The sequence below is a fragment of the Streptomyces sp. NPDC101152 genome, from assembly GCF_044768275.1.
In the GTDB taxonomy this organism is placed as follows: Bacteria; Actinomycetota; Actinomycetes; order Streptomycetales; family Streptomycetaceae; genus Streptomyces.
The window spans coordinates 54,726-170,068 of sequence record NZ_JBIWPO010000014.1 but is presented as its reverse complement, the minus strand read 5'-3'; the positions used below and the strand labels follow the sequence as shown (position 1 = coordinate 170,068).

Annotated in this window: 93 protein-coding genes, 1 other RNA gene and 5 pseudogenes (2 of these 99 cut by a window edge); 54 read left to right on the top strand and 45 right to left on the bottom strand. The window is 70.6% G+C overall.

The features are described 5' to 3' along the window. Positions 1-1,115, bottom strand: the beginning of a protein-coding gene (gene pulA / locus ACIRVK_RS20705; protein ID WP_404249020.1) for a pullulanase-type alpha-1,6-glucosidase. Its footprint begins 4,252 nt before the window's first position; 1,115 of the gene's 5,367 nt are visible here — the first part of the coding sequence; its start codon is at positions 1,113-1,115; its stop codon lies beyond the left edge, outside the window. Positions 1,116-1,303: 188 nt separating this feature from the next. Here pulA and ACIRVK_RS20700 point away from each other — a divergent pair, with 188 nt between their 5' ends. Further along, positions 1,304-3,376 carry a carbohydrate-binding module family 20 domain-containing protein gene (locus ACIRVK_RS20700; protein WP_404249018.1) on the top strand — a complete coding sequence of 691 codons (2,073 nt, stop codon included), beginning with the start codon at positions 1,304-1,306 and terminating at the stop codon, positions 3,374-3,376. 66 nt (positions 3,377-3,442) lie between these two features. Here the strand turns inward: ACIRVK_RS20700 and ACIRVK_RS20695 are convergent, their stop codons facing one another. From ACIRVK_RS20695 to ACIRVK_RS20680, 4 genes are all read right to left on the bottom strand, one after another. Next, entirely contained in the window at positions 3,443-5,119 is a 1,677-nt protein-coding gene (locus tag ACIRVK_RS20695; RefSeq protein WP_404249068.1) for a glycoside hydrolase family 13 protein, read from the bottom strand. A 134-nt stretch (positions 5,120-5,253) separates the two neighbouring features. After that, positions 5,254-6,162, bottom strand: coding sequence for a sugar ABC transporter permease (locus ACIRVK_RS20690; protein WP_404249016.1), 909 nt, complete (start codon positions 6,160-6,162; stop codon positions 5,254-5,256). 13 nt (positions 6,163-6,175) lie between these two features. Then, positions 6,176-7,129, bottom strand: coding sequence for a carbohydrate ABC transporter permease (locus tag ACIRVK_RS20685; RefSeq protein WP_404249014.1), 954 nt, complete (start codon positions 7,127-7,129; stop codon positions 6,176-6,178). A gap of 108 nt (positions 7,130-7,237) precedes the next feature. After that, positions 7,238-8,512 carry an extracellular solute-binding protein gene (locus tag ACIRVK_RS20680; RefSeq protein ID WP_404249012.1) on the bottom strand — a complete coding sequence of 425 codons (1,275 nt, stop codon included), beginning with the start codon at positions 8,510-8,512 and terminating at the stop codon, positions 7,238-7,240. A 369-nt stretch (positions 8,513-8,881) separates the two neighbouring features. Here ACIRVK_RS20680 and ACIRVK_RS20675 point away from each other — a divergent pair, with 369 nt between their 5' ends. Then, on the top strand, positions 8,882-9,916 hold the full coding sequence (locus ACIRVK_RS20675; protein ID WP_404249010.1) for a LacI family DNA-binding transcriptional regulator: 1,035 nt from the start codon (positions 8,882-8,884) through the stop codon (positions 9,914-9,916). 131 nt (positions 9,917-10,047) lie between these two features. Further along, a complete protein-coding gene (locus ACIRVK_RS20670; RefSeq protein WP_404249008.1) occupies positions 10,048-10,911 on the top strand; it encodes a phosphatase PAP2 family protein in 864 nt (287 codons plus the stop codon). A gap of 1 nt (position 10,912) precedes the next feature. Here the strand turns inward: ACIRVK_RS20670 and ACIRVK_RS20665 are convergent, their stop codons facing one another. Both ACIRVK_RS20665 and ACIRVK_RS20660 read right to left on the bottom strand, forming a co-directional pair. Continuing rightward, a complete protein-coding gene (locus ACIRVK_RS20665) occupies positions 10,913-12,484 on the bottom strand; it encodes an amidohydrolase (RefSeq protein ID WP_404249006.1) in 1,572 nt (523 codons plus the stop codon). 29 nt (positions 12,485-12,513) lie between these two features. Next, positions 12,514-13,965, bottom strand: a complete 1,452-nt coding sequence (locus ACIRVK_RS20660; RefSeq protein ID WP_404249004.1) for an APC family permease — start codon at positions 13,963-13,965, stop codon at positions 12,514-12,516. Positions 13,966-14,118: 153 nt separating this feature from the next. Here ACIRVK_RS20660 and ACIRVK_RS20655 point away from each other — a divergent pair, with 153 nt between their 5' ends. Next, positions 14,119-14,730 (top strand): TetR/AcrR family transcriptional regulator, encoded by a 612-nt coding sequence (locus ACIRVK_RS20655; protein ID WP_404249003.1) that lies wholly within the window; start codon positions 14,119-14,121, stop codon positions 14,728-14,730. A gap of 82 nt (positions 14,731-14,812) precedes the next feature. Here ACIRVK_RS20655 and ACIRVK_RS20650 read toward each other — a convergent pair whose 3' ends face one another. Further along, a complete protein-coding gene (locus tag ACIRVK_RS20650) occupies positions 14,813-17,812 on the bottom strand; it encodes a bifunctional [glutamine synthetase] adenylyltransferase/[glutamine synthetase]-adenylyl-L-tyrosine phosphorylase (protein WP_404249001.1) in 3,000 nt (999 codons plus the stop codon). Positions 17,813-18,118: 306 nt separating this feature from the next. Between ACIRVK_RS20650 and ACIRVK_RS20645 the strand changes: the two genes are divergently transcribed. The 4 genes from ACIRVK_RS20645 to ACIRVK_RS20630 all read left to right on the top strand — a co-directional run bounded on the left by ACIRVK_RS20645 (position 18,119) and on the right by ACIRVK_RS20630 (position 21,895). Next, entirely contained in the window at positions 18,119-18,559 is a 441-nt protein-coding gene (locus tag ACIRVK_RS20645) for a VOC family protein (protein ID WP_404248999.1), read from the top strand. Between the two features lie 111 nt (positions 18,560-18,670). Then, positions 18,671-19,573 carry an alkaline phosphatase family protein gene (locus ACIRVK_RS20640; protein ID WP_404248997.1) on the top strand — a complete coding sequence of 301 codons (903 nt, stop codon included), beginning with the start codon at positions 18,671-18,673 and terminating at the stop codon, positions 19,571-19,573. A 1-nt stretch (position 19,574) separates the two neighbouring features. Beyond that, on the top strand, positions 19,575-20,849 hold the full coding sequence (locus ACIRVK_RS20635) for an MFS transporter (protein WP_404248995.1): 1,275 nt from the start codon (positions 19,575-19,577) through the stop codon (positions 20,847-20,849). Next, positions 20,846-21,895, top strand: coding sequence for a TolB family protein (locus ACIRVK_RS20630; RefSeq protein WP_404248993.1), 1,050 nt, complete (start codon positions 20,846-20,848; stop codon positions 21,893-21,895). The genes ACIRVK_RS20635 and ACIRVK_RS20630 overlap by 4 nt, the downstream gene beginning before the upstream one ends. On the opposite strand, the gene ACIRVK_RS20625 is transcribed toward ACIRVK_RS20630, so the two are convergent. Further along, positions 21,855-23,216, bottom strand: coding sequence for a glutamine synthetase family protein (locus tag ACIRVK_RS20625; RefSeq protein WP_404248991.1), 1,362 nt, complete (start codon positions 23,214-23,216; stop codon positions 21,855-21,857). The two genes, ACIRVK_RS20630 and ACIRVK_RS20625, sit on opposite strands and share 41 nt — an antisense overlap. A gap of 330 nt (positions 23,217-23,546) precedes the next feature. On the opposite strand from ACIRVK_RS20625, the gene ACIRVK_RS20620 reads away from it, so the two are divergent. Further along, on the top strand, positions 23,547-24,737 hold the full coding sequence (locus ACIRVK_RS20620; RefSeq protein ID WP_404248989.1) for a globin domain-containing protein: 1,191 nt from the start codon (positions 23,547-23,549) through the stop codon (positions 24,735-24,737). Positions 24,738-24,742: 5 nt separating this feature from the next. Here ACIRVK_RS20620 and ACIRVK_RS20615 read toward each other — a convergent pair whose 3' ends face one another. Beyond that, complete coding sequence (locus ACIRVK_RS20615) at positions 24,743-25,177, bottom strand: RrF2 family transcriptional regulator (protein WP_404248987.1); 435 nt, start codon at positions 25,175-25,177, stop codon at positions 24,743-24,745. 163 nt (positions 25,178-25,340) lie between these two features. Between ACIRVK_RS20615 and ACIRVK_RS20610 the strand changes: the two genes are divergently transcribed. The 6 genes from ACIRVK_RS20610 (at position 25,341) to ACIRVK_RS20585 (ending at position 33,040) form a co-directional block, all read left to right on the top strand. Next, a complete protein-coding gene (locus ACIRVK_RS20610; RefSeq protein WP_404248985.1) occupies positions 25,341-26,012 on the top strand; it encodes a DUF3105 domain-containing protein in 672 nt (223 codons plus the stop codon). Between the two features lies 1 nt (position 26,013). Continuing rightward, a complete protein-coding gene (locus ACIRVK_RS20605; protein ID WP_404248983.1) occupies positions 26,014-26,640 on the top strand; it encodes a DUF305 domain-containing protein in 627 nt (208 codons plus the stop codon). Positions 26,641-26,878: 238 nt separating this feature from the next. Beyond that, positions 26,879-28,816: a protease pro-enzyme activation domain-containing protein gene (locus ACIRVK_RS20600; protein ID WP_404248981.1), complete on the top strand. Its 1,938-nt coding sequence runs from the start codon at positions 26,879-26,881 to the stop codon at positions 28,814-28,816. An 80-nt stretch (positions 28,817-28,896) separates the two neighbouring features. Then, complete coding sequence (locus ACIRVK_RS20595; RefSeq protein ID WP_404248978.1) at positions 28,897-29,196, top strand: hypothetical protein; 300 nt, start codon at positions 28,897-28,899, stop codon at positions 29,194-29,196. 101 nt (positions 29,197-29,297) lie between these two features. Continuing rightward, positions 29,298-30,887 carry a multicopper oxidase family protein gene (locus ACIRVK_RS20590; RefSeq protein WP_404248976.1) on the top strand — a complete coding sequence of 530 codons (1,590 nt, stop codon included), beginning with the start codon at positions 29,298-29,300 and terminating at the stop codon, positions 30,885-30,887. Positions 30,888-31,012: 125 nt separating this feature from the next. Beyond that, positions 31,013-33,040 carry an NAD(+) synthase gene (locus ACIRVK_RS20585; protein ID WP_404248974.1) on the top strand — a complete coding sequence of 676 codons (2,028 nt, stop codon included), beginning with the start codon at positions 31,013-31,015 and terminating at the stop codon, positions 33,038-33,040. A 25-nt stretch (positions 33,041-33,065) separates the two neighbouring features. On the opposite strand, the gene ACIRVK_RS20580 is transcribed toward ACIRVK_RS20585, so the two are convergent. After that, positions 33,066-33,359 carry a DUF397 domain-containing protein gene (locus tag ACIRVK_RS20580; RefSeq protein WP_404248972.1) on the bottom strand — a complete coding sequence of 98 codons (294 nt, stop codon included), beginning with the start codon at positions 33,357-33,359 and terminating at the stop codon, positions 33,066-33,068. After that, entirely contained in the window at positions 33,331-34,164 is an 834-nt protein-coding gene (locus ACIRVK_RS20575) for a helix-turn-helix transcriptional regulator (RefSeq protein WP_404248970.1), read from the bottom strand. Before ACIRVK_RS20575 ends, ACIRVK_RS20580 begins: the two co-directional genes overlap by 29 nt. A 163-nt stretch (positions 34,165-34,327) precedes the next feature. Here ACIRVK_RS20575 and ACIRVK_RS20570 point away from each other — a divergent pair, with 163 nt between their 5' ends. From ACIRVK_RS20570 to ACIRVK_RS20550, 5 genes are all read left to right on the top strand, one after another. Beyond that, positions 34,328-34,552: a hypothetical protein gene (locus ACIRVK_RS20570; protein ID WP_404248968.1), complete on the top strand. Its 225-nt coding sequence runs from the start codon at positions 34,328-34,330 to the stop codon at positions 34,550-34,552. Beyond that, positions 34,549-34,908, top strand: a complete 360-nt coding sequence (locus ACIRVK_RS20565) for an ATP-binding protein (protein ID WP_404248966.1) — start codon at positions 34,549-34,551, stop codon at positions 34,906-34,908. The genes ACIRVK_RS20570 and ACIRVK_RS20565 overlap by 4 nt, the downstream gene beginning before the upstream one ends. Positions 34,909-35,341: 433 nt before the next feature. Further along, a complete protein-coding gene (locus ACIRVK_RS20560; protein ID WP_404249066.1) occupies positions 35,342-40,066 on the top strand; it encodes an RICIN domain-containing protein in 4,725 nt (1,574 codons plus the stop codon). Positions 40,067-40,109: 43 nt separating this feature from the next. After that, positions 40,110-40,760 carry a hypothetical protein gene (locus ACIRVK_RS20555; protein ID WP_404248964.1) on the top strand — a complete coding sequence of 217 codons (651 nt, stop codon included), beginning with the start codon at positions 40,110-40,112 and terminating at the stop codon, positions 40,758-40,760. A gap of 452 nt (positions 40,761-41,212) precedes the next feature. Then, positions 41,213-41,758: a hypothetical protein gene (locus tag ACIRVK_RS20550; RefSeq protein WP_404248963.1), complete on the top strand. Its 546-nt coding sequence runs from the start codon at positions 41,213-41,215 to the stop codon at positions 41,756-41,758. Positions 41,759-42,195: 437 nt separating this feature from the next. On the opposite strand, the gene ACIRVK_RS20545 is transcribed toward ACIRVK_RS20550, so the two are convergent. Beyond that, positions 42,196-43,500: a cation:proton antiporter gene (locus ACIRVK_RS20545; protein WP_404248961.1), complete on the bottom strand. Its 1,305-nt coding sequence runs from the start codon at positions 43,498-43,500 to the stop codon at positions 42,196-42,198. A gap of 454 nt (positions 43,501-43,954) precedes the next feature. Between ACIRVK_RS20545 and ACIRVK_RS20540 the strand changes: the two genes are divergently transcribed. Next, positions 43,955-45,580 carry a sulfatase-like hydrolase/transferase gene (locus tag ACIRVK_RS20540; protein ID WP_404248959.1) on the top strand — a complete coding sequence of 542 codons (1,626 nt, stop codon included), beginning with the start codon at positions 43,955-43,957 and terminating at the stop codon, positions 45,578-45,580. A gap of 140 nt (positions 45,581-45,720) precedes the next feature. Here the strand turns inward: ACIRVK_RS20540 and ACIRVK_RS20535 are convergent. Both ACIRVK_RS20535 and ACIRVK_RS20530 read right to left on the bottom strand, forming a co-directional pair. Further along, positions 45,721-46,227: pseudogene (locus ACIRVK_RS20535) on the bottom strand (MFS transporter); the annotation flags it as partial. Positions 46,228-46,318: 91 nt separating this feature from the next. Then, complete coding sequence (locus tag ACIRVK_RS20530) at positions 46,319-47,632, bottom strand: helix-turn-helix domain-containing protein (protein WP_404248957.1); 1,314 nt, start codon at positions 47,630-47,632, stop codon at positions 46,319-46,321. A gap of 269 nt (positions 47,633-47,901) precedes the next feature. On the opposite strand from ACIRVK_RS20530, the gene ACIRVK_RS20525 reads away from it, so the two are divergent. The 3 genes from ACIRVK_RS20525 to ACIRVK_RS20515 all read left to right on the top strand — a co-directional run bounded on the left by ACIRVK_RS20525 (position 47,902) and on the right by ACIRVK_RS20515 (position 56,306). Further along, positions 47,902-48,711 (top strand): LysM peptidoglycan-binding domain-containing protein, encoded by an 810-nt coding sequence (locus ACIRVK_RS20525; RefSeq protein WP_404248955.1) that lies wholly within the window; start codon positions 47,902-47,904, stop codon positions 48,709-48,711. A 75-nt stretch (positions 48,712-48,786) separates the two neighbouring features. Beyond that, positions 48,787-50,487 (top strand): LysM peptidoglycan-binding domain-containing protein, encoded by a 1,701-nt coding sequence (locus tag ACIRVK_RS20520; RefSeq protein WP_404248953.1) that lies wholly within the window; start codon positions 48,787-48,789, stop codon positions 50,485-50,487. Continuing rightward, a complete protein-coding gene (locus tag ACIRVK_RS20515) occupies positions 50,487-56,306 on the top strand; it encodes a hypothetical protein (RefSeq protein ID WP_404248951.1) in 5,820 nt (1,939 codons plus the stop codon). Before ACIRVK_RS20520 ends, ACIRVK_RS20515 begins: the two co-directional genes overlap by 1 nt. 111 nt (positions 56,307-56,417) lie before the next feature. Here the strand turns inward: ACIRVK_RS20515 and ACIRVK_RS20510 are convergent, their stop codons facing one another. From ACIRVK_RS20510 to ACIRVK_RS20495, 4 genes are all read right to left on the bottom strand, one after another. Continuing rightward, positions 56,418-57,635 (bottom strand): MFS transporter, encoded by a 1,218-nt coding sequence (locus ACIRVK_RS20510; RefSeq protein ID WP_404248949.1) that lies wholly within the window; start codon positions 57,633-57,635, stop codon positions 56,418-56,420. 98 nt (positions 57,636-57,733) lie between these two features. Continuing rightward, a complete protein-coding gene (locus tag ACIRVK_RS20505; protein ID WP_404249064.1) occupies positions 57,734-58,702 on the bottom strand; it encodes an endonuclease/exonuclease/phosphatase family protein in 969 nt (322 codons plus the stop codon). Between the two features lie 277 nt (positions 58,703-58,979). Next, on the bottom strand, positions 58,980-59,600 hold the full coding sequence (locus ACIRVK_RS20500) for a TetR/AcrR family transcriptional regulator (RefSeq protein ID WP_404248947.1): 621 nt from the start codon (positions 59,598-59,600) through the stop codon (positions 58,980-58,982). A 62-nt stretch (positions 59,601-59,662) separates the two neighbouring features. After that, entirely contained in the window at positions 59,663-61,252 is a 1,590-nt protein-coding gene (locus tag ACIRVK_RS20495) for an MFS transporter (RefSeq protein ID WP_404248945.1), read from the bottom strand. Between the two features lie 213 nt (positions 61,253-61,465). Here ACIRVK_RS20495 and panB point away from each other — a divergent pair, with 213 nt between their 5' ends. From panB to ACIRVK_RS20480, 3 genes are all read left to right on the top strand, one after another. Next, the gene (panB, locus tag ACIRVK_RS20490) at positions 61,466-62,332 is read left to right on the top strand and encodes a 3-methyl-2-oxobutanoate hydroxymethyltransferase (RefSeq protein WP_404248943.1); all 867 of its coding nucleotides are present in this window, start codon (positions 61,466-61,468) and stop codon (positions 62,330-62,332) included. A gap of 176 nt (positions 62,333-62,508) precedes the next feature. After that, entirely contained in the window at positions 62,509-63,534 is a 1,026-nt protein-coding gene (locus tag ACIRVK_RS20485) for an ATP-binding cassette domain-containing protein (RefSeq protein WP_404248941.1), read from the top strand. Further along, a complete protein-coding gene (locus tag ACIRVK_RS20480; RefSeq protein WP_404248939.1) occupies positions 63,531-64,391 on the top strand; it encodes an ABC transporter permease in 861 nt (286 codons plus the stop codon). Before ACIRVK_RS20485 ends, ACIRVK_RS20480 begins: the two co-directional genes overlap by 4 nt. A gap of 10 nt (positions 64,392-64,401) precedes the next feature. Here the strand turns inward: ACIRVK_RS20480 and ACIRVK_RS20475 are convergent, their stop codons facing one another. Then, positions 64,402-67,812, bottom strand: coding sequence for an AfsR/SARP family transcriptional regulator (locus tag ACIRVK_RS20475; RefSeq protein ID WP_404248937.1), 3,411 nt, complete (start codon positions 67,810-67,812; stop codon positions 64,402-64,404). Between the two features lie 174 nt (positions 67,813-67,986). On the opposite strand from ACIRVK_RS20475, the gene ACIRVK_RS20470 reads away from it, so the two are divergent. Then, positions 67,987-68,787, top strand: coding sequence for a site-2 protease family protein (locus ACIRVK_RS20470; RefSeq protein WP_404248935.1), 801 nt, complete (start codon positions 67,987-67,989; stop codon positions 68,785-68,787). Here the strand turns inward: ACIRVK_RS20470 and ACIRVK_RS20465 are convergent. Both ACIRVK_RS20465 and npdG read right to left on the bottom strand, forming a co-directional pair. Continuing rightward, complete coding sequence (locus ACIRVK_RS20465) at positions 68,777-68,956, bottom strand: hypothetical protein (RefSeq protein WP_404248933.1); 180 nt, start codon at positions 68,954-68,956, stop codon at positions 68,777-68,779. The two genes, ACIRVK_RS20470 and ACIRVK_RS20465, sit on opposite strands and share 11 nt — an antisense overlap. 78 nt (positions 68,957-69,034) lie before the next feature. Further along, positions 69,035-69,751 carry an NADPH-dependent F420 reductase gene (gene npdG / locus ACIRVK_RS20460; RefSeq protein WP_404248931.1) on the bottom strand — a complete coding sequence of 239 codons (717 nt, stop codon included), beginning with the start codon at positions 69,749-69,751 and terminating at the stop codon, positions 69,035-69,037. A 150-nt stretch (positions 69,752-69,901) separates the two neighbouring features. On the opposite strand from npdG, the gene ACIRVK_RS20455 reads away from it, so the two are divergent. Further along, on the top strand, positions 69,902-70,516 hold the full coding sequence (locus ACIRVK_RS20455) for a hypothetical protein (protein WP_404248929.1): 615 nt from the start codon (positions 69,902-69,904) through the stop codon (positions 70,514-70,516). A gap of 64 nt (positions 70,517-70,580) precedes the next feature. Continuing rightward, positions 70,581-71,894: an MFS transporter gene (locus tag ACIRVK_RS20450; protein WP_404248927.1), complete on the top strand. Its 1,314-nt coding sequence runs from the start codon at positions 70,581-70,583 to the stop codon at positions 71,892-71,894. Here ACIRVK_RS20450 and ACIRVK_RS20445 read toward each other — a convergent pair whose 3' ends face one another. Next, entirely contained in the window at positions 71,895-72,125 is a 231-nt protein-coding gene (locus ACIRVK_RS20445) for a hypothetical protein (protein ID WP_404248925.1), read from the bottom strand. A 58-nt stretch (positions 72,126-72,183) separates the two neighbouring features. On the opposite strand from ACIRVK_RS20445, the gene map reads away from it, so the two are divergent. After that, positions 72,184-73,041, top strand: coding sequence for a type I methionyl aminopeptidase (gene map, locus ACIRVK_RS20440; RefSeq protein WP_404248923.1), 858 nt, complete (start codon positions 72,184-72,186; stop codon positions 73,039-73,041). Positions 73,042-73,083: 42 nt separating this feature from the next. Here the strand turns inward: map and ACIRVK_RS20435 are convergent, their stop codons facing one another. Next, the gene (locus ACIRVK_RS20435; RefSeq protein WP_404248920.1) at positions 73,084-74,274 is read right to left on the bottom strand and encodes a CdaR family transcriptional regulator; all 1,191 of its coding nucleotides are present in this window, start codon (positions 74,272-74,274) and stop codon (positions 73,084-73,086) included. A gap of 202 nt (positions 74,275-74,476) precedes the next feature. Here ACIRVK_RS20435 and ACIRVK_RS20430 point away from each other — a divergent pair, with 202 nt between their 5' ends. The 4 genes from ACIRVK_RS20430 to ACIRVK_RS20415 are packed head-to-tail and all read left to right on the top strand — an operon-like array spanning position 74,477 to position 78,234. Beyond that, positions 74,477-75,409 carry a substrate-binding periplasmic protein gene (locus ACIRVK_RS20430; RefSeq protein ID WP_404248918.1) on the top strand — a complete coding sequence of 311 codons (933 nt, stop codon included), beginning with the start codon at positions 74,477-74,479 and terminating at the stop codon, positions 75,407-75,409. A gap of 10 nt (positions 75,410-75,419) precedes the next feature. Continuing rightward, positions 75,420-76,187 (top strand): amino acid ABC transporter permease, encoded by a 768-nt coding sequence (locus ACIRVK_RS20425; RefSeq protein ID WP_404248916.1) that lies wholly within the window; start codon positions 75,420-75,422, stop codon positions 76,185-76,187. After that, positions 76,184-76,978 carry an amino acid ABC transporter ATP-binding protein gene (locus ACIRVK_RS20420; RefSeq protein WP_404248914.1) on the top strand — a complete coding sequence of 265 codons (795 nt, stop codon included), beginning with the start codon at positions 76,184-76,186 and terminating at the stop codon, positions 76,976-76,978. The genes ACIRVK_RS20425 and ACIRVK_RS20420 overlap by 4 nt, the downstream gene beginning before the upstream one ends. After that, the gene (locus ACIRVK_RS20415) at positions 76,975-78,234 is read left to right on the top strand and encodes an NAD(P)/FAD-dependent oxidoreductase (RefSeq protein ID WP_404248912.1); all 1,260 of its coding nucleotides are present in this window, start codon (positions 76,975-76,977) and stop codon (positions 78,232-78,234) included. Before ACIRVK_RS20420 ends, ACIRVK_RS20415 begins: the two co-directional genes overlap by 4 nt. An 81-nt stretch (positions 78,235-78,315) precedes the next feature. On the opposite strand, the gene ACIRVK_RS20410 is transcribed toward ACIRVK_RS20415, so the two are convergent. Beyond that, complete coding sequence (locus ACIRVK_RS20410; protein WP_404248910.1) at positions 78,316-78,972, bottom strand: PhzF family phenazine biosynthesis protein; 657 nt, start codon at positions 78,970-78,972, stop codon at positions 78,316-78,318. Positions 78,973-79,093: 121 nt separating this feature from the next. Here ACIRVK_RS20410 and ACIRVK_RS20405 point away from each other — a divergent pair. Further along, positions 79,094-79,394: pseudogene (locus ACIRVK_RS20405) on the top strand (iron transporter); the annotation flags it as partial. Further along, positions 79,354-80,346, top strand: a complete 993-nt coding sequence (locus ACIRVK_RS20400) for a hypothetical protein (protein WP_404248908.1) — start codon at positions 79,354-79,356, stop codon at positions 80,344-80,346. The pseudogene ACIRVK_RS20405 and the gene ACIRVK_RS20400, both read left to right, overlap by 41 nt. Before the next feature lie 4 nt (positions 80,347-80,350). Here the strand turns inward: ACIRVK_RS20400 and ACIRVK_RS20395 are convergent, their stop codons facing one another. The 5 genes and pseudogenes from ACIRVK_RS20395 to ACIRVK_RS20375 form a co-directional block, all read right to left on the bottom strand. Next, positions 80,351-81,085: a bifunctional DNA primase/polymerase gene (locus ACIRVK_RS20395; RefSeq protein WP_404248906.1), complete on the bottom strand. Its 735-nt coding sequence runs from the start codon at positions 81,083-81,085 to the stop codon at positions 80,351-80,353. A gap of 81 nt (positions 81,086-81,166) precedes the next feature. Beyond that, positions 81,167-81,781, bottom strand: a pseudogene (locus tag ACIRVK_RS20390) (TetR/AcrR family transcriptional regulator). A gap of 25 nt (positions 81,782-81,806) precedes the next feature. Then, complete coding sequence (locus ACIRVK_RS20385; protein ID WP_404248904.1) at positions 81,807-82,802, bottom strand: small ribosomal subunit Rsm22 family protein; 996 nt, start codon at positions 82,800-82,802, stop codon at positions 81,807-81,809. Beyond that, complete coding sequence (locus ACIRVK_RS20380; protein WP_404248902.1) at positions 82,799-84,007, bottom strand: serine hydrolase domain-containing protein; 1,209 nt, start codon at positions 84,005-84,007, stop codon at positions 82,799-82,801. The genes ACIRVK_RS20385 and ACIRVK_RS20380 overlap by 4 nt, the downstream gene beginning before the upstream one ends. After that, the gene (locus tag ACIRVK_RS20375; RefSeq protein WP_404248900.1) at positions 83,959-85,257 is read right to left on the bottom strand and encodes a multidrug effflux MFS transporter; all 1,299 of its coding nucleotides are present in this window, start codon (positions 85,255-85,257) and stop codon (positions 83,959-83,961) included. Before ACIRVK_RS20375 ends, ACIRVK_RS20380 begins: the two co-directional genes overlap by 49 nt. 85 nt (positions 85,258-85,342) lie before the next feature. Between ACIRVK_RS20375 and ACIRVK_RS20370 the strand changes: the two genes are divergently transcribed. Together ACIRVK_RS20370 and ACIRVK_RS20365 are read left to right on the top strand one after the other, a co-directional pair. Continuing rightward, positions 85,343-86,371 (top strand): Gfo/Idh/MocA family protein, encoded by a 1,029-nt coding sequence (locus ACIRVK_RS20370; protein WP_404248899.1) that lies wholly within the window; start codon positions 85,343-85,345, stop codon positions 86,369-86,371. 39 nt (positions 86,372-86,410) lie between these two features. Beyond that, on the top strand, positions 86,411-87,172 hold the full coding sequence (locus ACIRVK_RS20365; RefSeq protein ID WP_404248897.1) for an SDR family oxidoreductase: 762 nt from the start codon (positions 86,411-86,413) through the stop codon (positions 87,170-87,172). Between the two features lie 242 nt (positions 87,173-87,414). Here the strand turns inward: ACIRVK_RS20365 and ACIRVK_RS20360 are convergent, their stop codons facing one another. Further along, complete coding sequence (locus ACIRVK_RS20360; RefSeq protein ID WP_404248895.1) at positions 87,415-88,554, bottom strand: D-alanyl-D-alanine carboxypeptidase family protein; 1,140 nt, start codon at positions 88,552-88,554, stop codon at positions 87,415-87,417. Positions 88,555-88,793: 239 nt separating this feature from the next. Here ACIRVK_RS20360 and ACIRVK_RS20355 point away from each other — a divergent pair, with 239 nt between their 5' ends. From ACIRVK_RS20355 to ACIRVK_RS20330, 6 genes and pseudogenes are all read left to right on the top strand, one after another. After that, on the top strand, positions 88,794-89,363 hold the full coding sequence (locus ACIRVK_RS20355) for a DoxX family membrane protein (protein ID WP_404248893.1): 570 nt from the start codon (positions 88,794-88,796) through the stop codon (positions 89,361-89,363). A 24-nt stretch (positions 89,364-89,387) separates the two neighbouring features. Continuing rightward, positions 89,388-89,828 (top strand): MazG-like family protein, encoded by a 441-nt coding sequence (locus ACIRVK_RS20350; protein WP_404248891.1) that lies wholly within the window; start codon positions 89,388-89,390, stop codon positions 89,826-89,828. Between the two features lie 72 nt (positions 89,829-89,900). Further along, positions 89,901-91,505, top strand: coding sequence for an MFS transporter (locus tag ACIRVK_RS20345; protein ID WP_404248889.1), 1,605 nt, complete (start codon positions 89,901-89,903; stop codon positions 91,503-91,505). A gap of 141 nt (positions 91,506-91,646) precedes the next feature. Further along, positions 91,647-92,321: a DUF4232 domain-containing protein gene (locus tag ACIRVK_RS20340; RefSeq protein ID WP_404248887.1), complete on the top strand. Its 675-nt coding sequence runs from the start codon at positions 91,647-91,649 to the stop codon at positions 92,319-92,321. Between the two features lie 61 nt (positions 92,322-92,382). After that, positions 92,383-92,529, top strand: a pseudogene (locus ACIRVK_RS20335) (sugar phosphate isomerase/epimerase); the annotation flags it as partial. Positions 92,530-92,973: 444 nt separating this feature from the next. Next, complete coding sequence (locus ACIRVK_RS20330; RefSeq protein ID WP_404249062.1) at positions 92,974-93,651, top strand: DUF4142 domain-containing protein; 678 nt, start codon at positions 92,974-92,976, stop codon at positions 93,649-93,651. A 245-nt stretch (positions 93,652-93,896) separates the two neighbouring features. Here ACIRVK_RS20330 and ACIRVK_RS20325 read toward each other — a convergent pair whose 3' ends face one another. Next, complete coding sequence (locus tag ACIRVK_RS20325) at positions 93,897-94,706, bottom strand: GNAT family N-acetyltransferase (RefSeq protein WP_404248885.1); 810 nt, start codon at positions 94,704-94,706, stop codon at positions 93,897-93,899. A gap of 205 nt (positions 94,707-94,911) precedes the next feature. After that, positions 94,912-95,583: a hypothetical protein gene (locus ACIRVK_RS20320; protein WP_404248883.1), complete on the bottom strand. Its 672-nt coding sequence runs from the start codon at positions 95,581-95,583 to the stop codon at positions 94,912-94,914. Positions 95,584-95,848: 265 nt separating this feature from the next. Here ACIRVK_RS20320 and ACIRVK_RS20315 point away from each other — a divergent pair, with 265 nt between their 5' ends. Beyond that, a complete protein-coding gene (locus ACIRVK_RS20315; RefSeq protein ID WP_404248881.1) occupies positions 95,849-96,835 on the top strand; it encodes a phosphotransferase family protein in 987 nt (328 codons plus the stop codon). 324 nt (positions 96,836-97,159) lie between these two features. Further along, positions 97,160-99,220, top strand: a complete 2,061-nt coding sequence (locus tag ACIRVK_RS20310) for a restriction endonuclease (protein WP_404248879.1) — start codon at positions 97,160-97,162, stop codon at positions 99,218-99,220. A 1-nt stretch (position 99,221) separates the two neighbouring features. On the opposite strand, the gene ACIRVK_RS20305 is transcribed toward ACIRVK_RS20310, so the two are convergent. Both ACIRVK_RS20305 and ACIRVK_RS20300 read right to left on the bottom strand, forming a co-directional pair. Beyond that, positions 99,222-99,431: a DUF4291 family protein gene (locus ACIRVK_RS20305; protein ID WP_404248878.1), complete on the bottom strand. Its 210-nt coding sequence runs from the start codon at positions 99,429-99,431 to the stop codon at positions 99,222-99,224. After that, the gene (locus ACIRVK_RS20300) at positions 99,428-99,991 is read right to left on the bottom strand and encodes a hypothetical protein (RefSeq protein WP_404248876.1); all 564 of its coding nucleotides are present in this window, start codon (positions 99,989-99,991) and stop codon (positions 99,428-99,430) included. Before ACIRVK_RS20300 ends, ACIRVK_RS20305 begins: the two co-directional genes overlap by 4 nt. A gap of 257 nt (positions 99,992-100,248) precedes the next feature. Here ACIRVK_RS20300 and ACIRVK_RS20295 point away from each other — a divergent pair, with 257 nt between their 5' ends. Continuing rightward, positions 100,249-100,923, top strand: coding sequence for a hypothetical protein (locus ACIRVK_RS20295; RefSeq protein ID WP_404248874.1), 675 nt, complete (start codon positions 100,249-100,251; stop codon positions 100,921-100,923). Between the two features lie 26 nt (positions 100,924-100,949). Here ACIRVK_RS20295 and ACIRVK_RS20290 read toward each other — a convergent pair whose 3' ends face one another. Further along, a complete protein-coding gene (locus ACIRVK_RS20290) occupies positions 100,950-102,839 on the bottom strand; it encodes a DNA/RNA helicase domain-containing protein (RefSeq protein WP_404248872.1) in 1,890 nt (629 codons plus the stop codon). A 195-nt stretch (positions 102,840-103,034) separates the two neighbouring features. Between ACIRVK_RS20290 and ACIRVK_RS20285 the strand changes: the two genes are divergently transcribed. The 3 genes from ACIRVK_RS20285 to ACIRVK_RS20275 all read left to right on the top strand — a co-directional run bounded on the left by ACIRVK_RS20285 (position 103,035) and on the right by ACIRVK_RS20275 (position 104,289). Continuing rightward, positions 103,035-103,175 carry a hypothetical protein gene (locus ACIRVK_RS20285; protein ID WP_404248870.1) on the top strand — a complete coding sequence of 47 codons (141 nt, stop codon included), beginning with the start codon at positions 103,035-103,037 and terminating at the stop codon, positions 103,173-103,175. Continuing rightward, entirely contained in the window at positions 103,172-103,912 is a 741-nt protein-coding gene (locus ACIRVK_RS20280; protein ID WP_404248868.1) for a hypothetical protein, read from the top strand. The genes ACIRVK_RS20285 and ACIRVK_RS20280 overlap by 4 nt, the downstream gene beginning before the upstream one ends. Before the next feature lie 140 nt (positions 103,913-104,052). Next, positions 104,053-104,289, top strand: a complete 237-nt coding sequence (locus ACIRVK_RS20275; RefSeq protein WP_404248866.1) for a hypothetical protein — start codon at positions 104,053-104,055, stop codon at positions 104,287-104,289. Between the two features lie 122 nt (positions 104,290-104,411). Here the strand turns inward: ACIRVK_RS20275 and ACIRVK_RS20270 are convergent, their stop codons facing one another. The 6 genes and pseudogenes from ACIRVK_RS20270 to ACIRVK_RS20245 all read right to left on the bottom strand — a co-directional run bounded on the left by ACIRVK_RS20270 (position 104,412) and on the right by ACIRVK_RS20245 (position 110,446). Next, entirely contained in the window at positions 104,412-107,093 is a 2,682-nt protein-coding gene (locus ACIRVK_RS20270) for a trypsin-like peptidase domain-containing protein (protein WP_404248864.1), read from the bottom strand. Beyond that, positions 107,086-107,406 carry a CU044_2847 family protein gene (locus tag ACIRVK_RS20265; RefSeq protein ID WP_404248863.1) on the bottom strand — a complete coding sequence of 107 codons (321 nt, stop codon included), beginning with the start codon at positions 107,404-107,406 and terminating at the stop codon, positions 107,086-107,088. Before ACIRVK_RS20265 ends, ACIRVK_RS20270 begins: the two co-directional genes overlap by 8 nt. 223 nt (positions 107,407-107,629) lie before the next feature. Beyond that, positions 107,630-108,034, bottom strand: an RNA gene (rnpB, locus tag ACIRVK_RS20260) — RNase P RNA component class A. A gap of 160 nt (positions 108,035-108,194) precedes the next feature. After that, positions 108,195-108,917, bottom strand: a pseudogene (locus ACIRVK_RS20255) (DMT family transporter); the annotation flags it as partial. A gap of 85 nt (positions 108,918-109,002) precedes the next feature. Beyond that, complete coding sequence (locus ACIRVK_RS20250; protein WP_404248861.1) at positions 109,003-109,821, bottom strand: helix-turn-helix domain-containing protein; 819 nt, start codon at positions 109,819-109,821, stop codon at positions 109,003-109,005. Between the two features lie 46 nt (positions 109,822-109,867). After that, the gene (locus ACIRVK_RS20245) at positions 109,868-110,446 is read right to left on the bottom strand and encodes a Uma2 family endonuclease (protein WP_404248859.1); all 579 of its coding nucleotides are present in this window, start codon (positions 110,444-110,446) and stop codon (positions 109,868-109,870) included. Positions 110,447-110,605: 159 nt separating this feature from the next. On the opposite strand from ACIRVK_RS20245, the gene yaaA reads away from it, so the two are divergent. Both yaaA and eda read left to right on the top strand, forming a co-directional pair. Further along, positions 110,606-111,391 (top strand): peroxide stress protein YaaA, encoded by a 786-nt coding sequence (gene yaaA / locus ACIRVK_RS20240; protein ID WP_404248857.1) that lies wholly within the window; start codon positions 110,606-110,608, stop codon positions 111,389-111,391. An 81-nt stretch (positions 111,392-111,472) separates the two neighbouring features. Beyond that, the gene (gene eda, locus ACIRVK_RS20235; RefSeq protein WP_404248856.1) at positions 111,473-112,111 is read left to right on the top strand and encodes a bifunctional 4-hydroxy-2-oxoglutarate aldolase/2-dehydro-3-deoxy-phosphogluconate aldolase; all 639 of its coding nucleotides are present in this window, start codon (positions 111,473-111,475) and stop codon (positions 112,109-112,111) included. On the opposite strand, the gene ACIRVK_RS20230 is transcribed toward eda, so the two are convergent. The 3 genes from ACIRVK_RS20230 to ACIRVK_RS20220 are packed head-to-tail and all read right to left on the bottom strand — an operon-like array spanning position 112,112 to position 114,855. Continuing rightward, positions 112,112-113,263: a bifunctional RNase H/acid phosphatase gene (locus ACIRVK_RS20230; RefSeq protein ID WP_404248854.1), complete on the bottom strand. Its 1,152-nt coding sequence runs from the start codon at positions 113,261-113,263 to the stop codon at positions 112,112-112,114. A 12-nt stretch (positions 113,264-113,275) separates the two neighbouring features. After that, positions 113,276-114,019, bottom strand: coding sequence for a zinc ribbon domain-containing protein (locus tag ACIRVK_RS20225; protein WP_404249060.1), 744 nt, complete (start codon positions 114,017-114,019; stop codon positions 113,276-113,278). Then, positions 114,016-114,855: a Nif3-like dinuclear metal center hexameric protein gene (locus ACIRVK_RS20220; RefSeq protein ID WP_404248852.1), complete on the bottom strand. Its 840-nt coding sequence runs from the start codon at positions 114,853-114,855 to the stop codon at positions 114,016-114,018. Before ACIRVK_RS20220 ends, ACIRVK_RS20225 begins: the two co-directional genes overlap by 4 nt. 197 nt (positions 114,856-115,052) lie before the next feature. Here ACIRVK_RS20220 and ACIRVK_RS20215 point away from each other — a divergent pair, with 197 nt between their 5' ends. Next, positions 115,053-115,343, top strand: partial view of a hypothetical protein gene (locus tag ACIRVK_RS20215; protein ID WP_404249058.1) — the start only. Its footprint extends 879 nt past the window's final position; 291 of the gene's 1,170 nt are visible here — the first part of the coding sequence; its start codon is at positions 115,053-115,055; the stop codon falls past the right edge of the window.

Here is a 115,343-nt window from a genome sequence, read left to right as displayed (position 1 = left end):
TAGGCGCGGGCCGCGTCCTGGAAGGGGAAGTCGAGGGTGGCGTCGAGCCGGCCCTGGGTGACGTACGGGGAGGTGACGGAGGTGTCGGCGGAGTAGGTCTCGCCGAACAGGAAGAAGTCCTTACGGCCGTGCCGTGCCGCGTACGCGTCCAGCGCGGTCGCCCACTGCGTCCAGAACTCCATGTTCACGTTCTTGACGGTGTCGATGCGGAAGCCGTCGATGGCGAAGTCCCGCACCCAGCGCTCGTAGATCTTCTCCATGCCGCTGACGACCTCGGGCCGCTCGGTCCACAGATCGTCCAGACCGGAGAAGTCGCCGTAGGTCGCGGACTCGCCGGCGAAGGTCGAGTCACCCCGGTTGTGGTACATCGTCGGGTCGTTGAGCCAGGCCGGGACCTTGTTGTTCGAGGTGACGACCGGGGTGCGCGGGAAGGAGGCTCGGGAGACGGCCGGGAACTTCTTCGTGCCGTCCGCGTAGTCGGCGTCGTCGAAGGGCCGCCCGTCCTTGGTGAGGTAGGGGAAGGCGCCCTTGGACAGGTAGTCGTAGGACTTGGGCTCGTAGTCGACGACGTCGGCGGTGTGGTTGGTGATGACGTCGAAGAAGACCTTCATGCCCTTGGCGTGCGCCTTGGAGATCAGGGTGCGCAGGTCCTCGTTGGTGCCGAAGTGCGGGTCGACCTGGGTGAAGTCGGTGATCCAGTAGCCGTGGTAGCCGGCCGAGGCGTTGCTCCCGGTGCCCTGCACGGGCCGGTTCTTGAAGATCGGGGCCATCCAGATGGCGGTGGTGCCGAGGCCCTTGATGTAGTCGAGGCGCCGGGTCAGGCCCTTGAGGTCGCCGCCCTGGTAGAACCCCTTGTCGGTGGGGTCGTAGCCGGTGGACAGGCGTGAACCGGTCAGCCCGCCCTTGTCGTTGCCCTTGTCGCCGTTGGCGAAACGGTCCGGCAGGACGAAGTAGAACTGCTCGCGGGTGTCGCCGTGCCGGGCGGGCGCGGCGGCGAGCGTCGCGTCGGACGGCGGCGGGGGCGGGGTGGCGGCCCGCGCGGCCAGTGGCTGGATCAGGGCGGCGGCGAGGGCCACGACGGTGACGGCCGCGACCCGTCTCGCTCTCGGTATCACAGGCGGGAACTCCTTGCGATGACGGCTCTGGTGGGTCCGACCCCGCGCGACCGTATCGCCGACGAAAGGCTTACAGCAAGAGGCTTGAAACTCACAGCAAGAATTTTCAACGCCAATCTTGACGTGCCCTTCTCAACTGCCCCACGCTCGCCACTGGTTGAAACTCAAACACCCCATCGGAGCCGCACATGAACGGACACCACCCCCCAGGTGTCTTCCGGCGCACGGCCACCGCCCTGGCCGCCGGCACGCTGGCCCTCGCGGGCGCCGTGGCGCTGCCCGCCGCCGACGCGCACGCGGACACCACCGCCAAGGGCGATGTCATCGCCAACCTCTGGGAATGGAACTGGGACTCCGTCGCCGCCGAGTGCACCAACGTGCTGGGCCCGGCGGGCTACGGCGCGGTCCAGGTCGCACCCCCCGAGGAGTCCCTGAAGCAGTCCAGTTACTACTGGTGGGACGTCTACCAGCCCTACTCCTACGACCTGAACAGCCGTTTCGGAACGGCGGCGAAGTTCGCGTCGATGATCAGCACCTGCCACAAGGCCGGCGTCAAGGTCTACACGGACGCGGTGGTCAACCACACCGCTGCGCAGACCGGCACCGGATACAACGGCACGACGATCACCAGCAAGTACGCCACCCCCCAGTGGGCTCGCGCCGACTACCACGACTCCTCGGACTGCCCCACCTCCGACCTGACCATCCAGGACTACTCGAACCTCACCCAGGTCCAGAACTGCGAACTTCTTGGCCTGCCGGACCTCAGGACCGGCTCGGACCACGTCCGCACGGGTCTCGCCGACTACCTGAACTCCCAACTGGCCCTCGGTGTCGACGGCTTCCGCGTGGACGCGGCCAAGCACATCCCCGAGGCCGACCTGGCGGCGATCGAGTCGAAACTGACGAACACGACGTCCGGGACGGCGCCGTACGTCTTCCAGGAGGTCTACCCCGGCTCGACCCCGCAGCCGTCCGACTACTACGCCTCCGGTGACGTCCTGGACTTCACCTACGCCGGCAAGCTGAAGTCGGCCTTCCAGGGCAACGTCAGCGACCTGTCCTCGCTCGCGAGCAGCGGCATCCTGCCGGCCGCGAACTCGGTGTCCTTCGTGACCAACCACGACACCGAGCGCAACGGCCTGCACCTGTCGTACAAGGACGGCGACACCTACAAGCTCGCCAACCTCTTCCAGCTTGCCTACAAATGGTCCACGCCGACCGTCTACGCCAGCTGGGAGTGGACCCAGAGCGACCAGGCCCCGCCGAACTCCGCGGGCTTCGTGACGAACACGGACTGCGCGGGCGGCTCCTGGTACTGCCTGGACCGGGACACCGGGGTCGTCGGGATGGTCGCCTGGCACAACGCGACCGGCACGGCCGCCGTCTCCGACTGGCAGACCAAGTCCTCGAACGTGATCGGCTTCGGCCGCTCCGGAGCGGGGTTCTTCGCGCTCAACAACGGTTCCGCCGCCGCCACTTACTCCTTCACCACCGGCATGGCCGACGGCACGTACCGGAACGTGATCGACGGCGGCGCGAGCACGGTGACGGTGTCGGGCGGCAGCGCCTCGATCACCATCCCCGCCAAGAGCGCGGTCGCCTTCTACAACGCGTCCTACACCTGCACGGTCGGCTGCGGCGACACCGGCGGCGGCTCGTCCGGCGCCACGGTGAACGCCACCTTCAATGAGTACGCGCCCACGACGTCCGGCACGAGCGTGTACGTCGTCGGGTCGATCCCGGCGCTCGGCGGCTGGGACACCTCGAAAGCGGTCCCGCTGTCGTCGTCCGGCTACCCGGTCTGGTCGGGCGAGGTGAGCGTGCCGATCAACACGCCCTTCACGTACAAGTACGTGAAGAAGGACTCCTCCGGGAACGTCACCTGGGAGTCCGACGCCAACCGGTCGGGCGCGACCACGACGTCGGCGATCACCCTGAACAACTCCTGGAACGTGGCCGACACGGACGCCACCGACGTCACCTTCAACGAGAACGCGACGACCGACTGGGGCACCAACGTCTACGTCGTCGGCTCCCTCGCCTCCCTTGGCTCCTGGAACACCGGCGACGCGATCCCGCTGTCGTCCGAGGCGTACCCGACCTGGAGCAAGCTGGTGATCGTCCCGAAGAGCACGGCCTTCACGTACAAGTACATCAAGAAGGACGGCTCGGGGAACGTGACCTGGGAGTCCGGGACGAACCGCTCCTACACGACGGGCAGTTCGTCGGGCTACACCACCAGCGACACCTGGAAGTAACCGAACGGTCCCCGACGGCCCGGGCCAGGAGCCCTCCCACGCTCCTGGTCCGGGCCGTCACCGCGGTCAGACGGCGGTGAACCACACCGTCGTGTCGGCCGGCACCTTCGTCTCGCCGTCCGCCTCGGTCACCTCGGCGCTGGTGAGCAGGACCCGCCCGTACGCCGGCGTCGTGACGGACTCGCCGCCGGTGTTCGCCACGCACACGAACTCCCCGCGCCGGAAGGCGAGGACGCCCTCCGGGGCGCGCAGCCACTCCACCGAGTCACCCGCCCCGAGGTCCGGGTGTTCCCGGCGGGCGGCGAGGGCCGCGCGGTACAGCTCCAGCGTCGAACCCGGCGTCCCCGACTGCGCCTCCACGCTCAGCTCGCCCCAGCCGGCCGGCTGCGGCAGCCAGCTCCCGCCACCGCCGAAGCCGTACGACGATCCCGTGCGCGTCCAGGGGATCGGCACCCGGCAGCCGTCGCGGAAGCCGTCCTGGCCGGCGCCCCGGAAGTACGCCGGGTCCTGGCGCACCTCGTCGGGCAGGTCGACGACGTCCGGGAGGCCGAGTTCCTCGCCCTGGTAGACGTACGCCGAACCGGGCAGCGCCAGCATCAGCAGCGTCGCCGCCCGGGCCCTGCGCAGGCCCAGCGCGCGGTCGCCGGCCAGCCGGATCTGGGTACCGAGGCCGGGCGGGTTGGCGAAGCGGGTGGCATGCCGGGTGACGTCATGGTTGGACAGCACCCAGGTGGAGGGGGCGCCGACGGGACGCATCGCCTCAAGGGTCCGGTCGACGACCTCGCGCAGTTCCTCGGCGTCCCAGGCCGTCGACAGGTACTGGAAGTTGAAGGCCTGGTGGAGTTCGTCCGGGCGGACGTAGTGCGCGGTGCGCTCGATGGTCGGCGTCCACGCCTCGGCGACAAAGATGCGCTCACCGCTGTACTCGTCCAGGATCAGCCGCCACTGCCGGTAGATCTCGTGCACGCCGTCCTGGTCGAAGAACGGCATGACATCGTTGCCCAGCAGTTTGACCTGGTCGCGGGTGCCGAGGTCGGGCAGACCGTCCGCCTTCACCAGGCCGTGGGCGACGTCGATGCGGAAGCCGTCGACGCCCATGTCCAGCCAGAAGCGCAGGATCGAGCGGAACTCGTCGCCGACGGCCGGGTGGTCCCAGTTGAAGTCGGGCTGTTCCGGCGCGAAGAGGTGCAGGTACCACTCGCCGGGGCTGCCGTCGGGCTCGGTCACCCGCGTCCACGCCGGACCGCCGAAGATCGACTCCCAGTCGTTCGGCGGGAGTTCACCGCTCGCGCCCTTTCCGGGACGGAAGTGGTAGCGGTCCCTGAGCGGCGATCCGGGGCCCTCCCGCAGCGCCCGCTTGAACCACTCGTGCTGGTCGGAGGAGTGGTTGGGGACCAGGTCGACGATGATCCGCAGCCCCAGCTCGTGCGCGTCCCGGATCAGCGCGTCCGCGTCGAGCAGGTTGCCGAACATGGGGTCGACGGCCCGGTAGTCGGCGACGTCGTACCCGGCGTCGGCCTGCGGGGAGGCGTAGAAGGGGCTGAGCCACACGGCGTCCACGCCCAGGTCGCGCAGGTACGGCAGTCGGGAACGTACGCCTTCCAGATCCCCCATTCCGTCACCGTTGCTGTCGGCGAAACTGCGCGGATAGACCTGGTAGATCACCGCGTCCCGCCACCAGTCGCTGCGCTGGGCTTCGGCGGGGTTCGGTGCCGGGGCGATGAGGGAGTGCTGCTGGCTCATGGCGTCCTTGGTACGTAACAGGGTCATGGGGTCAGGTGTGACGAGACGGCCGCGGTCACGCGGGGTCGGATGGGGACCGCGGCCGTCTCGGGTCTAGGGGGGTATGGGGGCGAAGCCCCCATAGGGACCGGCGGTCAGCCCTTCGTGCCGCCCGCGGTGAGGCCCGCCACGAGGTTCTTCTGCACCAGGTAGAAGAACGCGGACACGGGTATCGCGATCAGCACCGCCGTCGCCGCCATCAGGTTGCGCTGGGCGTCGTGCTCACTGACGAAGCTCTGCAGCCCCACCGCGAGCGTGTACTTCTTGTCGTCCAGCATGAACGTCGTGGCGAAGGCGACCTCGCCGAAGGCCGTGATGAAGCTGTAGAACGCGGCGACCGCCAGACCCGGCTTGGCGAGCGGCAGGATCAGCCGCGCGAACGTCCCGAAGGGGGTCAGCCCGTCGACACGCCCGGCCTCGTCGATCTCGAACGGGATGGTGTCGAAGTAGCCCTTGAGCAGCCAGGCGCAGTACGGCACCGCGGTCGAGCAGTAGACGAGGATGAGACCAAGATAGCTGTCGATGAGCCCCAGGTCGGACAGGATCTGGTACATCGGCACCATGAGGACGGCCACGGGGAACATCTGGGTGAGCAGGAGCACCCACATGAACTTCCGGTACCCCGGAAAGCGCATCCGGGAGACCGCGTACCCGGTGGTGGCGGCGACCAGGACGCCGAGCACGGTGGTGCCCAGCGAGACGATCAGGGAGCTCTTCAGCCAGTCGAAGAAGCTCGTGTGCTGCAGCACGAACGAGTAGTTCGAGAACGTCATCTTCTTCCAGATGCCGCCCGGGTGGAGGTAGTCGTCCTTGTCCGGGCCGAGGGACAGGAAGACGAGCCAGGCGACGGGGAAGAGCGCGATGAGGCTCGCGACGATCAGGACGCCGTGCGAGGCGAGCTTCCCGGGCAGGCTCTGCTCGCCGCGGCGCCTGAGGCTCCGGGTGGCCCGCGCGGGGCCGGCCTCGCGCGCCTCGGCGGAGGTGTCGACAGTGGTCGTACTCATGGGAGTTCCTGCCTCAGATCGCGAGCTGCTGGTCGTTGCGGTTCAGCCAGCGGCGGTAGAAGGAGGTGAAGACGACAAGGACGGCCAGCAGCAGCATGCCGTAGGACGCGGACTGTGCGAAGTCGCGCGGCTGCTGTCCGAAGCCGAGGTAGTAGGCCCAGGTGACGAGGATCTGGGCGTCCGGTGCCGAGGTCGCGCCGAACAGCAGGAAGATGACGGCGAACTGGTTGAAGGTCCAGATGACGCCGAGCAGGACGACGGTGGAGCTGACCGACCTGAGACCCGGAAGGGTGACGTAGCGGAACCGCTGCCAGGCGGTCGCGCCGTCCATCTCGGCGGCCTCGTACAGCGAGGCGTCGATGGACTGGAGTCCGCCGAGCAGCGAGATCATCATGAACGGCACACCGCACCAGGTGTTGACCATGACGGCGGCGAACCGCTGCCAGAAGGTGTCCTCCAGCCAGGACGGCTGGGGCAGGTGCAGCGTGTGGAGGAAGGAGTTGATGATGCCGCCGTCGCCGAGCATGATGCGCCAGCCGAACACGGTGACGAAGGTGGGCACCGCCCACGGCACGATCAGCATGAGCCGGTAGAAGGTCCGGCCGCGCAGTTTCTGGTTGAGCAGCAGCGCGAGGCCCAGGCCGATCGTGTAGTGCAGCGTGACGCACAGGACCGTCCATGCCACCGTCCAGATGAAGTGCGACCAGAAGCGGTCGTACGACAGCGGGCCGAACAGGATGTCCTTGTAGTTGCCGAGCCCGATGAACTTGTACGTGGCGTCGATGTGGTTGACGCCGATCGTGCGCGCGGTGTTGAGGCTGTTGGCGTCGGTGAGCGTCAGGTACAGGCCGTACACCAGGGGGTACAGCACGAGGACGCCGAGCACGACGGCCACGGGGGTGATCATCGCGTAGGCGTACCAGTGCTTCTGGTAGCCGTGCTTGAGGCGTTGGGCGACTGCTGTCATGGGTTCTCGGCACCTTCGGGAGGATCAAGGAGTACGGCGCTGCGCGCAGGCCGGTGGCCGCCGGATCCCTCCCCCCGTGGACCGGGGGATCCGACGGCCACGCGGGGCTTACTTGCTGAAGTCGGGCACCAGCTTGGCGATGGCCAGTTCGGCGTTGCTCAGGCCCTTGTCCAGGGACTCCTTGCCCCCGGCGATCTTCGGCAGCTCGGTGTCCAGCGGGCCCCACAGGGAGCTGTACTCGGGCAGCGCGGGGCGCGGCTGGGCGGCCGGCAGCACCGTCTGGTAGCCGGCGATGCCCGGATCGGCCTTGACCTCGGCGGTGTAGGCGTCGTCACGCGTCGGCAGCGTGGAGTTCTTCAGGGCGATCTCCGTCTGGGACTTGGCGGAGGTCATGAAGTTGACGAACTTCAGGGCCGCCTTCTGGTGCGCGGAGTCCGAGCCGGCGTAGACGGACAGGTTGTGACCGCCGGTGGGGGCGCCCGCCTTGCCGCTGGTGCCGGCCGGGACGGTGGCGATGCCGAGGTTGGACTTGTCCTTGAAGGCGCTGCCCTTGTAGAAGTTCGTGATCTCCCAGGGGCCCTGGATGATCGAGGCGACCTTGCCGTTGACGAAGGCGTCCTGGATGTGGGCGTAGGCGTCGGCGGTGGTGTCGGCCTTGTGCAGGCCCGTGCCGGAGAACAGGCTCAGCCAGGTGCCGTAGGCCTTCTTCGCGGCGTCCGAGCCGACAGTGATCTTCTTGGCGGAGGCGTCGACGGTGTCGGTGCCCTCGCCGTAGAGGAAGGTCTGCGCGTAGTAGGCCTGGGTGGAGCCCCAGTAGCCGTCGGCCTTCGTCTTGTCCTTGACCTTCGCGGCGTCGGCCTTCAGCTCGTCCCAGGTCTTGGGGGGCTCGGTGATGCCGGCCTGCTTGAAGAGGGCCTTGTTGTAGACGAGGGCGAGGGTGTCGGTGACCAGCGGGACGCCGTAGGTCTTGCCGTCGTACTGGGCCTGCTTGATCAGGTTGGGCTGGAACTTTGCCTGGTCGGCGAGGGCCTCGGTACCGTCCAGCGGCAGGAAGTAGCCCTTCTTCGCGAAGGCGGGGGTCCAGCCGACCTCGGAACGCAGCACGTCCGGGGCGCCCTTGGAGCCGGCGGCGGTGTCGAACTTGTTCTGCGCCTGGTCGAAGGGGACGTTGACGTACGTGACCTTGATGCCCTTGTTGGCGGCCTCGAACTCCTTGACGAGGGCCTTGTAGGTCGGTGCCTCATTGGTGGCGTTGGAGGTGTCCCACCAGGTGATGGTGACCGGGCCGCCGCTCTTGTCGCTGCCGCTGTCACTTCCGCCGCACGCCGTCGCCGCGAGGGCGAGGGACGCCACCAGCGCGGTGGCCGCTATGCCACGCCGCATGAGTTCTCCTTGAGGGTTAAGCCCGTGGGATGCAGGGGGCGGCCCCGTCTGCCGTCCCTGCTGTGCCGACTGCGCCGTTGCGTCTGCCGGGCGTCAGGGAACGTAACAGCGATGCAAGCGTTGCGAAAGACCTTGCAGAAAAAAATCGCAAGGGGCCGCGGAAGTTACCCCGTCGTGACCGCTTGTCAGCCCTGCGAGACCGTTGTTCTGCGGGGCTGAGCGGGCAGGGGCAGCTTGTGCAAGACTCTGCAAGCTCTTGCCATCCGGCCCCGGCGCAGGAATCATCCCCTTGCGGGACAAGGGGCACCGACCAGCACCGACCAGAACAGAGGGACCGCGATGACGATACGGCCGGTACAGTCCGGTGCCGTGACCACACGGCTAGCCGACATCGCTGCGCAGGCGGGGGTGAGCGAAGCGACCGTCAGCCGCGTCCTCAACGGCAAGCCGGGCGTCGCCTCCACCACCCGCCAGTCCGTCCTCGCCGCCCTCGACGTGCTGGGCTACGAGCGCCCGGTGCGGCTGCGGCAGCGCAGCGAGGGCCTGGTGGGCCTGATCACCCCCGAGCTGGAGAACCCGATATTCCCGGCGTTGGCCCAGGTGATCGGCCAGGCGCTGACCAGGCAGGGCTACACCCCGGTGCTCGCCACCCAGACCCCGGGCGGCTCCACCGAGGACGAGCTGACGGAGATGCTCGTCGACCGCGGGGTCGCCGGCATCATCTACGTCTCCGGGCTGCACGCCGACACCAACGCCGACATGGAGCGCTACGAGCGGCTGCGCGCGCAGGGCGTGCCGTACGTCCTGGTGGACGGCTTCTCACCGAAGGTGCAGGCGCCGTTCATCTCCCCCGACGACCGCGCGGCGATGACGCTGGCGGTGACGCACCTGGTGTCCCTCGGGCACACCCGTATCGGTCTCGCCCTCGGCCCCAAGCGTTTCGTGCCGGTCCAGCGCAAGATCGAGGGTTTCGTGCGCGCGATGCAGGACCAGTTGGGCCTGGGCGCGGAGACGGTGGAGCGGGAGCTAGTCCAGCACTCGCTGTACACCCTGGAGGGCGGGCAGGCCGCGGCCACCGCGCTGATCGGCCGCGCCTGTACGGCGGTGGTGTGCGCGAGCGACATGATGGCGCTCGGCGCGATACGCGCGGCGCGGCAGCACGGGCTCGAAGTGCCGCGGGACATCTCGGTGGTGGGCTTCGACGACTCGCCGCTGATCGCCTTCACCGACCCGCCGCTGACCACGATCCGCAAGCCGGTGCCGGCGATGGGCCAGGCGGCGGTACGGACGTTGCTGGAGGAGATCGGGGGGACTCCGGCGCCGCACAGCGAGTTCGTGTTCATGCCGGAACTGGTGGTGCGGGGGTCGACGGCTTCGGCTCCCGGGGAGCGGAATCGTCCCTGAGGGGGAGAATGCCGCGTCACCCGCGGTGCACCCGTAGTACGCCGGGAGGTCTTCCCGGCGTAGGACATGCGGGACGAACCCGACCGAGGGATGATCGGTCGAGGAAGGCGTTTCTGGCAGACTTTGTGCCTATGGGTGACTCGACCGTGACCAGTCTGGAAGACCGTGCGCAGACGGCCGTTCCGGACCCCGTCACGGCCCCGGGCGGACCCGCGTTCCTGCGCCGCCTGCGCACCCCGCGCCGGCCCCGGCTCTGGTTCGAGATCCTGCTGATCGCAGTGAGTTACTACACGTACTCGCTCATCCGCAACGCGGTCCCGGAGCAGCGGGCCAAGGCGCTGCGCAACGCCGACTGGATCTGGCGGACCGAGCACCAACTGAGCGTCGCCTTCGAGCAGTCGGTCAACCACGCGGTCAACTCCGTGACTTGGCTGATCATCGGCATGAACTACTACTACGCCACGCTGCACTTCATCGTCACGCTGAGTGTGCTCGTGTGGTTGTACCGTAGCCATCCGGGCCGTTACGCGGCCGCGCGTCTGGCGCTGTTCGCGACGACGGCCGTGGCGCTGGTCGGTTACTACCTGTATCCGCTGGCTCCGCCCCGGTTGATGAACGGCAGCCACTTCGTCGACACGGTGATGGTCCACCAGACCTGGGGCTCGATGGCCTCCGGCGACCTCAAGCACATGTCCAACCAGTACGCCGCGATGCCGTCCATGCACATCGGCTGGTCCCTGTGGTGCGGGCTGACGATCTTCGCGCTGGCCAGGGTGCCGTGGGTGCGGGTGCTGGGATTGCTGTACCCGGCGGCCACGCTGATCGTCATCGTGTCGACGGCCAACCACTTCTGGCTGGACGCGGTGGGGGGCATGCTGTGCCTGGCGTTCGGTTTCGCGGTGGCGCGAGTTTGGTATGGGGCGTTGCCCTACGCCCTGCCCCGGCTGGTCCGGGACAGGAGCAAGGACAAGCAGGCGCTGCCGAGGAAGGTGTAGCTCAGCGCCCCCGGTACACCACGTGCCCCCCGGTCACCGTCAGGCATACCGGGGCCTCGGCCAGCTCGTCCGCCGGAGCCTCCACCGGGTCCAGGGACAGGGCCGTGAGGTCGGCTCGGTAGCCGACGGTGATGCGGCCCGCCAGGTCGGCCTCCCCCGCTGCCCTTGCCGCGTGGCTGGTGCAGCCCTCCAGGGCCTCCAGGCCTGTCAGGCCCGGGGCGGTCGACGCGGCGCCGCGAGGGGCGCGGGCCGTCGCCAGGACCTTACGGGCGTCGTAGTGGGCGATCGGCCAGTCGGAGCCGAGGGCGAGGGTCGCGCCCGCGTCCCGGAGGTCGCGCAGGCGCCAGGCGTGGGCCGCGCGGGCCGTGCCGAGGCGGCGGGACCACTCGTCCGTGCCGTCGGCCCTGGTGTACGCGGTGTGCGGTGGCTGCATCGAGGCGGCGACGCCCAGCTCGGCGAAACGCGGCAGCAGGTCGTCCGGCGCGGTCTCGATGTGCTCGACGCGGTGGCGGCCGTAGGCGTCCGGGCCGAGCCCCGCCACCACGTCCAGGACGTGCCGTACCGCCGCGTCCCCGATCGCGTGCGTGGCCGTGCGGACACCGGCCGCGTGCAGGTGCCGTACGGCGGCCGCGTACGCCTCGGGGTCCGGCCAGAACGCGTCGGTGCCCTGACCGTGGCAGTCCGCGTGCTCCAGCCAGGCGGTGCCGCCCTCGACGGTCCCGTCCATGAAGAACTTGACCCCGCCGACCCGCCAGTGCCGGCCGCCGCGGCCCTGGAGCCCGATCAGCTCCGCCAGCCCGTCCTGGTCCACGCCGGGCATGCACCAGGGCGCGAAGAGCAGCCTGACCGGCAGCACCGTCTCCCGCGCCACCGAGCCGACCAGCTCCGCGTCGCCGGCGTCCATGACGTGCGCGCCGGTCAGCCCGGTCGCCGCCATCGCCGAGAGCAGCTCCGCCAGCCGGGCCCGGCGGACGGCGTACGGGGCCCGGGGCACAACGTCGGCCAGGAGGTCCATCGCCGCGTGCTCGACGAGGTGCCCGGTGGGCCGCCCGGAGACGTCGCAGACCACCTCCGAGCGCTGGGGGAAGTCGCGGGGGCCCGTCACGCCGGCCACAGCGAGCGCGGCGCCGGTCACGAGGGCCGAGTGGCCGTCGTAGAGACGGAGGAAGGCGGGGGTGTCGGGGAGGACGTCCTCGATGAGGGAACGGTCCACCGGGCGCCCCTCGAACGCGTTGTGGTCGAGGCCGAAGCCGAGCACCCACCCCTCGACGCGTTCGGCGCCGGCGAGGGCCGCCCGCAGCCCCGCCACGTCCCGCACCCCGGACAGATCGACACCGGTCGCCATGTCCAGCCCCCACACCGGGTGGCTGTGCGCGTCGACGAGCCCCGGCACAAGGTGCGCCCCCTCCAGGGGGACGACCTCGGTGCCGGCCCCGCGCCACTCGCGTACGTCCGTCTCGTCGCCGACCGCCACGATCACCCCGTCGCGCACGGCGACGGCGGTGGCATGCGGCCGGGCGGGGTCGAGGGTGCGGACCTTGGCGCCGGTGAGGATCAGGTCGGGGGTGACCATGAGAAGGTGAACTCCTTTGTCCGGAAGGGCTATTCGGCGGGCTCGGCGGCGAAGTCGGCGTACACCCGCGGACGTTCGCGGCGCAGCCACCACGCGAGCACCAGGCCGACGACGAACACCGCGGGCGCGGTGACGATCAGGAGCGTGTTGACGGTGGTGGAGGCGCCGGTGAACAGGTCGATGTGGGTGACGACGAGCCCTATCGCGGTCGCGAGCAGCACCGCCGCGAGGACCGGCGCGACGACCGTGCGCAGGACGCCCTCCTGGTGGGTGACCCGGCGGAAGTAGCAGGGCACGGCGATCGCGACGAGGAGCTGGAGGACGAACAGACCGATCATGCCGGGGGTGTTCACCCACAGCAGCAGTTGCTGGTACGGGTCCGCGTGCGCCGCCCAGAAGGCCACGACGACGACCGCGCCGAGGACGGTCTGGGCGATCCCGGCGACGTACGGGGAGCGGTGCCGGGCGTGGACGCGGCCCAGCGCCTTCGGCAGCACCCCCTCCTCGGCGAGGGCGAGGGCGTACCGGTTGATCGCGTTGTGGAAGGCGAGGAGGGAGGCGATCACGCTGGTGACGATGAAGACGTGCATCAGGTCGGCCGCCCAGCCGCCGACGTAGGTGGTGATGGCGGAGAAGAAGAGCCCGCCGGGGTTCTTGGCGGCGGCCGCGATGACCTCGTTGTTGCCGAAGGCCTGGATGACGATCCACACCATGAAGGCGTAGAAGAGGCCCAGGAAGGCGATGGCCACGTAGGTGGCGCGCGGGATCGTGCGGTTCGGGTCGCGGGCCTCGCGGCGGTAGATGACGGTGGACTCGAAGCCGGTGAACGCGGCGAAGGCGAAGGCCAGCACCACCGCGGTACCCGGCACGAGGACGTTCCCCGGCGCGAAGGCGGCGCCGGACAGCCCGTGCGCGCCTCCCTTGATCAGCACCCCGCCGGCCAGCAGCACCAGGATGCCGGTCTCGGCGGCCAGCAGCACGCCCAGCAGCTTGGCGCCGAAGTCGATCGAGCGGTAACCGCCGTAGCCGATGACGAGCAGTCCGACCAGGGAGATCGGCAGCCAGGGGACGTCGGTGCCGAACAGGGCGTGCAGGGTGTCCTTGGCGGCGGAGGCGAGGAGGCCGTAGACGCCGATCTCCATGCCGTTGTAGCCGACCAGGGCGAGCAGGGCGGCGCCGATGCCGACGGCGGGACCGAGACCGCGGGTGATGTAGGCGTAGAAGGCGCCGCCGCTCCTGACGTGGCGGCTCATGGTGGTGAAGCCGACGGCGAAGACCGCGAGGGTGATGCCGGCGATGAGGTAGCCGGCGGGGGCGCCGATGCCGCCGAGCAGGATCGCGAGCGGGGCGACGCCGGCCATGACGGTGAGCGGCGCCGCGGCGGACACCACGAAGAACGCGATGTCGGCGGTGCCGAGGGTGCCGGAGCGGAGGGTCGCCGCGACGGGCGGCGTTCTCTCCTCCGAAGTGGTGACGGACATGGGCAAGCCCTTCGAGCGCGGGGACGGGAGGGTTCCGGGCGTGCGGGTGGCGGGACCCATGCGGGTGGCGGGACCCATAACCTAAAGGCTTTCGGTTTCGGCAATGTAGCCTCCTCCTGGGCATCCGGGAAGACCTCCAGGGGGAAATCAGATATGGGACGGCCGCGCACACCGCTTCTCGACCGCGAGCGCATCACCACGACGGCACTGGAACTCGTCGACGAACAGGGCGACTTCAGCGTGCCGCAGATCGCCAAGCGGCTCGGGACGCAGACCGGCTCGGTGTATCACCATGTGGACGGCCGGGACGGCATCGTGGAGCTGCTGCGCGAGCGGGTCACGTCCGCGATCGACCCGGGGACCCTGGACGTGACGCCCTGGGACGCGGCCCTGGAGGCCTGGGCCCGCTCCTACCGCGCCGCCTTCGCCGCCCACCCGAAGGCGATCCCGCTCCTGATGACATCACCCGTACGAGCGCCCCGCGTCCTGGAACACTACGAGCGCGCCGTCACCCTCCTCCTGGACGCCGGCTTCACCCCGGCCGAGGTGATGCCGGTCCTGATCGCGCTGGAAAACCTGATCCTGGGCTCGGCCCTGGACCTATCGGCCCCGGAAACGATGTGGGAACTGACGGAGGAGACCCCCACCCCGAGGCTGGCCCAGGCGCTGGCAGCGGTGGGCGAGCACCGCGCGGACCAGGCGTTCGAGGTTGGGCTGGCGGGGTTCCTAGATCATGTACGGCACATACTGGCCAACGGCGCGTGAGATTCTTTTGGCGGCGCGGGGCTGTGTCAATATGCGGCTCCGCCGCGTGGGCGCGACCAGCCCCCACGGCCCCCGCACCCGACTACGCACCGTAGAACAGCGCCTCCACCACGCCCCGAGCCCTCCGCGCCGTACGCCGATACGCATCCAACATGTCCCCCACATGCCCATCGGCATACCCCAGGTACCGCCCGACGGCAGCCACCTCCCGCCCCCCGGAGGGAAACGTGTCGCCGGCCCTCCCCCGCACCAGCATCACCGCGTTCCGCACCCGTGTGGCCAGCACCCACGCCTCGTCGAGGATGGACGCGTCCTCCGCCGAGATGAGCCCGGCCTCACGCGCGGCGGCGAGAGCCTGCCGCGTCCGCGTCGTCCGTAGGCCCGACTCGGCCCGCCCGTGCTGGAGTTGCAGCAGTTGGACGGTCCACTCGACGTCGGAGAGCCCACCGGGCCCCAGCTTGGTGTGCAGCTTCGGGTCGGCCCCCCGCGGCAACCGCTCCGACTCCATACGGGCCTTCAGGCGCCGGATCTCCCGTACGGCGTCGTCCCCGAGCCCGCCCGCCGGATACCGCAGCGGATCGATCAGCTCGACGAACCGCCGCCCCAACTCCTCGTCCCCGGCGACGGGTTCGGCCCGCAGCAGCGCCTGCGACTCCCAGACCAGCGACCACCGGCGGTAGTACGCCTCGTAGGACTTGAGCGTCCGCACCAGCGGTCCCGTCTTGCCCTCGGGCCGCAGGTCGGCGTCGATGAGCAGCGGCGGGTCGGCGCTGGGGAGCTGCAGCAGCCGCCGCATCTCGGAGACCACCTTGTTCGCCGCGTCGGAGGCCTCCCGCTCGGCAACGCCCTCGCGCGGCTCGTGCACGAACAGGACGTCCGCGTCGGAGCCGTAGCCCAGTTCGTGGCCGCCGAAGCGGCCCATGCCGATGACCGCGAACCGGGTGGGCAGGGTGTCGCCCCAGCCGTCCCGGACCACCGCCCGCAGGGTGCCCGCGAGGGTGGCCGCGGTCAGGTCGGAGACGGCGCCGCCGACCCGGTCCACGAGGGCGCCCTGGTCGGCCTCGGCGGGCTGGGTCTCGGTGCCGTAGGAGCCGACGATGTCGGCGGCGGCCGTACGGAACAGTTCCCGGCGGCGGACGCCGCGGGCCGCCGTCACCGCCTGGGCCGCGCCGTCCGCGCGGCCGACCGCGGCGAGTATCTCCTGCTCCAGTTGCTCCCGCCCGCGCGGCTCGAGCCCTCCGCCGCCGTCCCCGTCGCCGAGCAGCGCCACCGCCTCCGGCGCCCGCATCAGCAGGTCGGGGGCGAGTCGTCCGGCGGACAGCACGCGTGCGAGGTTCTCGGCGGCGGCGCCCTCGTCCCGCAGCAGCCGCAGGTACCAGGGTGTCTTGCCCAACGCGTCCGACACCTTGCGGAAGTTGAGCAGGCCCGCGTCCGGGTCGGCGGAGTCGGCGAACCAGCCGAGCAGGACGGGCAGCAGGGTGCGCTGGATCGCGGCCTTGCGCGTCACCCCGGAGGCCAGCGCCTCCAGGTGGCGCAGGGCGGCGGCCGGGTCCGCGTAGCCGAGCGCGACCAGGCGTTCCCGGGCCGCCTCGGGGCTCAACCTGACCTCGCCGGGCGCGAGTTGGGCGACCGCGTCGAGCAGCGGGCGGTAGAAGAGCTTCTCGTGCAGCCGGCGCACCACGGCCGCGTGCCGGCGCCATTCGCGGTTGAGGTCGGCGACCGGGTCGGCGCGCAGGCCGAGGGAGCGGCCGAGGCGGCGCTGGTCGGCCTCGTCCTCGGGGACGAGGTGGGTGCGGCGCAGCCGGTAGAGCTGGATGCGGTGCTCCATGGTGCGCAGGAAGCGGTAGGCGTCGTCGAGCTGGACGGCGTCCTCGCGGCCGACGTAGCCGCCCGCCGCCAGTGCCTGCAGCGCGTCGAGGGTCGTGCCGCTCCGGAGGGACGTGTCCGCCCGGCCGTGCACCAACTGCAGCAGCTGCACGGCGAACTCGACGTCCCTGAGGCCCCCGGGGCCGAGCTTCAGCTCGCGGTCGATCTCGGCGGCCGGGATGTTCTCCACCACCCGGCGGCGCATCTTCTGGACGTCGGTGACGAAGTTCTCGCGTTCGGCGGCCTGCCAGACGAGGGGTTCGAGGGCGGCGACGTACTCCTCTCCGAGCTCGATGTCGCCGGCCACCGGGCGGGCCTTGAGCAGGGCCTGGAACTCCCAGGTCTTGGCCCAGCGCTGGTAGTAGGCGAGGTGGCTGGCGAGGGTGCGCACCAGTGGGCCGTTGCGGCCCTCGGGGCGCAGGTTGGCGTCGACGGGCCAGATGGAGCCCTCGACGGTGGTCTCCGAGCAGACCCGCATCATGTGCGAGGCGAGCCGGGTGGCCGAGCGCAGCGCCTTGCCCTCGTCGGCACCCTCCACCGCCTCGCCGACGAAGATGACGTCCACGTCGGAGACGTAGTTCAGCTCGTGGCCGCCGCACTTGCCCATCGCGATGACGGCGAGGCGGCACAGCGCGGCGTCGTCGGGGCTGCTCGCGCGGGCTACGGCGAGCGCGGCGCGCAGGGTGGCGGTGGCGAGGTCGGCGAGCTCGGCGGCGGTCTCGGCGACGTCGGTGGTGCCGCAGACGTCACGGGCGGCGATGGACAGCAGGCAGCGGCGGTAGGCGACGCGCAGCGACACCGGGTCGGTCGCGCCGGCGAGCCCGCGCTCGAACTCCTCCACGCCGGGGTGCAGGTCCCGCGGCTCGTAGGTGACCAGGACCTCCCAGTCGCGCGGGTGCCGGGTGAGGTGGTCGGCGAGGGCGGCGGAGGCGCCGAGGACGCCGAGCAGGCGGTCCCTGAGCGGCTTGGCCGCTATCAGGGTGTCCAGCAGCTCGCGCCGCGCCGTGGGGCCGGGCTGCGCCTCGAGCAGTCGTACGAGGCCCTGGAGCGCCAGATCGGGGTCGGCGGTGGCACCGAGGGCGTCGAGCAGCACCGGGTCGTTGCGCACGGGCGTGAGCTCCGCGCTGTCCAGCAGGCGCTCGGCGGCGGAGGGATCGGTGAAGCCGTGCCGCAGCAGCCGTGTGAAGGTGCTGCTCCTGCGCCCCGGCGCCGTCATCCCCGGCCTCCCTCGGATCAAGGTCGTACTGGCCAGAGCCTAGGGCCTGTCCTGCGGATCAGGCCGGTGTCGCGGGCCGCTCCGGTTGGCCAAGAAGCACCGTACCTCCAGGCCGGCCTGATCCGCCGGACAGGCCCTGACCGCAGCCACCGACGGGAGCCCCCGGGCGGACGGCGGGGAGTTCCGCCGGGACGGTTCCGCCCGGGACGGTCTTGGCCATCCTGTGGCGCGCCGGGGTGTTATCGGCTTCCGTGGTAGGGAGCCGTTCGGCGAGGCACGACTGACGTACGACGAAGGAGTCGTTCCATGGACATGAGCCTCGAAGTGATCCTGCTGCCCGTCTCCGACGTGGACCGGGCCAAGGAGTTCTACCGGGACAAGGCGGGCTTCCACGTGGATCTCGACGGTGAGGTGATGGAGGGCGTGCGGATCGTGCAGCTCACGCCGCCGGGCTCGGGGTGTTCCATCGCGCTGGTCGACGGGTTGCAGGTGCCCACGGGGATGCCGCAGCCTGGTACGTACCACGGGATGCAGCTGTGCGTGACGGACGCCAAGGCGGCGTACGACGAGCTGACCGCCCGTGGGCTCGAGGTCAGTGAGCCGCAGCAATTCGCGCCGCAGGACGGGGCGACGTTCATGTACTTCAAGGACCCGGACGGCAACGGATGGGCGATCCAGGAGTACCGGCGCCGGGCCACCGAGCCGCTGCACGAGGTGCTGGCCCAACAGGCGGCCCAGCGGCAGTAGTTCACCCAACCTTCACTCGCCGGGTTGGGCGAAGTGGGCCGTGGGAATGTTGACGTGTGCATGCTCTGTCCGCACCGCCAGCCCCGCTCTTCCCCCCCTCCGGAGGTTGATGTGTCCGGCAGTACCGCAAGTCCTGCCCGTACCAGGGCCCGCCGCGGCCGTACCGCGCTCGCTTCCGCGGTCGCCTTCACGGCCGCGGCCGTCGGCCTGTGGACCGGCCTCGGCGGCTCCTCGTCCGCGGCCTCGGCCGTGCCGACCCCGGACCACGTGGTCGTCGTGGTCATGGAGAACCACGCCTACAGCCAGGTCATCGGCTCCTCCAGCGCGCCGTACATCAACTCGCTGAAGACCGGCGGCGCCAACCTCACCCAGTCGTACGCGATCACCCACCCGAGCCAGCCGAACTACTACGCGCTGTTCTCGGGCTCCACCCAGGGTGTCACCGACGACAGCTGCGTCACCCCGGGTTTCTCCTCCGCAGACAACCTCGCCTCGGAGGCGATCGCCGCGGGCCGCAGTTGGGCCAGCTACAACGAGTCGCTGCCCAGCCAGGGCTCGACCACGTGCAGCAGCGGCGACTACGCGCAGAAGCACGACCCGTGGTTCGGCTTCAGCAACGTGCCGACCTCCACCGCGAAGACCTTCGCGCAGTTCCCCACGGACTACTCGACGCTGCCGCAGATCTCCTTCGTCACCCCCAACCTGTGCAGCGACATGCACGACTGCTCGGTGTCCACCGGCGACACCTGGCTGAAGAACAACCTCGGCGCCTACGCGACCTGGGCGAAGACCCACAACAGCCTCCTCGTGATCACCTTCGACGAGGACAACCGCCTCGCCGGCAACCGCATCCCGACGGTCCTCTACGGCCAGCCGGTGGCCCCGGGCTCCTCCTCGTCCACCACCTACAACCACTACGACCTGCTGCGCACCCTGGAGGACACGCAGGGCCTGTCCACCCACGCGGGCAACGCGGCCTCCGCGACGGACATCACCGGCATCTGGGCGTCCTGACGTGTACGTAGCGGACAGCCGCGCCAGTACCCCGGCGTCCGCGGAAGGCGCCGCCCGGCCCGTGCCGGCCGGGCGGCGCCTCACCGCGGTCGCGCCCACCGTCCTCGCACTCGGCACGGTCAGCCTGGTCACCGACGTCTCCTCGGAGATGGTGACGGCCGTGCTCCCCCTGTACCTGGTGACGGGCCTGGGCCTGTCCCCGCTGGGCTTCGGGCTCCTGGACGGCGTCTACAACGGCTTCTCGGCGCTCGTACGCCTGGCCGGGGGCCATCTGGCCGACCGGGGCGGGGGCCGGCACAAGTGGGTGGCGGGGGCCGGGTACGCCCTCTCGGCGCTGTGCAAGCCGCTGCTCCTGGTGGCCCACACCCTGACCCCCATCGGCCTGATCCTGGCCGCCGACCGCACGGGCAAGGGCCTGCGCACGGCCCCGCGCGACGCGCTGATCTCCCTGTCCGCCACGCCCCAGACCCGTGGCCGCGCCTTCGGTGTGCACCGCGCGATGGACACGGCGGGCGCGCTGCTCGGCCCGCTGGCCGCGTTCCTGATCCTGCGGGCGACGGTGGACGGCTACGACGCGGTGTTCACCGTGAGCTTCTGCGTGGCGGTGCTGGGCGTCCTTGTCCTGGTGCTGTTCGTGCCGGGTTCGTCGTCCGCGCCGGCGATCGAGGCGGCCGTACGCCCCACGCTGCGCGCCGCGCTGGGGCTGCTCCGGCACCGCGACGTCCGCCGCATCACGGTCTGCGCCCTGCTGCTGGGGCTGGCGACGGTGAGCGACTCCTTCGTCTACCTGCTCCTGCAACACCGTCTCGGCGTCCCCGACCGCTGGTTCGCCCTGCTCCCCCTGGGCACGGCGGCGGCGTTCCTGCTGCTGGCGGTACCGCTGGGCCGCCTCGCGGACCGGGTGGGCCGCTGGCGGATCTTCCTCGCGGGCCACGGAGCCCTGCTCCTCGCCTACGCCCTCCTCCTCACCTCCGCACGCGGCACGTACCTGCCGTACGCCGTGCTCGCTCTCCACGGCGCCTTCTACGCGGCGACGGACGGCGTCCTGATGGCGGCGGCCTCGGACAGCGTGCCCGAGGCGTTGCGGTCGTCCGGCCTCGCGGTGGTGCAGACGGGGCAGGCGCTGGCCCGTTTCGCCTGCTCGCTGGGGTTCGGCGCGGCCTGGTCCCTGTGGGGGGACCGTACGGCCCTGCTCGCGTCGACCGTCGCGCTGGGGCTGTGCGCGGCCGTGTCGTGGTTCTTCCTGCGCCCCGCGGCTCGGGAGGCCGCCACATGAGCGTTCGCAACCGCTTCCTCGTCCTGCTCGCGGCCGTGCTCGCCCTGGCGGCGGTCGCCGTGGCGTCGGTCCTGCACGCGTCGGCCCGCGCGGAACGCCGCGACCAGGTCCAGGCCGGCGGCCCGAAAGTCACCTCGGGCCAGGTGAGCCTCACGACCCCCGGCCGCCTGGTCTTCCGCAACATGGCCTGGGGCCCGCACCGCGACGAACTGACGACGGTCCCGGCCTCGGACCCCGCGGGACCCCGGACCGCCTCCGGCGTCACATGCCTGCGCTTCTACGCGGCTTCGGGTACCGGAGTGTGCCTGCAGGCCGTCCACGGCCCGGTCTCCGACACCTACCGCGCCCTCGTCCTGGACGCCCACCTCCACGTCCGGGCCCGCTACGACGTCCCCGGCATCCCCTCCCGGGCCCGCGTCTCCCCCACCGGGCACTTCGCCGCGTGGACGGCCTTCGTGGGCGGCGACTCGTACGCCGGCACGAACTTCTCCACCCGGGCGGCGATCGTGGACGTCCGCACCGGGGAACTCACCCCGACCCTGGAGGCTTACCGCATCGTCAAGGACGGGCACGCCTACCGCGCGGCGGACACCAACTTCTGGGGCGTGACCTTCGCAGCGGACGACCGCACGTTCTACGCGACGCTGGCCACGAAGGGCAGCACCTACCTGGTCCGGGGCGACCTGCGCACCCGCACGCTCACGACGATCCACCGGAACGTCGAGTGCCCGTCCCTCTCCCCCGACGGCACCCGCGTCGCCTACAAGAAACGGGTCCCCGGCCTCCCGAAGGACGCCCCGTGGCACCTGTACGTCCTGGACCTGCGCACCCTGCGCGAAACCCCGCTCGCGGAGCCCCGCAGCGTCGACGACCAGGCGGTCTGGCAGAACGACCACGCCCTGGTCTACGCCCTCCCGGGCGACTACGGCGCGGACCTGTACACGGTCCCGTCGGACGGCACGGGAAAGCCGCGGCGCGTGAGCACCGCGGCGGTGTCCCCGGCGTTCACAGCACCGGCAGGTTCTTCCGCAGTTCGAACGCGGTGACCTCGGAGCGGTACTCCTCCCATTCCTGCTTCTTGTTGCGCAGGAAGAAGTCGAAGACGTGTTCGCCCAGGGTCTCGGCGACCAGGTCGCTGCGTTCCATCAGGGTCAGGGCCTCGCCGAGGTTCTGCGGGAGGGGCTCGATGCCCATCGCGCGGCGCTCGGCGTCGGAGAGGGCCCAGACGTCGTCCTCGGCGCCGGGCGGGAGTTCGTAGCCCTCCTCGATGCCCTTGAGGCCGGCGGCCAGGAGGACGGCGTAGGCCAGGTACGGGTTGGCGCCGGAGTCGAGGGAGCGGACCTCGACGCGGGCCGAGCCGGTCTTGCCGGGCTTGTACATCGGGACGCGGACCAGGGCCGAGCGGTTGTTGTGGCCCCAGCAGATGTACGAGGGCGCCTCGCCGCCAGCGCCCGCCGTGCGCTCGCTGCCGCCCCAGATGCGCTTGTAGGAGTTGACCCACTGGTTGGTGACCGCGGAGATCTCCGCCGCGTGGCGCAGCAGGCCCGCGATGAAGGAGCGGCCGACCTTGGAGAGCTGGTACTCCGAGCCGGACTCGTAGAACGCGTTCCGGTCGCCCTCGAAGAGGGAGAGGTGCGTGTGCATGCCGGAGCCGGGGTGCTCGGAGAACGGCTTCGGCATGAAGGTCGCCTGGACCCCCTGCTCCAGCGCCACCTGCTTCATGACCAGGCGGAAGGTCATGATGTTGTCGGCCGTGGACAGGGCGTCGGCGTAGCGGAGGTCGATCTCCTGCTGGCCCGGGGCTCCCTCGTGGTGGGAGAACTCCACCGAGATGCCCATCGACTCCAGCATGGTGATCGCCTGGCGGCGGAAGTCCATGCCGATGTTCTGCGGAGTGTGGTCGAAGTACCCCGAGTTGTCGGCGGGCGTGGGGCGCGTGCCGTCGAGCGGGCGGTCCTTCAGCAGGAAGAACTCGATCTCCGGGTGGGTGTAGAAGGTGAAGCCCAGGTCGGAGCCGCGCGTCAGGGCGCGCTTGAGGACGTAGCGCGGGTCGGCGAAGGACGGGGAGCCGTCGGGCATCAGGATGTCGCAGAACATCCGGGCCGTGCCGGGGGCCTCGGCGCGCCAGGGCAGGACCTGGAAGGTCGACGGGTCCGGCTTGGCGATCATGTCCGATTCGTATACGCGGGCGAAGCCCTCGATCGCCGAACCGTCGAAGCCGATGCCCTCGTCGAAGGCGCCCTCCAGCTCGGCGGGGGCCACGGCGACGGACTTGAGGAAGCCCAGCACGTCCGTGAACCACAGGCGTACGAACCGGATGTCGCGCTCCTCCAAGGTCCGGAGCACGAACTCCTGCTGCTTGTCCATCTTCCGCTTCCCCATCCTTGCCGGTCAGGCCGCCTGTCTCTCTGTCCCGCAGGAGGCGGTCGGGCACCTGAGCATCACACCACAACAGCATTTCATGCGCGTTGCGGACCTTGATCGTCGAACCGACCTCGGCCTGAACGCCTCACGTACGGCAGGTGTACGGCTCTGACGCCCATCTTGCCTGCTCGGGCCGACATCCGTAATGCCCCGCCCCACCTCACACGTGACCAGTACCACGCCCGTTTAATTTGCATCTCAAATGCAAGTTTAAATACGGTTCCGGTCAGCCGAGTCCGGAGATCGATCCGGCGGACCTACGAGGAGTCCCGCATGCTGTCCGAGCCTGCCCGAGCGACCGTCCGCGCCACCCTCCCCGCGGTCGGCGCGAACCTGGGCGAGATCACCGAGCGCTTCTACGCCGGCCTGTTCGCCGCCCGCCCGGAACTGCTGCGGGACCTGTTCAACCGCGGCAACCAGGCCGCCGGCACCCAGCGCCAGGCGCTGGCCGGCTCGATCGCCGCGTTCGCGACGCACCTGCTGGAGCACCCGGACCGGCGCCCGGACGCGATGCTGGCCCGCATCGCCCACAAGCACGCCTCGCTGGGTGTCACGCCCGAGCAGTACGCGCTCGTGCACGAGCACCTCTTCGCCGCCATCGCCGAGGTCCTCGGCGAGGCCGTCACCCCCGAGGTCGCGGCCGCCTGGGACGAGGTCTACTGGCTGATGGCGAACGCGCTCGTCGCGATCGAGAAGCGGCTGCGGGAGGAGAGCGCGGACGACGCCGGCCGGCGGGCCTGGGAGGTCGTCGAGCGCGTCGCCGAGACCGCCGACGTCGTGTCCTTCCGGCTGCGGCCCGTCGACGGCGGCCCGGTGGCGGACTTCCGCGCCGGTCAGTACGTCTCCGTGCGCGTGGCGCTCCCGGACGGCGCCCGCCAGATACGCCAGTACAGCCTCTCCGGCGCCCCGGGCTCGAGCCTGCGCCAGTTCAGCGTGAAGCGCGTCCACGGCGACGCCTCCCCCGAGGGCGAGGTCTCCGGCCACCTCCACGCGCGCGTGCGCGAGGGCGACGTCCTGGAGCTGTCCGCCCCGTACGGCGACCTCGTCCTGGATGCCGCCGACAGCACGCCCCTGCTGCTCGCCTCGGCCGGCATCGGCGTGACGCCCATGATCGCCATGCTGGCCCAGCTCGCGCAGGACGGCCACAGCGCCCCGGTCACCGTCGTGCACGGCGACCGCTCCCCCGCCGACCACGCCCTGCGCGCCGAGCACGAGGCGTACACGGCGAAGCTCCCCGACGCGAGCACGCATTTCTGGTACGAGCAGGACGCCACCCCGGGCGCCCGCGCCGGCCTCGTCGACCTCACCGACGTCGAGGTCCCCCTCGGTACGCGCGCGTACCTGTGCGGCCCGCTCCCCTTCATGCGCGCGGTCCGTGCCCAGCTGATCGAGAAGGGCGTGGCCCCGGCGGACATCCACTACGAGGTCTTCGGCCCGGACCTGTGGCTGGCTGCGGCGGCCTGAAAGAGCTACGACGCGCGGCCGATCTCCAGCAGGAGCGGCCCCGTGGGGGCGGCCACCATGTCCGTCACCGTCAGCGGGTCCAGTGAGGCATAGAAGGCCTCCTGGGCCCGGCGCAGGGCTCCGCGCAGGCGGCAGGCGGAGTTCAGGGGGCAGGGTGAGGAGCCCTCGCAGTCGACGACGTCCCCGTCGCCCTCGAAGACCCGCACCACACCGCCGACGGAGGCCGTACGACCCTTGTCGGTCAGCGAGAGCCCGCCGCCCCGGCCGCGGCGGGCGTCGACCAGGCCCAGGTGCTGGAGCTCGGCGACGACCTTCGCCGCGTGCGTGTACGGCACGTCCATGTCCGCCGCGACCACACGCGTCGTAGGACTGGACTCGCCGGCGACGGCGAGCCGCATCAGGACGCGCAGGGCGAGGTCGGTGGAGCGCAGCAGCCGCATACCGGCAGCCTAGATAATGCGCATCTGCGGTTCAAATTATCGCTCGGTACCTGTCGGGACCCTGTCGATCCGGCCTTTCCTCCGCCCTGGCCGCGAATCGCCTCCCCTTCCTCATTAGGATCAGCCCACCCGATCGTCCCTTCCTCCCCCAAAGGACACCGCCATGGGCTCGAAGAGCACCAGTGCCGCACGCAAGGCCCGGATAGAGGAGATGCGGCGCGCCGAGAAGGCACGTGAGCGCCGCGGGCGGATCCTCACGATCGGCGCGAGCGTGGTGGTCGTGGCCGGTCTGGTGGTCGGCGGTGTGGTGCTGGTGCAGCACCAGTCGGACAAGAAGAACACCGCGAGCGACGCGAAGAGCGGCGGAAGTTCCGGGGACGCCGGGCACTTCGTCACCGGCAAGGACGGCGTGCGCACCTGGACGGGCAACCTGTCCCGCAACCACGTGGCGGGGACCGTGAGTTACCCGATGCACCCGCCGGTCGGCGGCAACCACAACCCGGTGTGGCTCAACTGCAACGGCGACGTCTACACCAAGCCCGTCAAGGACGAGAACGCCGTGCACGCGCTGGAGCACGGCGCGGTGTGGGTGACGTACACCGACAAGGCGACGAAGTCGGACGTGGGCACGCTCGCGGCGAAGGTGAAGCAGACGCCGTACTCGCTGATGAGCCCGTACACGAACCAGAGCGCGCCGATCGAACTGTCGGCGTGGGGCCACCAGTTGAGCGTGACGAGCGCGAACGACCCGAAGGTCGCGCAGTTCTTCCAGACGTACGTGCAGGGCAAGCAGACACCGGAGCCGGGCGCCTCCTGCACGGGCGGGACGATGTGAGATGAGGAAGCACATCGGCTGGATCGCGGGCACCGCGGCGGCGGCGCTCGTCGGGGCCGGCGCGATCACCTACGCGGTCGCCGAGGACAACGGGTCGAGCGCGGCCACACCGGCCGCCGAGTCCGCGGACGCCGGGTTCGCCCGGGACATGGCGGTCCATCACCAGCAGGCCGTCGAGATGTCGTACACCGTGCGCGACCGCACCAAGGACGTGGAAGTGCGGCGGCTCGCCTACGACATCGCGCAGACGCAGGCCAACCAGCGCGGCATGCTGCTGGGCTGGCTGGACCTGTGGGGCCTGCCGAAGGTGTCGGCGAAGCCGCCGATGTCCTGGATGGGCATGGGTGACATGCCGGAGCGCGGGGACGGTTCGTTCATGCCCGGCATGGCGACGGACACCGAGATGAAGAAGCTCGGCACGCTCAACGGCAAGCAGGCCGAGACCTTCTACCTCCAGCTCATGACGGACCATCACAAGGGCGGCATCCACATGGCCGAGGGCTGCGTCGCCAAGTGCTCGGTGGGCGTGGAGAAGCAGCTCGCGCAGGGCATGGTCGACGCGCAGCAGTCGGAGATCAAGCTGATGGCGGACATGCTGAAGGCACGGGGAGCGAAGCCGCGGTCGTAGGAATTACCGCCGAAGCCCGTACACCCCGGAAACGTTGAAGGACGTAAGCCCCAAATCGCCTTGGACAGCGCTTCCTTGGGGTCTTCTTGGGGATCTCATTCCCCTGGCATGAACGGTTCATCGACAGAGTGGCCCCTACCGTGTGATCCATTTCCCCGCCCCTCCGCCGCTGAGCGGGGTCTACGCGGATCACCGCAGACCGACCACACATGCGAAGAACCGCATCGCAGGGGGTTCTATGAGATCCAATCGCGCCAAACTTCGCGCCGTGAGCATGGCGGCAACTCTGCCCATGCTCACCGGCGCGCTGGCGCTCGGCATACCCGCGGCGCACGCCGCGGACAACCCCGGCCGGAACGCTCTCGTGGGCACCAAGCCCGCGTGGGCGACGGCCAAGGCGGACAAGGGCGACACCTCCAACGCCGCCCAGGTCTCCCTGAGGGTCTACCTGGCCGGCAAGGACGCGGCGGGCCTCGCCGCGTACGCGAAGGCCGTGTCCGACCCGAGCTCGCCGCACTACGGCAAGTACCTGAGCGCGAAGAAGGCCGCGGCCCGCTTCGGCGCGACCAAGGCCCAGGTGACCGCCGTCAAGTCGTGGCTGACGTCCAACGGCCTCACGGTCACCGGCGTCACGCAGCACTACGTCTCCGTCACCGGTGACGTGGCCGCCGCCGAGAAGGCGTTCAACACCCAGCTGCACAACTACACCAAGGGCTCGAAGACCTACCGCGCCCCGGCGAAGGCGGCCTCCGTCCCGGCCAGTCTGAGCGGCGCCGTCCTGACCGTCACCGGCCTGGACAACGCCCCGCACAAGGCGAACCACGACGACCAGCTGCCGCAGCCCTCGACCGTGTTCCGCAACTCCGGGCCGTTCTCCTCGTACTACGGCTCGAACACCGCGAGCACCCTGCCCTCCGCGTACGGCTCGAAGATCCCGTACGCCATCAAGGGCTACACCGGCAAGCAGCTGCGCGCCGCCTACGGCGCGGGCGCTTACACCGGCAAGGGTGTCAAGGTCGCCATCACGGACGCCTACGCCTCGCCGTACATCGCCTTCGACGCCCAGACCTACGCGCTGAAGCACGGCGACGCCAAGTGGAGCACCGGTCAGCTGCACCAGGTGCTGCCCAAGCAGTACACGAACACCAAGGACTGCGGGGCGGCCGGCTGGTACGGCGAGGAGACCCTGGACGTCGAGGCCGTGCACGCGGTCGCGCCCGCCGCGGACGTCACCTACGTCGGTTCGGCCTCCTGCCTGGACAACGACCTGCTGGACGCGCTGAGCAAGGTGGTCGACAACCACCTCGCCGACATCGTCTCCAACTCGTGGGGCGACATCGAGGCCAACCAGACGCCGGACCTCGCGGCCGCCTACGACCAGGTGTTCCAGTTCGGCGCGGTCGAGGGCATCGGCTTCTACTTCTCCTCGGGTGACAACGGCGACGAGGTCGCCAACACCGGTACGAAGCAGGTCGACACCCCCGCCAACTCGGCCTGGGTGACGGCGGTCGGCGGTACCTCCCTGGCGGTCGGCAAGAACGACAACTACCAGTGGGAGACCGGCTGGGGCACCGAGAAGGCCCTGCTGTCCGCGGACGGCAAGAGCTGGACCAACTTCCCCGGCGCCTTCACCTCCGGTGCGGGCGGTGGCACCAGCAAGACGGTCGCCGAGCCCTACTACCAGAAGGGCGTCGTGCCGGACGCGCTCGCCACGGCCAACAACCCCGAGGGCAACCGCGTGGTCCCGGACATCGCGGCGATCGCCGACCCGAACACCGGCTTCCTGGTCGGCCAGACCCAGACCCTGCCCGACGGGAAGACCCAGGCCTACGACGAGTACCGCATCGGCGGCACCTCGCTCGCGGCCCCGGTGATCTCCGCCATCCAGGCCCTGGCCCAGGAGGCGAACGGCAAGGCGATCGGTTTCGCCAACCCGGAGATCTACGCCCGGTCCGGCAAGGGCGTGTTCCACGACGTCACCGACAACCCGACGGGCTCCGGCCTGGCGGAGGCCCGCGTCGACTTCGTGAACGGCTACGACGCCACCGGTGGTCTGGCGACCTCGGTCCGCAGCCTGGGCAAGGACAGCTCGCTGTCCGCCGTCAAGGGCTACGACGACGTCACCGGCGTGGGCTCGCCCGCGAACGGCTACGTCGAGTCGTACAAGCGCCACTGAGAACCCGCCTGCGACACCCGCGCGCCCGTTCCCTCCTGGGAGCGGGCGCGTTGCATACCCGGCGGGGGTAGATTGCGCACATGACCGGATCGAGGAGCGGAACGTACGGGCGGCGGTTGCCGCTGCTCGCCGTGCTGCTCCTCGGCATCGTCACCCTGCACACGCTGGGGCATCCCTCGGAGCAGGGCTTGGACCCCGGGTCCGTGTGCCTGGCGGTGCTGGGCACCTTCACGCTCGTCCTGCTGCCGGCGGCCGCGCTCGGCGGCAGCCACTCGACGCACCTCTCCCCACCCCGGCCCACCCGTCTCCTGCGGGCGCTGTGGCCCGACCCACCTCCCGCCAGACCCTCGTTCAGCGGTCTGTCGGTGCTGCGCATATAGGCCTCACCACCGGCTGCTTCGCCCTGCCCGGGTGATCACCCCGAAGCGCCAGACAGGTCCAGGCCATCATCAGCACCACCCAGACGAGGTGTCAGCAAGTCATGCGCACTCCCCCACGCCGCGCCGTGCTCGGCGCGTCCATCGCCGTCGCCGGGACGGGCATCCTGGCCGCCCGTTCGGTCTCCGACTCGCAGACGGACCACTCCGGTCACGGCGGCTCGACCGCGGGTGGCCCCAAGGGCTACGTCGACCCGGCCGGCCCGGAAGTGGCCGCCGCCGAGCAGCGGCGCGCCGTCAGCGGCGGTACCGTCCGCACGGTCCGCCTCACCGCCGCCGAGACCCGGCTGGACCTCGGCGAGCGCACGGTCAGGTCCTGGTCCTACGGCGGTGACCTGCCCGGCAAGGAGATCCGGGTCACCGCGGGCGACACCCTCGCCCTGACCCTGGCCAACCACCTTCCGGACAGCACGTCCATGCACTGGCACGGCGTCGCCCTGCGCAACGACATGGACGGCGTCCCCGACCTCACGCAGGGCCCGATCGCGCCGGGCGCCGAGTTCGCGTACCGCTTCAAGGTCCCGCACCCGGGCACGTACTGGTTCCACCCGCACGCCGGAGTCCAACTGGACCGGGGGCTGTACGCCCCGCTGATCGTCGACGACCCCAGGGAGCCCCTGAAATACGACAAGGAGTGGGTCGTGATGCTGGACGACTGGGTCGACGGGGTGGACGGCTCGACCCCGGACGCGGTCCTCGACGAACTGGGCGGGGGCATGGGCGGCGGCATGGGCATGGGCGGCTCCCTGTCCCACACGTCGATGCGCGTGAAGGGCTCCGCGTCCCCCTCGCCGTCCGGTCCCTCCCGGGTGCTGACGGGCGCCCACAGCGATCTGCTGGGCGGCGATCCCGGTGATGTGGCGTACCCGTACTACCTGGTCAACGGGCGTACGGCGAAGGCTCCTTCGGTGTTCCGGGCGCGTCCCGGGGACCGTATCCGCATCCGGTTCGTGAACGCCGGCGGGGACACGGCCTTCCGGGTGGCCCTCGGCGGCCACGAGCTGACGGTGACGCACACGGACGGCTACCCGGTCCTGCCCGCGAAGGGCGACGCCCTGCTGATCGGCATGGGCGAGCGGTACGACGTGGTGGTCACCGCGGGCGACGGGGTCTTCCCACTGACCGCGCTGGCCGAGGGCAAGGAGGCGTCCACGATGGCGGTCCTGCGCACCGGCGGCGGCACAGCGCCCCCCGACTCCGCACGCCCCGGGGAGCTCGACGGAAGGCTCCTGGCCGCGCACAAGCTCAAGGTGGACCCGTCGGTGGCGCTGGAGCGCAAGGACCCGGACCGGACGATCGACCTGCTGCTGACCGGCTCGATGGCACGCTGCGACTGGGCCTTCGACCGGCAGCCCTACACCCCCTCCCAGCGCCACCCCGTGCGCGCCGGGGAAAGGGTCCGGCTGCGGTTCCAGAACCGGACGGCCATGTGGCACCCGCTCCACCTGCACGGCCACACCTTCGCGCTGGCCCGGTCGGCGGACGGGCCGCGCAAGGACACGGCGCTGGTGCTGCCCAGGGGCACGCTCACAGTGGACTTCGACGCCGACAACCCGGGGCTGTGGATGCTGCACTGCCACAACGTCTACCACGCGGAGGCGGGAATGATGACGGTGGTGGGGTACCTGAGCTGAGGGCGTGCAGAGCGCGGGGAGCGGCGTGAGCCGCTTCCCCGCGCCCCCCATCGTGTCGCTCTGACGATTACTGGCGACTAGACTGGGCGCCCTGCTCGACTCCGTCGTCCCCAGGGGAAGCACCGTTGAACTTCTGGTCGATCTACCAGCACGGCTTCGCACGTGTCGCCGCGTGCACGGGCCACACCGTCATCGCGGACCCGCCCGCCAACGCCGAGGCGGTGCTGCGCCAGGCCCGCCGGTGCGCCGAGGAGGGGGTCGCGGTCGCCGTCTTCCCGGAGCTGGGGCTGTGCGGCTACTCCATCGAGGACCTGCTGCTGCAGGACGCGCTGCTCGACGAGGTCGAGGCGGCGCTCGCGGAGGTGGTGGCCGGGTCGGCCGGGCTGCTGCCGGTCCTGGTCGTCGGCGCCCCGCTGCGCCACCGCAACCGGGTCTACAACTGCGCGGTGATCGTCCACCGGGGCCGCGTGCTCGGTGTCGTACCCAAGTCGTACCCGCCGAACTACCGCGAGTTCTACGAGCGCCGGCAGATCGGCGACGGCGCCGACGAGCGCGGCGGCTCGATCCGCGTCGGCGGCGAGGAGGTCCCCTTCGGCGTGGACCTGCTGTTCACCGCCGAGGACGTGCCGGGGCTCGTACTGCACGCGGAGATCTGCGAGGACATGTGGGTGCCGGTGCCGCCCAGCGCGGAGGCGGCACTGGCAGGCGCGACTCTTCTGGTGAATCTGTCGGGCAGCCCGATCACGGTCGGCCGGGCCGAGGACCGCAAGCTGCTGTGCCGCTCGGCGTCCTCCCGCTGCCTCGCCGCGTACGTCTACGCTGCGGCGGGCCTCGGCGAGTCGACCACGGACCTGTCCTGGGACGGCCAGGCCATGGTCTACGAGAACGGCGTGCTGCTGGCCGAGACGGAGCGGTTCCCGCTCGGCGACGAGTACGCGGTGGCCGACGTGGACCTGGACCTGCTGCGGCAGGAACGGATGCGGATGGGCACGTTCGACGACAACCGCCGTACGCACAGCGCGCGGACCGGCGACTTCCGGACGGTGCCGTTCGTGTTGGACCCGCCGCTGACCGACCTTGGTCTCAAGCGACGCCTGGAGCGCTTCCCGTTCGTGCCGGCCGACGCCGAACGCCTCGCCCAGGACTGCTACGAGGCGTACAACATCCAGGTCGAGGGCCTGCAGCAGCGGCTCGCGGCGATCGGCGGCCCGAAGGTGGTCATCGGGGTGTCCGGCGGCCTGGACTCCACGCACGCGCTGATCGTCGCCGCCCGCGCGATGGACCGGGCCGGGCGGCCGCGCAGCGACATCCTGGCCTGGACGCTGCCCGGCTTCGCCACCAGCGACCACACCAAGGACAACGCGCACAAGCTGATGGCCGCGCTCGGCGTCACCGCGGCCGAACTGGACATCACGCCGACCGCGCGGCTGATGCTCGAGGAGATGGGGCACCCCTTCGCCTCCGGCGAGCCGGTGTACGACGTCACCTTCGAGAACGTGCAGGCGGGCCTGCGCACCGACTACCTGTTCCGGCTCGCCAACCAGCGCGGCGGCATCGTCCTCGGCACGGGTGACCTCTCGGAGCTGGCGCTGGGCTGGTCCACGTACGGCGTGGGCGACCAGATGAGCCACTACAACGTCAACTCGGGCGTCCCGAAGACCCTGATCCAGCACCTCATCCGGTGGGTCATCAGCAGCGGCCAGCACGACGAGGAGACCAGCCGCACGCTCGCCGCGATCCTCGACACCGAGATCAGCCCCGAACTGGTGCCGGGCGAGGAGATGCAGTCCACCGAGTCCAAGATCGGCCCGTACGCGCTGCACGACTTCACGCTCTTCCACGTGCTGCGCTACGGCTTCCGGCCCTCGAAGATCGCCTTCCTGGCCTGGCACGCCTGGCACGACCCGAAGTCCGGCGCCTGGCCGCCGAACTTCCCCGAGGCCAAGCGGATGGCGTACGACCTGCCGGAGATCCGACGCTGGCTGGAGGTCTTCTGCCGCCGCTTCTTCGCCTTCGCCCAGTTCAAGCGCTCGGCGATGCCGAACGGGCCGAAGGTGTCGGCGGGGGGTTCGCTGTCGCCGCGGGGGGATTGGCGTGCGCCGTCGGATGGCTCGGCGGCGGCCTGGCTGCGGGATTTGGAGCGGTTCGACTAGTCGGTCGGCGCCCGGCCCTGAAGCCTCAGAGTGTGCCGGGTTCCGCCTTGAGCGAGGCGACGAAGGGCGCCCAGGCAGCAGCGGTGAGGATGAGGGCGGGGCCTTGGGGGGCCTTGGAGTCACGGACGGGGACGAGGCCGGGGAAGTTGTCGGCGACTTCGAGGCAGGCGTCCTCGAAGTCGCCGCTGTGGGTGGACTTGCGCCAGAGGGCGGCGCCGGGGAAGTCGCCGGCCACTTCGACGCACTCCCCGCCGTCACCGTTGCTGTAGCTGCTCTTGAACCAGAACGCATTACTCAAGTCGATCCGGTTGCTTGCCATTTCGGTAATCCTCTGCCGCTGCCTTGATCATGGCCAGGGACGTGTCTGGTGACAGCGCGACGGCCCTGAGCCGATCGTATGCCTTGCGGTACTGGTTCACGAGGGCCGGATCGTCGATGGTGTCACCGCTGTACGACGCCTCGGTATAGATGAGCGGCGGTGCGTCAGGGAAGGTCATCACCATGATGGAGGCGGCCATCAAGGGATACGCCCCACACGTCCGCGGAACGATCTGCGGAGTGATCCGGCGCCGCTCGGCCAACTCCACGATCCGGTTGAGCTGTTCGGTCATCTCCAGCGGCGGGAGGATCGGGTCCGCGATCAGCGACTCATGCAGGATGGCCCAGTACTCCGGGGTGGAGTGGTCCTCTTCGAAGAGGCGGGCGCGGGCGAGCCTTGCGGTCACCTTCTCTTCAACCCACTCGTCGGTGGCCGCCGGGTGGGCCGCCCGGACCAGCGTCCGTGCGTACGGAGCGGTCTGGAGCAGTCCGGGGAAGATGATGGGGGACCACAGCTCAATGGACTCCGCGTACTTCTCCGCCTCCAAGGCCTTTTCGAAGTACGCAGCATGCGGCCCCCTCCGCGCCTTCCGCACATCCTCGCAATGCCGCTCGAAGAAACGGTCCGTCCCCAGCACCCGATCCGCGTGCCGAGCCAGGTCGAGCGGCATCCGCCGTTCCCCGTGCTCGATGTCGCTGAGGTACGTCTTGCCGTAGAAGCTGCCGTCGAGGAACGCCTCCAGCGACATCCCCGCAGCTTCCCTCTTCCACCTCAACTCCTTTCCGTAGAAGGTCGGGACGCTCATCGAGCCGTCAATGTCCTTGCGTCGGACCACGCGCTCACCGCCGTAACTCACCGTGCCGTTTTCGCTGTTCGCGTCGCGGACGCGAAAGTTCTTCCACGGTAGCGAGCCCGGCGACAGTCTGTGAGGAATTTGTCACACACCGCACAGAAGGTTTGCCCCTCCCATGCCCGACCGCTCCCCCACGGCCTACGACGTCACCCTCTGCGTCGAGAACCTCCGCACCGCCCTTGCCCTGCACGGCATCACGCTGCCCTCCCTGCGCGTGGACCTGCCGAGCTTCGCGAGCGCACACACACCGCCCGTCGGCCTCGTCACGCTGGGGAACTGCAACACGGCCACGGCCCAGGCACTCGCCGCCGCCCTCCAGAAAACGGCGGCCGAAGGATGACGTTCGAACTCAGCCTGCTCGCGACCCCGAAGGCCGTACCGGAAGTGCGCCACCACCTTCGCGCACTCGACTTCGAAGTGCGCCTGTGCGTCACGGAGTTGCTGACGAACGTGATCGACCACGTCGGCGAGGGCACACCCGTGACCGTCCGCGTAACCGGCACGAACCTCGGTCACACCCGCATCGAGGTCACCGATCCCGACCCACGCGCGCTGCCCACCCTCCTGTCCGCCTCCGAAACGGCCGAGTCCGGCCGCGGCCTGGCACTGGTCGACGCGCTCGCCCGGCGTTGGGGCGTCGATCAGGGAGCGCGCCACAAGACACTCTGGTGCGAACTGGCCACACAGGGGCGGTAGTCGGTCAGCCGTCGCCGCACACAGAAACCGCAAAGAATCACCTGTACGAACACTTCTGTGTATGTCTACAGTGATGCCGCGCATCGACGGAGCCTGACCACTCCGAACGCGCACATCAGTCAGCGACCGGGGGAACGCCGTCGCTTACGGGGAGGGGTCGCGTCGCCATGCCGTCATACGCCTTTCCGGCCTGCACCCCTGGCTGAATGCAGAAAGAGATGCCTCCTTGCACCCCAGACCGTGGTTCCGCCTGCCCGGAAAACGAAGATCACGGAAATTCACCTCCGCTGTCACGTCCGTCGCCGCCCTGACCGTCTTGGCGGGGCTCGCGGTTCAGCCCGGCCTGGCCGGCCTGGGTGCCGAGCCGGTCGGCGACTCCGCCCCCTGGAACCAGGACACCCCGGCCGAGCAGTTGCGGCAGGACCAGTGCCTGATGGCCGACGTACTGCGGCTCGGCGGGCCGTCGATGGCCGCGACCGCCCAGGACGGCCTGAACCAGCCCGCCGACAAGCTGCATGTCCTGGCGGACCGGAAGAACTGGGAGCAGACGCCGCTGGCCGTGGCGTACCAGAAGGACCGGGACGCGGCGAGCAAGCAGATGGACGATCTCGCTGCTCAGCGGGACGCCTGGACGAAGCCTCTCGACGGCCTGGCAACCCCGGGCGGGTTCACGGACGCCGCGTTCCACTGGCCGCCCGGCACCAGCGGCGACGGCCAACAGTCGTTCGACGAACAGACCGGTCTGGCCAAGTGGGTCGCCGACCGGTTCTGGACGAACGACGGCGACTTCTACGACGACTCGACTCCCAAGGCCGACGCCGAAACCGTCAAGGCCGTCGACGCTCTCGGCAACCCGCTGTACGCCCAGGACCCGGACCCGCATCGGCCCGACTGGAACCGGGCGCTCGACGAGCACAACGCCTTCGAGTGGATGCACGACTTCAGCAACGCCAACATGGGCGCGGACGACGCCCGTGTCTTCCTGTCCTCGGGTGGCTTCCCCCGTACCGCTCCGCAGCCCGGCACTCCGGAGTACCGCATAGCGGTGGAGGACGCGAAGTCCCGCTTCGCGTCCTGTGGCTGGCGTGATCCGCTGGACCCGGACAACGTGCTGGGCGACATCACCTCCACCGCGGCCGGCGAGTGGCAGCAGGAGGTCTCCTCCCAGGCCGCCCAGCGCAACCAGATCCTGGACGCCAACAAGACCGCCGTCGACGCCCTGGCCAAGGGCGCCAAGGCGCTCAGCGACATGCTGGGGCACTCCTGGGTAGCCGACCACCTCACGCGCTGGCAGGACTACTGGAGTCCCGGCGGCATCGGCTGGATCGGCGACTCCTCGCTGGTGATGAGGGTCGAGGCGGCCCAGGGCAAGTGCTTGGACGTCCAGGGCAGCGGGACGGCCAACGGCACCCCGGTGCAGATCTACACCTGCAACAACAGCGCCGGCCAGGAGTGGAAGTTCGGGGGCCTGTACGACGGCGGTTACTCCCTGTACAACACCAACGCGCGCAAGTGCCTGGACGTGCAGAACGGCAACGACGCCAACGGTACGAAGATCCGGCTCTGGACCTGCAATGGCAGCGCGCCGCAGCAGTGGCAGTTCGACGTCCGCGCCGCCGGTGAGCTGCGCAACGCCGCCACGGACAAGTGCCTGGACCTGCACACGTTCACCAACGGCAACGACGCCCAGCTGTACACGTGCAACGGCACCGACGCGCAGAAGATCCGCATCGTCCCCAAGGGCCACGACGGCACCGACAAGCTCGACTACCCGAACAAGGCCCAGTTCACCAAGGCCACGGCCGGCATCGCCGGCGCTCAGGCGGGAGCGAAGAAGCAGCTCGCCGTGCTCCAGGCGCAGTTGGCGGCAGCCCAGAAGGCCGGAACCACCTCGGACAGCGCCCTTCAGGCCGCGTACGGCATCGCGGATGCCAACGGCGCTCCGCGGGGGCGTGGTCTGCTGGTGGGTCAGCAGAAGACACAGGTGACCCGGGGCGCGGTGGCAGCGCTCCAGGCGATGGAGAAGGCCGGCGAGACCGCTGAGGCCGCAACCCGCGCCTCGGCCGGTGACAGCGCGACCATCGCCCAGCGGGCGCTGGCCCAGGCGGCGCAGGCCAAGGCGGAGTTCCGTAAGGAGGCCGCGAAGGCCGCCGAGGAGCAGGCCAAGGCCGCGGCGGACGCGGCCAAGGTCCACCGTGACAACGCCAAGGCAGACAAGGAAACCGCCGAGTCCAAGCTCACCACCGCCCTGAAGGCCGAGGGCGACGCGAAGGCGGCCGCCGCCGACGCCCACGCCAAGCGGCTCGACGCCGAGGCCCAGGAGAAGACCGCCAAGGCGGAGAAGGAGACCGCCGCGGCCAAACAGGCCGAGGCCGCGGCCGACAAGACCGCCGCACAGAACCAGGCGACGGCGGCCAAGGACGCCAAGGACAAGGCCGACGCCGCCGAGAAGACCGCCGAAGGCAAGCGCGACGACGCGAACACGGCCCGCGACAACGCCAAGGCCAAACGCGACGACGCCTGGGACGCCGAGCAGAAGGCCGCCGCCGCCCGCGCCAAGGCCGACGCCAAGGACGCCTACGCCGACTCCCTCGACGCCGGGGACGCCGCGACCGCCGCTCGCAGCGCCGCCAACGACGCGGACAAGGCCGCCGACACCGCCGAGACCGCCGCGAAGAACGCCCGCGCGGACGCCGACGCCGCCACCCAGGCAGCCGCCGACGCCGACGCAGCGGCCACCCGAGCCGAGGCAGCCGCCAAACGCTCCCGCTCCGACGCCGACGCCGCCCAGGCGGACAAGCTGAAGGCCGACGCAGCGGTGAAGACCGCGACCAGCGCCGCCGCCGACGCCATCAAGGCCTCCCAGGACGCCGCAACCGAGGCCAGGACAGCGGTCAAACTCGCCGACGAGGCCGAACAGCACGCCAAGGACGCCAAGACCCAGGCGGACGCGGCGAACACCGAGGCCGGCAACGCCCTCGCCGCCTCGGCGAAGGCCGCCGGATACGCCCACGTCACCGCCCAAGCCGCCGTGGACGCAGGCAAGGCTGCCGAACAGGTCGCCAACCCGGCCAACGACGCCATCCAACTCGGCTCTCCCTACGTCGACACCGACTCCGCCGCCGGCCTGGTCGTCCTGACCGGCCAGGCATCCAAGTCCATCGCCGACCAGCAGCAGGCCGTCGCCGACGCGCACGCCAAGAACGCCGCCGCCGAAGCCGACGCGGCCAAGAACCTCGCCGACCAGGCCAAGGGCGACGCCAAGGAGGCCTACCAGCACGCGGCCAACGCGGCCCAGTACGCGGCGGATGCCCGCACCTACTCCAAGGAAGCCCTCGGCTACGCGGCCGACGCCGCAAAGGCCGCCGCAGCAGCCCAGGAATCCCTGGCCCGCACCATCGACTACGACCAGCAGGCCACCGCCGACGCAGCCGCCGCCGACACCGCCGCCGGCAACGCCGAGGGCTACGCCAAGGACGCCCGCGACTCAGCCGACGCAGCCGCACTCGACGCCGAAGCCGCCCGCACCGCCGCCACCCAGGCCGAACAGGACGCCAAGGACGCCCGCGCCGCCGCCGACCGCGCCGACACAGCCGCCACCGAGGCCGAACAGGCCGCCAAGGACGCCGACAAGTACGCCAAGGAAGCCCAGGACGCAGCCGACCGGACGGATCGGGAGGAGGCCAACAAGCAGGTGGCCACGGGTGCCGGTAGCGGCGCCAACGGCGTCTTCTACGTCATCGACGAAGAGAAGTCGGAAATCCTCTCCGGTAAGCAGACGAAGAACTGCACACTCACCGTCCAAGGCTGCGACGTCGCATACAAAGTCAACGCCAAGCTGGTCGTCGATTTCTACCTATGCACGGACGACAGCGCCGTCGCCAGCGCTTCCGGCTGCCCGAAAGCGGCGTGGCAGTGGCTCGACCGCAAAACGGTGACGGCCGAGGACGTCGATTGGGAGCACCACTTCACGGCTGGTCAAATCACCCGCCTGGGGTGGCAGAACCTCTTCGGTGACACCCTCGGCAGTGTCCTGTACGACGTGATCCTCGGCGACGCGATCAAGTGCTACCACGGATCGGCGACGGCATGCGCCTGGGCCGCGGCCATGTTTGTCCCACTCGAGAAGCCTCTGACGGCGCTCGCCGATGCGGTCAAGGCCGTGGACGCCTCCCTGCGTACCGGTATCGGAGTCGCCGACGCACTCAAGGCACTGCGCACGCTGGACGTCGACCCAGGGGCGCTGGCAGGTATCGAACGGTCGGCGAACCTCACCGAGGAGTTGCGGACCGCCTGCCAGACCAACAGCTTCCCCGGCTCCACCGAGGTGCTCATGGCGGACGGCTCACACCGGCCCATCGGCCAGGTGGGCGTGGGGGACCTCGTCAAAGCCATGGATCCTGCCACCGGCCAGTTGCGGACCCGGCAGGTCACCGACACCTTCAAGCACGACACCCAGCGGCTGGTGGACATCACCGTTGCTGACGGGGGGAGGCTGACCAGCACTGCCGGCCACAGGTTCTTCGTGGTGGGGCGTGGGTGGACACTGGTTTCCGATCTGCACGTCGGCGACCGCCTGCGCACCCCGGACGGCTCCGTCCACCCAGTGACCGCCCTCCTCGACCGCTCGGGCCTGACTCGGCGTACGGTCTACGACCTCACGGTCGACGACCTGCACACGTTTTTCGTGCTCGCGGGCGCCACCCCGGTCCTTGTCCACAACTGCAAGGTTGCCTTGGGGTGGCAAAATAACGGAAAGCTCGACGAGTGGGCTGGGCTACCCGAGAACAAGTTCACCACCTTCTCCAACGTGTCCCCGAGGGACTTCGCCCGGATCGCGGAAATGGCCATCGCCGACCCGAGCGTGACGCTGCACATCAACATGACGGGACTGGCCGAGGAGGGGACCTTCATGGATGCTGCACAGCGTGGCCTGACGGCCGGTGAAGCCGGACATGCCACGGACTACGAGATGTCCATGATCGCGAGGGCACTCGCCAATGGTCAGCGTCCATGGAGTTCGATCAAGTTTTACTCCCCGTCGGGTCCAGGTGGAGCCATGCGACTGGATCCCCCGACACCAATGCCGGACCTATCGGCGCTGAAGGGAAACCTTTCCCCCGTGAAGGGTTCGGTCATCGGTTACTGCCACTGCTGAGGAATCGACCATAGATACCAACCAGAAAGACCTGTACCCGGACGTGACCGCTGCGGGCGGCCTTGTATCGGCGATGAAAAAGGCCGCGCAGCTGGGCATGGGCGAAATCTGGCCTGTACCCTCACCCATCGACGACATCATTGGTATCGAGACGGCAAGGGGTACCCTGTCAGTCGTTCCCGCGACCGAGGAGCGACTGTTCCGGGTGCGGGTCCATATCCCCGGGATCATCTGGGACACTCCCGGGTTCACTTGGGAGATCGGCTCGACGGACGATCTCGGGTTGCTCGTGGAGGCGGTCGTTGCATGGCGGGAAGGCATGCCGTTCGACGAGTTGGCGGCGAGATTCATGTTCCTGGAACTTGATGAATTCGCCAGGGCGGTCGAGAGGGGAGAGCCAACTGCTTTGCAGTGGGCCGACCTTCTTTCGGCCGAGTTCCACCGGAGACAATGGGACCTTCTGCGTCGTCTCCACACGGACGAGGTACTACGGCACATGTTCCCGACGATCTCGCACGGTGCGGTCCGCCTGCGTGTGGATCTGTTCGACGGAGCGAGCCGTCAGGTCCTGGTGTACGAGCCGGAAGCAGAGCGCTATGAGGTCATTCACACCGGAGCGCCCGGGGCCGACTGGGTCGAGGTGCCGACCGGTGATCTGATCACCTATCTGCGAGCCGCCCTGAACGAAGAGTGATCTCGACAGGTCAATGAAGTCGAAACCCCGCCAGGGACCTGGCGGGGTTTCCAACCGCTTGACGTCGTACCGCAGGGGCGGGCGAGGAAACCCGCCCGCCCCGGTCTCCTCGACGCCCGGGAGCGCCCACCGGCCCAGGCCGGAGGAGACTCCCTACGTCAACCCCACCCGGGCGGAGTGAATTTGTTCAGGAGAACCCATGGCCTACATCGATCCCCAGAACGCCGTACTAAAACCCGGCGACGTCGACGGTCATCCGGGATATTGGTCGCCATGGATGAGGTCAAGGTCGTCTCTGTCGTCCCATTCCACAGGGGTAGTTGGACCATCTGCGCCGGGCCCGCGCGGATGAGGCGTCGCGGAATCTGTTCCCGGACATCACGGAACGCGCCGTCGAGTGCGAGTCTCAAGATCGGCAAAGAAGCGTTCGCGGCAGCGGGAGTTCACTTCTGATGAACGGTTTCGATGACCTGACGGCGCTCGGCCTGCCCTCACTCGCCGAAGTCCTGGCATCGCACGCTCCCGCTCGGTCTGATCTGGCGGCCGGCCAGTGGCTCGGTCTTGTCGAGTTGCTCACCCTGCGCCTCACGCAAGGCATCGGTGACCCCACGACGGAGTACTGGGACATGTACTCGTCAGCATTTGGATATGCACTCGACAGCGCTGTCGCGTCGGGCGCCATCGATCACTGTGAGAGTGTGATTCGCCGCATGAATCTCTCACAGGTCCTGCTCCAGAAGACACCGCCGAACCCCCGGGTCGAGCTCCTCGACCCGGATCGGCTCATCGAGCTTCTGCTCCAGGAACTCCCGATGTCAGCCGTAGAAGCCGGCATCATGTCGGCCGATTGGCGTCATCTCGACATCGCTCGGATCCGAGCTCTGCGCGTCGCCAAGAACCTGGTCTCACCGGGCCTTGCGATCGCCCGGCTGGTCTGCGAGGTGGAACTTGACCGTCGCTTGCAGGAGTGGGAGAGAATTCTGCCGGCGCTCCCCTGAGCGAGTGAGGAGCGAACCGACCCCATCGGCCGACGAAGCCGGCGGAGTCGGGGCGCGTAGCCGGTCGTGATCATTGCTGATCCGCCCGCCCCTGGGACGTTCCATGAGGCGGACGTCAGCCGGTGTTTCCGCCGCCGCACGCGTCCTCGTTCCGCGCCCCCCGGAGCGAGGCGCCCGCCCTCAGCAGTGCAGCGCCTGGGCATCCTGCGGGACGTGGGAGGCGATCACGTGCTCCCGGCCCCCTCATCACATTCGGGAACTGCGACACAGCCACGGCCCATGCACTCGCCGCCGCCCGCCAGAAAACGGCGGCCGAAGGATGACGTTCGAACTCAGCCTACTCGCGATCCCGAGGGCCGTACCCGGACTGCGCCACCTGTCGGCAGGCTCTCGACTTCGGGGCAATGGCGCCGGCCGCACCGGGCTGCCGGGGCGGATCAGTCCGATTCGGCCAGGCCGAGTGTGCGGCGTCGCGGTGTGACGGATGCGGCGGTGCTCTCGCGCAGGTCCGGCGTGATGGCGGCGGCCTGCTGGTACCAGCGTCCGTAGCGGGCGGCGAGGACCGCGGCCGAGGCCCCGTGGAGCAGCACGCTGAGTCCAACGGTGACGGCAACCACACGGCTGATCAGGTCGATACCGTGGAGGTGCTCCTCGGCGACCAGGAGCCCGAACACGACCGAGGCCAGGCCCCGTGGGCCGAACCAGCCGACGTAGGCCACGGTCGGCGCCTTGAGTCTGCTTGCGGTCAGGGCGAGCGCGACCGGGACCATGCGGATCACCGTCAGGCTCAGCACCGCGTATGTGACGATCCGCCAGCTGAGATGTTCCAGGGCGGGGCCGAGCAGGACGGCACCGAAGAACAGCAGGCTCAGCATGGCCAGCAGTCCGCCGAGGTCTTCGACCAGCTCGGTGGAGCGGGCCACCTCGCCGGTGGGCCGTGTGCCATGGCGCAGCGGGTAGGCGAAGGCGAAGCCGGCCACCCAGGCGCCGATGAAGCCGCTTCCGTGGGTGGCCGTGGCAAAGGTGTAGGCACCGGTGGCCGCGGCGAGCCCGCAGATGGGACGCCAGTCGGAGGCGACCCATCTGCGGTCGAGCGAGAGGTGAAGGAGCTGGCCGACGGCCCCGCCGACGGTCAAGCCGATCGCCGGGCTGAGCAGCAGGGTGCGCCAGAAGGTGTCGGCCGCGCCTTGGTGCTCGTAGGAGGTCCCGGGGATGACTGCGAGGAAGAGCACGAAGAAGGGCAGCACCAGGCCGTCGTTCAGTCCGCTCTCCACGTTGAGGGTCTGGCGGATCAGGCTCGGGACGCGAGGATCGGAGATGGCGCTCCTGCCCAGGGCGGCATCGGTGGGGGCGAGGATCGCGGCCACGAGTGCCAGCTCCCACATGGTCAGGCCCGGTAGGAGTGGCCAGGCCAGCAACCATCCGGCGGCGATGGTGACAACAAGCCCGATCGACAGCAGCCGCCCGGGCAGCGCGCCACCGCTACGCAGGTCCGCGGGGCGCACGGTCGTCGCGTCGGTGAACAGCACCAGCGTCAGGGCGGCTTCCACCAGGGTGCGCAGGGGGCCGGTGTCGTGCCGCAGGCTGACCAGGTCCAGGCCGACGGGTCCGATCGCGATGCCGCAGCCGGTGAAGACCATGGCGTCGGACACCGGCGAGGCGGCCAGCCGCCGGGAGGTGAGTGCGTAGGCGGCAGCGACCCCGGACACCGCCGCGACCGCCCAGGAATCGCTACTGCTCATGACCGCACACCATGCGGCAGCCGTCGTCGGCCGGCGCTCCCGGCCGGGGCCGATTGCGCCTGTCGGTCACGGTCATCGACCCCCAGGTGCTCCGCAGCAGTGATCTCGTCCGCCCACTGTGCGGCACAGCCAGGGGCCGCGGCGTCAGCGACACGGTTACCGTCAGGTGGCTACCCCGGCACCGGTGTGCCTGCGACGGCCTCGTGCTCGAGCGCCGCAGCGAGGCACCGCGCACAGCGACGGAAGATGTGCCGCGCGCGTACGGGCGATTCGCACAACCCCGTCCGGCGCGGACGCCGCGCTCACTCGTCCGGCCGCCATCCGCCGCGCCCAGAGCGCCACCGACCGGGCACCGAGCCTAGATTCGAGACCATCCGTACCGGTCCGCGCGCACCCGGCCACGGCAACGAGCCACACGGCCCGCGGGCGGCGCGTGGCGAGCGAAGGGCAGATCGTGACCAGTCGCCCCAACATCCTGCTGATCGTCACCGACGAGGAACGCGTCCGCCTCCCCCCGGCGCAGGGGTACTCGCTGCCTGCCCGGGAGCGGATCGCCGGCCGGGGGACCACCTTCGAGCGCTACTACACCGCCTCCGCGCAGTGCAGCTCCGCCCGGTCGGTGATCTACACCGGGCAACACCTGCCGATCACCGAGATCTACGACAACGACAACATGCCGTACATCCGCCCACTCAACCCTGAGCTCGGCACACTGGGGACGATGCTGCGGTCCGCCGGCTACTACACCACCTACCAGGGCAAGTGGCACCTGTCGAACTGCTACGTCACCCGCGAGAACCCCGGCCCCACCACCGACGCGCTGGAGCCCTACGGGTTCAGCGAGTTCAACGACTGGGGCGACATCGACGGCGGCGCCTGGGCCGGCCTCAAACTCGACCCGGTCATCGCCGGCCAGGCCGTGAAGTGGCTGCGCAACCGCGCACCGGTCGTCTCGCAGGACCAGCCGTGGTTCATGGCCGTCAACTTCGTGAACCCGCACGACATCATGAGCTTCGACTACGGTGGCCGCTCACAGGTCCAACTCCCGCCCGGGCTCGCCCACGCGGTGGTGTCCCGTGCGGCTGCGGACATCCCCGTCTACCGGCGACGCTGGGACTTCGACCTGCCCGCCAGCCTGAACGACGACCTCACGGGCGCGGCACCGGCCATCACCGAGTACGCGCGCGTGACGGACACGGTCTTCGGCCCGGTCGCCGACGAGCAGCACTGGTACGACGGCCTGAACTTCTACCTCAACGCCATCCGCGACGTGGACCGCAGCGTCGAGTTCGTCCTCGACGCCCTGGAGGCCTCCGGCCAGGCGGACCGCACCGTCGTCGTCTTCACCTCCGACCACGGCGAGATGGCCGGATCCCACGGCCTGCGGCAGAAGGGCAACCTCATCTACGACGAGAACTTCCACGTCCCCTTCATGATCGCCCACCCCGACGTCCAGGGAGGCGGTCGCACCCAAGCCCTCGCCTCCTCCGTCGACATCGCGCCCACCCTGCTGGAGATCGCCGGCCTGGACGCCGCACAGACGGTCACGCGGCACCCGGCCCTCAAGGGCCACTCGCTGATGCCGGTCCTCCACGGACGCACGGTGCGCAAAGGGATCCTGAACGCGGTGGAGTCGATCATGATGCTCGACGCGTCGTTCTGGTTCGAGTTCGCCGACCCGGAGGCGTCCAAGCGCGTCGCCTCCGGCGACCTGCGCCCCGACTGGAACAAGCGCGGCTTCCTGCGCGGCTACACCGACGAGCGCTACACCTTCGGCCGCTACTTCTCCCCGCTCAGCCCCAACCGGCCCGCCAGCGCCCAAGCCCTCCTCGCGGAGAATGACGTCGTCCTGTACGACCACGAGCAGGACCCCGACGAGATGCACAACCTCGCCCCCGACCCCGCCCACCGCGATCTCGTCGAGCGCTACCGCGCCCTGCTGGAGGACCTCATCGACACCGAGATCGGCACCGACACCCGCGCCTGGGTCACCGAACGGCCCCATCTCCTGGGTTGGCCCACCTGGCACGGCGACGACACGCGCCCTGAGACACTCGCCGCCGCACAGCGGGGACGCTGAGCAACCGCCGCAACCATCGTCGCAGAGGTGCAGCCCCCGCCATGTCGCAGGGGCGGAGTCTCTGCGTCAGAAGCGGCCAAGGCCGCCAGGACGAGGACGAGAAGCACACGCCCCCGCCGCCCTCAGCGGTGCGGTGCTTCCTAAGCCTCCGGCAGGTGTACGGCGACGAGTCGTCCCGTCCGGGTGTGCGGAACCCGGCGCCGGTCCACCGCGTACGCGACCCCCGCCACGCCGATCCAGGCGCCGCCGGCGTTGGCCAGGTTGAAGGCGGCCTGGTTGGCGGAGGAGGCGAGGGACGGGGCCGCGGCGGCCTTCTCCATGACCATCAGTTGGAGCGGGGAACCCGTGATGAAGGCCGCCGCGCCGAGGAGGACGACCGCGAGCGCGGCGGTCCACCGGGAGTCCATCAGAAGCGGGAACAGGGCCAGTACGGCCGCCAGGGACACCAGGCCGCCGAAGAGCGTGCCACGCAGGGAGTGGTCCGCGAGGCGGCCGCCCAGCAGGTTGCCCGCCGTCGCGCCGACGCCGAACAGGGCCAGGAGAAGGGTGACACTGGACTCGGCGTAACCGGCGGCGCCCGTCAGCATCGGCGTGATGTAGCTGTACGCGGCGAACAGCGCGCCGAAGCCCGCAACCGTGGTGGCGAGATACGTCGCCGGTGGGGCATCTGGAGTGGCCACAGACACACAGTCGGTCAGGGCATCAGTAGCAATGTCGGACTCGCAGCCCTGGGCTTGTTCAGGTGCAGGTGGTCTTCACGAGGTCGGCGACGACTCCGTGGCGGTCGGTGCCGGCGTTGGTGAGGGCGAGGTCGATGGTCCCTGTAGTGGCGGGGTAGCGACTGGTGGTGTACCAGCCGCCGTTGTCGTAGTTGCCTTGGTCGAAGGTGAAGGAGCTGATGGGCTCGGCGGCGCCGTTGTTGGTGCTGCCGGTGTCGTAGACCTCGTACTGGGCGGTGTGGGTCCAGGTGCCTGCGGCGATGTGGATGGTGAAGGTGCATCCGCTGACGGCGGCCGGGGGGTGGAAGACCCAGTCGGCGTTGGCGGTCCAACGCGTGGAGCCGGTGAGGTGGACGTACTGGGCGGCTTTGCAGCCGTAGCTGTAGGCGCCGCCGGTGGTGGTGTGCCAGCTGCCGTCGGCGTCGTAGAAGCTGGTCGGTGCTGCGCCGGTGGATGCGCATCGGGCTCCGGCGTAGCCGGTCCACACGGTGGCCTGGGCGGGTGGGGTGGCGGCGCCTGTGGGGGCGTGTGCCGCGCCGGCTGTCGTCTTGCCGGGGTTGGGCTGCCCGTTGCCTGCGGGGTCCGTCAGGGTGAGCGCCGGGTTGGTGGGGCCCGTGGTTGCGGTGCGCGTCGGGGTGGGGGTGTGCGCGGCACCGGATGCCGTGGTGGTGGGGGATGGTCGACCGGGCGACGGCGAGGCTGTGGAGGAGGGTCGGGTTGCGGAGCCGAGCGTGGTGTGCCGCGCATGGCCGTCGGGGATGAGGGAGACGGTCACGGCGAGGACCGCGGCTACGGCGAGGGCGCCGATGACCGCGGCGCGCTTGGGGAAGCGGCGAGCTGCGGGCTGGGACGGTCCGGGATCGGGCCGAGGAGGCACGAGGGCCTGTTGCGGACCTTCCGGCTGCGGGCCGGGACCGTCGTCGGTGCGGCGAGCGTCCTTGGCGGTGGCCTGCTGGTTGTCCGTAACCAGGATCGGCGATGTGCGCGAGGTGTTGTCCGGGCTGCTCACCGGGCTGGCCGCGGGGGCGGTGGCACTTTCCTGGGGTGCAGGGGAGGTCCCGGTGTCGACGCGGAGTTCAGTGTCGAGCTGTTCCCAGCGCGGGCGCCATTCCTGGGGGTCGGCTCCGCATGCGGTGACGAAGGCGGCAGTGACGTCCCAGGAGGGCAGGCGCCGTCCGGAGGCGGCGTCGGACAGAGCGGTGCGCGAGTACCGGGCCCGTTCGGCCAGTTCCCGGTAGGTCGGTGCGCCGGGCGCGCCGGCGCGCAGGTCGCGCAGAGCCTTCGCGAACTCGCCTAAGGGTCCTGCCGGAAGCAGCGCCTCCCGTCTGCCCATGCCCCTTCTCCCCTGCATCCGTTCGAGTTTCGGGTGCTTGCGCGGGCCATGATAGGGCCCGCCGCGTCGGCTCGGTGCGGCTTCGACGGGGCTGTGATCAGCCCGGACAATCCGTCGGCCGGCCTTCAAAGTTGCCGGGGCCGGCGGGGTCTGTTTGTCCCGTGATTGTCCGCGTACGGGCAAGGCCTGGCCGGTCATCGGCAGCGCCTCTTTCATCTTGGCCAGGAGTGCGGATCCGCGCTCCCTTCGGCTGTGGTGGAAGGACTGCGATGCCCGTCTTGGTACCCCGTCACCTGGCCGGCCGGCTCCGGGCGGTGGCGGCCGTGGTGCTGCTGCTGTGCTGCGCGGCCGCGCTTGCCCTGCCGGGACTCGCCCCTCGTCATGCGGCTGCCGCGCATCCGGCCGCGGTCGCGGCCGCCGCCGGCCACGGGACGCGTCCGGCCGGCCCGGCGCAAGTCGCCGATGTGAGCAGGCCGGTTCGGGTGGCCGCGCATCCCGCCCGCCGTCTCGTCACGGCGCCCGCCTCTCACCGTGCCAAGGCGGCGGCCACCTCCACCCCGGCACCGGTGGTCCGGATCCGGCTGCACGCGGGTGACACCTTGTGGCAACTGGCGCGCCGCTACGGCACCACGGTCGCGTCCCTTAAGCGGCTCAACCACCTCGGTGACTCCAGCCTGATCTACGCCGGCGCCGAATTTCAGGTCCCGGCCGCGTCCGGGACACCGTCCGCCGTGCCGGCCGCCACCGCTGTGCCAACGGCAGCCCGGGTGCGTGCGCTCCCCTCGAGCAGCAGCCCGGGATCGCTACGGCAGGCGGCCGCCGAGGTCTTCGGCGCTCAGTACCGTTGCGCGGCGGCGATCATCACCCGCGAGTCCGGGTGGCAGGTGCACGCCCTCAATCCTTCCTCGGGCGCCTACGGGCTGGCCCAGGCGCTGCCCGGATCGAAGATGGCCGCCGCCGGGCCCGACTGGCACGACGACGGCGGCACCCAACTGCGCTGGATGCGCTCCTACGTGAACTCCCGCTACGGCAGCGCCTGCGAGGCCTGGGCCTTCTGGCAGGCCCACTCCTGGTACTGACCACCACCCGCACACGGCCACCACCCCCACCCGGCCACCGCGCCCACCCGAAAACTGCCCCCCAAGGAGATGACCATGCCTCATCCACCCCGTCGGCGCCCGCCACGCTCCGGCCCGTCGACGCCGCCCGCGACGACGCGCATCCCTCGGGACGCGCCGGGCCTGGTACGTGCCGGACTCGCCCTGGTGGTCGGCGCGCTGGTCCTCGCTCTCAGCGTGCTGGCCCTGCCCGCCCATCCCCACACAGCAGCCGCCACCCGCCCGGCAAGCCGTAGCGCCCCCGCAGGTCACGCGCCGCGGCCCACGGCTGCGGCGCACCGTGCCCTCGCCGCCGCAGCCCGGCCCAGGCACGCCGCCCCTGCTCCTGCCCCTGCCGCCCAAGGCAGGGCAGTCCTGCTGCGCCGAGGGGACACCCTGTGGGGTCTCGCCCGCCGGTACGGCACCACCGTGGCCGAGTTGCAACGCCTGAACGGCCTCGGCACGTCCACGCTCATCTACGCCGGCCACCGCCTGGTCGTCCCCGGCACCGTTGTCCCCGGCCGGCCGCGCCGCGTGTCCACTGTCCCGGACCTGCCCATCAGCCGGGCACCGCGGACCGGGCAGCACATCGCGGGGCACCGCAGCACGCCGGGTGCCGTCACCCCGACCGCGCCGACACACACCACCTCCAACCCCCGCACCTTCCAGGGCATCTTCGCCTTCTCCGGCCCGAACTCGGCCGACCTCGCCACCGACCCGGACATCGCCGGCCGGTCGCTGGTCTACTACTGGTCCCAGCTCGAGCCGCGTCCCGGGGTGTACCGGTGGGACCTGATCGACCGCGACCTGCGCCCGTGGGCCGCCGCCGGGAAGAAGGTCGTCCTGCGGGTGTCCGCGGCCGGCTGGGCGAAGTGGGACCCTGCGGCCGGCTCCGGGCACGGCACCCCCGCCTGGGTCTACGCCCAGGGCGTCACATCGGTGACCGAGCGGGACGGGGCGGTGCTCCCGCAGTACTGGAACCCGGCCTTCCAGCGCAACCTTGCCGTCTTCCTCAAGGCGCTGGCCGACCGCTACGACGGCAACCCCCACCTCGCCGCGGTGGACATCTCCGTCGGCGTCGGCGGAGAGACCAAGCCCGACAGCGAGAAGAACCCCGACCTGCTCGCCCTGTGGCAGTCCATCGGCTACACCGACCCGGCCTGGTGGGCCTGCGTCCAGCAGACCATCACCGCCTACACCACCGCCTTCCACCGCACGCCGCTGGCGCTGATGCCGGACAAAACCTTCCTCGGCAACACCCCCGGCTACGACGAGCACCGCCTGCTCGCCTACGCGGTCGCCAAGGGCCTGTGGCTGCAGGACAACGGCGTCCTGCCCGGCCGCACCCTGCCCGCTCCGTGGGGCCGCACCCCGGTCCTGGCGGAGATGCGCGGCTCCACCGCCCAGACCGGCGACTCGCTCGCCGCCGACCTTCAGGCGGCACTCGCCGAACACCCCGTCTACATTCTGGCCTTCACCAGTGACCTGACCAACGCCGCCAACCGCGCCGCGATCCACCAGGTCGCCCTTCAAGCCCACGCCACCAGCAGCGGGGGCACCGGCCCTGTCCGCTGCCGACCGGCGCCCATCCGCGCCCAGGCCGCGGCCACCGGCTGGATGTGCCCGCTGACCGCCCCGTCCCGCCCGCGCGGCTCCAGGAGCCCCGCCGAGTCCGGCAACAGGCCGGGCCACAGGGCGGGCCACAGGAACTCCCGGATCCGCCCGCTGCCCGCCACGCCCGTGCATCGGAGCCTGTGATGACCCTCGTGACACCGCCCCGGCCGCCCCGGCGGCTCGTCCGGAAGCTCGCGGCCGTCCTCGTCGCGCTGTCGTTGTCCACCGGCGTCGCCGGTGGAGTGAACACCGCGTACGCCGGGCAACAGCCGCCCGCCCGCCACGCTCCCCACAGCGCTCCCCAGGCGCCACGCGCGGCCACCCCGGACCCGCAGGTCGTCGCGCGGACCGTCGCGCAGGTGCAGGAGGCGCTGCGGCTGGCGGCGGCGCTGCGCGCGGAGCGGGCGCGGCTGGTCGCTGAGGAACAGGCGGCCCTGCGCTCGGCGGCGGCCGAGAAAGACGCCGTGAAGCGGCTGCAGTACGCGGCGGTCGCCGTCGATCGCCGCGGCGAGATCAGCGGCCTGGACCGGGAGGTGGCCCGCGCCCGCGCCATCTCGCTGGATCCGGTGTTGCAGGGGGAGCTGTCCCTGGTGACCCGCGGACTGTCCCGCGCCGATGCCCGGGATGTCCTCGAAGCGGTCAGGGTCGCGCAGCGCGTCCCGGCGGTGAGCGACCTCTCCCGCCACGCGCAACTGGTCGGAGAGGTCACCGCGGCCGCGAAGGCGCTCGCGGACGCCAAGGGCACCTACGCCGACCAGGCCCGCGCGAAGCTCGAGCAGCTGCTCGCGCTCAAGCCCGCCGATCCCGCGCGCGCCACTGTCCTGGACCAGCTCGACCTGGAGTTGTCCGAGCATCAACTGGCCCTGTCCCGGTACGAGGTCAAGCTGCTGCACCGCGCCGTCGCCCTGGCCCAGGCGCTCCCCACCGCTGCCGCATCCGCACGCGGAAACCAGGCTGCGGGCGCCAGGTTCCCGCTGGCCCCACCGGCCTCGGCCGGGCGCAAGCCGGTCCTGGTCAACGAGAACTCGCTCGCGGCCATCGCACGCACCGTCGCGCAGCGGACCGGCGCCCAGCTCCAGGCCGCGGCGCCAACGGCTGCCGGGACGTTCCAGACAGCCGTGCAACCGGTGGACAAACCGGTCGACGCGCTGGTCAAGGGGCTCCAGGACGCCGGCATGACCGTCACCCGGACGGACGGACCGACCTCGGAGCTCACCCTGCCCGCCGCTGGGCCCCGCAACGTGCTGAACCCCAACAGTCACACCGTCTCCGGACAGCAGTCGGTCCTGGACGTCCACAGTCCCCTGGGCGGCCACCTGCGTCTGACCGTGGAGGTCCAGGACAAGTCACCCACGCATGCCTTGCCTCAGGACATCCCGCCGCTGCCCTCCCACAGCGAACTGCGGCCACCCCTGGTAGTGCTGCCGCTCGGCCACCACCTGTGGTTCAAGGCCACCGCCGGGATCAAGGTGACGCCCAGCGCGGGCCCCGCCGAGCTCAAGGGTCCGGTGGAACGGTCGGTGACGATCAGCCGGCAGGTGCTGGCCGACCCTGCGGGCGAGTTCACCGGACCGGAGCCCGCCGGCCTCACCTACCTCGTCCCGGCGAAGGACACCATGCCGCTGGCCAACGCCAAGGCCGTGGTGAACACCGGCGGTGACATCCAGCTGTTCTGGGGCCCGGACCACAACACCCCCATCCTCGACATCACGGTGTCCGCAGGACAGGAACGCACCACCAAGGCGAGCCTCAACCTCACCGGCATCCACTCACTCCGCGATCTCGTGTCCGCGCTGCCGGTGGACAGCGAAGGCAAGCTCAACATCAACCTGACCGTCGGGCTCACCCAGCCCGGGATCGGTTTGCCGCGCAGCAAGCCGTTCGTCATCGGCATCAAGGGGACGCCTCAGGAGTTCCTCTCGCTCCTCCGCAACCGCGTCCCGGTCCTCGGCCGGCTGCTCAACGGCAAGACGCAGCCATCGCGGCAGCAGATCGTCGACTCCCTGTTCTCCCGCGCGCCCGAGCCCCAGAACTCGGTCACGCATGTCCCCGGGCCCGAGATCCGCACCAACACCGCCATCCTGACCCCCGCCGTCCACACCCTCCAGGTCCAGCCCGGCACGACGCCGGCCGCCGGCCCGCGCCTGTTGCCGAGCCCCCGCCCGCAGACCGCACAGGTCCTGCACGAGGCGGAACAGGTCCGGGCCGTCCTCCGGGACGTCGGCGTGCCGGAGGCGACGATCGACCAACTGCTGGACACCAACCCCGACCTGGCGCCCGGAAGCAGCTACCGGGCCGCGTTGGACGCCATCGCCGCATCAGCCCCGCCCACCACAGCCGGCCGAGCAGGAGAGAGCACCGCAGGCGACAGCGCCGCGACGCCCGCCGCTCAGGCGGTCAACACGGCCGTCCAGTACGCCGTGAACACTGCGGGAACGCGCAGCACAGCCCGCTTCAACGCCGTCTTCACCGACACCTACACCCCCGCGCTCCAGTCCGCCCAGCAGCTCATCGCCCAAGCCCGGAGCAAGGCAGCTGAGCTGAGCGAGGCCCACAGCATGCTGGCCGGCGCCGGGGTACCGGAGGAGACCGTCCAGGAGATCCTCTCGCCCGCCCCCTACCCGGGCGCCGCCTCCGCCCTCGGCCGGACCCTCAAGGTCCTGCTGACCACCGGAAGGCTGCCGAACGCGCAGAAGAGCGAGGGACGGCAGCTGCGCGACCAAGTCGTCGAGCAGGCCACCGCGTTCGCGCTCCATGCCGCGCACGCGCGGCGCGGCGAGACCTTCGACAACACCGAGTTCGCCAACGCCTACGAGTACTACATCCAGGCGTTCCACGACATGCGCAAGAACCCGGCCGCCTTCGGCGTGGGCACCGGCGCGCCACCGGCGACCAAGCTGAAGCCGGACCTGGCATTCCGGAACGCCACCACCCCCGCCTTCGGGGAGGCCGTCGCACGCAACTTCGAGCAGGACCGAGCCTCTGCCGCCGGCTACCCGCTCTCCGGCGCCATCGACCCGGCCCTTGCCCAGAGGCTCGGCACCGTGGACTGGAACAACCCCGCGGCCGTGGCCGACGCCACCGAAAGCGTACGGCAGCAACTCGCCGCCCAAGCCGACCGGATCGGGCACACCTCTTTGACGGCGGCGGCCTACCACGCGCGCAAACACCCGGTCACCGCCGCCGACGGCACCCAGACCGACCCCGTCACCGCCTACTACGAGAAGCTGGCTCAGACCCTCAAGCAGGGCCAGGTCTCCCTCGCACCTCCCACCGGCGGCAGCAGTTCCGTCGGACTCACGGTGACCGCCGACACCACCCCGCTGGGGCAGCCCGCGGAGCAGGCCACGGCGAAGCTCTACCTCCAGCCTGGCACCGGCAGGATCACCGTCGCCACCTTCCAGACCAAGCAACAGCCTCCCCAGAAGGGCGCCCCCGGCGCCCCGAACCCCTCACTCCCGCCGGCGCCCCCCGCAGGTTCCGGGGACAACCCGGCAACGCAGGACCCGGCCGGCCAGGCGCTTCCCGCCACGGGGCAGGGCACTCCGCCCTCCGGAGAGGCGTCTGCCGCTCCAGGCGGCACGTCGCCGGGGGAAGGAGATGTGCCGCCCGCCACCGGCCAACAGTCGGCCTTCGCACGCCTTTGGGCCGCGCTGCGCAACGGCGCGCGCTCTCAGGGTGCCACGGGGAAGATCAGCCGAGGCTACTTCTACCTGAACGAGGACCCGGCCAAGACAGTCGAGGGAAACATGTCGATGGGCGTCAACTTCGAGCCCCATGTCCCCCGCGGGGAGACGGCGCCAGCTGCCGCGGAGCCCCAGATCGTCGACGCGAACCCGCCTGGCGGACAGTCGCCGCCCAGTTGGGCGTCGAAGGCCAAGACTGCGATTGCTTCGACGATCGAGGCGAACCGCGGTACGGTCACCGGCCTCAACAGCCTCGCCGACAGTTTTGGGGTGATGGTCGCCCAGACGGCGTACCAGGACCGGAACACCACGCAACCCTTCCCGACCGACCCGCAGATCACCGCCGACGGCGGCATCGACCCCTCCGTCTACCAACGCGTCCGGGCCGCCACCCCGGCGTCCCGGACAGCGGCCACGGACGAGGCGGTGCGGCAGATGAACCTGGTGATCAGCGCCGCGGACCGCCCGGCTCTGCTCGCCGTCGGCAGCCCCGGAGCGGGAGACAACAGCGACCTGGCGGGCGCGGCCACCGTACGCCAGCTCGCCACCGACCCCACACGGCCGTCGGCCGGGAACCAGCAGGCGGTGGACTTCGCCCGCTCCTGCCTGACCGCCAAGGACGCCGGCACCCAGAGCGGCTGCATCAGCCAGTGGCAGAACAGCTACGGGCGCCAGGCCTACGTCAACCAGCTCGCCACCGCCTACTACTACAACGGCGGCACCAACACCGACTGGCACGGCGACCAGGTCACCCCCGGCACCATCCCCGTCCTGGACAACCTGACCGACCCCCGGCTCGGCGCCGACGCCCGGCTGGCCGCGATCCAGCGCGCCAACCAGATCCACGTCGACCAGACCCACCTCGCCGTGCTCGACAGCTCCGCCGACCCCTCCGTGCGCCAGGACGCCCTGGCCCTCGCCCGCCAGATGCAGCAGGACCAGGCCCTGCTCAAGGCCTGGAACGCCAGTCCCGACCTCCGGCAGGCCGCCCTGGACAATCCCGCCTACGGGCAGGACAGGGTCCGCAACCTGAAGCTGAACCTGGTCGAGCACGGCGTCGACCCCAACTTGCTCACCGCCCAGGACCAGCCCCAGGCCGCAGCGCAACTGCAGGCCGCCGACAACACCGCGCGCCTGTACGCCGACACCGCCGGCACCACGGCCGCCACCTACACCGGCGACCCCGCAAAGAGCTGGCAGCAGAACTACGACACCCTCGTCAACCAGGCGCAGGACCAGACCATCCAGCGGATCGACAACAACCTCTGGGCCGTACGCCAGGCCGACAAGCGCGGCTACGCCACCACCCCGGCCTACAGCAGCGTCCACGACTTCACCACCGGCCTGAACGCCGACAACGCCCTGCGCGCCACCGACGTCCAAAGCCGCGTCATCGCCGGGCTGCAGGCCTCCCTCTCCGGAGGCAACCAGTCCGACTTCGCCGCCCCGGCCCAGAACGCCGGCAACCAGGCAGCCCTCGACCAACTGCGCGCCCAGGGCTACGACGTGACCCTCTCGCCCGACGGCAAGAGCTACACCGTCCGCGGCACCCCGGCCACCGTCAACTACGTCACCGCGAAGTTCAACGACATCGCCGGCAAGGCGGCGCAGGACACCCTCAGGAAGGAGCAGAACCAGTTCGAGCAGAACTACCTCACCACGCTCGCCGACCTCCCGCCGCTCCCCGGTGAGAGCCGCGACCAGTACGTCCAGCGCATCCACGACGCCGCCACCGGCATGACCTTCCACGGCAAGAACGTCACCTCCTACCAGCCCAACAGCCAGACCATCAGGCTCATGGAGAAGGGCAGCGACGGAGCCACCGGCACCTTCGGCACCGCCGACCTCGGCACCGTCCAGCACGACCTCGCCTGCTCCATGGCCTCCGGCAGCGGCCACGACAACGCCTACTGCTCCGCCCCCAAGAAGCAGACCGCCGGCAACTCCGGCAGCCCGTTCGGGTACAGCAGCACGGTGAGCAAGAACCGACTGAAGCAGGCGATCGACCATAGCGACACCCAGCCGCCGAGCAGCAAACCGCAGCAGTCTTCCGCCAGCCCGTTCGGATACAGCAGCACAGTGAGCAAGAACCGACTGAAGCAAGCCATGGGCCACACCGACACCCAGCCAACGAGCAATAAACCGCAGCAGCCCTCCGGCAGCTCTCCCCGCGGAACCGGTTCGGTGAACACCACCAGCGGTGCGGCAGCGGTCCCCCCAGCCCCCGCAGCGAAGCCCAGCGGCGCCACCCAACGGCTGATCTCGTTGAACAGCTGACCACCGCAGACGACGCGGAGGGCGGCCCCTCTCAGAGGGAAGCCGCCCTCCGGCGCGTCGTGAGCCCGACTCCTCCTGCTTCCGCAGTGCCCGCTCGCTCGCCGTCCGCCCTCACCGGTGCAGTACTTCCGAAGCCTCCGGCAGGTGTACGGCGACGAGTCGTCCCGTCCGGGGCTGCGGAACCCGGCGCCGGTCCACCGCGTACGCGACCCCCGCGACGCACAGACCCAGCACCGCCAGCAGCGCACCCGCCAGCGCCGGGGACGCCGCTCCGAAGCCCGCCGCCAGGGCCAGGCCGCCGATCCAGGCTCCGCCGGCGTTGGCCAGGTTGAAGGCGGCCTGGTTGGCGGAGGAGGCGAGGGACGGGGCCGCGGCGGCCTTCTCCATGACCATCAGTTGGAGCGGGGAACCCGTGATGAAGGCCGCCGCGCCGAGGAGGACGACCGCGAGCGCGGCGGTCCACCGGGAGTCCATCAGAGGCGGGAACAGGGCCAGTACGGCCGCCAGGGACACCAGGCCGCCGAAGAGCGTGCCACGCAGGGAGTGGTCCGCGAGGCGGCCGCCCAGCAGGTTGCCCGCCGTCGCGCCGACGCCGAACAGGGCCAGGAGGAAGGTGACACTGGACTCGGCGTAACCGGCGGTGCCCGTCAGCATCGGCGTGATGTAGCTGTACGCGGCGAACAGCGCGCCGAAGCCCGCGACCGTGGTCCCGAGAGCCAGCCAGACGGGGAGCGAGCGCAGGGCCGTCAGTTCGCGGCGCAGCCCGGCGGCCGGCGCCTGCGCGTGGTCGTGCGGGATCAGCGCGGCCAGGGAGGCGATCGCCGCGAGGCCGATGGCACCCACGCCGAGGAAGGTGGCCCGCCAGCCCAGGTGCTGGCCCATGAGCGTGGCGACCGGCACGCCCGCGATGTTGGCGACCGTCAGGCCGAGGAACATCAGCGAGACCGAGCGGGCCTTGCGTTCGGGGGCGACCATGGTCGTCGCCACGACAGCGCCGACGCCGAAGAAGGCGCCGTGCGGCAGGCCGCTGAGGAAGCGGGCGACGAGCAGGGAGTCGTAGCCCGGGGCGAGGGCCGACAGGGCGTTGCCCGCGACGAACAGCGCCATCAGGCCGATCAGGACGGTGCGGCGGGACATCCGCGAGGTCAACGCCGCGAGGAGCGGGGCGCCGATCACCACGCCCAGCGCGTACGCCGAGACCAGGTGTCCGGCGGTCGGGATGGAGACGTTCAGGTCGTTCGCGACGTCGGGCAGCAAGCCCATCATGACGAACTCGGTCGTGCCGATACCGAAAGCGCCGACGGCCAGTGCGAGCAGGGCCAGGGGCATGAAGGGGCCTGTTCCTTTCGGAGTGGGGAGGGGTGTGTGTTCCGCCAGTGTATGTTCACTGGCGGAACAAAGTCTCCCCGGCCCGGTATTCCAGCGCCTTACGAGCTGGTGGTGAGGTTCACACGGGCGGCCACCGGAAGGTGGTCGCTGCCGGTCGCGGGCAGCGTCCAGGAGCTCACCGGCGCGATGCCCTGAACCATGATCTGGTCGATCCGCGCCATCGGGAACGAGGCCGGCCAGCTGAACCCGAAGCCGCTGCCCGCCGCGCCCTGGGTGGAGCGCATCTGCGAGGTGACGGCGTTGAGGGAGCGGTCGTTCATGGTGCCGTTGAGGTCGCCGAGCAGGATCTTGCGCGGAAGCTGCTCGGCCGCGATGGCCTCGCCCAGCGCGTCCGCACTGGTGTCACGCTGACGGGCGGTGAACCCGGCTGCCAGCTTGACGCGCACCGACGGCATGTGGGCGACGTAGAACGCGACCGGACCCTCGGGCGTGGTCACCGTGGCGCGCAGGGCGCGGGTCCAGCCGAGCTTGATGTCGACGGCCCGCACGTCGCTCATCGGGTACTTGCTCCACAGGCCGACGGTGCCCTGGACCGAGTGGTACTTGTACGTCGGCGCGAGAGCCTGCTCGTACACCGGGACCGCCGTCGGGGTCAGCTCCTCCAGGGCGACCACGTCCGCGCCGGAGGCGGCCACGTCATGGGCGGTGCCGGACGGGTCGGGGTTCTCGGCGTTGACGTTGTGGGTGGCGACGGTGAGGTCGCCGCCGCCGCCGGTCTTGTCGGTGAGCAGCCCGCCGAACAGGTTCAGCCAGACGGCCACCGGCACCAGCAGCGCGATCAGCGCGGTGGCCGACCTGCGCACCAGTGCCAGCACGAGCAGCACCGGGATCAGCAGTCCCAGCCAGGGCAGGAAGGTCTCGGTGAGACTGCCCAGGTTGCCGACCGAGTTGGGGATGCGGGCGTGCAGCAGCATCACCAGGCCGAGCAGGATCGCGAGGGCCGCGAGGACGATCCCGCGGCGCCAGATTCTCGGGTCGCCGCGCCAGCCGGCGACCAGGCGGTTCATCAGGCGCCGGAACCGGTCTCCCCGGCGCTCGGGCCCCGAGCCTCCGTTGTCCGTCTCCGTCATGTACGCCTGCTGCGCCATACCGCGTCGCCTCACTGCCTGCCGAGCACACCGTCCGTTCCCCCGGCACAAAACCCTAGGGGATGATCGGTGCGGATCCGCCGTCCAGGACGGCCGTACGGGCAGTGGGACGAACGAGCCGGTCGGACGGGTTCCGCGTTCCCGGCGGTCGCCGGGTTCTGTGACGGAACGGGCACATACGGACCGCGTACGCGGGCTACGCGGACGGCGGGCTGACGGGCCGTAGCCCTTCCAGGAGCGTGTCGACGATCTGCTCCGAGAGGCCGTCGGGCAGCTCGGCGTCCGGGCGCATCAGGGTGCGGAAGAGCATGGGGCCGACGAACATGTCGTTCAGCAACTCGATGTCCAGGTCCGCGCGCAGTTCGCCGGCGGCCTGCCCGCGGCGCAGGATCTCGATCTGCAGCTCGCGCCGCGGCGCGACGACCGTCGTGTGGTAGGCGGCCCATATCTTGGGGCTGCTCTTCATCTGGGCGTGCACGTTGTGCAGGATGGCCGAGGACCGCGCCAACAGGCCGCGTTGGCGCAGTTGTTCCAGCAGCGCCACCAGGTCGTCCCGCATGGAGGTGCCCGGCAGTTGCGCGGCGGGCGGTTCGGCGCTGCGGACGACGTCGACGAACAGCTCCTCCTTGCCGCTCCAGCGGCGGTAGATGGTGGCCTTGCCGACGCCGGCCGTACGGGCGATGCGCTCGATGGAGAGTTCGGCGAGCGGGACGCCGTCCTCGAGGAGCTTCATCACGCCCTCGATGACGGCCCGTTCGATCCCCTCACTGCGCGGGCGTCCCCGGGCGGGGGCGGCGGGGGTGTCGGCGAGGCTCACGTGGTGTCCCTTCGTCGTACTGAAGCGATTCTCCCTGCTGCCCCCCGGTGCGCCGGAAGATCCTATTCCGCTGCGGCGACCAACTCCTGCTGCTCCTCGCCCTTCTGACGGGCCGGCGGCCTGCCGGGCAGGAACCAGAACGCGACCAGCGCGCCGAGCAGCGCCACGCCGGTGCCGCACAGGGCGGTGACGTGCATGGCGTGCAGGAAGGCGTCGTTGGCCGAGCCGACCAGGGGCTTGCCCTGCGGGCCGAGCTTCGCGGCGACGCCGAGGGTGGCCTCGATGGACTCGCCGGCCGTGTCCCTGAGGCCGGGCGGGAGGAGGGAGAGCTTGCCCTCGATGCCGTTGCGGTACGCGGTCGACAGGACCGAGCCGAGGACGGCGATACCGAGGGCGCCGCCGACCTGGCGGAAGGTGTTGCTCAGGGCGGACGCGGAGCCCGCCTTCTCGCGCGGCAGGGCCTGCATGATGACCACGCTGGTCGGCGTCATGACGTGGGCCATACCGGCGCCCATGAGGAAGAACACGACCTCCAGGACCCAGATCGGGGTGTCCTTCTCGAAGCCCGCGAACGCGGCCAGCATGCCCGCGAGCAGCAGCAGGCCCACACCGGTGGTGACCTTGTTGCCGAACCGGTCGACGAGCAGCCGGGCGCGCGGCGCGAAGATCATCTGTGCGGCGGCCAGCGGCAGCATCAGCAGACCGGACTGCAGCGGCGAGTAGCCACGCACGCTCTGGGTGTAGAAGACCGAGAAGAAGGTCACGCCCATCAGCGCGAAGAACACCAGCGCTATGGCGGCCATGGCGGCCGAGAACACCTTGTTCTTGAAGTAGGTGACATCGAGCGAGGGGTGGTCGCTGCGCCTCTCGAACACCACGAACCCGGCGAGCACGACCACACCGGCTCCGATGGTCGACAGCACCTGCGGGTCGGTGAAGTCGGCGAGCTGGCCGCCCTTGATGATGCCGTACACCAGCAGGACCAGGCCGACGACGGAGAGCACCACGCCGATCGGGTCGAGCCTGCCCGGCCTCGGGTCGCGGGAGTCGGGCACCAGCCAGACCATCAGCGAGAGGGCGATCAGCACGATCGGCACGTTGATGAGGAAGACCGAGCCCCACCAGAAGTGGTCCAGGAGCAGACCGCCGGTGATCGGGCCGATGGCGATGGCGAGGCCGACGCCGCCCGCCCAGATGCCGATGGCCTTGGGCTGTTCCTCGCGCTCGAAGACGTTCATGAGGACGGCCAGGGTGGCCGGCATGACGAAGGCGGCGCCGAGGGCCATCAGCGCGCGGAAGGCGATCAGCTGGGCCGGCGAGCCGGACTCGGCGGCCAGCGCGGAGCCGGCGCCGAACACGACCAGTCCGCCGAGCAGCACCTTCTTGCGGCCCACCCGGTCGCCGATGAGGCCCGAGGTGAACAGCAGGCCCGCGAAGACGAGGGTGTAGGCGTTGATCGCCCACTCGAGCTGGCTCTGGGTGGCGCCCAGGCCGGTCGGAGCGGGAGTGGAGATCGTCTTGATGGCGACGTTCAGGATCGAGTTGTCGAGCACCACGATCAGCAGGCTCAGCATCAGAACGCCGAGGATCGCCCAACGGCGCCGGTGCACGGCTTCGGGTATCCGGGGCGTTGGGGCAGGTGCAGTGGTCATGCGGTCCAGACTAGGCACTTCCGATACGATACGGTCCCGTATCGGAATGTTTTTTACTCTCTCCTTACACGGATCCGCGCTCCGGATCGCCCGGCCGGGGCGTGACACGACTCCCCCGGGGGGCCTCTGGCCCTCCCCGGCACGAAGTGCCACCATGGGAGTGATCCGGGGACGCCGGCAGGGCGCCTCGAGATGACTGAAGGAGCCGTTGCCATGACGCAGCTTTCGGCTGCCCACGCGAAGCCCTCCGACGGCAGCAAGGCGCTGTACGGGGGCAAGGGGACCCGCCGCATCACCGTTCGCGACATCGCCCTCGCCAAGGAACGCGGCGAGAAGTGGCCCATGCTCACCGCCTACGACGCGATGACCGCGTCCGTCTTCGACGAGGCCGGGATCCCGGTGATCCTGGTCGGCGACTCGGCCGGCAACTGCCACCTCGGGTACGAGACGACCGTGCCCGTCACGCTGGACGAGATGACCATGCTGTCGGCGGCCGTCGTACGGGGCACCCAGCGCGCGCTCATCGTCGGCGACCTGCCCTTCGGCTCGTACCAGGAGGGCCCGGTGCAGGCGCTGCGCTCGGCGACCCGGCTGGTGAAGGACGCCGGGGTCGGGGCCGTCAAGCTGGAGGGCGGCGAGCGCTCCCACGAACAGATCCGGCTGCTGGTGGAGTCCGGGATCCCGGTGATGGCCCACATCGGGCTCACCCCGCAGTCGGTCAACGCGATGGGCTACCGGGTGCAGGGACGCGGCGAGGAGGCGGCGCACCAGCTGCTGCGGGACGCCAAGGCAGTGCAGGACGCCGGTGCCTTCGCGGTGGTCCTGGAGCTGGTCCCGGCGGAGCTGGCGGCCGAGGTGACCCGGGTGCTGCACATCCCGACAGTCGGCATCGGCGCCGGTGCGGAGACGGACGCGCAGGTGCTGGTGTGGACCGACATGCTGGGGCTGACCTCCGGACGGGTCCCGAAGTTCGTCAAGCAGTACGCGAACCTGCGCGAGGTCATGGGCAACGCGGCGAAGGCCTTCGCGGAGGACGTCGTCGGCGGAACGTTCCCGCTGGAGGAGCACTCCGTCCACTAGAGCCACGCCCACTGGAGCCATAGCGGCACAGAGGCAGCCCGCCGATCTTCCCCCGTCGGCGGGCTGCCGGCGTATAGGGGGCCTGCAGGCGGCCTGTAGGCGAGCGGTAGGCACCGACAGGTCGCTGTCGGTCGCGTGTCGGTGGTCTGTCGGTGGGGACTGGCACCGTTCTCGGCATGACACGCATCGACAAGAACTCCAGCGGCGGCGGGAACGCCGTCACCGTACGGGGGATGGTCAAGCACTACGGCGAGACCAAGGCGCTGGACGGGGTCGACCTGGACGTGCGCGAGGGCACCGTGATGGGTGTGCTCGGGCCGAACGGGGCCGGCAAGACCACCCTCGTGCGGATTCTGTCCACGCTGCTGAGCCCGGACGCAGGCCGGGCGACCGTCGCCGGGTACGACGTGCTGCGCCAGCCCCGGCAGCTGCGCCGAGTGATAGGGCTCACCGGGCAGTACGCCTCGGTCGACGAGAAGCTGCCCGGCTGGGAGAACCTGTACATGATCGGCCGGCTGCTCGACCTGCCCCGCAAGGAGGCGCGCGCCCGGGCCGACGAGCTGCTGGAGCGGTTCTCGCTGACCGACGCCGCCAAGCGGCCCGCGAGCACCTACTCCGGCGGTATGCGGCGGCGGCTCGACCTCGCCGCCTCCATGATCGGCCGACCCCAGGTGCTGTTCCTGGACGAGCCGACGACGGGCCTCGATCCCCGGACCCGCAACGAGGTGTGGGACGAGGTCAAGGCCATGGTCGGTGAGGGCGTGACCGTGCTGCTGACCACCCAGTACATGGAGGAGGCCGAGCAGTTGGCGACCGAGCTGACCGTCGTGGACCGGGGGAAGGTCATCGCGGGCGGCGCCATCGACGAGCTGAAGGCGAAGGTCGGCGGGCGGACGCTGCGGGTGCGGCCCGCGGATCCGGCGCAGCTGCGGCCGCTCGCCGCCGCCCTCGACGACCTCGGCATCACCGGGCTCGCGACGTCGACCGTCGACGCCGAGAGCGGCACCGTGCTCGTCCCCGTCCTCAGCGACGAGCAGTTGACCGCCGTCGTCACGGCCGTCACCGCCCGTGACGTCACCCTGTCCGCCATCACCACCGAACTGCCCAGTCTGGACGAGGTGTTCCTGTCTCTCACCGGCCACCGCGCCAGTGCCCCGCAGGACACCGTGCCCGCCGAGAACCGCGAGGAGGTCGCCGTATGAGCTCCCGCCCGTCGCCCACCACCACCCTGAACGAGGCGCTTCGCGCCGCCCCTTCCATCACCGTGACCGCGACCGACGCCCGCATCCCGCTGCGCGGTCACCTGCGCCACACCGGCGCCCTCATCCGCCGCAACCTGCTGTGGATCCGGCAGGACCCCGAGTCGATGTTCGACGCGCTGCTGATGCCGGTCGTCTTCACCCTGCTGTTCGTGTACGTCTTCGGCGGCTCGATCGGGCAGGCCCTGGGCGGCGGGCAGGACGGGTACGTGCAGTACGTCATCCCGGGCATGATCGCGATGATGAGCATGACGCTCTCCCAGGGCGTCGGCACCGGCTTCAGCCAGGACTTCAACTCCGGTGTCATGGACCGCTTCCGGTCCCTGCCGATCGGACGCGGCTCGGTGCTCTTCGCCAAGATCACGGTGGAGCTGCTGCGGATGCTGTTCGCGACGACGGTGCTGATGGTCGTCGCCGTGCTCGTCGGCTTCCACATCCACCACTGGGGCGGTCTGCTGGCCGCCGTCGGCCTGTCCGCGGTGTTCGCCACGTCGATCATGTGGGTGTTCCTCACCCTGGGCGTGATCCTCAAGAACGCGCAGTCCGTGCAGGCGATGGGCTTCCTGGTGCTGTTCCCGCTGCAGTTCGGCTCGTCGATCTTCGCGCCGACCAAGTCGATGCCGGGCTGGCTGCAGGCCTTCACCGACTACAACCCGCTCTCCACGCTCGCCGACGCGGCGCGCGGACTCATGGTCGGCGGCCCCGTCGCGCACGACCTGTGGGTGACGCTGGGCTGGTCGGTGGCGATCACGGCGGTCGCGGCGCCGTACGCGATCCACAAGTTCCGCACCAAGAGCTGACGTCCGCAACTCAGACCAGGGCGGTGGCCTCCGCGAGGGAGAGGCCACCGCCCTCCGCGTGCGCGGCCTCGAAGGCCGCGTCGCCGAGCACGGCCCGGGTGTGGCGCCGGGCGCGTTCGTACGTCTCACGCTCCATGGACGTCGCCACGTGGCCCGGCGCCAGGGACGCCTCGGCGGCGCCGAGGACGCGGGCGCCGTCACGGGCCCGGCGGCCGCCGTCGGTCTCGGCGAGGCCGACCGCGGCGAGGGCCAGGTACAGCGGGTGCATGTGCGGGGCGATGGCCACGGTCAGCGGGTCGGCGGCCCGTTCCAGCGACTGCCGGGTCTTGTCCAGGGACAGCTCGTAGTTGCCGTCGAGCGCCTCGATCCAGGCCTCCGAGCCGAGGATGAACGCCTCGAAGACGACGAAGTGGGCGATCTTGAACTCCTCGCGCAGCAGCCGCAGTTGCTCGCGGGCCTCGGGCATCCGCCCGGTCATGGCGAGGCGGCCGGCGAGGAACATCCGGGCGGCGGGCATCGCCTCGCTGCCGTTGCCCTCCCGGCTGTCGATCACCTCGTACAGGATCCGCTCGCCCCGCTCGGCCTCGCCGGCCTCCATCAACGCGCTGCCGAGCCGGGCCCCCAGCGCGGCCTGGTGGGCGCGTGCGCCGAGACGCTGGGCCTGCTCGATCGCGGCCTCGAAGTCGGCGGCGGCGAGCCGGTACTCGCCGGCCCGCTCACGGGCCTCACCGCGTGCCGACAGCGCCTCTGCGGTGCCCCACAGATCGCCGATGCGCCGGTAGATCTCCAGTGACTCGTCGGCGTCCCGGATCGCGTCGCCCGCCCAGCCTCTGCGGCCGGCGAGGAGATTGGCGCGCATCTGCAGCACGGCGGCGAGGTCCCACTCCATCTCCGGCCGGGCACGGCAGGTCTCGACACAGGCGTCCAGGAGCACGGGAAGCATGTCCACACTGCCGGTCAGCATCACGGCGTAGAACCACAGCAGGCCGGGGGAACGGCAGGTCTGCGGCAGACCGGGCTCGTACACCTCGGTGATGACGCGCAGCTTGTCCTTGGCCGCCGGGGTCTCCCAGGCCTCCAACTCGGTGTCCATGCAGGCCAGATGGGCGAGATGGACGCCGCGCCGGGCCTCGGCGAGGAGTTCGCCGGTCAGCGGGGGCGGCACGTCGGTGCAGCGCTGCCAGACCGGGGCGGCGCGTTCGGCGGGGGCGGTGAAGGGGTCGGGGCCGAGGGCCATGACCTCGGCGCACCAGTTGCGGGCCTCGATCCGCGCGTCGCGCATCTGCCAGTACCAGGCCAGCGACAGGATCATGCAGAGGCCCTCCTGCTCGTCGCGTTCGGCGACGGCGTGCCGCAGCGCGGTGCGCAGGTTCTCGTACTCGCGCTCCAACAGCCCGATGGCGTCGAGTTGGCGGGGGCCGCGCAGCAACGGGTCGGTGGTGCGGGCGAGTTCGCGGAAGTACGTCAGGTGTGCGCGCTCGGTCCGCTTCCGCTCCCCCGCCTCGTCCAGCCGCTCGGCGGCGTACTCCGCGACGGTCTCCAGGAGCCGGTAGCGCATGCCGTCGCCGGCCGAAGGGGCCGCGACCACGAGGGACTTGTCGACGAGCGAGCCGAGCGCCTCCAGCGCTGAGGGCCCGCAGACGGCTTCGGCGGCGGCGAGGTCGCAGCCGCCCGCGAAGACCGACAGCCGGCGCAGCACGTCCCGCTCCTCCTCGTCGAGCAGGTCCCAGGACCAGTCGACGACCGCGCGCAGGGTCTGCTGGCGGGGCAGGACGGTACGGCTGCCGGAGGTGAGCAACCGGAAGCGGTCGTCCAGCCGTTCGGCGATCTGACGTGGCGTCAACATCCGCAGCCGGGCGGCCGCGAGTTCGATGGCGAGGGGAAGTCCGTCGAGCCGCCGGCAGATCTCGGCGCACGCCTCGGGGTCGTCCTCGACCCGGAATCCCGGGCGGGCGGCGGCGCCCCGGTCGGCGAGCAGCCGCAGCGCGACCGGCTCGGGCAGCGGCTCCACGGGCCGCAGCAACTCGCCCGGTACGCCGAGCGGTTCACGGCTGGTCGCCAGCACCGTCAACTCGGGGCAGCGCTCCAGCAGCTCCTCCGCCAGCCGCGCGGCGGCATCGACGACGTGCTCGCAGTTGTCCAGGACGATCAGCATCCGCCGTCTGCCGCAGTGCTCGGCGAGCCGCTCCACGGGGTCGTCGTGCCGTTCGTTCGCGGCCGCCCGCATCGCCTCCGCGCCGGCGCCGTACAGCACGGTCTCCCGCGCCCCCACAGCGGTCAGCACGGCCTCGGGCACGGCGTCCGGATCGTCGACGGGAGCGAGCTCCGCGAGCCACACCCCGTCCCGCGCGACATCCCCCGCGACCTCGGCGACCTCCTGCGACAACCGCGTCTTCCCGGCCCCACCGGTCCCGAGCAACGTCACCAGCCGCGCTGCGGCCAGGTCCCCACGCAGGGCGTCGATGTCGGCCTCCCGTCCCACGAAGGAGGTGAGGCGGGCACGGAGGTTGCCGGGGGGAGGGGGGTGGGCCGGCGTGGAGGTGCCCGGACCGGAACCCGACGACGGCGTGCGGGCTCCGGGGGCCGCCTCGTCGGCTGCTGCGGACGAACTCGACGTGGCCGAACCGGAGTTCGTGCCGTGCCGGACCGCCGAGAGGCCGACCTCGTGCCCGGGATACCGGGGCGGCTGTTCCTCCGGGCGCAGCAACTCCGCGTACAGGGACGTCAGTTCGGGGCCCGGGTCCGTTCCCAGCCGCTCCGCCAGCAGGTGCCGCACCTCCTCGAACGCGGCCAGCGCCTCCGCGGTGCGGCCCGCGTCACGCAGAGCGCGCAGGCGCAGGGCCTGGAGGGGTTCGTCGAGGGGGCGGGTGCCGCACAGGGCGGTCAGTTCGGGCAGGGACTGCTCGGCGTGACCCAGGGTGAGCGCGGCGGTGTGACGGGCGCGCAGGGCGTCCAGACGGCGGGTCTCCCAGCGGGCCGCCTCGGCGGTGCGGGCGGGGAGGTCGGCGACGGCCGGGCCGTGCCACAGCGCGAGGGCGTCGTCGAGGACGACGGCCGCCTTCGCCGGGTCGCCGTCGGCCAGCGCGCGCGTGCCCTCGCCGGTCAGCCGCTCGAAACGGTGCAGGTCGACCTCGTCGGGCGCGGCGGTGAGGCGGTAGCCGCCCTCGACCGAGGCGATCGCGTCCGCGCCAAGGGCCCGCCGCAGCCGTCCGACCAGCGCCTGCAGCGCGCCCGGTGCGTCGGCGGGCGGATCCCCGTCCCACACCTCGTCGACCAGCAGCGGGGCGGGCACGGTGCGCCCGGGCCGCAGGGCGAGCACGGTCAGCAGGGCACGCAGCCGCGCCCCGCCGAGCGGAACGGGGGTGCCGTCCGGGCGGAGCGCCTGGGCTGTACCGAGGATGCGATAGCGCACGGGAGTCATTGTCTCCGGTCGGGTCAGGGCCGGTCACGGGGTTCGGCCGGGACGGGGTGGCGCCGGCTCGGCACGCGCCTGCCCCCACCTTCACGGAACCCTCGCCCCACCGCGAGACGTTTTCCCCTGTGCCCGGTACCGTCGGGCAGTCCCACCGCGCGCACGTCCAGTCCAGGGAGCCCCATGACCACCGCGACCACCCGCCACAGCGACCGGAGGATCAGCCCGGTCTTCGTCGGCATACTCGCCGTCACGGCGGTCACCGGCTGGGCCACCTGGTCCGGGTTCGCCGAGCAGCCGGGCGTGGCGGTCTTCCTGTTCGTGACGGCGGCCTGGGTGGTCTCCCTGTGCCTGCACGAGTACGCCCACGCCCGCACCGCCCTGCACAGCGGGGACATCACGGTCGGCAGCAAGGGCTACCTGACCCTGAACCCGCTGAAGTACACCCATGCCCTGCTCAGCATCGTGCTGCCGGTGCTGTTCGTGATCATGGGTGGGATCGGACTCCCGGGCGGTGCCGTCTTCATCGAGCGGAACCGGATCCGGGGGCGCTGGCGGCACAGTCTCATCTCGGCCGCGGGACCGCTGACGAACGTCCTGTTCGCCGCCGTCTGCACGGCCCCGTTCTGGCTGCACGCCCTGGACGGCGTCCCCCGCGACTTCCGCTTCGCGCTCGCCTTCCTCGCGCTGCTCCAGGTCACGGCCGCGCTGCTGAACTTCCTGCCGGTGCCCGGCCTGGACGGCTACGGGGTCATCGAGCCCTGGCTGTCCTACAAGGTCAAGCGGCAGGTGGAGCCCTTCGCGCCGTTCGGCCTGCTGTTCGTGTTCGCGCTGCTGTGGGTGCCGCAGGTCAACACGGCGTTCTTCGACGTGATCGACGCGCTCCTGCGCGGCCTCGGGATCAGCGACTTCGAGACGTACTGCGGCCAGGACCTCTACCGGTTCTGGCAGAGCACCAACGAGGTCTGCTCGATCAGCCTGTGACCCGTCGGGTGTCCCGGGCCCGCTTGACGTGGTACCAGCACATGTTCGACGACAGGCTCGCCAGCAGTACCCACACGACCCCCAGCCAGCTGCCCTGCACGAAGGAGACCACGGCCGCGGCGACGGAGAGCACGCAGACGATCAGGGCGTAGAGGGCGAGGCGGGGCATTTCGGTCGACTCCTGTCGGCGGGCTCGGGTCGGCGGGCTCGGGGGACACTGCTACGTGCTCCAGTGTCCCCCACGCGCTCACACGTCCGTGACACGGAGCCCGGCGTGGGCCTTGTAGCGGCGGTTGACGGAGATCAGGTTGGCGACCAGCGACTCGACCTGGTGCGCGTTGCGCAGCCGTCCGGCGAAGACGCCGCGCATGCCGGGGATGCGTCCGGCGAGGGCCTGGACGAGTTCCACGTCGGCCCGTACCTCGCCCAGCACCATCACGTCGGTGTCGATCTCGTCGATCGCCGGGTCCTGCAGCAGCACCGCCGAGAGGTGGTGGAAGGCGGCGGTGACCCGGGAGTCCGGCAGCAGGGCTGCGGCCTGCTCGGCCGCGCTGCCCTCATCCGGTTTGATGGCGTACGCGCCCTTCTTGTCGAAGCCGAGCGGGTTGACGCAGTCGACGACCAGCTTCCCGGCCAGTTCCTCGCGGAGGGACTCGAGGGTCTTGCCGTGCCCGTCCCACGGTACGGCGACGATCACGACGTCGCTGCGTCGCGCGGTCTCGGCGTTGTCGGCGCCCTCGACACCGTGCCCGAGTTCCTCGGCGGCGGCCTGCGCCCGCTCGACGGCGCGCGAGCCGATGATCACCTTCTGGCCGGCCTTGGCGAGCCGGTAGGCCAGTCCCTTGCCCTGCGGCCCGGTCCCGCCGAGGACGCCGACGACGAGCCCGGAGACGTCGGGGAGGTCCCAGGGGTCCTTGGCGGGCGCCTGCGCGGGGGTCTGTGCAGCACTGTCGGTAGAGGTCATGGGCCGACTTTACGTCCGCCCCGACGGCCCCGGCCGGTGAGGTGAGCCGCGTCACCGGCGGCCCCCTTTCCCGGGCCTCCTTCCCCAGGTCGGGCGAATTCGGGGCGAACTCCGGGTGACGGGTGCCCGATGGGTGCAGGATGCGGTCGCATGGACGCCGTACGGGTCGCGCTGTTGCGTGAAGTGCTCGCCGGGACCGAGTGGTTGGGGGCCACGCGCCGCTTCGCGGGGGCGCTGCGCGGCTCGGTGGTCTCGCACGGAGGGGGGCTGCTGCTGGTCGGCACCCCGGAGTACGAGCCGTGGCATCTGGCGGCGCATCTGGTGGACGAGGCCGCGTGGTCGGGGACGCCGGAGCTGTCCCCGACGCTCGTGCGGCATGCGGCGCGGCCGTCGGATCCGGCGCATCTGTCCGTCGGGCTCGGGCGACTGGCGGCGGCACGGCGGGGCGAGACGCTGCTGGTGGTCTCCGGAGGTCCGGAGGCGGGGGCACCGGACGTCCCGCTGCTCGAGCGGGTGCACGACGCGCGGCGGGCCGGGGCGACGGTGCTGGCGCTGGGCGGAGGCGAGGGCGAACTGGAGTCGATGGCGCACGAGTCGCTCGTCGTCCCCGAGGGCTCCGAGTTGGACCTCGACACCGTGCAGCACCTGGTCAGCGCGGCGGCCGGGGAGAACTCCCTGCCGAAGCCGAGGGGCCCCCGCCGGCTGCGCGACCGGCTCTCCCGCCTGGCGGACCATCTGACGGCGCCGCCGCCGACGGGTTGGTAGGAGCGGCCGTAGCGGCGGAAAAGCGGTTGCTCGTGGCCCGCGCCCCGGCCGACGATGACCGGTCGTGACCGACGACTCCCCCGCGCCCTTCTCGCGGCTCCGCGCCCTCCTGCCCGACCTCGCCCCCTGGCGGGCCTCCGCCGACTTCCGGCGGCTGTGGGTCTCGGGGACGATCTCGAACTTCGGGAGCTTCCTGACGTTCGTCGCGCTGCCGGTGCAGCTGAAGGAGCTGACGGGCTCGGCGGCGGCGGTGGGCGCGATCGGGGCGGTCGAGCTCCTGCCTCTGGTGCTGTTCGGGCTGTACGGCGGCGCGCTCGCCGACGCGCTGGACAAGCGCGGGCTGATCATCTGGACGGAGGCGGGGCAGGGCCTGCTGTCCGCCGCGCTGCTGTTCAACGCCCTGCTCCCGCACCCGGCCGTCTGGCCGCTGTACGCCGTGGCCGGCCTGTCCTCCGCGCTGGTCTCGCTCCAGCGTCCGGCGATCGACTCGCTGTGGCCCCGGATCGTGGCCCATGAGCACCTGCCGGCAGCGGCGGCGCTGAACTCCCTGCGCTGGACGGTGGGCGGTGTCGCGAGCCCGGCGCTGGCGGGCGTGGTGGTGGCCTACGCGGGGCTCGGCTGGGCGTACGGGGCTGACCTGCTGACTTTCGTCGTGTCCGTCGCTCTCATGATCCCGATCGCCGCGTCGCCCGCCGCGCACGAGGCCGCGAAGCCGTCCCTCGCGGCCATCGCGGAGGGTGCCCGGTACGCCTGGAGCCGCAAGGAACTCCTCGGCACCTATGCCGTCGACCTCGCGGCGATGTTCCTGGCGATGCCGCTCGCCGTGCTGCCGTTCCTCGCGGACGAGCTGCACGCGAACTGGTCCCTGGGCCTGATGTACGCGAGCGTGCCCTTCGGCTCGCTGCTGGTGAGCCTGACCAGCGGCTGGACCTCGCGGGTGCACCGGCACGGGCGGATGGTGGTGCTGTCGGCCGCGCTGTGGGGGCTGGCGATCGCGGGCGCCGGGATGGTGGGCAATGTATGGCTGGTGCTGTTGTTCCTGACCGTGGCGGGCGGTTGCGACATGGTCAGCGGGATCTTCCGGGGCGCGATGTGGAACCAGACGATCCCGGACGAGCTGCGGGGCAGGCTCGCCGGGATCGAACTGCTGTCGTATTCCGTCGGCCCGACCGTCGGCCAGGTCCGCTCCGGCGGCTTCGCCGCCTGGTGGGGCGTACGGACGTCCGTGTGGTCCGGCGGGCTGCTGTGCGCGGGCGCCGTCGGCCTCCTGGCCCTCTGTCTGCCCGGGCTGATGGCGTACGACGTCCGCACGAACGAGCACGCGGTGCGGCTGCGCGAGCGGCGCGCGGCAGCCGCACCGGACCGGGCGCCGGCCTGATCAGTCCTCGTCCGGGCGGCCCGTGGGGGCGTCATGCCACTTGGGGTCGTTCTCCCACTGGAGATTGCGCTCCCGCACGAGGTCCATCGCGTGCTCGGCCTCCTGCCGCGAGGCATACGGCCCGAACCGGTCCTTGGCGGGGCACTCCGGCCCCTCCTCCACCGTCTTGTGCTTCAGGCAGTAGTACCACTCGCCCGGTTTACCGACCGTGCGCTTCTTGAACAAGGCCATGACCAGCTCCTCTCGCCATCGACATGTTCCCCCACCCCGGCTCGTTAGACTCGCTGCCATGTCTGGCCAGTCGCTGCTCGTACCAGGGGAGCTGTCTCCCACCCGTTCCGTCCCCGCAAACATCCGCCGGCCCGAGTACGTGGGCAAGCCCGCGCCGGCCCCGTACACCGGACCCGAGGTGCAGACCCCGGAGACGATCGAGGCGATGCGGGTCGCCGGGCGGATCGCCGCGCGAGCGATGGAGGAGGCCGCCAAACTGATCGCGCCCGGGGTGACCACCGACGAGCTGGACCGGGTGGCGCACGAGTACATGTGCGACCACGGCGCCTATCCCTCGACGCTCGGCTACCGCGGCTTCCCCAAGTCCCTGTGCACCAGTGTCAACGAGGTGATCTGCCACGGCATTCCGGACTCGACGCTGCTGCGGGACGGCGACATCGTCAACCTCGACGTGACCGCGTACATCGGCGGGGTGCACGGCGACAACAACGCGACGTACCTGGTCGGGGACGTGGACGAGGAGAGCCGTCTGCTCGTCGAGCGCACCCGGGAGTCCCTGAACCGGGCGATCAAGGCGGTCAAGCCCGGCCGCCAGATCAACATCATCGGCCGGGTCATCGAGTCGTACGCGAAGCGGTTCGGGTACGGGGTGGTCCGGGACTTCACGGGCCACGGGATCAACTCGTCGTTCCACTCGGGCCTGATCATCCCGCACTACGACAGCCCGCACGCGACGACCGTCATGCAGCCCGGCATGACCTTCACCATCGAGCCGATGCTGACGCTCGGGACGCACGAGTACGACATGTGGGACGACGGCTGGACCGTCGTCACCAAGGACCGCAGGCGCACGGCCCAGTTCGAGCACACGCTCGTGGTGACGGAGACCGGCGCGGACGTCCTGACACTGCCGTAGGGTGCCGGCACCACGAGTTGACGCGACGGTCAGGGCACTTCCTCAGCGGCCCTCCTCGCCGCCCGCCAACTGGTCCGCGAGACAGGCCAGATACAGGGCCATGGTGGTGCGGTGCTCCCGCAGCGGGCGGCCGGTGATCTGCTCGATCTTGTTCATGCGGTAGACGACCGTGTTGCGGTGGACGTGCAGGGCCGCCGAGGCCCGTACGAGGTTGAAGCCGCTGTCGCACCACGCGGTGATCGTGTCCCGCAGCGTCGGCCAGTCCGGCTGGGCGCGCAGTTCGGCCGTGGTGAGCGCGAGGAGGCGTCCGCGTGCGGGCTGGCCGACGGCGGCCAGGAGCTGGTGGACGCGCAGGTCGCTGATGGCGTGGACCCGTGAGCCGTCCGCGAGCCGGGAACCCAGGCGCAGCGCGTCGCAGGCGTCCTGGTAGGAGTCGTGCAGTCCGTCGACGGAGGCGGCGGGCTCGCCGATGCCGGCGCGGGCGGTCAGCCCGTCCTGGGCGGCGATCACATCGGTGACCCGGCGGCAGGCCGCGAGCAGGTCCGCCGCCGGGTCTCGGTCGGTGAGCCGGTGCAGCACGCCGATCCAGCCGGGCGTCGTGGAGGCCACGACGTCCTGCGGGTCGGCGAAGACCTCGCGGACCGTGCGCAGCAGTTCCGAGCGGATCAGCGCCATGTCCTGGGTCGGCGTACGGTGCCGGCGGGCCGGCGCGCGGGGCACGCCCACCTCGATGGCCACCGCGACCCGTGGCAGCCGCAGGTCGAAGCCGAGTTCGGCGGCGCGGAACATCAGGAACTCGCCCTCGACGACCTGTGGATCGTAGGAGGCGATGTCCGCGAGCAGCTTCTCCGCGGCCCGCTCGGCCAGCAGACGGGAGCGGAGCATCACGGACTCGCGCAGCAGGATCTCCGTCTGGCGTTTGACCAGCAGACCGAAGCGGCGCACCTGGGCGGGCGTCCCGGTGATGCCGACCGTGCCCACCGCCCGTCCCCCGGCGACCAGCGGCAGGGTGCACCCGGGCCGCACACCGCGCAGCCGTTGGGCCTCGGCGGCGCTGTGGGTGGCGGGTTCCTGGGTGCGTACGACCTCGACGGACGCCTCGTGGAAGGTGCCCACCCGGCTGGTGTCACCGCTGCCGATGACCATGCCGTCCGAGTCGGTGATCAGCACGTTGAACCCGATGACGGCGGAGGTGTCCGCGGCGATCTCCTGGGCGAGTGACGGGCTCAGCACGGTGTTCCTCCCGCCGACGGGCCGGTTCCGCTTTGGCCGCACCGTACAGGGGAGGGGGCGATTTCGGCCACAACCTCGTACGGAGTGACCGATGACGCGTGGCTGCGCGATCCCTAGCGTATGGCCCCAATCAGAACCCCGCCGAGGGCACAGCGCGGTGAACGGCGGGTCCCTTCAGCGCCCAGACGGAAGGCCCGAGCCGATGATCCGTGCGCGTTCCCTGATATCCGCCCTCCTGACCGGGGCGTTGCTCTCGACCGTGGCCGCGTGCGGCTCCGGCGGTGACGGCGCCCCGAAGAACGTCTCGGCGAAGACCGCCGCGCTGGGCACCCTGACGCCCGGTGTCATCAAGGTCGCCGTCGAGCCGTACGCCCCGTACACCACGGTCAGGGGCGGGAAGATCGTCGGCCTGGACGGCGACATCCTCACCGCCGTCGCCAAGAAGCTGGGTCTGCGGATCGAGCCGCAGGTCACCGACTTCGCCGGGATGCTGGCCGGGGTGCAGTCCCGCCGCGTGGACATCACCGTCGGCGGTGTCGCCTGGTCCGCCGAGCGGCAGAAACAGGGCCTGTTCACCGACCCGCCCTACTACTCGCCCCCGGCGATGGCGGTGCGCGACGGCAGGACGTACAAGACGGTCGGCGACCTCAAGGGCCTGAACCTGGGCACCGTCGAGGGCTACGTCTGGGTCAAGTCCATCCAGTCCGTGCCCGGCGCCAAACTGCACGCCTACCCCGACGCCAACGGTGTCTTCGACGACCTCGGCGCCGGCCGCGTCGACGTCGGCTTCCTCGACCCGCTGCTCATCATCGCGGCGCAGAAGCAGCGCCCCGACCTGAAGATCAGCACCGAGTACCTGACCCCGCCGACCGCCGCCGAGGTCAAGGCCAAGCCCGCCTACCAGTACTTCCAGCCCTACCAGACCGGCTTCTACCTCCCCCGGCAGGCGGGGAAGCTGGAGAAGGCGATCTCCGCGCAGATCGACGCCATGTACACCGACGGGGAGACGGCCGAGCTCGTGCGGAAGTACGGCGGTGACCCCGAGCAGTTCCTCAAGCCGACCGCCGACGTCGCCACCGCACGCCGTGGCGTGGACCGGCCCGCGAACTGGACGCCGCCGTCCATCGGCAAGTGAGGGGATGACCATGTCCGGTCTCTTCCAGGTCCCCTGGTCCGACTACCGTCCCGACCTGCTCGGCGCCCTCGGACAGACCGTCTCCTACACGGTCGTCAGCTTCGCCGGCGCGGTGCTGCTCGGCCTGACGGTCGCGCTGCTGCGACTCAGCAGGCTCTGGCCCGCGCGAGCCGTCGCCGCCGTCTACACCGAGGTGTTCAAGAACGTCCCCCTGCTGGCCATCATCTTCCTCACCTACTTCGGGCTCGCCTCGGCCGGGATCCGGCTGGACGTGTTCACGGCCGGCTGCCTCAGTCTGATCGTCTTCTACGCCGCGTACCTGTCCGAGATCTTCCGCTCCGCCATCAGCGGCGTGCACGAAGGGCAGACGGAGGCCGGCGAGGCCCTGGGGCTCGGCAAGGCGGGCATCTTCGCCCACATCGTGCTGCCGCAGGCGGTACGGCAGGCGCTGCCCGGCACCAACACCATGCTGGTCGACCTGCTGAAGTCCACGTCGCTGCTGGTGACCGTGTCCGCCGCCGAGCTGATGTCGGAGGGGCGGCTGATCACCTCGGAGACCTTCCGCGCGCTGGAGGTCTACCTGGTCATCTCCGCCGTCTACTTCGCCCTGTGCTACCCGCTGTCCCAGCTCCTTCTGCTGCTGGAGCGCAAGGTCCGGGCGGGCGTCCCGCTCTCCCCGTGGCGACGGCGCCGGGTGCGCGCCGCGCGAGCGCTGCTCGCCGCCGACCTCGGGAGCGTCAACGACCGTGTCCATGACCGGAAGGAGGCTGCCGTATGACCGAGCCCGTCGCCAGCGCGAAGAGCGCGGCCGCCACCCGCGCCGAGGCAGTGGTCCGGATCGAGGGGCTCAGCAAGTCCTTCGACGGCCGACTCGTCCTCGACGACGTGCGTCTGGAGGTCGACCGCGGCCGGATCGTCAGCGTCATCGGGCAGAGCGGTGGCGGCAAGACGACGCTGATGCGCTGCGTCAACCTGCTGGAGCGGCCCGACCGGGGCACGGTCGAGGTGGCCGGCGAGGTGGTGCACAGCGGCGGGCGCACCGTCTGCCGGGATCTGCCCGCGCTGCGCCGTACCGTCGGCATGGTCTTCCAGAAGTTCCACCTCTTCCCGCATCTGACGGCCGTGGAGAACATCGTGCTGGCCCAGCGCAAGGCCGGTGTCGCCGAGGCGGAGGCCCTGGAGCGGGCCGTCACCCTGCTGCGCCGGGTCGGCGTCGCCCACCGCGGACTCGCCCGGCCCGAGCAGCTCTCCGGCGGCGAACAGCAGCGTGTCGCCATCGCCCGGGCGCTCGCGCTCCGGCCCGACGTGCTGCTCTTCGACGAACCGACCTCGTCCCTGGACCCGGAGTCCACCCGTGAGGTGCTCACCGTGATGCGTGAACTGGCCGCCGACGGCATGACGATGCTGCTGGTGACCCATGAACTGCCCTTCGCCCGCGAGGTGTCCGACCATGTCGTCTTCGTCGACGGCGGCCGGATCGTCGAGGAGGGCAGGCCGCAGGACGTCCTCGACCGTCCGGCGGAGCGCCGGACCCGGGAGTTCCTCGCCGCGTACGGGTCCGCGTCATGAGCGCTCCCGTGGTGGTGGTCGGCGGCGGGGTCGTGGGGCTGTGCGCCGCGTACTACCTGGCCCGGGAGGGCATGCCGGTCGAGGTCGTCGAGCGACGCGCGATCGGTTCCGGTGCCTCGCGCGGCAACGCCGGCTGGGTCTGCCTGAGTCACTCGACACCGGTGCCCGCTCCGGGCGTCGTGCGGTACGCCCTGCGTTCCCTGGGCCGCCCCGACTCGCCCCTGTATCTGCGGCCGCTGCCCGATCCGGCGTTCGTGCGCTGGCTGTGGCGGTTCTGGCGCAGCAGCACACCGGCCGCCTTCCGGCGCGGTTACGCGGCGATCGCCGAGCTGAACCGTGACACCTTCGATCTCTTCGACGGTCTGCGCGCGGCGGGCGTCGGGACCACCCTGACCCGCCCGGGCATGGTGCACGCGTTCCTCTCAGCGAACGAGGCACGTCATCACCTCGCGCTCCAGCGGGAGATGGCCGACGGGCGCTATCCGCTGCCGGACGACGTCGTCACCGGCGAGGAGGCCCGGCTGCTGGACGACGCGCTGTCCCCGCAGGTGCGCGCGGCCTATCTGGTGGAGGGGGAGGGCGTGGTCGACCCCGAGGCCTTCGCGCGCGGGCTCGCCGAGGCGCTTGCCGCGCTGGGGGTCAAGGTGCACGAGAACACCGGGGTCACCGGGTTCCGTACGGCGGCGGGGCGGGTCAACGGGGTGTCGACCACCCTGGGCGAACTTCCCTGCTCCAGCGTGGTCATCGCGGCCGGCATGCGCTCGGCGGGTCTGCTCCGCGCCCTCGGCCGGCCCCTGCCGCTGCAGGCCGGTAAGGGCTACAGCTTCTCGGTCGACCTCGACCCGGCCCCCCGGCACACCCTCTACTTCGGCGAGCGCCGGGCCGTCGCCTCGCCCATCGGCTCGACCACGCGCATCGGCGGCACGATGGAGCTCAGCGGCAACAACAACCGGCTGGACTGGCGCCGTGTGGTCGCCGTCGCCCTCGCCAGCCGGCACTACCTGGGCAAGTGGTTCGACGACCCCGATGACCTGGTCGGCCGGATCCGCGATCCCTGGGTCGGCGGCCGCCCCTTCCTGCCCGACGGACTGCCCGTCGTCGACCGGCTGCCGGGCCACGACAACGCCTTCGCCGCCACCGGACACGGCATGCTCGGCATCACCCTGGGCCCCGTCACCGGCCACCGGCTGACCGAGTACATCCGCACCGGCCACCGCCCGGAGGTCCTGGCACCGTTCCGCTTCGACCGGTCCTGACGGGGCCGCACGGAACCCGCACGACGGGCGCGGATCACCGCCCACCCAGACTGTCAGGCCCGCCTCCGGCGCCCGCGCCGCTCAGCGTTCCGGCTGGCGTTCCAGGTACACGCGGCCGCCGATCTCGACCCAGCCGTGCGGCTGGGGGGCCGTGAGGATCTGGGAGCCGGCGCCCTGGGTGATGTTGAGGGCGCGGCCCAGGCGGTCCGTCAGCTGCAGTGCCGCCGCGCCCGTCGCCTCGTCCTCGTCGATGCCGTCGTCGCGGCCGGGGAAGCCGCGGGCGCGGATCCGGCCGGCCGCCTCGTCCTCCCAGGCCCAGGCGTAGACCCACTCGCCCTTCGGCGGGACGGGCAGGTCGTCGACCTCGGCGGCGGTGGCGTACTGGCGGAACGTGCGCGGCGCGGGCCACTCCGCGCGCGCCTCGATCCAGCAGAACTCGCCGTCCTGACGCGCCCCGACGACACCGGCCGGCGTGACCAGTTCCTCCACGTCGAGCAGCCAGGCCGCGCCCACACAGGGGTAGCCGGCGAAGGCCAGACGCAGGGTCGGTGTGTAGATGTCGATGACGCCGCGCTCGGGGTCGTCGACGAACACGGTCTCGCTGAAGCCGAGTTTGGCCGCGAACGCCTGCCGGTCGGCCCGGGCGGGCAGCACCGCGCCCTCGCGGACGACGCCGAGTTCGTTGCCGTATCCGCCGTTCGGCGCGCAGAAGACGCGGAGCACGTCGTAGTCAGTCACCAGGGCATTCAAACATCGCGTCGGCGGCGGAGACGATGGAGAGCTGAATCACCTGCAGGCAGCGGTGCACGCCATCCGCAACATCGCGGGCACGGAGACGGACCGGCTGGAGAGGTTCGTGTCGGCCGGCGACGGCGCCCCGCGCCCGATGGTCGGCGTGGCCCTGGGTCTCGGCGCGGCGGTCTTCCCGGGCCGGCTGTTCTACCGGGGCGGCACCGTCCCGCCGGGCAGCTGGTACGGGACGCTGCTGAAGGGCGTGTTCACCTTCCGGCCCGACCGGCCTCCAGGTCACGGTGTGGCTGCTGTACCCGGTCCCGACGCTCGCCCTGTTTTTCGCCCCGGTAGGGTTCGCCTCCGGGAAGGGGAAGGTGAAGGCACCTGATGAGCAGGGATCGCGGCCCTCGAAGGCTCCGCAGGCTTGACCGGAGGGTACTGACGGCGGCCACGGTGACCGCTTTGTCGCTCACGGCGAGCGGTTGCGTGGTGGTGCACGGGGAGCGCGAGGTGCTCCCCGCCACGACCCGCGCCGAAGCGGCGCGAGCGCTCCAGCAGTTCACGACCGCGTACAACAAGGCGGACAAGGCGTACGACCGTTCGCTGGACGCGAACCATGTCACCGGGGCCCTCGGCGACATCGACGCGGCCCGGCTGAAGGCCGGTCACCGGACCAACCCGGGCGGCAATCCGGCGCATTCGCCGCTGGAGCTGACCGACGCGAGGTTCACCATCCCCAAGAAGGCGGGCTGGCCGCGCTGGTTCGTCGCGGAGGCGCAGGGCAACAAGGGCGGCGGCCTGCACTGGCTGCTGGTGTTCACCCGCGACAGCCTGGGCAAGCCCTTCCGGGTGGCGTACCTGACGCTGATCACCCCGGGTTCGCTGCCGACGATCAAGACGGACAAGGACGGCTGGGCCCAGGCCGTCCCCGCGAACTCCACGCAACTGGCCGTCCGGCCGCAGGACATGAGCCGCACCTACGCCCAGTACCTGAGGAAGGGCGGGAAGTCCTTCGCCGACGGTCCGCACACCAGCGGCTGGCGGTCCGACCGCGCGAAGAACGCGAAGAAGCCCGGCCTGGTCACGCAGTACATCGACGAGCCACTGACGTCCGGCGACTACGCCCCGCTGGCGCTGCGCACGGCGGACGGCGGCGCGCTGGTCTTCTTCACCACGCGCCGCTACGAGAAGCAGACCGCCGCGCCCGGTGCGACGATCCCCACGCAGAACGCGAGCGTGCAGGCGCTGACGAGCGGTGAGGTCAAACAGTCCCTGACGATGGAGTTCGTCTCCAACGGGGTGGCCGTGGACCCGGCGGGCAGCGGCCCGGTGTCGGTCGTCTCCCGGCTGGAGGGCGTGACCTCGGCCCAGGGGTCGTAGCCTCTCAGTTCCGCAGCGGCCAGGCCGTGTCCGCGTGGTCGGTATCGGCGCCGGCGTGGCGGGCGCAGGCGTCGGTGAGGGTCTCCAACAGGGTGAGCGGGTCGGGCAGCGGGTGCTCCGGGCCGCGAACCCAGTGCACGCCCTGTTCCCCGGGGAGCCGGGCGGGCGGTACGAGGACGTAGGAGCCGCGGCAGTGCCAGCGCAGGCCCGGGTGTTCGTCCATGGTCTCGGGGTGGCAGTCCAGCTCGCAGGGCCACCACTCGTCCTCGTCCTCGGGAGTGCCGCGGGTGAGGGTGAAGAAGAGCAGCCGTCCGTCGTCGCTCTCCGCGACGGGACCGACCTCGATCCCGTCTCCCAGCAGCCGCTCCAGGGCCTGCCGGCCCGCCTCGAGGGGCACGTCCAGGACGTCGTGGACCATCCCGGTCGCGGTGATGAAGTTGGCCTGCGGCTGGTGGCGGGCCCAGCGCTCGATCTGGGCGCTGTCGGTCGTGGACTGCGTCTGCCAGGCGAAGGACACCGGATGGCGGGCGGGCGTGGGACAGCCGACGCGGTCGCAGGAGCAGCGGTAGCCGGGGGCGGGGTGGGCGGCGGGGGCGAGCGGCAGGCCCGCCTCGGCGGCGGCCAGCAGCAGGGCCTCACGGCCGCCGTCGTCGGCGCCGTCCTCCTTGGGGCGGCGTCCGCGCAGCCACTGGGAGAGTTTGCCCTGCCGGCCGGTTCGGCCGCCGAACTCCGCGCTCATCTATCCCCTCGCCTCGCCGTCGTACTCACCAGCATGCCCTATGGTCCCACCTTCCTCGGCTCCGGGGGCGGGGAGCCCGCCTCAACGGGGTGCGAGACCGTGCAGGGCGTAGTCGAGGAGGGTGTCGGTGTACGCGTAGGAGATCGGTCCGGTGTGCTGCAGCCAGCGCTGGGCCACGGGCGGGACGAAGAGTTCCAGGGCGATCCGCGGGTCGAGGTCGGGGCGTACCTCGCCGGACCGCTGGGCGGAGCGCAGCCGGTCGGCGTAGAGCTGGAGCGAGGGTTCGAGGAGCTTGGCCACGACCCTGCGGCCGAGTTCCTCGTCGACCAGACCCTCGGCGGCCAGGGCGCGGGAGGGCACCTCGAACCGGGGGTCCTCGAGCTGGTCGACGGTCGTGCGCAGCACGCCTTGAGGTCGGCGGCGAGGTCGCCGGTGTCGGGGATGACCCAGGGCTCCTGGCCCGCCTCCCGCGCGGCATGTGCGCTTGAGGTCCAGGAAGGCCTCAAGGAGGACCTCCGCCTTGGAGGACCACCAGCGGTAGATGGTCTGTTTGCCCGCGCCGGCCCGTGCGGCGATCCCCTCGACGGTCGTCCTCGGGTACCCGACCTTCGCGACGAGCGCGAGCGCCGCGTCGTAGATCGCGCGGCGGGACTTCTCACTGCGGCGGGTGGAGTCGGGCACGGGCTTCTTGACCATGGTCCGACGGTATCCGGTCGCCGGTCTACGAAGATGCGGTGTCCGGCGGCCAGGCGTCGCCCCAGTCGGCGTCCCGGGCCGCCTTGTAAAGGTCGCCGTGGCGTTTGGTGACCGTGGTGCGGCGCAACTGTTCGTCGGCCTCGCAGAGGTCGAGGAGGACCTGGCCCTTCCTGATCTGCGGGCGCCTGAGGACGCGGGAGGGGGCCGGGGCGACGGGCAGCCGGGTGGCGGCGACGTAGCTGAACTTCTCGTCCTCGTAGGCCAGTGAGCCGCCCTTGACCTGGCGGTGCAGGGAGGATCGGCTGACCCGGGCGGAGAAGTGGCACCAGTCGGTGCCGGGGGCGATCGGGCAGGCGGCGCTGTGCGGGCAGGGGGCGGCGACGTGGAACCCGGCGTCGGTGAGCCGGCGGCGGGCCTCGAGGACGCGGGCGTACCCGGCCGGGGTGCCGGCCTCGACGATCACGACGGCCCTGGCGGCGGCCGCGGCGGCGTCGACGAGGGCGGCGCGGCCGGGCTCGGTGAGTTCGTTGAGGACGTAGGAGACGGTGACGAGATCGGTGCTCTCGAGGGTGAGCGCCGCTCCGATCCGAGAGCGCTGCCAACGGGCGCCCCGCAGGGCCGGGTTGGCGGCCGCGAGTTGCCTGCCGAGGGCGAGGGCGGGCTCGGCCCAGTCCAGCACGGTGACCTCGCGCTCGCCGGGCCAGGTGGCGGTCACGGCCCAGCCGGCGGCCCCGGTGCCGCCGCCGACGTCGGTGTGGCTGCCGGGCACGAACCCGGGCACCGCCCGCGCGAACGCCTCCAGCGCGGCGTGCACCGCCTCGAAGGTGGCCGGCATCCGGTACGCGGCGTAGGCGGCGACGTCGGCGCGGTCACGCAGGATGGGCGCGTCGGTGGGGGTGGCACCCCGGTAGGTGGCGATGAGCCGCTCGACGGCCTGCGCGGCCTGCTTGGGCGGCAGGCCGTCGAGGAGGCCGGCGAGGGTGGCGCGGAGGGTCTCGGCCGGGGATGCGGGGACGTTCACCGGGGAATTCTCTCAGTTCCGGGAACCGGTCCGACCCGTCGTACGGCCTGTGCGAGGCGCGTCGCCGCCGCCGCTCGCGGCCCGCTGTCCGGGTGCCGTCTGACCGGATGGACCGTGTTCGCGAGCAGCACGAGGAAGGTGTCCGTCGCCGGGTCCAGGACCAGCGACGTCCCGGTGAAGCCGGTGTGCCCCGCCGCTCCTCGCCCCGCCAGCTCGCCCATGAACCAGGGCTGGTCCACCGCGAAGCCCAGACCGGGGGGCGTCAGCAGCAGCTCCACGAAGTCCGGGCCGAGGATGCGGGCGGTGCCGTAGGAGCCGCCGGCCAGGAGGGTGCGGCAGAAGACCGCGAGGTCACGGGCGGTCGAGAAGAGCCCGGCGTGGCCGGCCACTCCCCCGAGCGCCCACGCGTTCTCGTCGTGGACGACGCCCCGCAGCATCCCCCGGTCCGCCTTCGCCCACGGCCGCCGCTGGTCCTCCGTCGCCGCCGCACCCGGGCAGGGGCCGAAGTCGGTGGAGGTCATCCCGAGGGGGCGGGTGATGCCGTCGTGGACCAGGACGTCCAGCGTGCGGCCGGTGACGCGTTCGAGGACGTACTGCAGGAGCAGCATGTTGAGGTCGGAGTAGGTGTAGGTGCCGGGCACGCCGATCGGTGCCTCGGCCTGCAGCACGGCCCTGCGTTCCGCGTCGTCCGCGCAGTCGTACAGGGGCAGTTCGGGCCGCAGTCCCGAGGTGTGCGTCAGCAGCTCCCGCACGGTGATCCCGTGCCGTGTGGCCGCCCGGAACTCCGGGAGGTACGCCCCGACCCGCGCGTCGATGCCGAGCGTGCCGCGCTCGATCTGCTGCACCGCGGCGACGGACGTGAACAGCTTGGTGAGGGACGCCAGGTCGAAGGGCGTGCCGACGGTCATCGGCACCCGCTCCTGTTCGGGCAGCTCGACGCCGGCGTCGGTCTCGGGGTCGTAGCGGGCGTACCGTACGGCCCAGCCCGCCGCCTCCTCGACGGCGATCACGGGCCCGCGCCCGGCGACCACGACGGTGCCCGCGGCCCAGGGGTGTTCCCCGGTGGTGAGGTCGGCGACCTCCTGGACGAGGTGGCGCAGCTCCCCGGGGTCGAGTCCGGCTCGTTCCGCGGTGTCGCCGCGCAGTCTCGGTGCGCTCAGCTCCCTGCTCCCTCCGCACCCGCACGTGTGTTCCAGGGACGGCACATTCCCATGAAACAGGCCAGCGCTACCAGTGCTGCCGCCAGTTGGACGACGGCCATCGGCACGGCGGTGTGCTCGCCGGCGATCCCGACCAGCGGCGAGGCCACGGCGCCGATGAGGAAGGAGGACGTGCCGAGCAGCGCGGACGCGGAGCCGGCCGAGTGCCTGGTGCGCATCAGGGCGAGCGCCTGGGCGTTGGGCAGGGTCACGCCCATCGCGGACATCAGCACGAAGAGGGCGGCGGCGACGGGGGCGAGGCCGACGTCGCCGAGGGCGCCGGTCGCCATGAGCAGGAGCGCGGTCGCGGCGGCGATCACGATCGCGAGGCCGACGCCCATCACCTTCTCCAGGCTCACCCGTCCCACCAGCACCTTGCCGTTGATCTGGCCGACCGCCACCAGACCGACCGAGTTCAGGCCGAACAGCAGGCTGAACGTCTGCGGGGAGGCGCCGTAGATCTCCTGGATCACGAACGGGGAGGCCGAGATGTACGCGAACAGCGCGGCGAACGCGAAGCCGCCCGCCAGCATGAACCCGGTGAAGGGCAGGTCGGCGAGGAGCCGGCGCATGGAGTGCAGGGCCTCGCCCACACCGCCCGGGTGCCGCTCGGCGGGCGGGAGGGTCTCGGGCAGCCTCGTCCACACGAGCGCGCCGAGGAGCAGCCCCACGACGGTCAGGACCACGAACACGCCCCGCCAGTCCGTCACGCGCAGGATCTGGCCGCCGATCAGCGGCGCGACGATCGGGGCGACGCCGGAGATCAGCATCAGGGTGGAGAAGAAGCGGGCCATCGCCGTGCCGTCGTACAGGTCGCGGACCACGGCGCGGGCGATGACGATCCCGGCCGCGCCGGCGAGGCCCTGCACCAGCCGGAAGGCGACCAGCACCTCGACGTCCGGGGCGAACGCGCACAGCGCGGTGGCGAGGACGTACACCGCGAGGCCGGTCAGCAGTGGGCGGCGGCGGCCCCACTTGTCGCTCATGGGGCCGACCACGAGCTGCCCGAGCGCCATGCCGAGCAGACAGGCGGTGAGCGTGAGCTGGACGGTGGCGGCGGGCGCGTGAAGGGCGCGGGTGACCTCCGGGAGGGACGGGAGGTACATGTCCATCGCCAGCGGGGGTGTGGCGGTGAGGCCGCCCAGGATGAACGTGACGAGCAGTCCGGTGCCGCGTCCGGCGCGGTTGGCGGCCGGTTTCGCCGCAGCTCCGGCCGCCTGCCGTATGTGTGGTGTCGAGGCCCCCTGCTCGGCCATGCGCCCCTCCCTTTCCGGTGGATACCCCACCTATGCTCTCAGCTCGTACGGGGTGCCGAGGGTCACATGAGCGAGGGCGGGCGGGATGACGGCGGAGAGGGTGCGGTGGGGGATTCTGGCGACCGGGGGGATCGCGGCCGCGTTCGCGGCGGATCTCGTCGATCTGCCGGACGCCGAGGTGGTGGCGGTGGCCTCCCGGACCGAGGCGTCGGCGAAGGCGTTCGCGGAACGTTTCGGCATCGAGCGGGCGTACGGCGACTGGGCCGCGCTCGCCGAGGACCCGGACGTCGATGTCGTGTACGTCGCCACACCGCACTCGGCGCACCGGGCCGCGGCCGGTCTGTGCCTGGAGGCCGGGCGGAACGTGCTGTGCGAGAAGGCGTTCACGCTGAACGCGCGCGAGGCGGAGGAACTGGTCGCGCTGGCGCGGGGGCGCGGGAGCTTCCTGATGGAAGCGATGTGGATGTACTGCAATCCGCTGGTGCGGCGGCTGAAGCGGCTGGTGGACGACGGCGCGATCGGTGAGGTGCGCCATGTGCAGGCGGACTTCGGGCTGGCGGGCCCCTTCCCGCCCTCGCACCGGCTGCGCGACCCCCGGCAGGGTGGCGGTTCGCTGCTGGATCTCGGGGTGTACCCGGTGTCGTTCGCGCAGTTGCTGCTCGGGGAGCCGTCGGACATCACGGCGAGAGCGGTGCTCTCGAACGAGGGCGTCGATCTCCAGACGGGAGCACTGCTCTCCTGGGAGAGCGGCGCTCTCGCCTCGGTGCACTGCTCCATCATCGGCGGCACGGCCACCTCGGCCTCGGTCACCGGCTCGCAGGGCCGCATCGACATCCCGTACGGCTTCTTCTTCCCGGACCGGTTCGTGCTGCACCGGGACGGCCGCGACCCCGAGGAGTTCGCCGCCGACCCGGCCGACGGCCCGCGCAACAGCCTCAGGCACGAGGCCCGTGAGGTCATCCGCGCGCTACGGGCCGGCGAGAGCGAGTCCCCGCTGGTCCCCCTCGACGGCACCCTCGCCGTGATGCGGACGCTCGACGCGATCCGCGAACGCGTGGGTGTCCGCTACCCGGGCGAGGACGCCTCACCCGACCTGGCGGTCACACCGGTCTGAGCCCCTGCGCGCCCGCCACCCTCACCTACGCTGCCGGGCATGACGGACAGGGATGATGTGAGGACCGCGGTGGTGACCGGTGCGGGGTCGGGGATCGGGCGGGCGGTCGCCGTGGAGCTGTTGCGGGCGGGCTGGGCGGTGGCGCTGGCGGGACGGCGGCCGCGGACGCTCGCGGAGACGGCGGCGCTGGTGCCGGAGGGCACGTCGATCGCCGTACGCACCGACGTGTCACAACCGCAGGACGTCGCGGGGCTGTTCGCGGCGACCGTGGAGCGGTTCGGGCGGGTGGACCTGCTGTTCAACAACGCGGGGACGTTCGGGCCCGGCGGGGTGCCGGTGGAGGACCTGCCGTACGAGGCGTGGCGGCACGTGGTGGACACCAATCTCAACGGGGCGTTCCTGTGCGCCCAGGCGGCCTTCCGGCAGATGAAGGAGCAGGAGCCGCGAGGTGGGCGGATCATCAACAACGGGTCCATCTCGGCGCACACGCCCCGCCCGCTGTCCGTGGCCTACACGGCGACCAAGCACGCGCTGACCGGCCTCACCAAGTCGCTGTCGCTGGACGGGCGGCCGTACGGCATCGCGGTGGGGCAGATCGACATCGGCAACGCGGCGACCGACATGACGCAGGGCATGCGGACGGGCGCGCTGCAGGCGAACGGCAGTGTGGTTCCGGAACCCGTGATGGACGTGGCCGATGTGGCGCGCACCGTGCGGCACATGGCGGAGTTGCCGCTGGAGGCGAACGTGCAGTTCGCGACGGTGATGGCCACCGCGATGCCGTACGTGGGGCGGGGCTGAGGGACCCGACTGTTTGTCAACTCGCCAACTCTTACAAACGGAATTTCAGCGTCCGGACCATTGCGGCCGGTCAAGGACTTATGCTCAAATCATCTCCACAGGAGCTTCACACTTGGGGGGTTGAAGTTCCGCAGACCAATCCGAGGGGGGAGGCGGCAGTCGTTCCACCACACCGGGTGGGGGTGGATCTCGCGTGGGACCGCGGGATACGCACCGGTGCGGCGGAACGGCTGCCGCGAACGTCAACCGGCGTGCCGCCCCGACTCCTTGCGTCCCTTGCGCCCCTTGCGCAGTGCCCACGCCCCGCCCGCCAGCAGCGCGACCGTGCCGCCCGCGCCCTCCAGCAGCCGCCAGGACGAGGGCCCGCCGGATGCCGCACCCGGCGCTCCGGCCGCCTGCGCGGTGCTCGGGGCTGCCGCCGGCGCACCGCCCTCGCTCAGCGGCTCGACCAGCGTGCCGACCGGCTTCGCCGAACCGCCCTTCCCGAAGCCCCAGTCGAGCAGCGCGGCCGTCTCCTCGTAGACGGCGTTGAAGCCGGCCCTCGGGTGCATCACCGTGACCAGCAGGGTCCGCCCGCCGCGGGTGGCCGCGCCGGTGAAGGTGTTGCCGGCGTGGCTGGTGTATCCGTTCTTGACGCCGATCAGGCCGTCGTACATCCGCAGGCCCCACGCGCCCGTGAGCAGGCGGTCGGTGTTCTGGATCTGGAAGGTCCCCTTGCCGCCGGCCGGGAAGTTCGCGGTCCTGGTGTGGCAGTACGCGCGGAAGTCGGGGTCCTTGAGGCCGTGCCGGGCGAAGAGGGTCAGGTCGTAGGCGGAGGAGAGCTGGCCCTGGTGGTCGAAGCCGTCGGGGCTGACGACATGGGTGTCCAGGGCCTGCAGGTCCGCCGCCTTGGCCTGCATCTCGGCGACCGTCCTGGCGATCCCGCCGTTCATGTGGGCGAGGACGTGCACGGCGTCGTTGCCTGAGCGCAGGAAGACGCCTTGCCACAACTGCCGGACGGTGTAGGTGATCCCGGACCTGATACCGACCAGGCTGGAGCCGGAGGGGATGTCGGCGATCTCCGCGTCGGTCACCGTGTGGCGCACGGTGGGCTCGAACTTCTTCAGCACCGTGTCGGCGAACAGCATCTTCAGCGTGGACGCGGGCGGCAGGCGCCGGTGGGCGTTGCAGGAGGCGAGCACCTCTCCGCTGTCGCAGTCGGCGACCACCCAGGCGGCGGCGGTGAGTTTCCCGGGCAGTCCGGCGCCCTGGATCCCGGTGCGGGCGAGCCGGGCACCGCCGACGACGGTCGTGGCGTGTGCCGGGGCCGCCGCGGCGAGGGGCAGCGCGGCGGCGGCAAGACCCAGCGCGGCACGCCGGGTGAGCGGAGAAGAACCGTGCATCCCGGGACCGTAACACCCGCTGAACAGGGCCCCGTCGAGGGCCTGACCGGCGAAGGGTCGGTATCGCGCCAACCAAGGGCCATGGCCTCCCGCCACCCGAACGGCCGCGCGGACAGGTACGGCAGGTGTCGGCGGTGCGACGGTGGATACGCGGAGGGGACTGTTCCTGTTCGCTGCTCCATCGTCGTTTCCGTCGTCGTTTCCATGGTTGTTTCCGTCGTCGTTTTCCGGGAGTCATCGTGAGTGCATTCGATCGTCGTGATCTGGGCCTGCTGCTGCTCCGGTTGGGCACCGGGGGCGTGCTGGCGGCGCACGGCGCGCAGAAGCTGTTCGGCTGGTTCGGCGGCCACGGCATCGAGGGGACGGGCCAGTTCATGGAGTCCGTCGGCTACGCGCCCGGGAAGGCCAGCGCCACGGCGGCGGGCCTCGCGGAGGCCGGCGGCGGCACCCTGCTGGCGCTGGGCCTGGCGACCCCGGCGGCGGGCGCGGCGGCGGCCGGCGCGATGGTGGGGGCGTCCGCGGTGCACGCGCCCAACGGCTTCTTCAACCAGGAGGGCGGCTTCGAGTACGCGGCCACCCTCGCCCTCGCCGCCGCCGGTCTCGCGGTCACCGGTCCGGGCCGGCTCTCCCTCGACCACGCCCTGGGGCACGTCGTCGACCGGGGCTGGATGGTCCCGGCGGCGCTCGGCGCGACGGCGGCGGCCACGGCACTGGTCGTGGGGGCGCGCACCAGGCGGCTGCGCAAGCCGGAGCAGGACGAGGCGTCCGAGCACCAGTTCGAGTCGCAGGAGCCGCTGTTCGGGGAGTGACCCCGCTGGGGCAGGGTTGCGCCCATGACTGATCGGAACACCTCCCCTGCCTCCCCCACCTCCCCGGGCGACCTCTGGTCCGCCGTCGACGCCCTGTGGGCGTGGCTGGAAGGGGGTCGCCGGCATGGCGACCGCGAGAGCCTGCTGCTGCGCGTCCTGAAGATCTCCGAGGAGGTCGGCGAGGTCGCCGAGGCGGTGATCGGCGCGACCGGCCAGAACCCGCGCAAGGGCATCAGCCACACCTGGGACGACGTCGAGGCCGAGCTGTGCGACGTCGTGATCACGGCGCTGATCGCCCTGCGCACCCTCACCCCGGACACCCGCGAGACCTTCACCCGGCATCTGGCCCGGGTGACGGAACGCTCCCTCAGCACGAGCTGGCCACACACCGCGACCGGACCGGACTCAGAGTCGGACTCAGGACCGGACTCCCCCAATGTTGGGCACCCTATTGACCGCCGTTGAAAAACCGCCCTACATTCGCAGCGTTTCACGGCGCCGTCAGCCCCCGTACACCCGCTCAAAGGGGAGCCCCTCGTGTCCACCGAAGCGCGCACCAAGCCCGAGTCCACCGCCGCCGGGCCGGCGTCCGGCGGCCTGCCCGTCGGCACGCTGGTCGCCGGCTGTTTCGCGGTCTGCCTGGCGCAGATCGCCCTCGCCATGCCGGCCACCCTCAACGGCCTGTTCCAGCAGGACCTGCATCCGGTCGGCTCGCAGCTGACCTGGATCTCGGACGCGTTCCTGCTGCCGGTGTCCGTCCTGGAGCTGACCTTCGGCGTCCTCGGCGACCTCTTCGGCCGCAAGCGGCTGCTGGTCGGCGGCGGCGGTCTGCTGGTGGTCGGCGAGGCGCTTGCCGCCGCCAGTACCGGCATCCACATGCTCTGGGTGGGCCAGGCCATCGCCGGTCTGGGCGCGGCGGCGCTGTTCCCGACCTCGCTGGCCATGATCGCCGCGGGCACCCACTCCGCCCGCGACCGCGCCCGGACGATCACGATCTGGGCGGCGGCCCTGTCCAGCGGCGGTTTCGTCGCCCCGGTCCTCGGCGGCATCACGGGCAACTACGGCTCCTGGCGCTGGGCGTTCATCGTGGTCACCGGCCTCGCCCTGGTCAGTACGCTGCTCAGCCAGCTCTTCGCGCAGAACTCCAGCGCCCCGGAGGGCCGTTCCCTCGACCTGGCCGGCCAGATCACCATCGGCATCGGCATGTTCGCCCTGCTGTACGCGGTCATCCAGGGCCCGGCGGACGGCTGGACGGCGACACCGGTGGTGATCGCGTACGTGGTCGCCGCAGTGTTCATCGTGCTGTTCCTGGTGGCCGAACACCGCGCCGCCTCCCCGCTGCTCCGGCTGGACCTGTTCAAGAACCGCGCGTTCGCGGTGGCGTCCTTCGTCGCGGTGGTCGGTATGTTCAGCTACCTCGGCACCGCCTACGCCACCAGCATCCGGCTCGGCCCGATCCAGCACCAGAGCCCCCTGCGCGGCTCGTTCGCCTTCATCCTCCTCAACGCCTGGACGCTGCTGCTGATGCCGCTGATCTCCCGGCTGCTGGAGAAGGTCAGCCCACGCTGGGTGCTCGGCGCCGGCCTCGCACTGATGGCGGCCGGTGACTTCGTCGCGGCGAACCTCTCGGTCCACGACCGCGCCCTGACCTCGCTCATCCTGCCCATCGGCCTGGTCGGCATCGGCTTCGCGCTCACCGTCTCCTCCATCACCGCGACCGCCGTCAACACCGTGGAGGTCCACTACGCGGGCATGGCCAGCGCCTCGACGAGCCTGCTGCGCGACTTCGGCTTCACGCTCGGCCCTGCGGTCATCGGCGCGATCGCGCTGAGCCGGGCGGCCGACGAGTTCACCCGGAAGCTGGCATCCTCCGGCCTCTCCGCCCAGGTCAAGGCGGCGGCCGGGCAGGTCGCGGCCGAGGGCGGCCCGCTCGCCTCCAACTCGGTCCCGCCCGCCTCCCCGCCCGGTGGCGCGGTCCCCATCGCCCTGGAGGCCCTCGGCAACGGCTACGCCATCGGCTACGTCGTCTGCGGCATCGCCGCCCTGGCCTGCTGCCTGCTCAGCGTGGTCGCTCTGCGCGGCAAGGGCGACCAGGACGCGACGGTCGGCATCGAGAAGGAGGAGGCTGCTGCTGCGGCCTGATCACCGAAGTCCTGGAGCGGCGGCAGTCCCGTCACCGCCCGGTCACAGCTGACGCACAGGGGAACCCCCGCGTGAGGCCGTCCGGTCTCCATCGGCGAGCGCCGGTGGGGACCGGCGCCGTATCCGACCTCGGGGGACCTCATGCCGTACGTCAGCATCCACAAGGCCGCACTGGCCGTCGCCGCGCTCTCCGCCACCCTGACGCTGAGCGCCTGCCAGGCGGGCGGTTCCGCATCCGGGGCCGCCTCGCCGTCGACGGCACCCACCGGCAAGGCGCCGAGCACCGCGTCGTCGCGGTCGGCCGCCCCGTCGTCCGCGGCGCCCACGCCCACCGCGACCGTATCGCCCGTATCCGAATCCTCCGGTGCCCGCCCGAAGACCTGCCCCGCCTCCGCCCTGAAGGTCACCGCGCACCAGGCCGCCCACCGTCCGGCCGGCACCGGGACCGGCGCCGCGATCGTCGAGTTCACCAACACCTCCGCGCGGTCCTGCGTCCTCGTGGGCCACCCGACGGTGGCAGGCGCCGGCAACGGCTCCCCCGAGCACAACGCCCCGCTGAAGGTGACGCCCCTCGGTTCCGCCTCCGTGGTCCGGCTCGCCCCGGGCGGCAAGGCGTGGGTGAAGCTGACGTTCGTCCAGGTGCAGGGCGAGGCCGACGGCTACTGCACGTCCGGTTCACGGCCGGTGTCGTACCCGACCCTGGTGATCGGTCTGCGCGGCGCCGGGGCGCATCAAGTCGCCCTGGAAGACGGGGTGTTCGCCGAGTGCGACAACACCGTGAAGGTGACGGCGGTGTCGACGGCGGCACTCTCGTAGCCCCGCCCCGACACCCGGGCGCGCCGAAGTCTCCCGGCAACCAGGTATTGACATGACACTCGGACAGGACTGGGACGCCTTCTTCGGCACCCTGCGCGAACTGAACTTCGACGGCGTGGCGACGGCCTGCGTCTTCGCCTGGGAGGAACGGGCCCGGGAGTCGTCGACGTTCATGCTGGACCGCATCCGGAAGGAGCTCGCGGGCTGAGGAGCCCCTCCCCTCCCCCGGTGGCGACGTCGAGCGGCAACTCCTGCCGCTCCGGGTGCGTTGCTCCGACCCCATCACCATCGCGTTGACCGAACGGCGTCCTCCTCATCAGTCGGTGCCTTCGACGAGCCGGGAAGAGCCAGAAGTGCGGGAATGGTCCTGCCCCTTCCCGGCCGCCGCTACATGGTCGGCGGTGAGACACCCGGCTCCTAGGGCCTAACGGCCTCTTCCCTGGCCGTCGTCAGGGTCGAACGGCCCTACTTCGCACCCGGGGAACCGGCGGCTCGTCGGACGCTCACCGGCCGACGATCTCTTTGCCAACCCATGACGAGCACAAGAGGCCTGCGAGACCCTGACGTCCGTAAGTACCGTGTGTGCGGGATCCGATGAACCGGATCAGGAGACACGGTGCTCGTTTCACGGAAGGCGGCGGGAACTCTTTTCATAGGTGGTGCGGTCAGCCTCACCCTCGGTTCCCTCCTCTATCCCGCCATGCTCGGAGTCCAGAAGGTCGGCAGTGCACCGTCGCGGGTCGTCGCCGACCCGGCGACCGGGCCGGTCACGGCAGCAGACCGGGATTTCGTGGTCGAGGTGCGCGCGGCCGGCCTGTGGGAGTACCCCGTCGGCGAGAAGGCGCTGAAGAAGGGGACCACGAAGGCGGTCAGGAACGCCGGGGAGCAACTGGTGGCCGGGGATGCCGCGCTGGACGCAGCGTGCCGCGACGTCGCCGACCAGTTGGGCATCGCACTGCCCAACCAGCCATCGCTCCAACAGCAGGGGTTCGCATCCCGGCTGAACGGGGAAAGCGGCAAGCAGTTCGACATGGACTTGGCCACGACGCTGCGCACGACGAACGGCCAGTTCCTCACCACGGTCGCCGGCGTCCGCACCACCACGAGGAACTCGCTGGTCCGCGCTCTGGCCGACCGGGTCAACAACACCGTCCTGGACCACATCTCGGCCATGGAGAAGACCGGCCTGGTCGACTTCGGCCAGGAGACCACCTCCCCGGACCTTCCGGCCCAGGACCTGACCCCTCCACCCGCCGTCGCGGGCCAGCCTCAGGTCGTCCTCACCCCGCCGGCGAACAGCACGGTGTCGCCGAGCCCGACGGTGAGGTGAGGCCGGGACACCTCCGCCGACGCCGACGGGTTCGGCATCCCCGAACCCGTCGGCGTGGCCGACCTCGAGGCGGAATGTGCCCTACTGAGTGGCGGCGATGGAAACGCCGCCGGGGCCAAGCGGTACACCGATCGTTCTGATCCGGGAAACGAACGCCGGGTCCGCTGGCCCGCCTCGAGTGTCCGGCGCCCCGACGTGATCTCTCGGTTCACGGTGATCGGCGAGGCGGGATGACGGGCGAGCCGTCACGGTCGAGAGGGCGTCACGCTGTTCGTCCAGCCCTGCATTGGGGCCCACCAACGCACGAACTCAACAGTGCCCCCAACGCGTTCAGCGCCGATCCCGATCATGAGCGCGTTGGAAGCCGCGTTGCCGGCGTCGACTTCACACCGGACATGCCCCTGACCCCGCCGATGAAGCACATCGAACACCTCGGCGAGCAGTGCCACCGCCACTCGCCGACGTCGGTGCCCGGCAAGAGTGCCGAGGAGCCCGAGCCGAGGCCCCGTCGAGGTGTTCCATACACGGATCAAGCCGATGTACTGCCCGCTGGTCTCGTCCGCGGCGAGCAGGTAGGTGGCCGGATCGAACTCCGGATCGGTGAACGTGTCTCCAGCGAACCGTTCAGGATCGTTACGCCATCCCGCCGTGCCCGGCACGTCCTGGCGCAACGCGTCGTCCAGTTCCCGCCAGCGATCCGCGTCCGCCTTCTGCACCGACAGGAAGGCCGACGCGGTCGGCGGCCGGTGCCTGGTCAGTCCCGTGCGGCCGGGATCGGTCGGCAAGAGGTAGTGATGCTCTCGTCGGTGAACGACGAAGCCCCGTGCGCTCAGATCCCCGTGAGCGTCGGCATCTGCTTCGTCGACCTCGGCATACACGTCCGCTTCCAAGGTCGCCAGCGCGGCATCCAGGAGGGGTCCACGTGCGTCAGAGCTGCCGTCATGGATGAGGAAGCACCGCTGGTCCGGCCTGACCAGCGCAAGGAGACTGCCAATCTCCAGTCCCTCACGCCACGCCGTCCACTGCGTCGGACCTTCACTGGACACTACGACCATGGCATCCGAACGTAATGTGCGATGAGCAGATCAGGCCAATGATTTGCCCGCTACTCTCCGGACCACGGGCACAGGAATCAGTCCGCAACTCTGCACGGCGCGGTCGGTGAACGGTTCTCGTGCCACGAGGTGCTGGAACACCGCCTCCGCCGTGCAGCCCCGTCCGCTGCCCGGATGGAGCGTCAGGGGCGCCGAACAATCCTTTTCACCCGTCATCGTCCCTGACACCGTCATACAGTCCCCACTCATCGAGCCCCGAGTAGATCCACGCGGTGCGGCACGTGGGGTCTGAGAAGCACTCGGCCTCCCCGGCGTAAGTCGCCACCAGCGAGTCGCTACCCCGCCACCAGGTGTCCGCCAGCCCCATGACCTCTCTCACCAGCGTGAAGGAGTCCAGGGCGATGGCGTCGACCGCATCGCCGGTAACCCTGGTGATCCCCTTCGCACGCGTAGACGCATGGTGGGCCAGCGCGAGGGACTCCACCCACCCCTCCACGGTCTGGTGCAGAGGCGTCCAACGATCGCCAAGGATGCCGAACTCGCCCGCGGGTCCGATCACGAACGAGTACGGGAGCGCCGTCCGCTGGGGCCCCGCATCGAACCACCACCCTTCGGCCGGCGAACCTTCCGGAAGGTCGGGATCCAGATACTTGGGTCCACCGTCGTAGCTCGGAGCAGGAGGCAGGACGAGACCACCCCAACGTTCCTGGTACACCGTCACGCGGTCCAGCTCCGCCGACGGAACCCCCAGTGCAAGCCACTGCTCCCTAAGCCGACCCACCGGCGGCACGTCGACCTTGATGCCGTGCACGCCGACAAAGCGTCGGGCTCGCCGCGTCAGCCCGTCGGGCTCCTTGGTGGTGAGATTGAGCTCCACCCGACCGACGCTATCCGGTCCGGATCGGCGCGAGCGCCGACCAGCAGCAGGCCTCCGCGGGGCGGCTGCTCCGACTCTCGCCCGAAGCCTGAAGGCATGACAGCAAGACTCACGTCAAGCCTCGCTCACAGACCTTTCTGTAGGCGGCGCACACGCCAGTCTTTTCGTCAGCCGGGGCGGGGCGCGTGCCGCTGGGCGGTAGTCGGATGTTGAGGAAGGCTGATTTCACTGCGCGCGTGAACACGCTGTTCGATACGTTCTGCCGATGCGAAAGCTCGCGGAGATCGAGGACTTGTCGGGGGTCGTGCGTGACGTGCTGGGACCGGGTTGCTGTGTGACAGCGGTGGACCGGTTGCGCGGGGGCAGCAAGAAGGGGGTGTACCGGGTTCGAGTTGACGGAACCCCGATGGCGAGCGTGATCGTCTACAACTGGGCCGAAGAGGAGAACTTCTGGCCGGGCCAGAACGGAATCGATGCCGGCGACCCCTTCGCACCCGCCTCAGGTCTGGCAGCGTTCCTCACCTCACAGCGGAGTCTGGACAACCTGGGCGTTAGGGTTCCGCGGGTCCTCTTGGCGGACGAGAGCCGGCATCGCTACCCGGCGGACGTGGCCGTGGTCGAGGACGTCTCCTCGGGAACTCTCGAAGCACTCCTTGAGAGCGATCCCGCCCGGGCAACTGCGGCCCTGAACGACCTGGCCGCGATGGTGGAGATCATGCACAGATGCCTCGCCCCGAAGTACGGCCGGGTGGATCTGCTGGAGCAGGGTGGCACTGCAAGCGGAGTTTCCTGCGAGCAACTGGTTCTTGATCGGGCCCTGCGCGATTTGGAAGAGGCCTCGGGCAGAGATCGCAGGATCGCGGCATCAGACGGTCACTTGCGTGACCGTCTCCACGGCTTGGCCGAACTGGTGGCCCCCCGCGCGGAATACGGGTTGATCCACGGAGAGCTGGGCCCCGACCATGTCCTGGTCGACGCCGAGGGCCACGCGGTGCTGATCGACATCGAGGGCCTCATGCACTTCGACATCGAGTGGGAGCACGTCTTCCTCCAGCTCCGCTTCGGCAGGCACTACCCGGCCCTGTCACGGCCCGGCCTCGACCCAGAGCGGCTGGACCTCTACATGCTCGCGATGCGCCTGTCCCTGGTTGCCGGCCCGTTGCGCCTGCTTGACGGCGACTACCCCGACCGAGCCTTCATGCAGGGGATCGCCGAGCACAACCTGAAAGAGGCGCTGGCACTCCTTCCGTAGCAGACAGGAGCGTCCCTCCCTCTGAAAAGGGGTTCTGAACGCGGCTTGATGACCCATGTCAAGCATCGTTCACAGACCGTTCTGCGGGCCCACACACCTGGCTGGATGAGAGCTGGGGAAGGCGACTGTTTGGGCACTGCGGTCCGGAGCGGCCATGGCTAACCTACAGTTATGTTGACCTGCAGGGATGGCTCGAGCGGGTTGCCTTTGCCGAGTGGATATCCGAGACGGTGATTGCTGGATAGAGTCGTCTCGTTACAAATGGTTGTGGGGACAACCAAAGTGCCTTTCGGCTGCCAATGTCCTGGGGAGGGCCTGCAGCACATGAGTCGTCGCTCTAGTGGTTTTGTCGGCGTCTGGGCCGAGATGCAACGGCAGCAACAGCGCCAGCAGGAGGCTGAAGCCAGACAGCGGAGGCAGCAAGAACAACAGGCACGTGCCTACCAACGGCAAGCCGCCCAGAACCACCGCGAGTACAGGCAAGCAGAGGCGCAACGTCGCACAGCGGAACTGGACGCACAGGTTGCGTCGCTGCAAGGGCTTCTCGCCTTAGGGTGCCAGGCTCCGGCTTTTCGGGCTTCCTCTCTCATGCGGCCCGAAGAGGTCCAGCCCTTTGATCCAGGACCATTGGCGCGGCCCGTTCCCATGCCAGATTTCAATCACTACCAAACGCAGAGCGGTTGGACTGCGAGTCGCCGGGCCCAGGCGCAGGCCGAAACACAGGCGCGCTTCGAGCGGGACTGGCAGGCTGCCCAGGCCGCGGAGGGGCATCGACAGCAGCAGCTGGCGTCGTACCAGCGTGAGTACCAACAGTGGGCAGATGCTCAGCTGGCTGATGTCCGGCGGCACAACGCTGGCGTCGTCTCGGTAACCGAAGGCGTAAGGCGCTGGGATCCTGATTCCGTGGTCGAGTACTTCTCTGCTGCTCTCTACGCTTCGACGGCGTGGCCGGAAGGTTTCCCGCGTCAGGTGGCAGCAGCCTACGACTCGGCAGCCCGACAGTTGGTGCTGGATTGGGAGTTGCCCGACTACAGCATCGTGCCGGAGATCAAGGCCGTTCGGTACATGTCCGGAGTCGACCAGGACAAGGAGACCCCTCGCCCGGTAGGCCAGCGTCGTGCTCTTTACAGGGAAGTTCTCGCGCAGTGCATGCTGCTTGTGCTGCATGAGCTCTTCGCTGCGGACGAGCTGGGCGCGCTTGAGTCAGTGGCCTTGAACGGGTTCGTCGATGGGCACGACCCTACGACGGGCCGGCCAGGCCACATCTGCCTCGCGACTGTCATGGCATCGCGTTCTTCGTTCAGTGACCTCCACCTGGCACAGGTTGACGCAGGAAGTTGCCTGGCTGATGCGCTCCGAGGGCAGCTCTCGGCTCGGCCAGACCAACTCACAGCAGTACGGCCGAGTCGGCAGCCGCAGGACGTCGGGAACCGCGTTGTCACCCACGGCAGCGATGAGGAACCAGACCTGTACAACATGGATCCGATCGCCTTCGAGAATCTCGTCGCCGATCTCTTCCGGGCGATGGGCATGCAGGCAGTGACCACCCAACGCTCCAATGATGGCGGTGTGGACGTCGACGCACTGGATCCGACGCCGATTCGAGGTGGCAAGATCGTCGTGCAGGTGAAGCGCTACCGCAACACGGTGCCGCCCACCGCCGTGCGCGACTTGTACGGGACCGTGCAGGATGCGGGTGCCAACAAGGGTGTCCTCGTGACGACGTCAGGGTTCGGCCCTGGCTCACATACCTTCGCAAGCGGCAAGCCGCTGGAACTAATCTCGGGCCCTGAACTCGTCGATCTACTGCATCGCCATGGGCTGCGCGGGCGGCTGGGTGAGGGGGGTCGGCAAGTCTCAACACAGCCGACGCCCTCGGGGCCGGACACTCGGCTGCCAGACGACTACAACGTCTTGGGCATGTCATGGACCGGAAGCGTTGCCTTGGACGTGTGCGCTCTTGTCTGCCGTGGCAACCGCGTACTTAGTGACGATCACTTCGTCTTCTTCAACAACCCGCAGACGCCGGACGGCTCAGTGCGGGCCCTTCCCGCATCGGAGCCGGACAAGGCCGCGATCTGCGTGTCCTTCGACGGGTTGCCAGATGCAGCTGACAGGTTCGTGCTCGTGGCCGCCATCGACCCAGAAGTCAACGCTGATGCCGATCTCTCCGGATTCACAGATGCCTGCATCCGGCTTCTTGATCCAGGCATGACCGAGCTGGGACGCCTAGCGGTCTCTGACGGACGGCCGCACGAGACCGCCTTGGTTCTCGGCTCCTTCCGTCGCAGGTCCAACGGCGATTGGGACTTCGTCCTCGGTGGCAAGGGCTACACAGGCGGTCTGGAAGAACTCGTCCAGGACTACGGCATCGACGTGGTGTAGATCAGCCGGCGCCCGGTGCGGCCAGCAGGACGGTCGTGGTCTGTGAACGCGGCTTGATGACCCACGTCATGCGTTCGCGCTTGAACGGCGCTACGAACGTCCGAGCGCGCAACGCCGGTTCCGCGATCTCCCGCGGGTATGCCTGGTACACCGCGATCGTGGAGTCGGCGAATTCCGCCCGCACAATACGCCGCTGCTCTGCCTCTGTCACCGACCGCGCACCTCGGCCGCCCACGTACCCGCCTTGTGGACTTCCGGTCCCTCGACGTGGGCGGCACCGGCCGCATACAGCAGCCACAGCAGCTCAAGGGAGCCGAAGAAGGATTCCCCCCAGCTGTCGACCCAGACGCGGAGACGCGACGGCCCCACCGGGACGACGTCCCAGAACTCCCAGCCGCGAGATTCCTCCTCCGGGTCGAACCGGTAGATCCAGTTCTGCAAGGACCAGGGGCCTCCACCGCTGTGGTCCACGTACGCGGCGCGGCCGTGTCGGACGAACTCCTGTGCCGGTGCCTCGCCGTCCCGGACGGAGGCCGCCGTGAACCAGTCGGGGAACTCGTCCGTCGGCAGATCCTCGTCGTCGAACTCCGCCGTGCAGGCCAGCTGGAGGGCTGCGGACAGGACCTGCCGCACGCGGAGCGCGTACGCCTCGGGGGTCCCCTCGAAGACATCGACAGTGAAAGCGGCCAGAACCGGTGGAGCCGACTCGATCGCGGGACGCTGCCGAGTGCGGTCCAGTTCGGCAGCGACACTCTCCTCGCTGTGGATCATCGCACGACCTACCCTTTCTGTTCCACGCTTCCTGCACCCTTGATGATGTTGTCGCTGAGTTCGTCGAGGAGCTTGGCGGGATTGGGAGTGACTCGTGCGGGGTGATGCATGTCCTGGGGAGCCCGTCGGGCCGCAACCGGTAGCCGTGATCTTAGGAAAACGGCCGCCCACGGCGATACCGAAGGGAGGCTTGTCGGCCCGATCCATGAGCATCGTGGCCGGATGTCCCTGTCAGTGCCGTGAGTTTGAATGGCTTCATGACCGTTCACGACGCCGTCGCGGCCCTGCCGAGCCTCGGCAGGCTGAGGCATGTATGCCTTTCCATCGCTGCGGCTGAGGCCGTACTGAATCCCGGGGACTCGAGGCACTACTCGTTCAACGCGCACTGGTCGGAGACCGAAGAGGTCTTCTCGATGCGGAACGGCAGTGGCGACGAGTTCGACATCGTCTTCTCCCCCGCCGGCGCCTACATACGTGGATTCGACCACGAGTCACCGATGAGCCCGTACGCCGATGACTCGGTCTGGCCAGGGGTGCTCGACTCGGTTCCCGAGGTCTTTCGCGCTCAGGTCGAAGAACCTGCCTTCATGTACGACGGCCTGCCCGGGGTGACCTTCTGCCTGTGGCGTGAGGCAGGAGACACGAGCTGGCACGCCGGCCGTATCGACTTCCCCCATGGCCATGGGGATCCCGACGGCTCGGATTGGATGCTCGGCCTGCTCACGAACCCAACACCCGAAGTGTTCGTGTCGTTCGCCGAGGACTACTACGAGCAGCCCGTCGACATCGACGCCGTGCGCCACGTCTTTGAGGGGCGCCCATTGACGCGCGAGACCGTCACTCGTCTGAACCCCGACGCCTCCTTCGCGGAGATCGTTAAGGAGGCAGACCTGATGGGGTATCCCGTCGCCCCGATCGGCGGACCTTCCTGACCAGAACGGAAGCCTGTATTCCTCAATCAGACCTGTACGGGCTCCCGCTTCCGCCCTCCGTTCACCAACTTCCGCAGCTTTTCCCGCGTTTCTGCATCCGCCGAGTAGACGATCGTGCCGACCATGCCCCGGGTCAGCAGCACCTTGTACGTGTTGCGGATCAGGCGGTCCACCTCCGTGTCGGGAGTGGACCTCTTGAACACCGGGTCCTTCGACGCCGTGCGGTCCGTGACCCAGCGGTCGCCGCGCCAGACCAGGTCGGGGCCGATGATCACGCCTGACCAGTCGTACTCGAAACCCTGGGCGGTGTAGACGCAGCCGACCTGTCCGAAGCCGGCCGGGTCGGTGGCCCAGAGGGCGGCCGGGGGCGCGCCGGACACGGAGCGGTCGCCGCGCAAGTTCCAGGGGCGGGCCCAGTCGCCGATGACGACGTCCGGGACGAGTGGGTCACCGGGCTTGGGTTCGGGAGACCAACGCCAGCAATAGCCCGCGGACATCCGGGCGCCGTACCCCCGCGTCCGGCGGGCTTCGAGGAAGGCCTCCATGTCCTGGGGGCTCTCGGCGACCAGCAACTGCATGCGGCCGTCAGGTTCCCACGCGACCGGTCCGCCCGGCTCCAGGCCCAGGAGGCGGACCACCCAGCGAAGGTAGGCGTCACTCCCACCGCACCGGAACTGACTGTCCAGCGGCACGACATGGCAGGGGATCTCCCGCTTAGCCGCTGCCGCCTTGATCTCGGCCACGGTGCCCATCTCACCGGGACGGACGACCTGGTGCTCGTCGAGGAAGAAGACGGGCACGTGGGCGACGTCGATGAGTTCGTCGATCTGCGCCCTGCCGGTGCGATGCTCGGCGCGCGTGTAGCGGTTGGCCGAGGTCTCCCGGATGCGGTGCGCCTCGTCGCAGATCAGGGCGCCCAGGCTGTTCCTCTCGGTCGTCATGAAGCTGTTGAAGTACTTGAACAGGTCCTGGACTTCCCGCTTGCGGGCTCCGGCGACCTTCCTCATCGTCTTCGTGAACGACTGCGAGCCAGTGGCATGCAGGGCGGGGACGCCGCGCCGGTAGAGCTCGCCGAGCAGTTGGAGAGCGATCACGCTCTTGCCGGTACCGGGACCGCCCGTGACGATCACGACTTCCTTGCGGTCGGCGCGCTTCGCCTTCTCCACCGCGTTGAGCACCATGCGGTACGCGACCTGCTGCTCGTCGAGGAGGACGAACTGGGTGCGCTCCCGGACCTCCTCGGCGGCCACCGACATGAGCTGCTTGGAGGGCACCGTGGCGCCCGCCCGGAGTTCGTCCGCCGCCTGGGCCCCGGACTGCTTGTCACTCAACCTCGTCCGGAGGTGGTCGAGGAAAGCACCGCGGCGTTCCGCGGTGAAGAGCAGCCCGTGCTCGTCACGCTCGATCTCCCGCAGCCCGGCCACGCCGAACTCGGTGGCGTTGTGCAGGTACGCCGCTCCGGCCACCCGGTGCCCGTGTTCGGCCACCGCCCCGTTGAAGTTGACGAGGTACTCGCAGTACCGGCGCACCTGCTCAACGGGGTTGAGGACCGGGTGGGCATACGCGTCGACATGACAGAGGGTGGGGTCGTCCTCGTGGGGCAGCGCCTGGCTCCACTGCTTCAGTTCCACGATGACGTACGACGGTTCGCCCGTAAGGGGGTGAACTCCGGCGAGCACGACATCCGCACGCTTGCTGTTCAGCGGGAGCGAGTACTCCAGCATGACCTCGACGTCGCCGAGGCCGGCGTCGTTGAGTGCGGCGGCGAGGACGGGGATGCTGCGCTCCCAGGAACGCGTTTCCGATGTGCCGGGCCGATAGCCGTGCATGTGTACGAAGTTGTCGGTGAGGTGCAGGAACAGCGAACCGTCGAGTGCCATGACGGCGACCGTTTTCGCGGACGCGCGGAACAGCAAGGACTTCCCCCAGGCAGCACGAAGAGACTCGTGCGGGTGGGGGCATGTCCTTCGAAACTCCACCTGGGTGGAGCGGAAGCCCGTCGGGCCGCGTTGGCGATGTGTTCGAGGGTACCTGGCGGCACGTAGGGGCGTACTGGTCGGCGGTAGCAGACGCCGTGTCCTGCCTCCCCCGCCGACCCCTTTCCATCCCTGGTGGATCAGGGCTTGACGGGCGTCAAGCCGCCCGCCGACGCGGAAAGGCCCATCTACGAGGTGGCCTTCCAGGGCAAGACGCAGCGCCTGGCCATTAGCGTGGGCGACAACGGATACGTGATCGGAGCCAACCCGGTATGACACGCGAAGGAGCAGGGGTTCTGCTCGTGCAGGCCCGGGGCGGGCCGTCGCCGCTGTACGAGCCGGAGGTCTCCTGGGCCGACCCGGACCAGGACGCCTTCACCCGTGACGTCCCGCTGGACGACGATCGGCTGGCCCTCCCCGGGGAGCTGGCGGACGCGCTGCGTTCCTGGGGACTTTCCCGCCCGAAGGACGGATTCACCTCCCGTCCCGACCTGCGCAGGCATGTCGCGCAGGGCCTGGCTCTCTCCCAGCGGCTGGCCCGGCACCTCGGTCCGTCGTGGGCGGTGCGCTACTGGGACGAACGCCACGGCTCGACGAAGTGGGTGTGCTGGGGCTGCGACCGTCTCCACTGGGAACGCGACAGCCACGGCACACCGCCGCACCCGGTCGACATCACCGTCGAGGGCGAGTTCAAGTACGGTCCCCTGCGTTCCGACGGGTTCGGGGACTTCTTCCCCGCCGACCCGGCCGCCGCCCTGGACCTGTCCGAGGGGCTCGTCTCCGATCTCTACGCGTGGGCGAAAGGCATCGACGACACCCTCAACCGTGAACTGCGGGACCGGGAGGAGGGCAAGTACGAGGCCGAGTGGGAACAGCTGTTCCGTGCGGGTTCGGCGTTGGCGCGGCGGCTCGCGCAGGAGCTGGGCCCGTCGCTGACGGTGTCCTACAAAGGCCTGGCCAACGGTGGCCTGACGGCCCTCACGTCCATCAGCTGGCGAGGAGACCTGCTGTAGCGACAGGGTGTGTACCTCGGTACGCGTGTACAGCCCTTCGTTCTCGTGGAGGAGATCGAGCAGTGCCCGCGCCGCGTGGTCGACCGGTGCATCCCGCTCGACCGCATCAGGGCCATCGTCTCCCGGGGCGTGCCTCACAGGTGAACTCCGCGGCCAACCTGGCCTTCGGGGCATACGGACATCTACTCAAGGTCCCCGAGAACTGGGCCGCGCTGGGGTGGGCCATCGACCAGGAGTACTTCCTGGGGGCGCTGGAGGAATGCCGGAACTTCCGCAACAGCCTGATGCCCTTCAGCCGCGACCCCATCACCGACGAACGACTGCTTCCCGCGCAGGGGCTGCTGGAACTGCTGCGTTCGGTGAATCCGCAGATGTGAGAGATCGTCGAGCGGGGAGTGAGCAGCGCATTCTCCGTCCGTGGCGATGCAGCAGGGCGCGAGACCGAACGTCACCCCCGGGCCGACTGTCCTCTGCGGGCCGGCAGCCCAGCCTCGTGCCGTTACGACGTGCGGGTCGGTACGGGAACCGTCGAGGCCGGGACATTGGGCTGTCGGCAGGGCGGGGTGTATGGCTCGTGGGGTACATACTCGCGCCATTCCTCCGAGGTGATGACATCGCCCACGGCCCTGCACAGTTCGTCCTCGTTGTCTTCTGGAAGGGTGCTCCAGAGGTCCACCGACTGGGAGATCGTGGTGACGAGGAAGTGCCCGGTGGGACTGAAGGCGACCATGCTCGCCATGCCCAGAGAGTCCTGGTGGGCCATTCCCCCCTGCGGGACGGGAGCCTGCGGATCAGTGACGTCCCACAGGGCCACTCGCGCGCGGTTGTCCTCCGGACCGATGACATTGCCCAGGTCGCCGTCCTCGACGAAGGCGAGGGTGCGTCCGTCCGGGCTGAACGACGGGATGCCATCGGCTCCGGGCGCGTGGATGATGCCGAGGGTAGCGGTGAGGCGGTCACCGTCCACCTTCCACAGCCGGATCGTGCCACTGCTGTCACGGACCGCGATCCACTGGCCGTCCGGGCGGAACGCACTGGCACTGCCCGAGCCCAGTCTCGCGGGCGTCAGTCGGTAGGTCGGCCGGGCGACGGGGTGGCGGGGATCGGAGATGTTCCAGGTCAGCAGGGTCTCTGCGGTGTTCGCGGTGAGCAGGCGGCCGTCCGGCGAGATCGCGACCTGAGACGCGTTGGCGGACAGCCGGGCGAGCTGCTGCGGGTGGGCCGGGTCGTGCACGTCGAACAGCTTCACCGACGGCCCGGCGGGATAGGGGCCGTTCGTGGCGTCGTTGTTGTCGGCCACGGCCATGATCCGGCCGTCCGGGCTGAAGACGATGCTGACCACGCCTTGGTCGATGGAGTCGATGGTGTCAAGCGCGGGAACACCCGGACGCGTCGTGTCGCGCAGTCGGAGGATCGCCTTCCCGGTGCCGGTGTGCTCACTGTCGGCGAACACCGTGCCGTCCGGTGTGAACGCGGCGGCAGAGGCTGTGACACTGCCGCCGGGCAGGTCGGCCACCACGTGGTGGCCTGTGCTGCCGGTGAGGTCGACAAGTTGGCCTGAGTCCCCGCCGACGACGGCGAGCAGCCTCTTTCGTCCGCCGCTGATCACGACCTTTCTCTCGAAGCCGTTCGGGATCTGGCCCTCGGTGGCGGAGGCACCCGGCTGGTAGGGGTCGCCGACGTCCCACTGCTGGACACCGTTGCCGGTCGCGTGCAGAAGGACATCGGTGCCCGGCTCGAACAGCACGGGACCGTTGTGGTCCCCGTCCACACCCGGCAGTGGGTGGATGGGAACCACGTGCGCCATGTCGTGCGACTGCCAGAGTGTCAACGAACCGGTGCTGCCATTGCAGATCCGTTCCGGAAGTCCTTCCTCGAAGTGCGCGCCCGCCGCCCGGGCAGGCAACGTGATCATGGCGTCGAGGTCCTGAGCGTCCAGCGTCGCGGGAACGTTCACCAGTCCCGGCGCCACGGCGTCGAGCAGTTCGGGGGCGAGCGCGGCGAGCCTCGGATAGAAGTCGTCCCGCATCACCAGCAGCACACCCAGCGCGGCGGGCGAGGTGATGGCGGCGGTGAGCCGGCGCAGCGCCGCCAGGTGGCGATCGCCCGCGGACCCGCCTGCGACGGCCTGCGTCAGGAGCTCCTCGAACTGGTCGATCACCAGCAGGACACGGTGGCTGCCGGGTTCCGCGGTGAGCCGGCGCTCCACGGCTGCGACGATCCCGTCGTCGGCCGAGCCGGGCAGCCCGGCTCGCTCGATTGCGGTTGGCAGATCCTGCTCCGGGCGCACCACGACGGGCAGCCACCGGTCGCTGCCCGGCAGACGGCCCGCGGACAAGGCCGGCAGCACCCCCGCCTGGACCAGCGAGGACTTGCCCGCGCCGGACGGTCCGAGCAGCAGCACAGCGCGGCGCTGCCCGGCCAGGGCTGCCAGCACCCGCTCGACAGCGGTATCCCGGCCGTGGAACCACGCCGCGTGTTCGGCGGTGAACGCTTCCAGCTCCCGGTAGGGGCGTGCGTCCTCGCGCACGGCCAGTTGCGGCCAGACGTCCCGCAGTACCTCGGTGGGGGTGGCGTAGGCGATGCCGAGGCCCTTCACATGCACATCGGGAGCGGCGATGGCGGTGACCATGCCGATGACCCGGCCGGTCTGCTCGTCGATCACCGGTGCACCGCTGAAACCGGTCGTCAGGTCATTGGCGTCGGTCAGCTGCAGCAGGGCGCCGCTCTCCTCGGCGTCGGCAGAACCGGGCGCGAGCAGATGGCCGGCCGTGCCGTAGCCGTGATGACCGCCGGACGGCGCCTGGCTGGGATAACCGAATGAACGCACCCGATGCCCCCGGCAGCCTCCAGCAGAACCGAGCGGCAACGGCGCAACGCCGGCAGGGCGCTGCGCAAGGCGTATCACTGCAATGTCCTCGGCAGCGGGCGCGCGCCACGGTTCGACGAGAACCTGCCCCTGCGCCCGTGGGACGCCGGATGCCTGCGGAAAGGCGAGACCCACGGTGCCGCCCGGGCCGAAACCTGCGGCAGAGACCACGTGCGCGCACGTGACCACGATCGTGTCCGCGACGAGGAAGCCGGCTCCGGCCACCTCACCTGCCGAGTCGAGGATCTGGGCGACCGCGGCAGACACATGACTGCCCGTCACCGACCGGTCCACGTCCCCGGAGTCAGCCATCCGTACCGGTACCCGACTCTCCGCGCCGCCACGTCGCCCTGATCTTGAGATGGCACGCGGCCTCCCCCCTGGTGATCACGACCCCGGCCTGGCACGACAGATCGACACCGAACTCCACCTCGACTTCGGTGGGCCCGGCCCTGCGCAACTGCTCCAGCGCTGCCCGTGCGGTCTCGGTCACCGTGCCCAGGGCCGCCTGCAAGCTCATCGGCAGATCATGGATGGCATCACCGATCCGGCCTGCCTTCACCGGCCCGTCCGAGTCCGCCGCCGGCGTCTCGACCAGGACCGACCCGCCATCGTCCAACGCCATTCGAGCAAGAACAGCCACGTACTTCCCCTCCGCCGCAAGCCCCTCTCCATGCACGGGCCGACACGACCCTAGCCGAGCGGTCCGCCGGCTCGAACCCCTTCAGGAACTCCGCAAGCAGCTCCACGCTCTTCCGCTCGCACGCCTGCGGCCCAGGGCCCAGCGCCGCAACCGAGCTACGACAACCAGCCTCGCCGGCCCCGCCAGGCAAAGCCGCATGCAGCGGCAGACGAGTCGGGCTGTACGCCGGGTTCTGTTCCCCGGTTCCCTCGCGGGGGCCGGGGCGACGGCCATCCATCTAGGGCCGGTGTTGCCACCGGCCTCGTGCGGTCTACCCGGGGACTCGGGCGGGCAGCCCTCGAACGTCCCCGCAGAGCGCTTTTCACGGCGCTCCTTTTGACCTTGCTCCGGGTGGGGTTTACCTAGCTGCCCAGGTCACCCTGGGCACTGGTGGTCTCTTACACCGCCGTTTCACCCTTACCCGGCACCGAAGTGCTGGGCGGTTTGTTTTCTGTGGCACTGTCCCGTGGGTCGCCCCAGGTGGCCGTTAGCCACCACCCTGCCCTGTGGAGCCCGGACGTTCCTCGGGAAGCCCCTCAAGGGGACTCCACGCGGCCGCCCGCCCGGCTCGTCTGCCGTGATGACCATGCTACCCGCCGGGTGCGGGTGTCCGTCTCCGGACGGTCGGGACCGTCCGAACCGTCCGGGCCCTCGGCGACCGGGCCCGCCATCGTCGCCAGTACCGACCCCGTCAGGATCAGCGTGAACGCCGCTCCGATGCCCCACGTCAGCCGCTCGCCCAGGAACAGCGCCCCGGCCGCTACCGCTACCGCCGGATTGACGTACGTGAAGACCGTCGCCCGCGTCGGGCCGACCTCCTTGATCAGCTCCAGGAAGGCGACGAAGGCGAGGGCGGTGCAGATCACGCCCAGGCCCAGCAGGGCCGACAGGACGGAGGCGGAGGGGAGGGAGGAAGGCCAGGAGAGGGCGGCCGACGGGGCGTACACCAGGGCCGCCAGGGCCAGGCACGGTGCCGTCAGCTGGAGGGTGGGGACGTTCTTCAGCCAGCGGGCCGCGATCAGAGGCGCCGTCGCGTAGCCCAGTACCGTCAGCATGACCTCGCCGAGTGAGCGGGCGTCGCCGCCGGTCAGGTGCGGGACCGTCAACACCCCCACCCCCGCCAGGCCCAGCCCCAGCCCGGCCATCCGCCGTACGCCCAGCCGCTCCGCGTTGCCGAAGAAGCGGGCCAGCACCACGCCCACGATCGGCACCCCGGCGATCAGCAGGCCCGCCGTCGAGCTGGACAGGTGGCGCTCGGCGTCGGTGAGGGTGAACCAGGGGCCGATGATCTCTATGCACGCGAAGGCCAGCATCGGTAGCCAGTGGGAGCGGAGGACGCGGAGCAGGCCGCCGCCCCGTATCGCGAAGGGCAGCAAGAGCAGGGCTCCCAGCGCGCACCTTGTGAACACCACCATGGACGGGGAGAGGGGGGCGTCCACCGCCACCTTGATCATCAGGTACGGGATACCCCAGACCACTCCCATCAGGGAGAACAGGAACCAGCCGCGTGCAGTCATACAGACAGCATCGGCCGACCCCCTACCTGCCGTCTTGAACGCTGTTGCGGTACGCCGCTGGCGTCACCCCGAGCACCCTGCGGAACCAGCGCGTCAGGTGCGCCTGGTCCGCGAAGCCCACCAGGGAGGCGACCTCCGCCGGACGCAGGCCCGCGTCCAGGAGGCGGCGCGCCCGGGCCACGCGGTGCTGCGCGAGCCAGGCGTACGGCGGTATGCCCATCGTCGTACGGAAAGCGCGGAGCAGCTGGTAGCGGGACAGGTCCAGCTCCGCGGCGAGGGTCGCGAGGGAGGGGGGCTCCAGGAGTTCGTCCGCCAGGCGGTCCCGTACGACTAGGGCGATGCGCTCGGCGCCCGGTACCTCGTCGCAGGTGGGACGGGCTGTGGAGTGGCGGCGGGCCAGGGCCGTGAGGAGCCAGGGGAGGCGGGACTCCGTCTCCAGGGGGTCGGGGCAGGCGCTCAGCTCGGTGTGGGTGGAGAGGATGGCCGCGGCCAGTTCGGGGTCGTCGATCAGGGGTTCGCGGAAGTGTGGGAGACCACCGAGGGTGCCGTCGGTGAGGAGGGTGGTGTCGGCGTAGAGGGCGCGGTAGGCGTAGCCGTCGGTCGCGTTTCCCGGGCCGCCGGTGTGGACCTCGTCGGGGGCGAGTACGACGATCGAGCCCGGGCCCGTGCGGATGTGGCCGCCTCGGTAGTCGATGACCTCGGAACCGCCGACGCAGACGCCGACCGTGAACTCGTCGTGGGCGTGGGGTGAGTAGACGTGCTTGTCGAAGCGGGCGGTGAGGAGGTCGAGCGAGGGGCCGCAGCGGCCCAGCCGAGCCCTCGTCCACAGCGCCTGTTCCATGCGTCGCCCCCTTTCGCGTCATGCTCAGGGTGCAACGCCGGGAGGGTCAGAGAAAGTCCGCTGTCTCGAGGTCGAAGGCGAACGGCTCGGGGAGGGTGAGGGGCTTGCCGAGGGGGCGGGTGCAGTGCTCTCGGTAGTCGTCGTTCTCGGGGTCGCTGAACAGCGTGACTGATGAGGCCTCGCGGTCGATGAGCAGGTAGAGCGGGATGGCGCCGCGGGCGTAGCAACGGCGCTTGGCCTCCCGGTCGGCCTTGGGCTTGGTGGAGGTCACCTCCAGCACCATGGCGACGCCCTCGCAGGGCATCCAGGAATCGGCGCCGCGATAAAGGCGCAACTTCATGGGGGCGAACGTGCCGTCCGGAATCACGTGGTCCTTCGGACATCCGCCACCGCTCCGCAGCTTCAGTCCCTTGTTCCCCGAGAACTGCATGTCGGTCCTGGACCTCCTGATCACCTGGTTCACGATCAGCCCGATGTAGTCCTCGTGGTCCCCGTCCGGCGGCGGTGTCACGACGATCTCCCCCTCGATCAACTCGGCCCGGAAGCCCTCCGGGGTGTCGAGAGACAGGAAGATGTCCAGCAGGCCCTCGGCCGGCGTGGTGGACTCGTGCGCCACGGCAGTCATGTCACGCCCCTCCTGCGGTCGCTCGCCAGACTGAGACATCGGAAGATCACCTGTCCATGAGATCGGGACCCGTTCCGTCGATCGTGGCACACGATCACCGGCGCCGTCAGAAGTCGGGGGCCCGTACGCTGTCCGGAGCTCAAGAGAAGGAGTTCGTCCGTGCTCGTCCTGTTGCCGCCGTCCGAAGGCAAGGCCGCCTCCTCCGGTCGTGGCGCCCCGCTCAAGCTGGAGTCGTTGTCGTTGCCGGGGCTGACCGCCGCCCGTGAGGCCGTGCTCGGGGAGCTGGTGGAGCTGTGTGCCGGGGACGAGGACAAGGCGTGTGAAGTGCTCGGGCTGAGTGAGGGACTGCGGGGCGAGGTCGCCAAGAACGCCGGGCTGAGGGCGGCGGGGGCTCGGCCCGCCGGGGAGATCTATACGGGGGTGTTGTACGACGCCCTGGGGCTGGGCTCGCTCGACGCGGGCGCCAAGAGGCGGGCAGGGCGGTCGCTGCTCGTGTTCTCGGGGCTGTGGGGTGCTGTACGGATCAACGACCGGATTCCTTCCTACCGTTGCTCGATGGGCGTGAAGCTGCCGGGGGTCGGGGCGCTGGGGGCGCACTGGCGGGCGCCCATGGCGGAGGTGCTGCCCGAGGTAGCCGGGGGCGGGCTCGTGCTTGATCTGCGGTCCTCCGCGTACGCGGCCGCCTGGAAGCCGAAGGGTGAGGTGGCCGGGCGGACGGCGAGCGTGCGGGTGCTGCACGCGCCGACGCGGAAGGTGGTCAGCCACTTCAACAAGGCGACCAAGGGGCGGATCGTACGGAGCCTGCTGACGGCCGGGATCGCACCGAAGGGGCCGGCGGAGCTGGTGGAGGCGTTGCGGGACCTCGGGTACGTGGTGGAGGTGGAGGCGCCCAAGGGGGGCGGGAAGGCGTGGACGCTTGATGTTCTCGTCGATGAGGTGCACTGACACGAAGGCGGTTCAAGGACCCTTGTTGCAGCATGCGCAATGAGCTTTGCGCATGCTGCATTGCGGCGGCACGATGACGCTATGACCTCCCCGCTGCCCGGCTCCGTGCTGGACCTCGCCCCCGTCGTGCCCGTCGTCGTCATCCAGGACGTCGCCGATGCCGTGCCGCTCGCCCGGGCGCTCGTCGCCGGGGGGCTGCCGGCGATCGAGGTGACCCTGCGGACGCCGGTGGCGCTGGAGGCGATACGGGCCGTCGCCGACGGGGTTCCGGACGCGGTGGTCGGGGCCGGGACCGTGATCACGCCGGAGCAGGTGGAGGAGTCGGTGGCGGCCGGGGCGCGGTTCCTGGTCAGCCCGGGGTGGACGGACGTACTGGTGGAGGCGATGCGGGGGGCCGGGGTGCCGTTCCTGCCGGGGGTGTCGACCACGTCGGAGGTGGTGGCGCTGTTGGAGCGGGGGGTGCGGGAGATGAAGTTCTTCCCGGCCGAGGCGGCGGGGGGGACCGCGTATCTGAAGTCTCTCGCCGGGCCGTTGCCGCAGGCGCGGTTCTGTCCGACCGGTGGGATCGGCGCCGCCGACGCCCCCGCATACCTCGCGCTGCCCAACGTCGGCTGCGTGGGCGGGACTTGGATGCTTCCGCCCGACGCCGTGGCCGCCCGGGACTGGACGCGGGTCGAGGCCCTCGCCCGGGAGGCGGCCGCCCTCGGTCAGCGAAGGTGATCAGCGCAGGTGTGACGTGTCGTTGAAGAGCCGTACGCTCGCGTTGCCGTCGGCGTAGTAGGCGACCGCGGACAGGGCGGCCGCCGACAGTTCCATGCGGAACAGGGCCTTTGGCGGGGCGCCCAGGGCGAGTTGGACGAAGGTCTTGATAGGCGTGACGTGTGAGACGAGCAGGACCGTGCGGCCCGCGTACGCCGCGACCAGCTTGTCCGTCACCGCCGCGATGCGGGTCGCCGTCGCCGCGAAGCTCTCGCCACCGCCGGGGGGTTCCACCGTCGGGTCGGCCAGCCACCGGTTGAGGTCGTCCGGGTAGCGCTCGCGCACCTCGGCGAAGGTCAGGCCCTCCCAGGCGCCGAAGTCCGTCTCCCTGATCTCGTCCTCGACGCTCACCTCGAGGCCGAGGTGCCGGGCGACGATGCCGGCCGTCTCACGGGTGCGGGCGAGGGGGGAGGCGACGATCGCCTCGATGGTCCCGCGCCGGGCCAGCGCCGCCCCGGCCCGTTCGGCCTGTTCCCGGCCGACCTCGGACAGGGACGGGTTGGTGCCGCCGCTCCCCGAGAACCGCTTCTGCGGGGTCAACGGCGTCTCCCCGTGCCGCAGCAGCACGAAGGTCGCCGGTGCGCCCATGTCGGCGGGCGCCCAGCCGGGACTGGCGACGGTACGGGCGGCCCGCACGTCGGCGGCCGACTTGGCGGTGTCCTCGACCCGTTCGGTTCCTGCTGTCGTCGGCGACCACCGCTCGCCCCGACTCCCCGCGTCCATCGCCTCGTTGGCCAAGCGGTCCGCGTGCTTGTTGCGTTCGCGGGGGATCCACTCGTACGTCACCTGGTCCGGCGGGAAGATCCGGGACGCCTCCGTCGCGAGCGGCCTCATGTCGGGGTGCTTGATCTTCCAGCGGCCCGACATCTGCTCGATGACCAGCTTGGAGTCCATGCGGACGTGGACTGCGGCGGCCGGGTCGAGCTCGTACGCCGCCCGCAGGCCCGCCAGCAGCCCCCGGTACTCGGCGACGTTGTTCGTGGCGACGCCGATGTACTCGGCCGCCTCGACCAGGGGCTCACCCGTCGCCGCGTCCAGTACGACCGATCCGTAGCCCGCCGGGCCGGGGTTGCCCCGCGACCCGCCGTCGGCCTCGACGATGAACTCCCGCACGGAACGCGCCCCTTACAGACCGGACTCGGCCGTGCGCACCAGGATGCGGCGGCAGTTCTCGCAGCGCACCACGGTGTCGGGGGCGGCCGCGCGGATCTCGTTGATGTCGGTGATGGCCAGTTCCTGGCGGCAGCCCTGGCAGGTGCGCTGGTAGAGCTTGGCCGCGCCGATGCCGCCCTGCTGCTCGCGCAGCTTGTCGTAGAGCTTGAGCAGGTCGGCGGGGATGGTGGCGGCGATGACCTCGCGCTCCTTGGTCACCGTGGCCACCTCGCCGTCGATCTCCTCGAAGGCGGCGTCCCGGCGGGCGGTCGCGTCCTCGATCTTCGACTGGACGGAGGAGACCCGCTCGGTCAGCTCGCGCACCCGCTCCTGCACGGACTCGATGCGTTCCATGACCTCCAGGACGACGTCCTCGAGGTCACCCTGGCGCTTGGCGAGGGAGGCGATCTCGCGCTGGAGGTTCTCCAGGTCCTTCGGGGAGGTCACCGCGCCGGAGTCCAGGCGCTGCTGGTCGCGGGCGGCGCGCTGGCGCACCTGGTCCACGTCCTGCTCGGCCTTGGTCTGCTCGCGGGCGGTGTCGCTCTCCTCGGTCTGCGCGGCCACCAGCAGGTCGCGCAGCTGGGTGTGGTCCTTGGTCAGCGAATCGATCTCGGCGTGCTCGGGCAGCGACCGGCGCTTGTGCGCGAGCTGCTGCAGGCGTACGTCCAGGGACTGGACGTCGAGGAGGCGGATCTGGTCGGCGGGCGCGGCGTTCAGTTGGGGGCTCCAGGTGAAGGGGAGTGGCTGGTCCAGGGGTCGGTGACCGTCTTCGAGACGTGGACGCGCAGGTCCCAGCCGTGGCGGTCGGAGATCTCGTCGAGCTGGGCTGCGGCCAGCTCGCACCAGGGCCACTCGGTGGCCCAGTGCGCCGCGTCGAGCAGCGCGAGGGGGCTGTGGAGGACGGCCTCGGAGGCCGGGTGGTGGCGCAGGTCGGCGGTGAGGAAGGCGTCGACGCCGGCCGCGCGGACCTGGTCGAAGAGGCTGTCGCCGGAGCCGCCGCTGACGGCGACCGTGCGGATCGTCGTCCCGGGGTCGCCGGCGACGCGGATGCCCTGCGCGGTGGCGGGCAGGCGTGCGGCGGCGCGTGCGGCGAGGTCGGCAAGGCGCAGCGGGTGGTCCAGCTCGCAGACGCGGCCCAGGCCGCGGCGGCCTTCGGGGTCCGTGGGGTCCGGTACGAGGGGGCGTACGACCCTCAGGTCCAGGGCGCCGGCGAGGGCGTCCGAGACGCCGGGGTCGGCGGTGTCCGCGTTGGTGTGGGCGACGTGCAGGGCGATGTCGTTCTTGATGAGGGTGTGCACGACCCGGCCTTTGAAGTGGGAGGCCGCGACCGTCGTCGTACCGCGCAGGTAGAGCGGGTGGTGGGTGACCAGCAGGTCGGCGTCGAGCTTCACCGCCTCGTCGACGATCTCCTGGACGGGGTCGACGGCGAACAGGACCCGGGTGACCTCCTGGTCGGGGTCGCCCACGACCGTGCCGACCGCGTCCCAGGACTCGGCCCGCTCGGTGGGCCACAGGTTGTCCAGCGCGGCGATGACTTCAGACAGACGGGGCACGGACAAAAGGCTACCTGGCTGATCTGCGGCACAGAACCGATGGTCGGGGTCGAAACCGCGGCGGCCCCGGTCAGCACAACGGCCTCCCTTCCCTCAGGCGAATCGTTCCGCTGCCACCCTTATGTGTGAAGTGCGAGCCTCGTCGTCCCCCGTCTGTGCGTACGAAAACTAGCTTCGTGGCCGGAGGTGACCAGACGATGACGGCCTGTGCGATCGAGCCCGAGGCTGCCCCCGACGACGAGGCCCCGCGGGCAGGCTGCACCATCACCGCGGACGGTGCCTACGCCGCCCGCCTCGCCCTGGACGGCGACTCCTTCTTCCCGGAGCGCTGGACGCTGGACGGCCCCGAGCCGTATGCCGTGCCGCTGCCGGGCAACCAGCCCGAGGAGCCCGGCACCGAGGTGCAGCCCATGGGGGACGGGCGGGTGCTCATCCGGCGGAGGTCGGAGGGGCGGCACGTGTTCTCGCTGCTGTATCCGACCGGGCCC

Coding starts and splice junctions, on each gene's coding strand:
- ACIRVK_RS20475 (WP_404248937.1), bottom strand. CDS start 67,812: ATGACTCCCGTGCGCTATCGCATCCTCGGTACAGCCCAGGCGCTCCGC.
- ACIRVK_RS20670 (WP_404249008.1), top strand. CDS start 10,048: ATGGGTGACTCGACCGTGACCAGTCTGGAAGACCGTGCGCAGACGGCC.
- ACIRVK_RS20525 (WP_404248955.1), top strand. CDS start 47,902: ATGCCCGTCTTGGTACCCCGTCACCTGGCCGGCCGGCTCCGGGCGGTG.
- ACIRVK_RS20315 (WP_404248881.1), top strand. CDS start 95,849: ATGCGAAAGCTCGCGGAGATCGAGGACTTGTCGGGGGTCGTGCGTGAC.
- ACIRVK_RS20370 (WP_404248899.1), top strand. CDS start 85,343: ATGACGGCGGAGAGGGTGCGGTGGGGGATTCTGGCGACCGGGGGGATC.
- ACIRVK_RS20560 (WP_404249066.1), top strand. CDS start 35,342: ATGGCCGACGTACTGCGGCTCGGCGGGCCGTCGATGGCCGCGACCGCC.
- ACIRVK_RS20280 (WP_404248868.1), top strand. CDS start 103,172: ATGACACGCGAAGGAGCAGGGGTTCTGCTCGTGCAGGCCCGGGGCGGG.
- ACIRVK_RS20615 (WP_404248987.1), bottom strand. CDS start 25,177: ATGCGGCTGCTGCGCTCCACCGACCTCGCCCTGCGCGTCCTGATGCGG.
- ACIRVK_RS20580 (WP_404248972.1), bottom strand. CDS start 33,359: ATGGCAAGCAACCGGATCGACTTGAGTAATGCGTTCTGGTTCAAGAGC.
- map (WP_404248923.1), top strand. CDS start 72,184: ATGTCTGGCCAGTCGCTGCTCGTACCAGGGGAGCTGTCTCCCACCCGT.
- ACIRVK_RS20470 (WP_404248935.1), top strand. CDS start 67,987: ATGACCACCGCGACCACCCGCCACAGCGACCGGAGGATCAGCCCGGTC.
- ACIRVK_RS20520 (WP_404248953.1), top strand. CDS start 48,787: ATGCCTCATCCACCCCGTCGGCGCCCGCCACGCTCCGGCCCGTCGACG.
- ACIRVK_RS20485 (WP_404248941.1), top strand. CDS start 62,509: ATGACACGCATCGACAAGAACTCCAGCGGCGGCGGGAACGCCGTCACC.
- ACIRVK_RS20620 (WP_404248989.1), top strand. CDS start 23,547: ATGCTGTCCGAGCCTGCCCGAGCGACCGTCCGCGCCACCCTCCCCGCG.
- ACIRVK_RS20455 (WP_404248929.1), top strand. CDS start 69,902: ATGGACGCCGTACGGGTCGCGCTGTTGCGTGAAGTGCTCGCCGGGACC.
- ACIRVK_RS20700 (WP_404249018.1), top strand. CDS start 1,304: ATGAACGGACACCACCCCCCAGGTGTCTTCCGGCGCACGGCCACCGCC.
- ACIRVK_RS20625 (WP_404248991.1), bottom strand. CDS start 23,216: ATGGACAAGCAGCAGGAGTTCGTGCTCCGGACCTTGGAGGAGCGCGAC.
- ACIRVK_RS20325 (WP_404248885.1), bottom strand. CDS start 94,706: ATGGTCGTAGTGTCCAGTGAAGGTCCGACGCAGTGGACGGCGTGGCGT.
- ACIRVK_RS20685 (WP_404249014.1), bottom strand. CDS start 7,129: ATGACAGCAGTCGCCCAACGCCTCAAGCACGGCTACCAGAAGCACTGG.
- ACIRVK_RS20530 (WP_404248957.1), bottom strand. CDS start 47,632: ATGGGCAGACGGGAGGCGCTGCTTCCGGCAGGACCCTTAGGCGAGTTC.
- ACIRVK_RS20655 (WP_404249003.1), top strand. CDS start 14,119: ATGGGACGGCCGCGCACACCGCTTCTCGACCGCGAGCGCATCACCACG.
- ACIRVK_RS20415 (WP_404248912.1), top strand. CDS start 76,975: ATGAGCGCTCCCGTGGTGGTGGTCGGCGGCGGGGTCGTGGGGCTGTGC.
- ACIRVK_RS20680 (WP_404249012.1), bottom strand. CDS start 8,512: ATGCGGCGTGGCATAGCGGCCACCGCGCTGGTGGCGTCCCTCGCCCTC.
- ACIRVK_RS20690 (WP_404249016.1), bottom strand. CDS start 6,162: ATGAGTACGACCACTGTCGACACCTCCGCCGAGGCGCGCGAGGCCGGC.
- ACIRVK_RS20565 (WP_404248966.1), top strand. CDS start 34,549: ATGACGTTCGAACTCAGCCTGCTCGCGACCCCGAAGGCCGTACCGGAA.
- ACIRVK_RS20395 (WP_404248906.1), bottom strand. CDS start 81,085: ATGAGCGCGGAGTTCGGCGGCCGAACCGGCCGGCAGGGCAAACTCTCC.
- ACIRVK_RS20300 (WP_404248876.1), bottom strand. CDS start 99,991: ATGATCCACAGCGAGGAGAGTGTCGCTGCCGAACTGGACCGCACTCGG.
- ACIRVK_RS20545 (WP_404248961.1), bottom strand. CDS start 43,500: ATGAGCAGTAGCGATTCCTGGGCGGTCGCGGCGGTGTCCGGGGTCGCT.
- ACIRVK_RS20465 (WP_404248933.1), bottom strand. CDS start 68,956: ATGCCCCGCCTCGCCCTCTACGCCCTGATCGTCTGCGTGCTCTCCGTC.
- ACIRVK_RS20340 (WP_404248887.1), top strand. CDS start 91,647: ATGCCGTACGTCAGCATCCACAAGGCCGCACTGGCCGTCGCCGCGCTC.
- ACIRVK_RS20445 (WP_404248925.1), bottom strand. CDS start 72,125: ATGGCCTTGTTCAAGAAGCGCACGGTCGGTAAACCGGGCGAGTGGTAC.
- ACIRVK_RS20375 (WP_404248900.1), bottom strand. CDS start 85,257: ATGGCCGAGCAGGGGGCCTCGACACCACACATACGGCAGGCGGCCGGA.
- ACIRVK_RS20600 (WP_404248981.1), top strand. CDS start 26,879: ATGAGATCCAATCGCGCCAAACTTCGCGCCGTGAGCATGGCGGCAACT.
- ACIRVK_RS20650 (WP_404249001.1), bottom strand. CDS start 17,812: ATGACGGCGCCGGGGCGCAGGAGCAGCACCTTCACACGGCTGCTGCGG.
- ACIRVK_RS20575 (WP_404248970.1), bottom strand. CDS start 34,164: ATGAGCGTCCCGACCTTCTACGGAAAGGAGTTGAGGTGGAAGAGGGAA.
- ACIRVK_RS20425 (WP_404248916.1), top strand. CDS start 75,420: ATGTCCGGTCTCTTCCAGGTCCCCTGGTCCGACTACCGTCCCGACCTG.
- ACIRVK_RS20550 (WP_404248963.1), top strand. CDS start 41,213: ATGAACGGTTTCGATGACCTGACGGCGCTCGGCCTGCCCTCACTCGCC.
- ACIRVK_RS20480 (WP_404248939.1), top strand. CDS start 63,531: ATGAGCTCCCGCCCGTCGCCCACCACCACCCTGAACGAGGCGCTTCGC.
- ACIRVK_RS20310 (WP_404248879.1), top strand. CDS start 97,160: ATGAGTCGTCGCTCTAGTGGTTTTGTCGGCGTCTGGGCCGAGATGCAA.
- ACIRVK_RS20265 (WP_404248863.1), bottom strand. CDS start 107,406: ATGGCGTTGGACGATGGCGGGTCGGTCCTGGTCGAGACGCCGGCGGCG.
- ACIRVK_RS20245 (WP_404248859.1), bottom strand. CDS start 110,446: ATGACTGCCGTGGCGCACGAGTCCACCACGCCGGCCGAGGGCCTGCTG.
- ACIRVK_RS20695 (WP_404249068.1), bottom strand. CDS start 5,119: ATGAGCCAGCAGCACTCCCTCATCGCCCCGGCACCGAACCCCGCCGAA.
- eda (WP_404248856.1), top strand. CDS start 111,473: ATGACCTCCCCGCTGCCCGGCTCCGTGCTGGACCTCGCCCCCGTCGTG.
- ACIRVK_RS20430 (WP_404248918.1), top strand. CDS start 74,477: ATGATCCGTGCGCGTTCCCTGATATCCGCCCTCCTGACCGGGGCGTTG.
- ACIRVK_RS20645 (WP_404248999.1), top strand. CDS start 18,119: ATGGACATGAGCCTCGAAGTGATCCTGCTGCCCGTCTCCGACGTGGAC.
- ACIRVK_RS20610 (WP_404248985.1), top strand. CDS start 25,341: ATGGGCTCGAAGAGCACCAGTGCCGCACGCAAGGCCCGGATAGAGGAG.
- ACIRVK_RS20595 (WP_404248978.1), top strand. CDS start 28,897: ATGACCGGATCGAGGAGCGGAACGTACGGGCGGCGGTTGCCGCTGCTC.
- ACIRVK_RS20505 (WP_404249064.1), bottom strand. CDS start 58,702: ATGAACCGCCTGGTCGCCGGCTGGCGCGGCGACCCGAGAATCTGGCGC.
- ACIRVK_RS20660 (WP_404249004.1), bottom strand. CDS start 13,965: ATGTCCGTCACCACTTCGGAGGAGAGAACGCCGCCCGTCGCGGCGACC.
- ACIRVK_RS20420 (WP_404248914.1), top strand. CDS start 76,184: ATGACCGAGCCCGTCGCCAGCGCGAAGAGCGCGGCCGCCACCCGCGCC.
- ACIRVK_RS20270 (WP_404248864.1), bottom strand. CDS start 107,093: ATGGCTGACTCCGGGGACGTGGACCGGTCGGTGACGGGCAGTCATGTG.
- ACIRVK_RS20350 (WP_404248891.1), top strand. CDS start 89,388: ATGACTGATCGGAACACCTCCCCTGCCTCCCCCACCTCCCCGGGCGAC.
- npdG (WP_404248931.1), bottom strand. CDS start 69,751: ATGACCTCTACCGACAGTGCTGCACAGACCCCCGCGCAGGCGCCCGCC.
- ACIRVK_RS20570 (WP_404248968.1), top strand. CDS start 34,328: ATGCCCGACCGCTCCCCCACGGCCTACGACGTCACCCTCTGCGTCGAG.
- ACIRVK_RS20590 (WP_404248976.1), top strand. CDS start 29,298: ATGCGCACTCCCCCACGCCGCGCCGTGCTCGGCGCGTCCATCGCCGTC.
- ACIRVK_RS20630 (WP_404248993.1), top strand. CDS start 20,846: ATGAGCGTTCGCAACCGCTTCCTCGTCCTGCTCGCGGCCGTGCTCGCC.
- ACIRVK_RS20365 (WP_404248897.1), top strand. CDS start 86,411: ATGACGGACAGGGATGATGTGAGGACCGCGGTGGTGACCGGTGCGGGG.
- ACIRVK_RS20510 (WP_404248949.1), bottom strand. CDS start 57,635: ATGCCCCTGGCCCTGCTCGCACTGGCCGTCGGCGCTTTCGGTATCGGC.
- ACIRVK_RS20250 (WP_404248861.1), bottom strand. CDS start 109,821: ATGGAACAGGCGCTGTGGACGAGGGCTCGGCTGGGCCGCTGCGGCCCC.
- panB (WP_404248943.1), top strand. CDS start 61,466: ATGACGCAGCTTTCGGCTGCCCACGCGAAGCCCTCCGACGGCAGCAAG.
- ACIRVK_RS20495 (WP_404248945.1), bottom strand. CDS start 61,252: ATGACCACTGCACCTGCCCCAACGCCCCGGATACCCGAAGCCGTGCAC.
- ACIRVK_RS20515 (WP_404248951.1), top strand. CDS start 50,487: ATGACCCTCGTGACACCGCCCCGGCCGCCCCGGCGGCTCGTCCGGAAG.
- ACIRVK_RS20295 (WP_404248874.1), top strand. CDS start 100,249: ATGACCGTTCACGACGCCGTCGCGGCCCTGCCGAGCCTCGGCAGGCTG.
- ACIRVK_RS20400 (WP_404248908.1), top strand. CDS start 79,354: ATGAGCAGGGATCGCGGCCCTCGAAGGCTCCGCAGGCTTGACCGGAGG.
- ACIRVK_RS20605 (WP_404248983.1), top strand. CDS start 26,014: ATGAGGAAGCACATCGGCTGGATCGCGGGCACCGCGGCGGCGGCGCTC.
- ACIRVK_RS20665 (WP_404249006.1), bottom strand. CDS start 12,484: ATGGTCACCCCCGACCTGATCCTCACCGGCGCCAAGGTCCGCACCCTC.
- ACIRVK_RS20360 (WP_404248895.1), bottom strand. CDS start 88,554: ATGCACGGTTCTTCTCCGCTCACCCGGCGTGCCGCGCTGGGTCTTGCC.